The sequence below is a fragment of the Mesorhizobium sp. PL10 genome (genome assembly GCF_053714315.1).
This window is the reverse complement of record NZ_JBSKBR010000008.1, coordinates 1-109,289: the sequence shown is the minus strand read 5'-3', so window position 1 is coordinate 109,289 and position 109,289 is coordinate 1. Positions and strand designations below refer to the sequence as shown.

Annotated in this window: 118 protein-coding genes and 1 pseudogene (1 of these 119 running past the window's edge); 73 read left to right on the top strand and 46 right to left on the bottom strand. The window is 63.3% G+C overall.

The window, feature by feature from the left end; genetic code table 11:
• Positions 1-56: the 3' end of a YMGG-like glycine zipper-containing protein gene (locus ACWGTO_RS15105; protein WP_454575620.1), read on the top strand. Its footprint begins 208 nt before the window's first position; the window shows 56 of its 264 coding nt (coding positions 209-264); its start codon lies off the left edge, out of view; its stop codon occupies positions 54-56.
• Positions 57-140: 84 nt separating this feature from the next.
• Here ACWGTO_RS15105 and ACWGTO_RS15100 read toward each other — a convergent pair whose 3' ends face one another.
• The 8 genes from ACWGTO_RS15100 to ACWGTO_RS15065 form a co-directional block, all read right to left on the bottom strand.
• Positions 141-986 (bottom strand): acyl-CoA thioester hydrolase/BAAT C-terminal domain-containing protein, encoded by an 846-nt coding sequence (locus ACWGTO_RS15100; RefSeq protein WP_454575619.1) that lies wholly within the window; start codon positions 984-986, stop codon positions 141-143.
• Between the two features lie 87 nt (positions 987-1,073).
• Positions 1,074-1,475, bottom strand: coding sequence for a 30S ribosomal protein S16 (gene rpsP / locus ACWGTO_RS15095; protein ID WP_454575618.1), 402 nt, complete (start codon positions 1,473-1,475; stop codon positions 1,074-1,076).
• A gap of 49 nt (positions 1,476-1,524) precedes the next feature.
• Positions 1,525-1,851: a chorismate mutase gene (locus ACWGTO_RS15090; RefSeq protein ID WP_454575617.1), complete on the bottom strand. Its 327-nt coding sequence runs from the start codon at positions 1,849-1,851 to the stop codon at positions 1,525-1,527.
• A gap of 7 nt (positions 1,852-1,858) precedes the next feature.
• Positions 1,859-3,466, bottom strand: coding sequence for a signal recognition particle protein (gene ffh / locus ACWGTO_RS15085; protein WP_454575616.1), 1,608 nt, complete (start codon positions 3,464-3,466; stop codon positions 1,859-1,861).
• Positions 3,467-3,778: 312 nt separating this feature from the next.
• Complete coding sequence (locus tag ACWGTO_RS15080; RefSeq protein ID WP_454575615.1) at positions 3,779-4,732, bottom strand: CPBP family intramembrane glutamic endopeptidase; 954 nt, start codon at positions 4,730-4,732, stop codon at positions 3,779-3,781.
• Positions 4,733-4,873: 141 nt separating this feature from the next.
• Positions 4,874-5,473, bottom strand: coding sequence for a DUF1236 domain-containing protein (locus tag ACWGTO_RS15075; protein WP_454575614.1), 600 nt, complete (start codon positions 5,471-5,473; stop codon positions 4,874-4,876).
• A gap of 63 nt (positions 5,474-5,536) precedes the next feature.
• Positions 5,537-6,634 (bottom strand): zinc-binding metallopeptidase family protein, encoded by a 1,098-nt coding sequence (locus tag ACWGTO_RS15070; protein ID WP_454575613.1) that lies wholly within the window; start codon positions 6,632-6,634, stop codon positions 5,537-5,539.
• A gap of 91 nt (positions 6,635-6,725) precedes the next feature.
• Entirely contained in the window at positions 6,726-7,973 is a 1,248-nt protein-coding gene (locus ACWGTO_RS15065; protein WP_454575612.1) for a flavin monoamine oxidase family protein, read from the bottom strand.
• Between the two features lie 140 nt (positions 7,974-8,113).
• Between ACWGTO_RS15065 and ACWGTO_RS15060 the strand changes: the two genes are divergently transcribed.
• Positions 8,114-8,911: a lytic murein transglycosylase gene (locus tag ACWGTO_RS15060; protein ID WP_454575611.1), complete on the top strand. Its 798-nt coding sequence runs from the start codon at positions 8,114-8,116 to the stop codon at positions 8,909-8,911.
• Positions 8,912-9,185: 274 nt separating this feature from the next.
• Here ACWGTO_RS15060 and ACWGTO_RS15055 read toward each other — a convergent pair whose 3' ends face one another.
• On the bottom strand, positions 9,186-10,406 hold the full coding sequence (locus ACWGTO_RS15055; RefSeq protein WP_454575610.1) for an argininosuccinate synthase: 1,221 nt from the start codon (positions 10,404-10,406) through the stop codon (positions 9,186-9,188).
• Between the two features lie 171 nt (positions 10,407-10,577).
• Between ACWGTO_RS15055 and ACWGTO_RS15050 the strand changes: the two genes are divergently transcribed.
• Positions 10,578-11,219 carry a LysE family translocator gene (locus tag ACWGTO_RS15050; protein WP_454575609.1) on the top strand — a complete coding sequence of 214 codons (642 nt, stop codon included), beginning with the start codon at positions 10,578-10,580 and terminating at the stop codon, positions 11,217-11,219.
• Here the strand turns inward: ACWGTO_RS15050 and ACWGTO_RS15045 are convergent.
• The 5 genes from ACWGTO_RS15045 to ACWGTO_RS15025 all read right to left on the bottom strand — a co-directional run bounded on the left by ACWGTO_RS15045 (position 11,191) and on the right by ACWGTO_RS15025 (position 14,622).
• On the bottom strand, positions 11,191-11,664 hold the full coding sequence (locus ACWGTO_RS15045) for a hypothetical protein (RefSeq protein WP_454575608.1): 474 nt from the start codon (positions 11,662-11,664) through the stop codon (positions 11,191-11,193). The two genes, ACWGTO_RS15050 and ACWGTO_RS15045, sit on opposite strands and share 29 nt — an antisense overlap.
• On the bottom strand, positions 11,661-12,896 hold the full coding sequence (gene rlmN, locus ACWGTO_RS15040) for a 23S rRNA (adenine(2503)-C(2))-methyltransferase RlmN (RefSeq protein ID WP_454575607.1): 1,236 nt from the start codon (positions 12,894-12,896) through the stop codon (positions 11,661-11,663). Before rlmN ends, ACWGTO_RS15045 begins: the two co-directional genes overlap by 4 nt.
• A 119-nt stretch (positions 12,897-13,015) precedes the next feature.
• Entirely contained in the window at positions 13,016-13,519 is a 504-nt protein-coding gene (locus tag ACWGTO_RS15035; RefSeq protein ID WP_454575606.1) for an invasion associated locus B family protein, read from the bottom strand.
• A gap of 312 nt (positions 13,520-13,831) precedes the next feature.
• A complete protein-coding gene (locus ACWGTO_RS15030; protein WP_454575605.1) occupies positions 13,832-14,194 on the bottom strand; it encodes a YkvA family protein in 363 nt (120 codons plus the stop codon).
• A gap of 131 nt (positions 14,195-14,325) precedes the next feature.
• On the bottom strand, positions 14,326-14,622 hold the full coding sequence (locus tag ACWGTO_RS15025) for a 4a-hydroxytetrahydrobiopterin dehydratase (protein ID WP_454575604.1): 297 nt from the start codon (positions 14,620-14,622) through the stop codon (positions 14,326-14,328).
• 103 nt (positions 14,623-14,725) lie between these two features.
• On the opposite strand from ACWGTO_RS15025, the gene ACWGTO_RS15020 reads away from it, so the two are divergent.
• Positions 14,726-15,238, top strand: a complete 513-nt coding sequence (locus ACWGTO_RS15020) for a low molecular weight protein-tyrosine-phosphatase (RefSeq protein WP_454575603.1) — start codon at positions 14,726-14,728, stop codon at positions 15,236-15,238.
• Here ACWGTO_RS15020 and thpR read toward each other — a convergent pair.
• Positions 15,142-15,738, bottom strand: coding sequence for an RNA 2',3'-cyclic phosphodiesterase (thpR, locus tag ACWGTO_RS15015; protein WP_454575602.1), 597 nt, complete (start codon positions 15,736-15,738; stop codon positions 15,142-15,144). The genes ACWGTO_RS15020 and thpR overlap by 97 nt on opposite strands.
• Before the next feature lie 136 nt (positions 15,739-15,874).
• Positions 15,875-16,519 carry an arylesterase gene (locus tag ACWGTO_RS15010; protein WP_454575601.1) on the bottom strand — a complete coding sequence of 215 codons (645 nt, stop codon included), beginning with the start codon at positions 16,517-16,519 and terminating at the stop codon, positions 15,875-15,877.
• 85 nt (positions 16,520-16,604) lie between these two features.
• On the opposite strand from ACWGTO_RS15010, the gene ACWGTO_RS15005 reads away from it, so the two are divergent.
• The 4 genes from ACWGTO_RS15005 to ACWGTO_RS14990 all read left to right on the top strand — a co-directional run bounded on the left by ACWGTO_RS15005 (position 16,605) and on the right by ACWGTO_RS14990 (position 21,530).
• Positions 16,605-17,306: an ABC transporter ATP-binding protein gene (locus ACWGTO_RS15005; protein WP_454575600.1), complete on the top strand. Its 702-nt coding sequence runs from the start codon at positions 16,605-16,607 to the stop codon at positions 17,304-17,306.
• Positions 17,306-19,855: an ABC transporter permease gene (locus tag ACWGTO_RS15000; RefSeq protein ID WP_454575599.1), complete on the top strand. Its 2,550-nt coding sequence runs from the start codon at positions 17,306-17,308 to the stop codon at positions 19,853-19,855. Before ACWGTO_RS15005 ends, ACWGTO_RS15000 begins: the two co-directional genes overlap by 1 nt.
• 239 nt (positions 19,856-20,094) lie before the next feature.
• The gene (locus ACWGTO_RS14995; RefSeq protein ID WP_112560076.1) at positions 20,095-20,835 is read left to right on the top strand and encodes a Bax inhibitor-1/YccA family protein; all 741 of its coding nucleotides are present in this window, start codon (positions 20,095-20,097) and stop codon (positions 20,833-20,835) included.
• A 119-nt stretch (positions 20,836-20,954) separates the two neighbouring features.
• Positions 20,955-21,530, top strand: coding sequence for an N-acetyltransferase family protein (locus tag ACWGTO_RS14990; protein ID WP_454575598.1), 576 nt, complete (start codon positions 20,955-20,957; stop codon positions 21,528-21,530).
• Here ACWGTO_RS14990 and ACWGTO_RS14985 read toward each other — a convergent pair.
• From ACWGTO_RS14985 to acnA, 3 genes are all read right to left on the bottom strand, one after another.
• Positions 21,527-21,913, bottom strand: coding sequence for a DUF2794 domain-containing protein (locus ACWGTO_RS14985; RefSeq protein WP_454575597.1), 387 nt, complete (start codon positions 21,911-21,913; stop codon positions 21,527-21,529). The genes ACWGTO_RS14990 and ACWGTO_RS14985 overlap by 4 nt on opposite strands.
• 618 nt (positions 21,914-22,531) lie before the next feature.
• A complete protein-coding gene (locus ACWGTO_RS14980; protein ID WP_454575596.1) occupies positions 22,532-23,326 on the bottom strand; it encodes a DUF1223 domain-containing protein in 795 nt (264 codons plus the stop codon).
• Positions 23,327-23,673: 347 nt separating this feature from the next.
• Positions 23,674-26,364 (bottom strand): aconitate hydratase AcnA, encoded by a 2,691-nt coding sequence (gene acnA, locus ACWGTO_RS14975; protein ID WP_454575595.1) that lies wholly within the window; start codon positions 26,362-26,364, stop codon positions 23,674-23,676.
• A gap of 285 nt (positions 26,365-26,649) precedes the next feature.
• On the opposite strand from acnA, the gene ccmA reads away from it, so the two are divergent.
• From ccmA to ACWGTO_RS14955, 4 genes are all read left to right on the top strand, one after another.
• Positions 26,650-27,252: a heme ABC exporter ATP-binding protein CcmA gene (ccmA, locus tag ACWGTO_RS14970; RefSeq protein WP_454575594.1), complete on the top strand. Its 603-nt coding sequence runs from the start codon at positions 26,650-26,652 to the stop codon at positions 27,250-27,252.
• Between the two features lie 229 nt (positions 27,253-27,481).
• Positions 27,482-28,147 (top strand): heme exporter protein CcmB, encoded by a 666-nt coding sequence (ccmB, locus tag ACWGTO_RS14965; protein ID WP_454575593.1) that lies wholly within the window; start codon positions 27,482-27,484, stop codon positions 28,145-28,147.
• A 105-nt stretch (positions 28,148-28,252) separates the two neighbouring features.
• Positions 28,253-28,432, top strand: a complete 180-nt coding sequence (ccmD, locus tag ACWGTO_RS14960) for a heme exporter protein CcmD (protein WP_454575592.1) — start codon at positions 28,253-28,255, stop codon at positions 28,430-28,432.
• Positions 28,429-29,010: a DsbE family thiol:disulfide interchange protein gene (locus tag ACWGTO_RS14955; RefSeq protein ID WP_454575591.1), complete on the top strand. Its 582-nt coding sequence runs from the start codon at positions 28,429-28,431 to the stop codon at positions 29,008-29,010. The genes ccmD and ACWGTO_RS14955 overlap by 4 nt, the downstream gene beginning before the upstream one ends.
• Positions 29,011-29,052: 42 nt before the next feature.
• Here the strand turns inward: ACWGTO_RS14955 and ACWGTO_RS14950 are convergent, their stop codons facing one another.
• On the bottom strand, positions 29,053-29,220 hold the full coding sequence (locus tag ACWGTO_RS14950; RefSeq protein ID WP_142867213.1) for a hypothetical protein: 168 nt from the start codon (positions 29,218-29,220) through the stop codon (positions 29,053-29,055).
• Between the two features lie 286 nt (positions 29,221-29,506).
• Between ACWGTO_RS14950 and ACWGTO_RS14945 the strand changes: the two genes are divergently transcribed.
• A complete protein-coding gene (locus ACWGTO_RS14945; RefSeq protein ID WP_454575590.1) occupies positions 29,507-30,427 on the top strand; it encodes an SMP-30/gluconolactonase/LRE family protein in 921 nt (306 codons plus the stop codon).
• A 180-nt stretch (positions 30,428-30,607) separates the two neighbouring features.
• Positions 30,608-30,814: a tautomerase family protein gene (locus ACWGTO_RS14940; RefSeq protein WP_013892236.1), complete on the top strand. Its 207-nt coding sequence runs from the start codon at positions 30,608-30,610 to the stop codon at positions 30,812-30,814.
• A 44-nt stretch (positions 30,815-30,858) separates the two neighbouring features.
• On the opposite strand, the gene ACWGTO_RS14935 is transcribed toward ACWGTO_RS14940, so the two are convergent.
• The 8 genes from ACWGTO_RS14935 to ACWGTO_RS14900 form a co-directional block, all read right to left on the bottom strand.
• Positions 30,859-31,392 carry an NADPH-dependent FMN reductase gene (locus ACWGTO_RS14935; RefSeq protein WP_454575589.1) on the bottom strand — a complete coding sequence of 178 codons (534 nt, stop codon included), beginning with the start codon at positions 31,390-31,392 and terminating at the stop codon, positions 30,859-30,861.
• A 32-nt stretch (positions 31,393-31,424) separates the two neighbouring features.
• Complete coding sequence (locus ACWGTO_RS14930; protein ID WP_454575588.1) at positions 31,425-32,045, bottom strand: pyridoxamine 5'-phosphate oxidase family protein; 621 nt, start codon at positions 32,043-32,045, stop codon at positions 31,425-31,427.
• Positions 32,046-32,113: 68 nt separating this feature from the next.
• A complete protein-coding gene (locus ACWGTO_RS14925) occupies positions 32,114-32,785 on the bottom strand; it encodes a septation protein A (protein ID WP_142867208.1) in 672 nt (223 codons plus the stop codon).
• Between the two features lie 60 nt (positions 32,786-32,845).
• The gene (gene ftsY, locus ACWGTO_RS14920; protein ID WP_454575587.1) at positions 32,846-34,687 is read right to left on the bottom strand and encodes a signal recognition particle-docking protein FtsY; all 1,842 of its coding nucleotides are present in this window, start codon (positions 34,685-34,687) and stop codon (positions 32,846-32,848) included.
• A gap of 12 nt (positions 34,688-34,699) precedes the next feature.
• Positions 34,700-36,019, bottom strand: a complete 1,320-nt coding sequence (gene mtaB / locus ACWGTO_RS14915) for a tRNA (N(6)-L-threonylcarbamoyladenosine(37)-C(2))-methylthiotransferase MtaB (RefSeq protein ID WP_454575586.1) — start codon at positions 36,017-36,019, stop codon at positions 34,700-34,702.
• The gene (gene dapF, locus ACWGTO_RS14910) at positions 36,019-36,903 is read right to left on the bottom strand and encodes a diaminopimelate epimerase (RefSeq protein WP_454575585.1); all 885 of its coding nucleotides are present in this window, start codon (positions 36,901-36,903) and stop codon (positions 36,019-36,021) included. Before dapF ends, mtaB begins: the two co-directional genes overlap by 1 nt.
• Before the next feature lie 72 nt (positions 36,904-36,975).
• Positions 36,976-37,137 carry a DUF1328 family protein gene (locus tag ACWGTO_RS14905; RefSeq protein WP_023683859.1) on the bottom strand — a complete coding sequence of 54 codons (162 nt, stop codon included), beginning with the start codon at positions 37,135-37,137 and terminating at the stop codon, positions 36,976-36,978.
• 63 nt (positions 37,138-37,200) lie between these two features.
• On the bottom strand, positions 37,201-38,211 hold the full coding sequence (locus ACWGTO_RS14900) for an MBL fold metallo-hydrolase (protein ID WP_454575584.1): 1,011 nt from the start codon (positions 38,209-38,211) through the stop codon (positions 37,201-37,203).
• 157 nt (positions 38,212-38,368) lie between these two features.
• On the opposite strand from ACWGTO_RS14900, the gene ACWGTO_RS14895 reads away from it, so the two are divergent.
• From ACWGTO_RS14895 to zapE, 3 genes are all read left to right on the top strand, one after another.
• Positions 38,369-39,796 (top strand): hypothetical protein, encoded by a 1,428-nt coding sequence (locus ACWGTO_RS14895; protein ID WP_454575583.1) that lies wholly within the window; start codon positions 38,369-38,371, stop codon positions 39,794-39,796.
• A 172-nt stretch (positions 39,797-39,968) separates the two neighbouring features.
• Positions 39,969-40,508 (top strand): AprI/Inh family metalloprotease inhibitor, encoded by a 540-nt coding sequence (locus ACWGTO_RS14890; protein WP_454575582.1) that lies wholly within the window; start codon positions 39,969-39,971, stop codon positions 40,506-40,508.
• Positions 40,509-40,538: 30 nt separating this feature from the next.
• Complete coding sequence (zapE, locus tag ACWGTO_RS14885; RefSeq protein ID WP_454575581.1) at positions 40,539-41,741, top strand: cell division protein ZapE; 1,203 nt, start codon at positions 40,539-40,541, stop codon at positions 41,739-41,741.
• A 31-nt stretch (positions 41,742-41,772) separates the two neighbouring features.
• On the opposite strand, the gene ACWGTO_RS14880 is transcribed toward zapE, so the two are convergent.
• Positions 41,773-42,201 carry an N-acetyltransferase family protein gene (locus ACWGTO_RS14880; protein ID WP_454575580.1) on the bottom strand — a complete coding sequence of 143 codons (429 nt, stop codon included), beginning with the start codon at positions 42,199-42,201 and terminating at the stop codon, positions 41,773-41,775.
• A 233-nt stretch (positions 42,202-42,434) separates the two neighbouring features.
• Between ACWGTO_RS14880 and mdh the strand changes: the two genes are divergently transcribed.
• From mdh to ACWGTO_RS14815, 13 genes are all read left to right on the top strand, one after another.
• A complete protein-coding gene (mdh, locus tag ACWGTO_RS14875) occupies positions 42,435-43,403 on the top strand; it encodes a malate dehydrogenase (RefSeq protein ID WP_454575579.1) in 969 nt (322 codons plus the stop codon).
• Positions 43,404-43,441: 38 nt separating this feature from the next.
• A complete protein-coding gene (sucC, locus tag ACWGTO_RS14870) occupies positions 43,442-44,635 on the top strand; it encodes an ADP-forming succinate--CoA ligase subunit beta (RefSeq protein WP_454575578.1) in 1,194 nt (397 codons plus the stop codon).
• A 4-nt stretch (positions 44,636-44,639) separates the two neighbouring features.
• Positions 44,640-45,131, top strand: a complete 492-nt coding sequence (locus ACWGTO_RS14865) for a hypothetical protein (protein WP_454575577.1) — start codon at positions 44,640-44,642, stop codon at positions 45,129-45,131.
• Between the two features lie 32 nt (positions 45,132-45,163).
• Entirely contained in the window at positions 45,164-45,535 is a 372-nt protein-coding gene (locus ACWGTO_RS14860; protein ID WP_454575576.1) for a cupin domain-containing protein, read from the top strand.
• 3 nt (positions 45,536-45,538) lie between these two features.
• Entirely contained in the window at positions 45,539-46,030 is a 492-nt protein-coding gene (locus tag ACWGTO_RS14855; RefSeq protein ID WP_454575575.1) for a DUF1579 family protein, read from the top strand.
• Positions 46,031-46,042: 12 nt separating this feature from the next.
• Positions 46,043-46,945 (top strand): succinate--CoA ligase subunit alpha, encoded by a 903-nt coding sequence (gene sucD, locus ACWGTO_RS14850; protein WP_454575574.1) that lies wholly within the window; start codon positions 46,043-46,045, stop codon positions 46,943-46,945.
• Positions 46,946-46,950: 5 nt separating this feature from the next.
• Positions 46,951-47,751 (top strand): hypothetical protein, encoded by an 801-nt coding sequence (locus ACWGTO_RS14845; RefSeq protein WP_454575573.1) that lies wholly within the window; start codon positions 46,951-46,953, stop codon positions 47,749-47,751.
• A gap of 26 nt (positions 47,752-47,777) precedes the next feature.
• On the top strand, positions 47,778-50,765 hold the full coding sequence (locus ACWGTO_RS14840) for a 2-oxoglutarate dehydrogenase E1 component (protein ID WP_454575572.1): 2,988 nt from the start codon (positions 47,778-47,780) through the stop codon (positions 50,763-50,765).
• A 33-nt stretch (positions 50,766-50,798) separates the two neighbouring features.
• Complete coding sequence (gene odhB / locus ACWGTO_RS14835; RefSeq protein WP_454575571.1) at positions 50,799-52,091, top strand: 2-oxoglutarate dehydrogenase complex dihydrolipoyllysine-residue succinyltransferase; 1,293 nt, start codon at positions 50,799-50,801, stop codon at positions 52,089-52,091.
• 33 nt (positions 52,092-52,124) lie between these two features.
• Complete coding sequence (locus ACWGTO_RS14830; protein WP_454575570.1) at positions 52,125-52,643, top strand: hypothetical protein; 519 nt, start codon at positions 52,125-52,127, stop codon at positions 52,641-52,643.
• Positions 52,640-53,395, top strand: coding sequence for an SDR family oxidoreductase (locus ACWGTO_RS14825; RefSeq protein ID WP_454575569.1), 756 nt, complete (start codon positions 52,640-52,642; stop codon positions 53,393-53,395). The genes ACWGTO_RS14830 and ACWGTO_RS14825 overlap by 4 nt, the downstream gene beginning before the upstream one ends.
• Positions 53,396-53,422: 27 nt before the next feature.
• On the top strand, positions 53,423-54,829 hold the full coding sequence (gene lpdA / locus ACWGTO_RS14820) for a dihydrolipoyl dehydrogenase (RefSeq protein WP_454575568.1): 1,407 nt from the start codon (positions 53,423-53,425) through the stop codon (positions 54,827-54,829).
• 147 nt (positions 54,830-54,976) lie between these two features.
• Positions 54,977-55,270, top strand: a complete 294-nt coding sequence (locus ACWGTO_RS14815; protein ID WP_454575567.1) for a hypothetical protein — start codon at positions 54,977-54,979, stop codon at positions 55,268-55,270.
• Between the two features lie 361 nt (positions 55,271-55,631).
• Here the strand turns inward: ACWGTO_RS14815 and ACWGTO_RS14810 are convergent, their stop codons facing one another.
• Positions 55,632-56,699 carry a TraB/GumN family protein gene (locus tag ACWGTO_RS14810; protein ID WP_454575566.1) on the bottom strand — a complete coding sequence of 356 codons (1,068 nt, stop codon included), beginning with the start codon at positions 56,697-56,699 and terminating at the stop codon, positions 55,632-55,634.
• Positions 56,700-56,761: 62 nt separating this feature from the next.
• On the bottom strand, positions 56,762-57,700 hold the full coding sequence (locus ACWGTO_RS14805) for a tyrosine recombinase XerC (protein ID WP_454575565.1): 939 nt from the start codon (positions 57,698-57,700) through the stop codon (positions 56,762-56,764).
• A gap of 164 nt (positions 57,701-57,864) precedes the next feature.
• On the opposite strand from ACWGTO_RS14805, the gene rimM reads away from it, so the two are divergent.
• Both rimM and trmD read left to right on the top strand, forming a co-directional pair.
• Positions 57,865-58,464, top strand: a complete 600-nt coding sequence (rimM, locus tag ACWGTO_RS14800) for a ribosome maturation factor RimM (protein ID WP_454575564.1) — start codon at positions 57,865-57,867, stop codon at positions 58,462-58,464.
• Positions 58,461-59,165 carry a tRNA (guanosine(37)-N1)-methyltransferase TrmD gene (gene trmD / locus ACWGTO_RS14795; RefSeq protein WP_454575563.1) on the top strand — a complete coding sequence of 235 codons (705 nt, stop codon included), beginning with the start codon at positions 58,461-58,463 and terminating at the stop codon, positions 59,163-59,165. The genes rimM and trmD overlap by 4 nt, the downstream gene beginning before the upstream one ends.
• Here trmD and ACWGTO_RS14790 read toward each other — a convergent pair.
• Entirely contained in the window at positions 59,147-59,899 is a 753-nt protein-coding gene (locus ACWGTO_RS14790) for a sulfite exporter TauE/SafE family protein (RefSeq protein WP_454575784.1), read from the bottom strand. The genes trmD and ACWGTO_RS14790 overlap by 19 nt on opposite strands.
• A gap of 340 nt (positions 59,900-60,239) precedes the next feature.
• Here ACWGTO_RS14790 and rplS point away from each other — a divergent pair, with 340 nt between their 5' ends.
• The 10 genes from rplS (at position 60,240) to ACWGTO_RS14740 (ending at position 69,528) form a co-directional block, all read left to right on the top strand.
• Positions 60,240-60,791 carry a 50S ribosomal protein L19 gene (gene rplS / locus ACWGTO_RS14785; RefSeq protein ID WP_142867183.1) on the top strand — a complete coding sequence of 184 codons (552 nt, stop codon included), beginning with the start codon at positions 60,240-60,242 and terminating at the stop codon, positions 60,789-60,791.
• Between the two features lie 76 nt (positions 60,792-60,867).
• Positions 60,868-61,296 carry an organic hydroperoxide resistance protein gene (locus tag ACWGTO_RS14780; protein WP_454575562.1) on the top strand — a complete coding sequence of 143 codons (429 nt, stop codon included), beginning with the start codon at positions 60,868-60,870 and terminating at the stop codon, positions 61,294-61,296.
• Positions 61,293-61,790 (top strand): MarR family winged helix-turn-helix transcriptional regulator, encoded by a 498-nt coding sequence (locus tag ACWGTO_RS14775; protein ID WP_454575561.1) that lies wholly within the window; start codon positions 61,293-61,295, stop codon positions 61,788-61,790. Before ACWGTO_RS14780 ends, ACWGTO_RS14775 begins: the two co-directional genes overlap by 4 nt.
• A 238-nt stretch (positions 61,791-62,028) precedes the next feature.
• Positions 62,029-62,829, top strand: coding sequence for a transporter substrate-binding domain-containing protein (locus ACWGTO_RS14770; protein WP_454575560.1), 801 nt, complete (start codon positions 62,029-62,031; stop codon positions 62,827-62,829).
• Positions 62,830-63,126: 297 nt separating this feature from the next.
• Entirely contained in the window at positions 63,127-63,936 is an 810-nt protein-coding gene (locus ACWGTO_RS14765) for an amino acid ABC transporter permease (protein ID WP_454575559.1), read from the top strand.
• 55 nt (positions 63,937-63,991) lie between these two features.
• A complete protein-coding gene (locus tag ACWGTO_RS14760) occupies positions 63,992-64,627 on the top strand; it encodes a class I SAM-dependent DNA methyltransferase (protein WP_454575558.1) in 636 nt (211 codons plus the stop codon).
• A gap of 142 nt (positions 64,628-64,769) precedes the next feature.
• A complete protein-coding gene (locus ACWGTO_RS14755; protein ID WP_454575557.1) occupies positions 64,770-65,141 on the top strand; it encodes a VOC family protein in 372 nt (123 codons plus the stop codon).
• A 272-nt stretch (positions 65,142-65,413) separates the two neighbouring features.
• Complete coding sequence (gene leuC / locus ACWGTO_RS14750; protein WP_454575556.1) at positions 65,414-66,823, top strand: 3-isopropylmalate dehydratase large subunit; 1,410 nt, start codon at positions 65,414-65,416, stop codon at positions 66,821-66,823.
• 162 nt (positions 66,824-66,985) lie between these two features.
• Entirely contained in the window at positions 66,986-68,182 is a 1,197-nt protein-coding gene (locus tag ACWGTO_RS14745; RefSeq protein WP_454575555.1) for a GGDEF domain-containing protein, read from the top strand.
• Between the two features lie 122 nt (positions 68,183-68,304).
• Positions 68,305-69,528 carry a diguanylate cyclase gene (locus ACWGTO_RS14740; protein ID WP_454575554.1) on the top strand — a complete coding sequence of 408 codons (1,224 nt, stop codon included), beginning with the start codon at positions 68,305-68,307 and terminating at the stop codon, positions 69,526-69,528.
• Here the strand turns inward: ACWGTO_RS14740 and ACWGTO_RS14735 are convergent.
• Entirely contained in the window at positions 69,512-69,883 is a 372-nt protein-coding gene (locus tag ACWGTO_RS14735) for a hypothetical protein (RefSeq protein WP_454575553.1), read from the bottom strand. The two genes, ACWGTO_RS14740 and ACWGTO_RS14735, sit on opposite strands and share 17 nt — an antisense overlap.
• A 255-nt stretch (positions 69,884-70,138) precedes the next feature.
• On the opposite strand from ACWGTO_RS14735, the gene ACWGTO_RS14730 reads away from it, so the two are divergent.
• From ACWGTO_RS14730 to ACWGTO_RS14695, 8 genes are all read left to right on the top strand, one after another.
• Entirely contained in the window at positions 70,139-70,543 is a 405-nt protein-coding gene (locus ACWGTO_RS14730; protein WP_454575552.1) for a hypothetical protein, read from the top strand.
• A 379-nt stretch (positions 70,544-70,922) separates the two neighbouring features.
• Positions 70,923-71,342, top strand: a complete 420-nt coding sequence (gene sdhC, locus ACWGTO_RS14725; RefSeq protein ID WP_454575551.1) for a succinate dehydrogenase, cytochrome b556 subunit — start codon at positions 70,923-70,925, stop codon at positions 71,340-71,342.
• A complete protein-coding gene (sdhD, locus tag ACWGTO_RS14720; RefSeq protein WP_454575550.1) occupies positions 71,342-71,740 on the top strand; it encodes a succinate dehydrogenase, hydrophobic membrane anchor protein in 399 nt (132 codons plus the stop codon). Before sdhC ends, sdhD begins: the two co-directional genes overlap by 1 nt.
• A 1-nt stretch (position 71,741) precedes the next feature.
• The gene (sdhA, locus tag ACWGTO_RS14715; RefSeq protein WP_454575549.1) at positions 71,742-73,574 is read left to right on the top strand and encodes a succinate dehydrogenase flavoprotein subunit; all 1,833 of its coding nucleotides are present in this window, start codon (positions 71,742-71,744) and stop codon (positions 73,572-73,574) included.
• A gap of 52 nt (positions 73,575-73,626) precedes the next feature.
• Positions 73,627-74,415: a hypothetical protein gene (locus tag ACWGTO_RS14710; RefSeq protein ID WP_454575548.1), complete on the top strand. Its 789-nt coding sequence runs from the start codon at positions 73,627-73,629 to the stop codon at positions 74,413-74,415.
• 63 nt (positions 74,416-74,478) lie between these two features.
• On the top strand, positions 74,479-74,913 hold the full coding sequence (locus ACWGTO_RS14705) for a DUF3052 family protein (RefSeq protein ID WP_454575547.1): 435 nt from the start codon (positions 74,479-74,481) through the stop codon (positions 74,911-74,913).
• Entirely contained in the window at positions 74,913-75,692 is a 780-nt protein-coding gene (locus tag ACWGTO_RS14700) for a succinate dehydrogenase iron-sulfur subunit (protein ID WP_454575546.1), read from the top strand. The genes ACWGTO_RS14705 and ACWGTO_RS14700 overlap by 1 nt, the downstream gene beginning before the upstream one ends.
• Positions 75,693-75,928: 236 nt before the next feature.
• Positions 75,929-76,558 carry a YceH family protein gene (locus ACWGTO_RS14695; RefSeq protein ID WP_454575545.1) on the top strand — a complete coding sequence of 210 codons (630 nt, stop codon included), beginning with the start codon at positions 75,929-75,931 and terminating at the stop codon, positions 76,556-76,558.
• Positions 76,559-76,765: 207 nt separating this feature from the next.
• Here ACWGTO_RS14695 and ACWGTO_RS14690 read toward each other — a convergent pair whose 3' ends face one another.
• Complete coding sequence (locus ACWGTO_RS14690; protein ID WP_454575544.1) at positions 76,766-77,191, bottom strand: OsmC family protein; 426 nt, start codon at positions 77,189-77,191, stop codon at positions 76,766-76,768.
• Between the two features lie 221 nt (positions 77,192-77,412).
• Here ACWGTO_RS14690 and ACWGTO_RS14685 point away from each other — a divergent pair, with 221 nt between their 5' ends.
• On the top strand, positions 77,413-77,628 hold the full coding sequence (locus tag ACWGTO_RS14685; protein WP_454575543.1) for a hypothetical protein: 216 nt from the start codon (positions 77,413-77,415) through the stop codon (positions 77,626-77,628).
• Positions 77,625-77,981 carry a YciI family protein gene (locus ACWGTO_RS14680; protein WP_454575542.1) on the top strand — a complete coding sequence of 119 codons (357 nt, stop codon included), beginning with the start codon at positions 77,625-77,627 and terminating at the stop codon, positions 77,979-77,981. Before ACWGTO_RS14685 ends, ACWGTO_RS14680 begins: the two co-directional genes overlap by 4 nt.
• A 20-nt stretch (positions 77,982-78,001) precedes the next feature.
• Here ACWGTO_RS14680 and ACWGTO_RS14675 read toward each other — a convergent pair.
• Positions 78,002-78,625: pseudogene (locus ACWGTO_RS14675) on the bottom strand (GMC family oxidoreductase); the annotation flags it as partial.
• 143 nt (positions 78,626-78,768) lie between these two features.
• On the opposite strand from ACWGTO_RS14675, the gene ACWGTO_RS14670 reads away from it, so the two are divergent.
• Complete coding sequence (locus ACWGTO_RS14670) at positions 78,769-79,299, top strand: hypothetical protein (protein WP_454575541.1); 531 nt, start codon at positions 78,769-78,771, stop codon at positions 79,297-79,299.
• Between the two features lie 274 nt (positions 79,300-79,573).
• Here the strand turns inward: ACWGTO_RS14670 and ACWGTO_RS14665 are convergent, their stop codons facing one another.
• Positions 79,574-80,830 carry a ubiquinone biosynthesis hydroxylase gene (locus ACWGTO_RS14665; RefSeq protein ID WP_454575540.1) on the bottom strand — a complete coding sequence of 419 codons (1,257 nt, stop codon included), beginning with the start codon at positions 80,828-80,830 and terminating at the stop codon, positions 79,574-79,576.
• Positions 80,831-81,041: 211 nt separating this feature from the next.
• On the opposite strand from ACWGTO_RS14665, the gene tesB reads away from it, so the two are divergent.
• From tesB to ACWGTO_RS14620, 9 genes are all read left to right on the top strand, one after another.
• Entirely contained in the window at positions 81,042-81,917 is an 876-nt protein-coding gene (gene tesB / locus ACWGTO_RS14660) for an acyl-CoA thioesterase II (protein WP_454575539.1), read from the top strand.
• Positions 81,918-82,135: 218 nt separating this feature from the next.
• Positions 82,136-82,474 carry a P-II family nitrogen regulator gene (locus ACWGTO_RS14655; RefSeq protein ID WP_454575538.1) on the top strand — a complete coding sequence of 113 codons (339 nt, stop codon included), beginning with the start codon at positions 82,136-82,138 and terminating at the stop codon, positions 82,472-82,474.
• A gap of 13 nt (positions 82,475-82,487) precedes the next feature.
• A complete protein-coding gene (locus ACWGTO_RS14650; protein ID WP_454575783.1) occupies positions 82,488-83,936 on the top strand; it encodes an ammonium transporter in 1,449 nt (482 codons plus the stop codon).
• Between the two features lie 255 nt (positions 83,937-84,191).
• Complete coding sequence (locus ACWGTO_RS14645) at positions 84,192-84,467, top strand: hypothetical protein (protein WP_454575537.1); 276 nt, start codon at positions 84,192-84,194, stop codon at positions 84,465-84,467.
• Positions 84,468-84,483: 16 nt separating this feature from the next.
• A complete protein-coding gene (locus tag ACWGTO_RS14640) occupies positions 84,484-84,699 on the top strand; it encodes a hypothetical protein (RefSeq protein ID WP_454575536.1) in 216 nt (71 codons plus the stop codon).
• Positions 84,700-84,853: 154 nt separating this feature from the next.
• On the top strand, positions 84,854-87,520 hold the full coding sequence (locus ACWGTO_RS14635; protein WP_454575535.1) for a DNA translocase FtsK: 2,667 nt from the start codon (positions 84,854-84,856) through the stop codon (positions 87,518-87,520).
• Between the two features lie 137 nt (positions 87,521-87,657).
• Complete coding sequence (locus ACWGTO_RS14630) at positions 87,658-88,344, top strand: outer membrane lipoprotein carrier protein LolA (protein WP_454575534.1); 687 nt, start codon at positions 87,658-87,660, stop codon at positions 88,342-88,344.
• Positions 88,345-88,497: 153 nt separating this feature from the next.
• Positions 88,498-89,304 carry an exodeoxyribonuclease III gene (locus ACWGTO_RS14625; protein ID WP_454575533.1) on the top strand — a complete coding sequence of 269 codons (807 nt, stop codon included), beginning with the start codon at positions 88,498-88,500 and terminating at the stop codon, positions 89,302-89,304.
• Positions 89,305-89,328: 24 nt separating this feature from the next.
• A complete protein-coding gene (locus ACWGTO_RS14620) occupies positions 89,329-89,946 on the top strand; it encodes a GNAT family N-acetyltransferase (protein WP_454575532.1) in 618 nt (205 codons plus the stop codon).
• 2 nt (positions 89,947-89,948) lie between these two features.
• Here the strand turns inward: ACWGTO_RS14620 and ACWGTO_RS14615 are convergent, their stop codons facing one another.
• On the bottom strand, positions 89,949-90,404 hold the full coding sequence (locus ACWGTO_RS14615) for a cyclic nucleotide-binding domain-containing protein (protein WP_454575531.1): 456 nt from the start codon (positions 90,402-90,404) through the stop codon (positions 89,949-89,951).
• A 219-nt stretch (positions 90,405-90,623) separates the two neighbouring features.
• Complete coding sequence (locus tag ACWGTO_RS14610) at positions 90,624-91,307, bottom strand: response regulator transcription factor (protein ID WP_112561232.1); 684 nt, start codon at positions 91,305-91,307, stop codon at positions 90,624-90,626.
• Between the two features lie 145 nt (positions 91,308-91,452).
• Here ACWGTO_RS14610 and ACWGTO_RS14605 point away from each other — a divergent pair, with 145 nt between their 5' ends.
• Complete coding sequence (locus ACWGTO_RS14605) at positions 91,453-91,989, top strand: L,D-transpeptidase family protein (protein WP_454575782.1); 537 nt, start codon at positions 91,453-91,455, stop codon at positions 91,987-91,989.
• 59 nt (positions 91,990-92,048) lie between these two features.
• On the opposite strand, the gene ACWGTO_RS14600 is transcribed toward ACWGTO_RS14605, so the two are convergent.
• Positions 92,049-92,294 carry a hypothetical protein gene (locus tag ACWGTO_RS14600; protein ID WP_454575530.1) on the bottom strand — a complete coding sequence of 82 codons (246 nt, stop codon included), beginning with the start codon at positions 92,292-92,294 and terminating at the stop codon, positions 92,049-92,051.
• Between the two features lie 130 nt (positions 92,295-92,424).
• Here ACWGTO_RS14600 and gcvA point away from each other — a divergent pair, with 130 nt between their 5' ends.
• Entirely contained in the window at positions 92,425-93,345 is a 921-nt protein-coding gene (gene gcvA / locus ACWGTO_RS14595) for a transcriptional regulator GcvA (protein WP_454575529.1), read from the top strand.
• A gap of 15 nt (positions 93,346-93,360) precedes the next feature.
• On the opposite strand, the gene ACWGTO_RS14590 is transcribed toward gcvA, so the two are convergent.
• The 6 genes from ACWGTO_RS14590 to tsaD all read right to left on the bottom strand — a co-directional run bounded on the left by ACWGTO_RS14590 (position 93,361) and on the right by tsaD (position 97,418).
• Positions 93,361-93,783 (bottom strand): DUF1761 domain-containing protein, encoded by a 423-nt coding sequence (locus tag ACWGTO_RS14590; RefSeq protein WP_454575528.1) that lies wholly within the window; start codon positions 93,781-93,783, stop codon positions 93,361-93,363.
• 104 nt (positions 93,784-93,887) lie between these two features.
• Entirely contained in the window at positions 93,888-94,586 is a 699-nt protein-coding gene (locus ACWGTO_RS14585; RefSeq protein WP_454575527.1) for a class I SAM-dependent methyltransferase, read from the bottom strand.
• Positions 94,541-94,966, bottom strand: a complete 426-nt coding sequence (locus tag ACWGTO_RS14580) for an EVE domain-containing protein (protein ID WP_112621800.1) — start codon at positions 94,964-94,966, stop codon at positions 94,541-94,543. Before ACWGTO_RS14580 ends, ACWGTO_RS14585 begins: the two co-directional genes overlap by 46 nt.
• A 29-nt stretch (positions 94,967-94,995) precedes the next feature.
• Positions 94,996-95,292, bottom strand: a complete 297-nt coding sequence (locus ACWGTO_RS14575) for a YciI-like protein (RefSeq protein WP_454575526.1) — start codon at positions 95,290-95,292, stop codon at positions 94,996-94,998.
• Positions 95,293-95,319: 27 nt separating this feature from the next.
• Positions 95,320-96,336 (bottom strand): NAD(P)H-dependent glycerol-3-phosphate dehydrogenase, encoded by a 1,017-nt coding sequence (locus ACWGTO_RS14570; protein ID WP_454575525.1) that lies wholly within the window; start codon positions 96,334-96,336, stop codon positions 95,320-95,322.
• Positions 96,333-97,418, bottom strand: a complete 1,086-nt coding sequence (gene tsaD / locus ACWGTO_RS14565; RefSeq protein ID WP_454575781.1) for a tRNA (adenosine(37)-N6)-threonylcarbamoyltransferase complex transferase subunit TsaD — start codon at positions 97,416-97,418, stop codon at positions 96,333-96,335. Before tsaD ends, ACWGTO_RS14570 begins: the two co-directional genes overlap by 4 nt.
• 120 nt (positions 97,419-97,538) lie before the next feature.
• Between tsaD and hemC the strand changes: the two genes are divergently transcribed.
• From hemC to ACWGTO_RS14520, 9 genes are all read left to right on the top strand, one after another.
• On the top strand, positions 97,539-98,462 hold the full coding sequence (hemC, locus tag ACWGTO_RS14560; protein ID WP_454575524.1) for a hydroxymethylbilane synthase: 924 nt from the start codon (positions 97,539-97,541) through the stop codon (positions 98,460-98,462).
• Between the two features lies 1 nt (position 98,463).
• The gene (locus tag ACWGTO_RS14555) at positions 98,464-99,177 is read left to right on the top strand and encodes a uroporphyrinogen-III synthase (RefSeq protein WP_454575523.1); all 714 of its coding nucleotides are present in this window, start codon (positions 98,464-98,466) and stop codon (positions 99,175-99,177) included.
• A gap of 112 nt (positions 99,178-99,289) precedes the next feature.
• Positions 99,290-100,768 (top strand): COG4223 family protein, encoded by a 1,479-nt coding sequence (locus ACWGTO_RS14550; protein WP_454575522.1) that lies wholly within the window; start codon positions 99,290-99,292, stop codon positions 100,766-100,768.
• A 10-nt stretch (positions 100,769-100,778) separates the two neighbouring features.
• Complete coding sequence (locus ACWGTO_RS14545) at positions 100,779-102,386, top strand: heme biosynthesis HemY N-terminal domain-containing protein (protein WP_454575521.1); 1,608 nt, start codon at positions 100,779-100,781, stop codon at positions 102,384-102,386.
• A 22-nt stretch (positions 102,387-102,408) separates the two neighbouring features.
• On the top strand, positions 102,409-102,888 hold the full coding sequence (locus ACWGTO_RS14540; RefSeq protein ID WP_454575520.1) for a tellurite resistance TerB family protein: 480 nt from the start codon (positions 102,409-102,411) through the stop codon (positions 102,886-102,888).
• Between the two features lie 14 nt (positions 102,889-102,902).
• Positions 102,903-103,619, top strand: a complete 717-nt coding sequence (locus ACWGTO_RS14535; RefSeq protein WP_454575519.1) for a glutamine amidotransferase — start codon at positions 102,903-102,905, stop codon at positions 103,617-103,619.
• Positions 103,620-104,346: 727 nt separating this feature from the next.
• Positions 104,347-105,096, top strand: coding sequence for a hypothetical protein (locus ACWGTO_RS14530; RefSeq protein ID WP_454575518.1), 750 nt, complete (start codon positions 104,347-104,349; stop codon positions 105,094-105,096).
• A 150-nt stretch (positions 105,097-105,246) separates the two neighbouring features.
• The gene (locus ACWGTO_RS14525) at positions 105,247-106,971 is read left to right on the top strand and encodes a type I secretion system permease/ATPase (protein WP_454575517.1); all 1,725 of its coding nucleotides are present in this window, start codon (positions 105,247-105,249) and stop codon (positions 106,969-106,971) included.
• Complete coding sequence (locus ACWGTO_RS14520; protein ID WP_454575516.1) at positions 106,968-108,305, top strand: HlyD family type I secretion periplasmic adaptor subunit; 1,338 nt, start codon at positions 106,968-106,970, stop codon at positions 108,303-108,305. Before ACWGTO_RS14525 ends, ACWGTO_RS14520 begins: the two co-directional genes overlap by 4 nt.
• Positions 108,306-108,850: 545 nt before the next feature.
• On the opposite strand, the gene ACWGTO_RS14515 is transcribed toward ACWGTO_RS14520, so the two are convergent.
• Complete coding sequence (locus ACWGTO_RS14515; protein WP_454575515.1) at positions 108,851-109,180, bottom strand: hypothetical protein; 330 nt, start codon at positions 109,178-109,180, stop codon at positions 108,851-108,853.
• Positions 109,181-109,289 lie beyond the last annotated feature (109 nt).

The following is a 109,289-nucleotide window of genomic DNA, read 5'->3' as shown; positions in this document are numbered from 1 at the left end:
GTTATCGCGACCGTTATGGGCGCACCTACATCGACAGCTGCCCGGAAGGTTATTGAACGCACCTGATCCAACATCGAAACCGGCGGCTACGGACCGCCGGTTTCGCATTGCCCGAGACAACTGGACCGTGGCGGCTTGCGCTATAGCGATGCCAGAATATGTTCCCAAGCCAAGCGGCCCAAGCGTCTATCGGCGTCGTCGTTGCCGCCATGGGCATGCAGCCCCGAGCGTGGGGTGGTTTCACCCGGCAAGAGGATGCGGTGGCCCGCGTCCGGCGCCGAGATGAGGTGCGCGGTCTTGCCGGCATCCTTTCGCTTGCGAACGATCGATTGCGCAAAGTCGAGAGACGGCCACAGCGCGTCGTCGCCGCCAGCAACCAGGACGATTTCTGCCGAAATTGCCTCGACGGGAATGGCGGACTTGCCCGCTGCATCCTTGAAGGTTTGCAAGGCGCGTTGGAAAAGCTCCCGGTACGACACCAGACCGCCGACATACTTCGCGCTCCAGTCAGGAGCGCTCGGGACAAACGGCAAAGGAACCCCCTTGAGTGTCCATGACGATCGCTCCGGCCAGCTAATGCCGTCGCGGCCCGGTCCGATATTGCCCCAGACGACCGATGTCGGGCTGATCGCAACCACGGCGTCGATGCGCGGATCATGAGCCGCCGCAAGCAGCGATGCCTCGGCGCCTTTCGACGTCCCGATATAGACGATGCGCCGGCAGCCCAGCCCGACAAGATAATCGGTCGCCGCGAAAAACGTCTCAAGCGGGATCTCGCAAATGCCGGGCACCTGGCCATCGCCGCCGAACCACTGGAGCGCGAGTGCCGATGCACCCTCATTGGCAAACAACCGGGCACGGGCGACGTCGACACGGCCGCTCGATCCGCTCAACACCACGACACCCGTCGTGGCGCCGGCGCACCGCAACAGCGTTCCGGCAACCTCGCCGGACAGGGTTTCTTGCGTGATCGCCCGCTCAGCCATCCTCATCCGCCAGCCTGCCGCTATGCAGCAGAATAGCAAAACGGCGGGCACAGGCCCGCCGTTTTGTCGATGCGATAAAGCGAACGCTTATTCGGCGGTGGCGGCTTCCGCCTCGGCCGGGGCGGCGGCAGCGGCGGCAACGGCTGCAGCTGCATCGTCCTGTGCCTTCTTCAGCAGAGCGGCGCGTTCCTGCGCCTTCTTGCCCGGCTCGGCCTTCTTCGGGTTGGAGCGGGCCTCGCGCTTGAGCAGGCCGGCCTCGTCAAGGAAGCGCAGCACGCGGTCGGTCGGCTGGGCGCCGTGCGACAGCCAGTGCTTGACGCGGTCGGCGTCGACCTTGACGCGCTCGCCGTCCTTCGGCAGCAGCGGGTTCCACGAGCCGATCGACTCGATGAACCGGCCGTCGCGCGGCGAACGGGCGTCGGCGATGACGACGTGGTAGTAAGGACGCTTCTTCGAGCCCGCACGGGCCAGTCTGATCTTCAGTGCCATTTCATTTCTCCTAAAAGCTCTGATTTCGATGGTAGGGTGTGGCTAGTTGTTAGCCGGCTTTGCTTGCGCCGTTGGACGCGGCGATCTGCTCGTGATGGCGGATCACTTCGCGGACGACGAAGTTGAGGAATTTTTCCGCGAAATCGGGGTCGAGATGGGCATCCTTCGCCAACTGGCGAAGGCGAGTGATCTGCTGCTGCTCGCGTGCCGGGTCGGCCGGCGGCAAGCCATGCTCGGCCTTCAAGACGCCGACCGCCTTGGTGCAGCGGAAGCGCTCGGCCAGCATGTGGATGAGGGCGGCGTCGATATTGTCGATCGAGGCGCGGTAGCCGGCCAGGATGGTACGTGCGTCGGCCATGTCCTTTTCTTCGTTCATAGCGTCCTCACTTCTTCTTGCCCAAACCGGGCAGTCCGCCGCCGCCGCCCAGACCGGGAAGCCCCGGAAGTTTCATGCCGCCAGGCAGCCCGGGCAGGCCACCGCCGCCGGGGAGCCCGCCGGGCAGCCCCTTCATGCCGCCGAGACCGGCGGCTTGCGCCTGCTTCTGCAAGGCTTCGAGCTGTTTGGGATCCATCTTTGACAGGTCCGGCATGCCGCCGCCCATGCCACCCATTCCGCCCGGCATCATGCCGCCGAGGCCCATTTTCGAGGCAAGGCCGCCCATCATGCCGCGCATGAGGCCGCCGCCTTTGCCCTTCCCGCCCATCGCCTTCATCATGTCGGCCATGCCGCGATGCATCTTCAAGAGCTTGTTGATTTCGGCCGCGTCGGTGCCGGAGCCGGCGGCAATGCGCTTCTTGCGCGAATGCTTCAAAATATCGGGATTGGCGCGCTCGGCCTTGGTCATCGACGAGATGATGGCGAGCTGGCGGCCGAACATCTTGTCGTCGAGGCCGGCGGCGGCCATCTGGTCCTTCATTTTGCCCATGCCGGGCATCATGCCCATGATCCCGCCCATGCCGCCCATTTTCGACATCTGCTGAAGCTGCCCGGCAAGGTCGTTCAGGTCGAACTTCCCCGACTGCATCTTCCTGGCCATCGCGGCCGCCTGCTCGGCGTCGATGTTCTCGGCGGCCTTTTCGACGAGGCTGACGATGTCGCCCATGCCGAGGATGCGGTCGGCGATGCGCTTGGGGTGGAATTCCTCCAGCCCATCCATTTTTTCGCCGGTGCCGATCAGCTTGATCGGCTTGCCGGTGACGGCGCGCATCGAAAGGGCGGCGCCCCCGCGGCCGTCGCCGTCCATGCGGGTCAGCACAAGGCCGGTGATGCCGACGCGTTCGTCGAAGCTTTTGGCCAGGTTGACGGCGTCCTGGCCGGTCAGCGAATCCGCGACCAGCAGGATCTCGTGCGGGCTCGACACCTTCTTGATGTCGGCCATCTCGACCATCAACGGCTCGTCGATATGGGTGCGGCCGGCCGTGTCGAGGATGACGACATCGTGGCCGCCGAGCTTGGCCGCCTGCACGGCGCGCCTGGCGATGTCGACCGGGTTCTGGCCTGATATGACAGGCAGCGTCGCCACCTTGACCTGCTCGCCGAGCTGGCGGAGCTGCTCTTGTGCTGCGGGCCGCCGCGTGTCGAGCGAGGCCATCAGGACTTTCTTGTTCTGGCGCTCGGTCAGCCGCTTGGCGATCTTGGCCGAGGTCGTGGTCTTGCCGGAGCCCTGCAGGCCGACCATCATGATGACGACCGGGGCGGGCGCGTTGAGGTCGATGGCGACGCCTTCGGCGCCGAGCATGTCGACCAGCTCGTCATGGACGATCTTGACGACCATCTGTCCGGGCTTGATCGCCTTCAGTACGGCGGCGCCGACGGCCTTCTCGCGCACCTTGTCGGTGAAGGACCGCACCACTTCCAGCGCCACGTCGGCCTCGAGCAGCGCACGCCGCACCTCGCGCAACGCCGCCGAGACATCCGCCTCCGACAGCGCGCCGCGGCCGGTCAGGCCGTTCAGGATGGAGCCAAGGCGCTCTTGCAGCGATTCAAACATCTAGCGTCCTTCAATCTCGGTTCGGGTTCGATCCGAGAGGTAATGCGTTCGCGCCAAGTGTCCAAACAAAAGAGCTTGTCCAAACCAAAGCCCGATCAAGCGCAAAGCCAAAAAGCACCCGGGGGCGCTCAGCGCTGCCGGGTGTTGGCCTCCAGGATCTGTTTACAGCACCCACCTCAAAGAGGCTTTGGCGTCCTGGTCGGCTTGCTCGGAGGGATACTCGTCGCGGAATTCGGGGGCTGTAGACAGGAAATCGGCCGAAGAGTCAAGATAGGGCCGGCTTGCCCGTCTGTGCGCCGATCCTGGCTCAGTTCACCCTGGCTGCATCCCGAAGTCCGACGTGACCTTCAGCGGCGAGCGTGGGTGCAGGAGCAGCACGATCGTCAGCAAGGTGCAGACGATGCCGATGGCGGCGATGATGACCGCATCCGTCGTCGTCCAGTCGGGGCCTTCCAGCGGCTTGGCGTTGAACAGGGCGAAGGAATTGTAGTTCTCCTGGTGCGAGATCAGCAGGAAGCCGGTGAGATTGTTGCCGAGATGGGCGCCGAAGGCGGCGCCGAGATTGCCGGTGACATAGACCACAAGCGTCAACAGCAGAGCGAAGGCGGCGATCGAGGCCAGCACGCAGGCGTTGATGGCGGGGCTCGAAGCTGGGCTCCAATGCAGGGAGGTAAACAGCAAGGCGGGCAACAGCGCCCAGACGTACGGGCTGTCGAAGCGCTTGGCCAGGCCGCGCGGCAGATAGCCGCGAAACAGTATCTCCTCCGACGAGGTCTGCAGCAGGGTCAGCGCCACGATCGGGACCAGGAACAGCAGCCAGGTCGACAGGCTGATCGTGCCGCGCACAATCTCGGGCTGCAGGCAATAGAGCAGGACTTCGGAAAGCGCCGATGTGACCAGCACCGCGATCAGCCCCTTGAGGAAGCCCGGCCAGGAGACGCGGCGGCTGGCGCCGAAAAGCGCCGTCAGCGGCTCGCCATGGACGAAACGCATGGCAAGCCACAAGCCGAGCCAGATGCCGGCGAACGAGGTTAGCGCGGTGAGTATGCCGATCGGCGAAGCCAGAAAACCCTGTAGCGGGCCGCGCGGATCGCCCGGCAAGATACGCCAGATGATGGCGAGATAGGTGCCGCCAAGCACCACAACCAGGGTGACCGCCACCCAGAACAGGACAACAATGGCCGTTCCGATCACCAGGCGCGGCAGGTTCGTCTTTTCGGTCGCGGTGTTGCGATAGCGCTCGAAGGCGGTTGGATCTGATATCACGCGAATTCCTCTGCCGAACGCATCGGGTCGCATGATCTAGGGGATCGGCGCGCTGCGCGCAATTGCCGCTGTTCCACAAGCGCTTGTGCCGCCCTCAGCCAGGCAGGAGGGCGGCACGAAGTTCTCATTCCAGGCAAAAAATCAGCGCACGACGTACATGATACGCCGTGTCTGCGGGTCGACCAGCGCCTGCTGGCCGTTCACATAGACATAGCGGTAGCGGTAGTCGGGGATTTCGCGCAGCTCGACGGTGTCGGGCAAGGTCGCGCCGGTCACCACCTCGCCGTCGAGATAGACGGGGTCGAGCCGATGCGTGCTGACATAGGTGCCGACTTCAGCCGGCGGCCTGTCGATGGCGTCGATCGGGCCATCATCGGAAAGGATCGCGCCGGTATACGTGTCGGGATAATCATCCTGCGGCGGTGTAACGACGGTGATGGCGGCGTCGGCGGGGCGGCGCGTCAGCACGACCCGGTTGCCGCCGAAATCGGCCGTCACATAGTCGGAATAGACCCAGCCCTGGCCACCGGCTTCGGCGATGGTGCACCATTTGCTGTTTTCGATGCAGCCATTGAGCGTCGCCGACTGGCCGGCGGCAAGCACGCCGATCACCGGATATTGCGGGCCGGGGCCGGCGCGCACGTTAAGATCGGTGACGGCCGAGACGGCAGTATCGGCAAGTGCCGCACCCGACATGGCGACAAGCGCCCCGGCGACAGCCGGAAACAGTATGCGTCTCATGGTTTCTCTCCGTTTTCATGGTCCCTCGCGACCCCAAACGAAAACAGAGCGCATGCGTTCCGGCTAAAATGCCCCTACCGGCTCACGATTTGTTCCGGTTTCTTTCGGCAAACCGGTCAAAAGCTCATGCACGAAGGCGAGTTTCTGCGCCGTCACGTCCGAAATGACGAAAGGATAGAGGTCGGGCAGGCCCATGCAGCGGTTGATCGAGTTGGAGGCTTCCGACAGCACCAGCCAGCGGGCGAGGATCTTTTCGAACGGCTCGGGCACAGCATCGGGTTCCGCGGGTGCGGCCTGCAGGCGGCCGCCGGTGTCGCTCTGCGGCAGCACATTGGTCTCCATCGTTTCCAGCTGGCCGAGCGGAAAATTCAACGCGTGCACCATCTCCAGCGTGTCGGTGATGTGCAGATGGTGCGCCCAGGTCTCGGCCCAGTCCTCCCACGGGTGCGACGTCGCATAGGCCGAAATGTGGCTCTGTTGCCAGTCGGGCGCCGCGCCATTGGCGTAGTAGGTCTGCAGCGCACGCTCGTAATCGACGCGTTCGTCCCCGAACAGCGCGCGAAAGGCGTCGAGCCTCTGCGGGTCGTCGCGGATCAGCCTGTCCCAGTAATAGTGGCCGAGCTCATGGCGGAAATGGCCGAGCAGCGTGCGGTAGTTCTCGCCCATCTCGACGCGCCTCCGCTCGCGCTCGGCCGAATCCGCCTCGGCGACGTTAAGCGTGATCAGGCCGTTGTCGTGGCCGGTCAGAATGCGCTCGCCGCCGGGGCCACCGCCGATCGGGTCGGCCAGGAAGTCGAAGGCGAGCCCGATCTCGTCGCCGGGATTCTGCTTGGGCGCCACCGGCAGGCCGACGGCAAGCAGGGAATAGATGGCGCGCTTCTTGGCTGCCTCGACGCGGATCCAGCGACGACGGTTGCCGTCGACGGAGAGATCCGGGATCAGCTTGTTCAGCACGCAGGCGCGGCAGAAGGGCTGGCCCGGCTCGGCCATCCAGTTGCAGGCGCATTCATCGGCGTTGGTGCAGTGGAAGATGCCGTCGATATCAGACAGGGCGAAGCGTGCATGCTCGGGATCGTAAAGCACGAGGTTCGAGCAATTCAGGCACTGCGCGTTCTCGAAGTAGAGACGGTGGCCGCAATGCGGGCAGTCGAACAGTTTCATCTCGGCCTCAATTCGTCACGGCAGGATATATGGTATGCGCGGCGCGCTGCCCAAAACGCCAGTGATCGGCGGGCGTTCCGCCGTCCCGGCGCTATTTCACTGCCAGCCGGGCGGCGACCTGGCGCGCCACGTTCTCGCCCGACAGGCGCGCGCCGCCGCAGGTCTGGATCAGCGGCCCGGCCAGGTGCTCGCCGGCGAAGAAGATCTTTTCCGCCACCGGCTGCATCAGCGTAGCGCGGGCCCGGGAGCGTCCGGGGCGGGCCGCCGCATAAGCGCCGCGCACGAAGCGCTCTTCGCCCCACTTGGTCATCATGGCGCGCGCCACATGCTTTCTGGTGTCGCTGCCGAAAATGCCGCACAGCCGGTCGATGACGAAGTCGACGCCGGCCGCCTCGCCGGCCGCCGACATCTCCCAGGCAAAGTCGCCGCCGACGAAACCGACCATCAAATCGAGGTCGAAGGGAAAGCACAGGAAATAGATGTCGTGCCGGGCCATGCGTTCGATCAACAGGTCGTCGAAGGGTTCGAGGCCCAGCCTGGTGCCGCGGATCTCCACCGGCAGTTTGGTCAGCATGCCCATCGGCAGGTCGAAAAAGGCGCCGAAATGCGTGTCGGGAAGCGCCGGCGAAAACTCGATCTCCTCGAAGGCGAGAACCGCCGGCGAGGCGGTGACGATCACCGCCTTGGCGCGCACGGTGCCGCGATCGGTGACGCAGGCGACGCCCGGAACATCCCACAGGATCTTGCGCACCGGCGTCGACAGTTCAACCGGCAGGTCTTCGCCGAAGCGGGCGACCAGCGCGCCGAAGCCTTCCTTGCTGAAATAGTTCGGGTCGAGGTCGGCTGCGGCCTGGAAATCACGGATCGAGATCTCGTCCTCGTCGGCGCCGAAATCCATCGGTCCGGCGAAAGTGGCGGCGGCGCGCGGCGCCTGGCCCTTGGCCAGCAGCGTCGACAGCCGGTCGTCGTCGCCCTCGTCCACCTGATGGGTGGCCAGCAGTTCGAACAGCCGCGCATCGGCGGCTTTCATCTCGGCCTCCTCCTGCTCGCTCGCCTTGCGCTGGCGGTAGTAGAGGTGGTCGACATTCATGTCGTGATGATGCAGCGTCCAGCCGGCGGCTTGCGCCTCGGGAAAATAGGGATTGCGGTCGGCGGCATGCAGCCAGGCGCAGCCAATGTCGAACGGGATGCCGAAATGCTGGTCGCTGGTCCAAGCGCGGCCGCCGATGCGGCCCATGGCTTCGAGCAGCCTGAAGGAAAGGCCCGCGGCACGAATGGTCCTGGCGGCAGCCAAGCCCGCCGAACCGGCGCCGATGATAACGACATCAACGTCTTCCATGGTTTCCCCGCCACAATAAGCACTTGATCGTAGGCAAATTCCGCTGCATTGGCCAGCGTAGCGCCTGGGTACGGTGACAATGGCGCGTTTCACTGGCAAGTTCACAACCGGGACGTGATTCAGGCAATCAGGAGAGAAACATGGCATTGTTTGCCAAGGGAAAGATTTTTGCTGCCACGGTGGGGGCGATGCTTGCGCTGGCGACGGGCGCGCAGGCGGCGGCCAGTTGCGGCAAGACCGGCGCCGGTTTCGAGGCGTGGAAGCCGGAGTTCGCGGCAGAGGCCAAGTCCGAAGGTGTTGGCCCCAAGGGCCTGGCCGCTCTGGCCGGCGCCAGCTACGCGACAAAGACGATCTCCGTCGACCGCGCGATCCACAAGGCGTTCAGCGGCTCGGTGGACGCTTTCATGAAGCGCCGTGGCGGGGCGTCGATCATTTCCAGGGGCCGTTCGCTGAAGAAGCAGAACGCCGCCATGTTCGAGAGGATCGAGAGCAATTACGGCGTGTCGCCGGGCGTGCTGCTCGCCATCTGGGGCATGGAGACCGGCTTCGGGTCCGCCATGGGCAACCAGAACACCGTCTCTGCCATTTTGACGCTTGCCTATGATTGCCGCCGTCCGGGGTTCTTCTACCCGCATGCCATTGCGGCGCTTAAGCTGGTCGATCGCGGCGCGCTGAGCGCATCGTCGGTCGGGGCCGCGCATGGCGAGATCGGCCACACGCAGTTCCTGCCGGGCAATGTCCTGAAGTATGGCGTCGGCAACGCAAATCTGCGCGACAAGGCGACGGCTCTGGCTTCCACCGCCAACTTCCTCAAGGGCCATGGCTGGCGAGCGGGTGCCAGTGCGAGCTCGAATATGGGCGCAATTGCCGGCTGGAATTCGGCCAGCGTCTACCAGCAGGCCATCGCCCAGATCGCCGACGCGATCGACGGCAACTGACAGAAATCTCTATTCGATGGGGAGGTCCGGCCATGCGCCGGGCTTTCTTGTGGATGCTTGCGGAGATTAGCGAGGCCGAGGTGACGGTTGATCTCCCCCCTTGCGGGGGAGATGTCCGGCAGGACAGAGGGGGGTGCTGCCCCTCCAGCCTATCCAGCAAACTGTCCATCCAACCTTGGCCGAACCCGCGCAGCAAATCGCGAGATGCTGGCGATCCTTCACACCCCCTCTGCCCTGCCGGGCATCTCCCCCGCAAGGGGGGAGATTGGCGGCCTCAACGCCGGTTCCTCGCCGCCAGCGTGCGCAGCCTGAGCGCATTGAGGCGGATGAAGCCTGCGGCATCCTTCTGGTCGTAGGCGCCGCGGTCGTCCTCGAAGGTGACCAGCGCGTCGGAATAGAGCGTCTTCTTCGACTTGCGGCCGGTGACCATGACGTTGCCCTTGTAGAGCTTCAGCCGCACCGTACCTTCGACGTCTTCCTGACTCTTGTCGATCATCGCCTGCAGCATCAGCCGCTCGGGCGAGAACCAGAAGCCGTTGTAGATCAACTCGGCATAGCGGGGCATGAACTCGTCCTTGAGGTGGCCGGCACCGCGGTCGAGCGTTATCGATTCGATGGCGCGGTGGGCCACGATCAGGATCGTGCCGCCGGGCGTTTCGTAGACGCCGCGCGACTTCATGCCGACGAAGCGGTTCTCGACCAGATCGAGCCGGCCGATGCCATTGTCGCGGCCGAGATCGTTGAGCGCCGTCAGCATCGCGGCCGGCGACAGTTTCTTGCCGTTGAGCGCGATCGGGTCGCCCTTGAGGAACTCGATCTCGATCTCGGTGACCTTGTCCGGCGCGTCCATCGGCGAGACCGTGCGCTGGTGGACGAATTCCGGTGGCTCGCTCCACGGGTCTTCCAGCACCTTACCCTCGGAGGACGAGTGCAGGAGGTTGGCGTCGACCGAGAACGGAGCCTCGCCGCGCTTGTCCTTCGCCACCGGGATCTGGTGCTGCTCGGCGAAGTTGATCAGGTCGGTGCGCGACTTGAACGACCAGTCGCGCCAGGGCGCGATGACCTTGATGTCGGGGTTCAGCGCATAGGCCGAAAGCTCGAAACGGACCTGGTCGTTGCCCTTGCCGGTGGCACCATGCGCAATCGCGTCGGCCCCGGTCTCCCTGGCGATCTCGACCAGATGCTTGGAGATCAGCGGCCTGGCGATCGAGGTACCGAGCAGGTAGGTGCCTTCATAGACGGCGTTGGCGCGAAACATCGGGAAGACGAAGTCGGAGACGAATTCCTCGCGCACGTCGACGACGCGGATATCCTTGATGCCCATCATCTCGGCCTTCTTGCGCGCCGGCTCCAGTTCGCCGCCCTGGCCGAGATCGGCGGTGAAGGTGACGACTTCTGCGCCGAGTTCGGTCTGCAGCCATTTCAGGATGATGGAGGTGTCGAGGCCGCCGGAATAGGCGAGCACGACCTTCTTGACGTCTTTGGTCTTCGACATTGTTGGCGGTTCCGCGACAAGGGTTCTTCGCGGGCGAGGTATCACGGGCTTTCCGGCCAGCGCAAGGGACGAACGCTGATCGCTGGACCAGATGATGCACCCGTCAGCGGCTGGAAGGGCTCCGACGCCTGCGCTATAGGGCTGCGCATCCTTTCGCGCGCAGGGGCGACCATGTCCTTCATTCCCGACACCACGACGCTGATCCAGTTCGCCATCGCCACCATGATCCTGGCGATCACGCCCGGTCCGGACATGACCCTTTTCGTCTCGCGCACGCTGAGCCAGGGGCGCTCCGCCGGCTTTGCCTCGCTGGCCGGAGCGCTGTGCGGTACGCTGATCCACACAACTTTGGTGGCTGTCGGCATCTCGGCGCTGATCGTCGCCTCGCCAATGGCCTTCCTCGTGCTGAAGATTTTTGGTGCAGCCTATCTCGTCTTCCTGGCCTGGCAGGCGCTCACGAAGGGCTCGGCATTTTCGCCCGAGAGGAAGAGCGGGCCGCAGATTTCGCTGTTCCGCAGCTGGGCCGCCGGGCTCGGCGTCAATCTGCTCAACCCGAAGATCATCCTGTTCTTCATGACGTTTCTGCCGCAGTTCGTCTCGGCGCATGATCCGAACGCGCCGGGACAATTGTTCTTCCTTGGCGTCATGTTCATCGTGCTGTCGATCCCGGTGACGGCGCCGATGGTGTTTGCCGCGGAAAAGTTCTCGGCAGCGATGAAGGCCAGCCCGCGGGTGACGCGGGTGGTCGACTATCTCTTTGCCGGGGTGTTTTCGGCCTTCGCGCTCAAGATTCTGACCGCTCAGGCGAAGTAGGCACCTGCCACCAGCTTCCGGCCCAGCGGCCGGCGCTTAACCAGTAGAAGATGCCGCCGACCATGCCGCAACCGATCACGGCGGCGATGGCGCGCGGCTCGGTGACGTCGAAATTGATATCGGCATTCTGGTGGACGAAGCCGAGAAAGGCAGCGGCCACGATGCCGCCCGCAAGCGCATAGAACAGCCAGTCGCGGCGGCTGAGTATCTCCGAGATCAGGATGACGATGGCTGCCGGCATGAAGGCGAAATAGGCGACGAACAGCGCCACGAAGGGGATCGAGAAATACAGCGAAGCGGTTGCGGTCGGGTGGGCATGTTCCGGCGCGTACCCGAGCGAGGCCAGGAACAGGACGTTGAGAAAGGCGCTCGCCGCCAGCGAGGCGACGATATAGCCGAACAGGATGACGGCGAAGCGGACGAGGTATGCGATGAGGCGACTCACGCCTCGCCGTGCCCCGCGATCATCATGGCTTCCAGCGCCAGCCGGTCGACCTTGCGCATGCGTTCGGAGTCCGACTTGAGCTGGCCGCAGGCGGCCAGGATGTCGCGGCCGCGCGGGGTGCGGATTGGCGAGGCGTAGCCGGCATTGTTGATGTAGTCGGCAAACTTCTCGATCGTCTCCCAGTCCGAGCACTGGTAGTTAGTGCCCGGCCATGGGTTGAACGGGATGAGATTGATCTTGGCCGGAATGCCCTTGAGCAGCTTGATCAGACCCTTGGCGTCTTCGATGGAATCGTTGACGTCCTTCAGCATCACATATTCGAAGGTGATGCGCTTGGCGTTGGACAGGCCCGGATAGGCGCGGCAGGCGGCAATCAGTTCCTTCAACGGATACTTCTTGTTGATCGGCACAAGCAGGTCGCGCAGATCGTCATTGGTGGCGTGCAGCGAGATCGCCAGCATGACGCCGATTTCCTCGCCGGTGCGCAGGATTTCGGGCACGACGCCGGAGGTCGACAGCGTGATGCGGCGCTTGGACAGCGACAGGCCGTCGCCGTCGGAGGCGATCAGCAGCGCCTTCTTCACCGCCTCGAAATTGTACAGCGGCTCGCCCATGCCCATCATGACGATGTTGGAGACCTTGCGGCCCTCGGCCGGCACGATGGCGCCGTCGGGCGTGTCGCGGTCGGGGAAATCGCCGAGCCGGTCGCGGGCGGTGAGCAACTGGGCAAGGATCTCTTCCGCAGTCAGATTGCGGACCAGTTTCTGCGTGCCGGTGTGGCAGAAGGAGCAAGTCAGCGTGCAGCCAACCTGCGAGGAGATGCACAGCGTGCCGCGGCCCTCCTCGGGGATGTAGACGGTCTCGATCTCGACGGGACGGCCGGCGCCGCGCGGTGGAAAGCGGAACAGCCACTTGCGCGTGCCGTCGGAGGAAACCTGTTCCTCGACGATCTCGGGCCGGGCGACGGTGAAATGCTTGTCGAGTTCGGCGCGCAGATCCTTGGAGATGTTGAACATGCCGGCAAAGTCGGAGACGCCGCGCACATACATCCAGTGCCACAGCTGCTGGGCGCGCATTTTCGCCTGGCGCTCGGGCACGATACCGGCACCGACAAGGGCTTCTGCGAGCTCTGCGCGGGTCAGGCCGATCAGCGACGGCTTTTCAGCCGATGCAGCGCGGGCGCGCAACGCATCGCGTGCGCCCTCAGTGGTGAGATCGAAGGAAAGGGTCATATCAGCGCCAATATAAGCGAATTGCGGCCGATTTCATCCATCGTGCCGAAAAGAAGCGCGCCGCATAGCACAGGTTGCGGTGAGAGTCATGCGGAGCGTTGTACGCGCCGCTGCCCCGCCTAATTACACTTGGCGATCGACGACAGCGCGGCCGAAATGCCTTTCAGCGAAAACACATAGGTTGTCGTGTTGCCGCGGCCCGACTTTGCCGACACCTTCATGTCGGTGCCGGTCTTCATGGCGGCGATCAGCACCGGCTCTTCGGCGGCGTTCTCCACCCAGGCCGACTTGCCGCGGGTGAACATCGAGAACGACTTCTTGTCGATGGTGACGGTGGCCTTCGAGCCTTCCTGGAAGGTGTAGCCGGCGATGAATTGCGGTTCGTAGGACACTTGCTGGCCCGGCCGCTGGCTGACGAAGAAGAACATGTCGCCATGGTCGAGCGTCGGCGGCTGCTTGTCGGTCGGCACGGTCAAGACGTAGCACACCTTGCCGCCCTGCGCCTGATAGCTGTAGGTGCCCCAGGCGTTGTGCTGGCCGATCTTGGTCGCCTGCTGCGCCAGCGCCGGCGCTGCAAAGGCCACCAGGACCAGGCTCGAGACTAGTGCAATCAATCCGCGCATCGTTTTTCCCGTATTCCAAATGGTGCGGGGGCAGGCCGGCTTGGCGTCCTGCCCGTCGCTTCATTTTGATTTAATCTGGGTTACCAAACGGTGAATTTCCTTCCGGAAAAGGACGTCCACCCGAGGAAACCGCCGCCATTTCCGCGCCGCTTCTTGAAAAACGGCTTTCGCAATGTCCCTTCGGCGACTTGGAGGCCACGAAAGCGGCAAGAGTTTGACTTTTTCAACGGCCGCAGCGGCCGAAGCCGAGCCGCTATTGTCCTGTTTGAGCGCCGGATTTCTTGTGAACCAGTTGCCAATAGGAGGGCCAATTCAGCCCTTGTCGGCAATCGCCTCCCTGGCAGCCTTGCGGTGGGCAGGGGTGATATAGGCGCTGACGGTGGTGATCGCGGCCGTCAGAACGGCGATGTCGTCAGTGAAGCCGAGGCCGAAGACGAAATCCGGAATGACGTCGACCGGCAGCACGAAATAGCCGAGCGCTGCCAGCAATATGCCCTTGGCGCGCAAAGGCGTCTTCTTGTCGAGGGCGCAGTAATAGGCGGCGACTACCTCTTCCATGAACGGAATCTGCCGGGCTGCCTTCTTGGCCGTGCGCCAGAATTTGGCGCGCACTTCGCTCTCATCGCCCAGCTTGCTGCCGAAGCCGAAGAAATCAAAACCCGGTTGCTGCGCCATCAATGTCTCCTCTGCGGGCCGTCACGCACCATGTTGCGCGCGGCTGCCAGCAGAAAATGTGGTGAAAGTGCCGGTCCGCTACAAGAGGATGACGCCGATTTGCCGGCACAGGCGCGTTGCACGCCGGACGGTCAGCCGCTGAAGTACCCATTCATCTTCTTGGCCAGCGCAATGTCCAGTGCGGTGACGCCGCCGGCATCGTGCGTGTTCAGCGTCACGTCGACCGTCTTGTAGACGTTCGACCAGTCGGGATGATGGTCCATCTTCTCGGCGGCCAGAGCGACGCGGGTCATGAAGGCGAAGGCTTCGGAAAAATTCTTGAAGACGAAGCTGCGTTTGATGGAAGCGCCGTCCGCCGCCAGCGACCAGCCGCCCAGTTCGGCCAGTGCAGCTGTAATGGCGTCCTTGCTGAGTTTTTCTCTATTCATCATGATTTCCCGTGCTATCCCGGATTTGACCCTGACCATAATGCAAGTCGTCCAAGCGTGCTTTGCGCTTTTGAGCTTCCAAATGCAAAAACGGCGCATACCGATGAGCATAAAGCCGATAAACTCCATACTCTTCGTTTGCCTCGGCAATATCTGCCGCTCGCCACTCGCGGAAGGCGTGTTTCGCGCCGTGCTCGCCGAGCGCGGCCGCGACATGCTGCTGGACTCGGCTGCGACCGGCGGCTGGAACCTCGGCGAGGCGCCCGACCCGCGCTCGATCGCAATTGCGGCCCGCCACGGCATAGACATTTCCGGGCAGCGGGCACGCAAAGTCAGGCCAGAGGATTTTGCCCGCTTCGACCTGATCCTCGGCATGGACCGGCAGAATGTCCGCGACCTGAAGGCGCTGGCGCCGGCTCACGCAAGCGAGCGCATCCATCTGCTGGCGGAGTTCGCGCAGGGACAGGCCCGCGACGTGCCGGATCCCTATTACGACGGGGCGGAAGCCTTCGCTTCGGTCTACCGCATGATCCGTGAAGCGTCGGAAGCGCTGGCAAAGCTGCTCGAAGAGCGCGCATCGGCGCCGGAGAGCGGCCAGGCTTCCTCGACGATGTAGGGTCCGCCGCCGACCGAATCGCGCGACGACATCAGCACGAAGCGGCCGACGCGGAACGGCAGCGTCGAGAAATTGCCGCGCGCCGACAAGTACTGCGCGACGTCCAGCGGGCTCGAATTGCGCAGACGCGCCAGCGTCACATGCGGCGTGAACTTGCGTGGGTCTGCCGGCAGGCCGAGCCGCTGGCAGATGCGGTCGATTTCGCCTTGCAGGGCCGAGAGATCGGGTGAGGCGAAAACGCCGGCCCAGACGGCATGCGGCTTTTTCTGGCCGAAAGCGCCGACCCCAGACAATGTCAGCGAGAAGGAGGGGCGGTGAACCCGGTCGAGCGCGTTGGCGATCTCGTCAGCGATATGGCCTTCGACATCGCCGATGAAGCGTAGCGTCATGTGGTAGTTTTCAACGTCGATCCAGCGCGCCCCCGGCAGCCCGCCCCTGAGCAGGGACAGAGAAAGAGCGGCGTCACGCGGTATTTCGAGGGCGGTGAAAAGACGCGGCATGGTGAGCCTCCCTTCCTCGAATCGAACTATGCCCTACCGAATCATCGATATTAAAGCGGGGCAAGTGGTTTGTTGGTCGCAGGCTTTCCCAAATGTTTCCCTAACGGAAGGCTGCGCCAGGAGTGAATATCCCGTTTCAGGCTCCGCCCTCGACGGCTGCAATCGCCTTCTCCACCGTGGGCAGGATGCGCTCGACCATGCGGTCCACGCCCTTGGCATTGGGGTGCAGGCGGTCCTCGAGCTGGAACCCGCTCTCGCCGGCGACGCCGTCGAGAAAGAACGGATAAAGCGGCACATCGTATTTCGCGGCCAGCTTCGGATAGATCGCATCGAAGGCGGTCTGGTAGTCGGCGCCGAGATTGGGCGCGGCGCGCATGCCGGCCAAAAGCACGGCGATCTTGCGCGCTTTGAGCTTCGCCAGCATCTCGTCCAGGTTCTTTTCGGCGATATTGGGCGAGACGCCGCGCAGCATGTCGTTGGCGCCAAGTTCGAGAATGACCAGCTTTGTGCCGTCTGGCACCGACCAGTCGAGCCGCGACAGGCCGCCGCTCGTCGTGTCGCCGGACACGCCGGCGTTGGCGACGCTCACGTCATGGCCCTTGGCGCGAAGGGCAGCCTGCAATTTGTCGGTAAAGCCTTCGCCGGGCCCGAGACCGAAACCCGCCATCAGGCTGTCGCCGAAGCCGACGATGGTGAATGTCTCGGCGCGTGCCGACGAAATGGCGCCGCAAAGGGTAAGGAAAAGGATGAGCCCTGCGGCAATCGAGTGTTTGAAAGACATGCGGCAGGCCCCATATGACCAAGAATTCTTCCGGCGACGGCTTCCGGCAGGCAGAGCCTTCATCCCCATATAGGACGCTTTAATTGTGACAGAAGCCGTCATCGAGCTGAAAGACATATCCCTGACCCTTGGCCATGGTGCGTCATCTGTCCATGTGCTGAAGGGCGTCAGCCTCGACGTGACGCGCGGCGAAGCGACCGGCATTGTCGGTCCCTCAGGGTCCGGCAAGTCGACCTTGCTGATGGTGCTGGCCGGGCTGGAGCGGGTCGATTCGGGCACGGTGCGCATCGCCGGCGAATCGCTGAACGGAAAAAGCGAGGACCAGATCGCATCGTTTCGAGGCCGAAACATTGGCATCGTTTTCCAGTCCTTCCACCTCATTCCCAACATGACGGCGCTTGAAAATGTCGCGGTGCCGCTGGAACTGGCCGGCCATGCCGATCCGTTCGGCGTCGCGGCGCGGGAGCTGGCGGCCGTCGGCTTGAGCGACCGTGTCACCCATTATCCCGGCGAACTCTCCGGCGGTGAACAGCAGCGCGTGGCGATCGCTCGCGCTCTGGCGCCGGCGCCGCGCATTCTCATTGCCGATGAGCCGACCGGCAATCTCGACCAGGCGACTGGGCGGCAGGTCGCCGACCTTCTGTTCGCCAAGGCGGCCGAGCGCGGCATGACGCTGGTGCTGGTCACCCACGATCCGGCTCTTGCGGCGCGCTGCTCGCGCCAGGTGTCGATGCGCTCGGGCCGCATCGAGGATGCGCCGGTCGCGCCGCTCAGGGTGCCGGCCTGATGCCGCTGTCCCAGACGCTGAAGCTGGCGTTCCGCTTTTCCCTGCGCGAGATGCGTGGCGGGCTGTCCGGATTTCTGATTTTTCTTGCTTGCATCGCGCTCGGCGTCGCGGCGATCGGTGGCGTCAATTCAGTGGCGCAGGCGATCACCGCCGGGGTCGCGGATCAGGGTCAGACGCTGCTCGGTGGCGATCTGCGTTTCCAGATCAACCAGCGCGACGCGACGCCGGCCGAAAACGCCTTCCTCGTCCGTCTCGGCACGGTATCGCACAGCGCCAATATGCGCTCGATGGCGCGGCTCGAGGACGGCTCCGACCAGGCGCTGGTCGAGGCCAAGGCGGTCGACGACGCCTATCCGCTCTATGGCAGGCTGGAGACCGAGCCGGCACTTTCGAGACGGGATTTGTTCGACGAAAAATCCGGCGTCTTTGGCGCAGTGGCACCCGACCTGTTGTTCGACCGGCTCAAGGTGAAGCTCGGCGATCGGCTGAAGGTCGGCAGTGCGACATTCGAACTGCGCGCCAGGCTGGCCAGCGAACCGGACGCGGTGTCGGACGGCTTCGGCTTCGCGCCGCGGCTGATGGCCTCGACGCAAGGCCTTGCCGCGTCCGGCCTGATCCAGCCGGGAAGCCTGGTCGAAAATGCCTACAAGGTGCGGCTGCCGGCCGGCGCCAGCGAGGCCGATCTCAAAAGCATCCAGGATCAGGCGGCGAGCGATTTCCCCGAAGCCGGCTGGTCGATCCGTACCCGTTCCAACGCCGCACCGGCGCTGTCCTCCAACATCGAGCGCTTCTCGCAATTCCTGACGCTGGTCGGGCTGACGGCGCTGGTGGTCGGCGGCGTCGGCGTCGCCAACGCCGTGCGCGCCTATCTCGACGGCAAGCGCGGCGTCATCGCCACCTTCAAGAGCCTCGGCGCCTCGGGCGGCTTCGTCTTCACCGTCTATCTCGTGCAGATCCTGATCATCGCAGGCCTCGGCATCGTGCTCGGCCTCATTCTCGGCGCCGCCATGCCGTTCGTGGCAAGTGCCGCACTGCAATCGGTCATTCCGGTGCCGGCGGAAGGTGGTTTCTATCCCGGCGCGCTGGCTATGGCGGCGCTGTTCGGACTGCTGGTGACGCTGGCTTTCGCGCTGCTGCCGCTCGGCCGCGCCCGAGACGTGCCGGCAACCGCCTTGTTTCGCGAAATGGGGTTTGAAGGCCGCGGCTTTCCGCGCCTGCCCTATCTGGCGGCGGCGGTCGGCATTGCGCTTGCCCTGGCCGCACTCGCTATCCTGTTTTCCGGCGACCAGCGCATCGCCTCGATCTTCGTTGGCGCCACGATCTTTGCCTTTCTGGTGCTGCGCCTCGTCGGCGCGCTGGTGCAATGGGTGGCGCGCAAAAGCCCGCGCGTGCGCTCGGTTGCGCTCAGGCTCGCCATCGGCAACATCCACCGGCCCGGCGCGCTGACGCCTTCCGTCGTGCTGTCGCTGGGGCTCGGGCTGACGCTTTTGGTAACGCTGGCGCTCATCGACGGGAATCTGCGGCAACAAATCTCCGGCAGCCTGCCGGAGCGGGCGCCGAACTTCTTCTTCCTCGACATCCAGAACAGCGACGTAGACGCTTTCTCCACTTTGGTCGGCAAGGAGGCGCCGAAGGGAACGCTGGTCAAGGTGCCGATGCTGCGCGGCCGGGTGATGGCGCTGAACGGCGTCGATGTCGACAAGGCCAATGTGCCGCCGGAAGGCGCCTGGGTGCTGCGCGGCGACCGCGGCCTGACCTATGACGCCAAACAGCCGTCCAACGCGACGCTGACCGAGGGCAGTTGGTGGCCGGACAACTATACCGGCGAGCCGCTGGTGTCGTTTTCCAACGATGAAGGCAAGGCGCTCGGGCTGAAACTCGGCGACACCGTCACCGTCAATGTGCTCGGACGCAATGTGACGGCAAGAATCACCAATTTCCGGGAGGTGCAATGGGAGACCATGGGCATCAATTTCGTCATGGTGTTCTCGCCCAACACATTTGCAGGCGCTCCGCATGGCTGGCTGGCGACGCTGACCAACAAGGATGCCACGACAGCAGATGATGCCCGCCTGCTCAACGCCGTCACCCGTGCCTTCCCGGCGGTGACGACGGTCCGGGTCAAGGACGCGCTCGATATCGTCAACCGGCTGGTCGGCCAGCTCGGCACGGCGATCCGGGTCGCGGCCGGTGTGGCTCTGATCGCCTCGGTTCTGGTGCTGGCCGGTGCGCTCGCCGCGGGAAATCGCGCCCGCATCCACGATGCTGTGGTGCTGAAGACGCTGGGCGCAACGCGGCGGACGCTGATCACGGCATTTTCGCTGGAGTACATGCTGATCGGGCTGGCCACCGCAGTGTTCGCGCTTGCCGCCGGCGGCATCGCGGCCTGGTACATCGTCACCCGAATCATGACGCTGCCGTCGCATTTCATGCCGGAGGTGGCGGTGGCGACCTTGGTGTTTGCGCTGGTGATCACCGTCGGCATGGGCCTTGCCGGCACCTGGCGGGTGCTCGGTCACAAGGCGGCGCCCGTGCTGCGCGACCTCTGAGTTTTGAGGTGGGAAATCCCGGCCGAATCCCGCTGGTCCGGTTAAATCTTGGTAATGTGCGAGGTGGAAGCCCAAGAAAACCGGCTTCCGGCGATTCACCAAGCGTTGCAGCCCGTTACGGTCTTGTTCTTGACGTCAAGAACCATCATATTTCGCCACAGGCATGCTGGAGCCCCGCCAGCGGCGCCCAGGTCCTAAGGACCTGACACCGTACGGGGCAGAAGCAACAGAGGATTCCAATGGCTGAGCCCATTCGCAATTACCAAACTTCGGCCGTGCCAGGCGCGCGCGCCGACATTGACCAGGGCCTGCGCAGCTACATGCTGAAGGTCTACAATCTGATGGGGCTTGGCCTCCTCATCACCGGCATCGCCGCCTGGGGCGCTTTCCAGCTCGCCGTCACCGGCGACGGACAGCTGACCGCTTTCGGCACGCTGATCTACGCCAGCGCCTTCCGCTGGGTGGTCATCCTGGCCCCGCTCGCCGCCGTCTTCTTCCTGTCGTTCAGGATCCAGTCGATGAGCGTGGCGGCGGCGCAGACGACCTTCTGGGTCTATTCGGGCCTTGTCGGCCTGTCGCTGTCGACCATTTTCCTGGTCTACACCGGCGCCTCTATCACCCAGACCTTCTTCGCCACGGCGGCTGCCTTCGGCGGGCTGTCGCTTTATGGCTACACGACCAAGCGCGACCTTTCGGCGTTCGGCTCGTTCCTGGTCATGGGCGTGGTCGGCCTGGTGATCGCCATGCTGATCAACATCTTCCTGCAGTCGTCGGCGCTCGGCTTCGCCATCTCGGCGATCGGCGTACTGATCTTCGCCGGCCTCACCGCCTATGATACGCAGACCATCAAGGAAATGTACTACGAAGGCGACCAGGCCGACGTTGCCGGCCGCAAGGCGATCATGGGCGCGTTGAGGCTCTATCTCGACTTCATCAACCTCTTTATGTTCCTGCTGCAGTTCATGGGCGACCGCCGCTAAGCGGGTTCCCATCCAGCACCTGGACTATCGAGTTGGCGAAGGGCGGCCCACCGGGCCGCCCTTTTCTTTTGTGCCGGCCTTTGCTGTTATGGCAGGCGGATGAATCGTTTGCACAAATTATGAGCATTGTTACCATGCGAGGGGCCCTGGAGGTCGACCTCGACCGAATCACCGAGATCTACGCCGATGCGGTGACGCATGGCACGGCGAGCTACGAGCTGGAGCCGCCCAGCCGCGCCGAGATGGGTGCGCGCTTCGACAGCCTGACGGGTGGCGGCTTTCCCTATCTGGTGGCGGAAAAGGATGGCGTGGTGCTGGGCTACGCCTATGCCGGCGCGTTCCGGCCGCGCCCGGCCTACCGATTCATCGTCGAGGATTCGGTCTATGTCGCGCCTGACGCCAAGGGGCAGGGCGTCGGGCTCATGCTGATGCAGGCGTTGATCGAGGCCTGCCGGGTCGCGGGTTTTCGCCAGATCATAGCTGTGATCGGCGACGGCCATGCCGACAGCGCCTCGGTGCGGTTGCATGAAAAGCTCGGCTTTCGTCATTCCGGCCGGCTGGAGGGCTCCGGCTACAAGCACGGACGCTGGCTGGACACGGTGTTCATGCAGCTGTCGCTGAATGGCGGCGCAACAGTCCCGCCCGATCCGGATTCGTTGCCGGAGCAGAAATTTCGCAACAAAATAATTAGTTAGCCTGGGACCAGCTTCAGCTTGCTGTCGAACACGCCGAGCACGCGGCCGAGTTCCTGGCCGCGCTTGAGGATGCGGCCGCCAGCGGCAATGACGGCGAAGGCGCCTTGCCGGCGCGCCAGTTTCGGATCCTTGACGATCTGGAACAGCGGCACTTCGCTGGCCCGACGGAAGACCGAAAAGACTGCGCGATCAGACAGATGATCGATGGCGTAGTCGCGCCATTCATTGGCCGCAACCATACGCCCGTAGAGTCTCAGGATCTCATCGAGTTCACGCCGGTCGAAACGAACCGGCTGGTCGAGGCGTTCACGTCGCGCCTCCTGCAGCGGGATCAGTATTGCGGATGCGTCCCCATCCTCCGTCCCACCGCTGCGATCGGTCATACCGCGATCCCTTAAAAAAATGAATCTCGCTTGCAGAAGTTGGCGTGTTCGCGGTGGAATTGCAAGACCCGGCTAACCATCCCGGGGCTGCGCTGTTTTCGCAACGTCCAGTCACTTTTGTAAGACGTCGTGTTTGAATTGGTGATGCTTCGCCACATTCCTGCCTTATTTTATCCGCGCTCATGCCCCAATGTCCGACGAATTTACCGGCGTTGCCTGAGACGGTTCGGTCCGGCACCGGCTCGTAAACCCCAAGCCCCCCGCCCACGGGTCTGCGTCGGATCGAACCAACCTCGGACTTTCCCCAGGGAAAGGCCGGGTGCGACGATCCCAAAACCTAAATGACCGACGTCAGAAGCAAGCTGACGTCGGTTTTTTGTTGCGCGGCTTCGTCATCCTAGGGCGGAGCGCCGCAAAGCGGCGCGCAGACCCTAGGATCCATGCCGTGAAACTTGCCGTAGAATGATACGATCCAGAAGAGAGATCGGCGACGCTAGCGCTCCGGTACTGGGATTTGCACCCTCGGATAGCACGTGGGTCACGGCATGGATCCTAGGGTCTGCGCAGCGTCGCTTCGCTCCTTGCTCCGCCCTAGGATGACGAAGGCTAGCGGTGCTCTCACGGCTTGTGAATAAACGCGGCGCCCAAAATCGGGCCGGGCAGGCCGTCCTTGCCGACCGATTGCAGCAGCACCGCGCAGCCGCCTTTCTTGGCGATCTCGGTCATCGGCAATTCGTAGCGCTGCGCCTTGCCGTGCCACATGCCGGCGGTCTGGATGCCGGAGACGGCGTTCCAGTAGGTCATCGAGCGGCCGGTGTTCTCGCCCTTGGCGATGGCAACCGTCTGCGGCGGTTCGAAATAGACGATGACGACATGGGCGTCGGTCGGGCCGCTGCCGGCATCGCCGGCATCTATCATGACGCGGTCGCTGGTGCGGCTGACCTTGATCGAGACCCGCATGCCGTCGCCGGACTTCTCCATGCGGGCAAGCGCACCGTCGACTTCCTTGCGGCTGGCGCCGTTGACATGGCTGCGGCCATTGATGACGGCTTGCGGCGTGTAGACGGAGCGGGTGCCGAAGGCGCGCATATAGTCATATTGCCGGTCGGTGTTGTCCTTGCTGCTCAGCGTGTCCTGCCAGCCGAGATAGTCCCAGTAATTGACGTGATAGGCGAGCGCGACGACGTTGTCCTTGGCGGCCAGCTCGGCAAAGAAAGCGTCGGCCGGCGGACAGGAATTGCAGCCCTGGCTGGTGAACAGCTCGACGACGCCCAAAGGCCTGTCAATCTGGGGCTTGTCGGTCTGCGGCTTTTCTGCCTGGGTGGCGCCGGTCTCCTCGGCAAAGCCGCTCCCGGCAAGCGCCGAGAAGGCCAGCGCGAAAGCCGCAAGCCGTAGGGGTTGTCGAGGTGTCATGGTCGTTCCGATTCCCGCCGGTGACGCCGGCCTTGTTCTGGTTGCCCAGATTTGTGGCAGAAGCGACAGTCAACGGGAAGTCACGTTGCGGTGAAATTTTTACTGCCGCAACCGTGGGTATGGCCGCTGCTGGCGGAGCACTTCACCGCCCGGTTCGATCGGGAGCATGGCGGCAGGAGATTGCGGCAGATCTTGCTGAGCCCAGCAGGTTTTTACTGCGGGCAGACAGGGCGGAACTTCCGTCCGACCGGCCGATGCTTCGGAAAGACTAGGCAGTAGGGCAGTAGGGCAGTAGGCCGGCCTCCTTGCCCTACTCCTACTGCCCTGCTGCCCGTATTCCCTTCCTGCTACGCAGCCAGATCGCGCAGCACGTATTGCAGGATGCCGCCGTTCTTGAAGTAGTCGAGTTCGTCCAGCGTATCGATGCGGCAGATGATCGGCACGTTCTTCACCGTGCCGTCGCCATAGGTGACCTTGGCGATCATGGTCTGGCGCGGCTTGATTGCGCTCAGGCCATCGATCTCGACCATTTCGTCACCCTTGAGGTTGAGGGAAGCCCATGAGGTACCTTCCTCGAAGACGAAGGGGATGACGCCCATGCCGACCAGGTTCGAGCGGTGGATGCGCTCGAAGGACTGAGCGATGACCGCGCGGACACCGAGAAGGTTGGTGCCCTTGGCCGCCCAGTCGCGCGAGGAGCCGTTGCCGTATTCGACACCCGCGAAGATGACCAGCGGCACACCTTCCTTCTTGTACTCCATCGCCGCGTCGTAAATCGATTCCTCTTCTTTCGACGGGTAGTGGATGGTGTAGCCGCCCTCGCGGCCGTTCTCGCCCAGCATGTGGTTGCGGATGCGGATGTTGGCGAAGGTGCCGCGCATCATCACCTCATGATTGCCGCGCCGCGTACCGTACTGGTTGAAGTCGGCGACGCCGACGCCATGGTCTGTGAGGTACTTGCCGGCCGGCGACGCCGCCTTGATCGAACCCGCCGGGGAGATGTGGTCGGTGGTGATCTTGTCGCCGAAGAGGCCAAGCACGCGCGCGCCCTTGATGTCGCCGATCTTGCCGAAACCGGCCGTCATGCCGGCGAAATAGGGCGGGTTCTGCACATAGGTCGAATTGTCGTCCCAGGCATAGGTCTGGCCTTCCGGCGCCTTGACGTTCTGCCAGTACTCGTCGCCCTTGAAGACGTCGGCATATTTGCGGGCGAAAAGCTCACGGGTGACGTTCTTCTCGATGAACTCCTGGATCTCGGCCGAGCTCGGCCAGATATCCTTCAAGTAGACCGGCTTTCCGTCGCGGCCTTCGCCGAGCGGTTCTGTGGTGAGGTCCTTGGTAACCGTGCCGGCCAGCGCATGTGCGACGACCAGCGGCGGCGAAGCCAGATAGTTGGCCTGCACGTCAGGCGAGACGCGGCCTTCGAAATTGCGATTGCCGGAAAGCACCGCGGCCGCGATCAGGCCCTTGTCATTGATGGTCTTGGAGATCGGCGCCGGCAGCGGGCCGGAATTGCCGATGCAGGTGGTGCAGCCGAAACCGACCAGGTTGAAGCCGATCTGGTCGAGCTCCTTCTGCAGGCCGGACTTTTCGAGATATTCGGCGACCACCTGGCTGCCCGGCGCCAGCGAGGTCTTCACCCAGGGCTTCTGCTTGAGGCCGACGCGGTTGGCGTTGCGCGCCAAGAGGCCGGCGCCGATCAGCACGCTCGGGTTGGAGGTGTTGGTGCAGGAGGTGATGGCGGCGATGACGACGTCGCCATGGCCGAGATCATGCTCGGTGCCTTCGACGGCATAGCGCTTGGAGATTTCGGCGGCCTTCTTGTATTCGGTTTCCATCGCCTTGGCGAAACCGGCCGGAATGCCTTCCAGCGCAACGCGGCCTTCGGGACGCTTGGGGCCGGCCATCGACGGCACGACTTCGCTGAGTTCAAGCTCGAGCAAATCGGTGAAGACCGGGTCGCCCGAACCTGCATCACGCCACATGCCCTGCGCCTTCGAATAGGCCTCGACCAAGGCGATGCGATTTTCCTCGCGGCCGGACATTGTGAGGTAGCGGATGGTCTCGCCATCGACCGGGAAGAAGCCGCAGGTGGCGCCATATTCGGGCGCCATGTTGCCGATGGTGGCGCGGTCGGCCAGCGTCATGTTGGACAGGCCGGGGCCGAAGAACTCAACGAATTTGCCGACGACGCCCTTCTTGCGCAGCATCTGGGTGACGGTGAGCACGAGGTCGGTGGCGGTGACACCTTCTTTCAACTTGCCGGTGAGGCGGAAGCCGATCACTTCGGGCAACAGCATGGAGACCGGCTGGCCGAGCATCGCCGCCTCGGCCTCGATGCCGCCGACGCCCCAGCCGAGCACGCCAAGCCCATTGATCATGGTGGTGTGCGAATCGGTGCCGACGCAGGTGTCGGGATAGGCGGTGGTTTCGCCGTCCTCGGTGTTGGTCCACACGACCTGGCCGAGATATTCGAGATTGACCTGGTGGCAGATGCCGGTGCCGGGCGGCACGACGCGGAAGTTGCGGAACGCCTGCTGGCCCCATTTCAGGAATTTGTAGCGCTCTTCGTTGCGCTCATACTCGAGCTCGACATTCCTAGCGAAGGCCATCGGCGTGCCGAATTCGTCGACGATGACCGAGTGGTCGATGACGAGGTCGACCGGCACCAGCGGGTTGATCTTCTGCGGATCGCCGCCGAGCGCCTTGAGGCCGTCGCGCATCGCCGCCAGATCGACCACCGCCGGAACACCGGTGAAATCCTGCATCAGGACGCGGGCCGGGCGATAGGCGATCTCGACGCCGGCCGTGCCCTTGTCGGTCAGCCAGCCAGCAACCGCCTGGATCGATTCCTTGGTGACGGAGCGGCCGTCTTCGTTGCGCAAAAGGTTTTCCAGCAGCACCTTCATCGAATAGGGCAGCTGGGCAATGCCGGTGAGGCCGTTCTTCTCGGCCTCGACCAGATTGTAATAGACATAGTCCGCGCCACCCACGGTGAGGGTGCGGCGGCAATTGAAACTGTCGAGGGATTTTGACACGTGCGGTCCGTCCTTGTCTGTTCAGCCTGAAAGGGAACGGACGCCGATGGGCATGCAATCACGCGCAAAGGTGCGGGTACGGCCATTTCCGCTGTCCGCTCCCAAGCAACCCGAGCCGTTCAAGGCGGCGCGTGCGCTGGTTCGGCGCAAATTCTGTTCCCGTGCCGACCGCTGGCACGGATGACCCGCATATAGAGAATTTTCTGGAATAGTTCTAGACAGGCGACAGGCAATTTTGTGCGATGCGGCAGCTGTCGCGCGGTAAAGTTTTCGGGACGGGCAGGCATGCGGCTGATTGCCGATAATCTGGGCGGCGAACGGGGCGGCGAGACGGTCTTTTCCGGCATCGGTTTTGCGCTCGAGAAGGGCCAGGCGCTGGTCGTCACCGGACCCAACGGATCAGGCAAATCGACGCTGCTCAGGGTCATCGCCGGGCTGCTGCCGAAAGCGGAAGGCGATGTGCGCATCGAAGGCGGCGGCGAGACGTTTCCGACGATCGCTTCGGCCTGCCACTATCTCGGCCATCTCAATGCAATGAAGACGGCGCTGAGCGTGGCGGAGAATTTGCGTTTCTGGCGCGATTTCAACGGCGATGGCCATTTGGGTGTCGAAGAGGCGCTGGAAACGGTCGGGCTGGGCGGTATCGGTCATCTGCCGTTCGGCTATCTGTCGACCGGGCAAAGGCGGCGGTCGGCGATTGCGAAGCTTTTGGTCAGCCATAGGCCCTTGTGGCTTCTGGACGAGCCTACGGCCGGGCTGGACAAGGCTTCGGAGGCGCGGTTTGCGGGGTTGATGGCGAAGCACTGCGCGGAGGGTGGCATTGTCGTTGCGGCGACTCATCTGCCACTGGGGATTGAAGGAACCGGTGAACTGAGGATGGGGGGGTGATGTTGGCGCTCCGTCACACCCCCCTCTGGCCTGCCGGCCATCTCCCCCGCAAGGGGGGAGATCGGATGCCGCGTCGGCTTTTGCCAATCACCAACGGTGAAGGAAAGGTGCCTTCAAGGACGCTGCCAATCTCCCCCCTTGCGGGGGAGATGTCCGGCAGGACAGAGGGGGGTGTGAAGGAACACTACGATCGAAGAGATGGCGATCCAGCCGCAGAGGCGTCTCGCCGATGCTAGCCCTCTTCCTCCGCGATATCCGCCTCTCCATCCGCGCCGGCGGCGGCGCGTTGACGGGCGTCATCTTTTTCCTCGCCGTCATTGCCACCATCCCCTTCGGTGTCGGCCCCGACCTCAAGCTGCTCGCCCGCATCGGTCCGGCGATTCTTTGGATCGGCGCGCTGCTCGCCTGTCTGCTCGGTCTCGACCGGCTGTTCCAGGCCGACCGCGAGGACGGTTCGCTCGATCTCTTGGTGCTCGGCAACGACCGCCACATGCTGGCGCTGACGGTGCTGGTGAAATGCCTGGCGCATTGGGCGGGCAGCGTTCTGCCGTTGGTGGTCGCCGCGCCCTTGCTCGGCCTGTTCATGAACATGGAACCGCTCAGCATCGGCGCCACCTCGCTGACGCTGCTCACCGGCACGCCGGCCATCACTTTCATCGGCGCGGTCGGTGCGGCGGTGGCGGTGGCGCTGCCGCGCGGCGGGCTGCTGATCTCGGTGCTGGTGCTGCCGCTGACCATTCCGGTGCTGATCTTCGGGGTGTCGGCCAGTTACGGCGCGGTGGCCGATCCCGATCCCTTCGTGCAGCCCTTCCTCATTCTTGCCGCGCTGACGCTGTTTCTTGCCGTGCTCGGCCCGGTGGCGGCAGCGCTGGCGCTGCGGCATGGAACGGATTGATGTGGCCGCTGCGGCGCCGCAGCCAATTGCGAAGCCGAAGCTGCAAAGCTATGGGAAGGCCAAGATCGAACATGGCGAAGCGACAGCGAAAGGGAAGCGACTAGCATGAGCGCACATGCCCTTTATGTCACAGCTGCCTATGGCATCACGGCGGTCGTGCTGGCCGGACTGATCGGCTGGATCCTGCTCGACCAGCGCGGGCGCAAGCGCGAACTGGCGGAACTCGAGGCGGCCGGCGTGCGGCGGCGTTCGGACAAGGCCAGCACTGGGGCCGGCAAACCATGATCACGGAAAGCGAAACGCCGGCGCCGCCGCGCCGCCGCCTGATCGTGCTGTTGCCGCTGCTGGTTTTCCTCGGCCTTGCCGGATTGTTCCTGTTGCAGCTTTTGTCGGGACGCGAGGAGGCGGAAGTGCCGTCGGCGTTGATCGGCCTGCCTGCGCCGCAGACCAACCTGCCGGCACTGGAGGGGTCAAACCTGCCTGGGCTGGATTCGAAAGCGTTCGCCGGCAAGGTGACGTTGGTCAACGTGTTTGCATCGTGGTGCGCACCGTGCCGGGAAGAACATCCGGTGCTGCTGGCGCTGTCGCAGGACAAGCGCTTCACGCTTGCTGCACTGAACTACAAGGACGAGCCGCAAAACGCGCGCCGGTTCCTCGGCGATCTCGGCAATCCGTTCCAGGCGATCGGTGTCGACGAAGCCGGCCGCACCGCGATCGACTGGGGTGTTTACGGCGTGCCGGAAACCTTCGTCATCGGCAAGGATGGCAAGATCGCCTACAAGCATGTCGGGCCGCTGACGGAAGAGTCAGCGCAGACGGTGCTGATGCCTGAAATTGAGAAGGCGCTCGCGGCACCGGGCTGACGGCCGCCTCGCTTCGTACGCGGGGCCGTCAGGTCGTTAAGCTCAGCCGTAGATCTGCTTGTGGACCTGATAGAGCATTTCCGAGCGATCGGCGCGCAGGTCGGCGAGGTCGCGACCGGAAAGGTTCTCGATTTCGGCGACGAGGCGGTTGTAGTGCTTGCGCTTGGCAATCGAGGTGCGAGCGCGGGTCATGAGACTGTCGAAGATCATAGCAAGGGTCCTTTCGTGCCGCATATCGCGGCGAATTTGTTCCTCCCTTGACTGTACGCAGCATGACATAGGAATGGTGCAATGCAAAAACGAGATGTTGCAATGCACCATTGCACAGGACGCATAGCCGGTTAATGCAGCGCTAACAGCGCCATGCCCTGCCGGACAGGCTGGCGAGCCAATGCTGGCGGCGTGTCTTTTGTCTTACAAATTGCACACGCGCCATCTTGCCTTCTCGCTTACAGGCTGGCTTGATCCACGCGTTGCGTGATGCCCGGAGGAAAGCATGGCTGCTGCAGATTATTACGAAATTCTCGATTCGCGATTCGCGCGCCTGTTCAACGGCAACGCGCAGGTGGAAAAGCTGTTCACCGGATGTCAGTGGGCGGAAGGACCTGCCTGGTTCGCTGCCGGCCGCTATGTCGTCTGGTCCGACATCCCCAACAACCGCATGCTGCGCTACGACGAAACCGACGGCAATGTCAGCGTGTTCCGTCAGCCCTCCGGCAATTCCAACGGCAACACCGTCGACCGGCAGGGCCGGCTGGTGACGTGCGAGCACTCCGGCCGCCGCGTCAGCCGCACCGAGCATGACGGCTCCGTCACCACCATCGCGGCCAAATGGAAAGGCAAGCGGCTGAATTCGCCCAATGACGTCGTGGTGCGCTCGGACGGCTCGATCTGGTTCACCGATCCGAGCTACGGCATCGACAGCGATTATGAGGGCGACAAGGCCGAAAGCGAGATCGGCGCCTGTTATGTCTACCGCGTCGATCCCGACAGCGGCGAGGTCGAGGCCGTTATCACCGACATGGTCCGACCGAACGGGCTTGCCTTCTCACTCGATGAAAGCCAGCTCTATGTCGTCGACACCGGCCGCACGCATGGCGCGCAAAACCCGGCGCATATGCGGGTCTTCAACATCGGCAAGGGCGGCAAGAAGGTGTCGGGCGGCAAGGTGTTCGCCGACTGCACGGCCGGCCTGTTCGACGGCTTCCGGCTCGACGAGGCCGGCCGCATCTGGACCAGTGCCGCCGATGGCATCCATTGCTACGATCCCGACGGCACGCTGATCGGCAAGGTCAAGGTGCCGGAAGTGACCGCCAATTGCGTGTTCGGCGGCAACAAGCTGAATTGCCTCTACATCGCCGGCACGACGTCGCTCTACATGGTGCGGCTGATGGTGAACGGGGCCAAGACCTATTGAGCGAGACTGCTTGGAAATTCTACTCTGGCGGCCATCTGATGGCGTTTTCTGCGCTTCCGGTGCTCACGGACCAAATGTCCGCTGCGCTCCGGTTCTCGAAACCACCATCATATGACTCACCAGAGCGAATTTCGAAGCAGTCTCTCGGCGCGGTCTGTAGAAAATGAAGGGGAGGACGTCATGCCATTCGTCAACATCCGCATCGTCAAGGAAGTGATCGCCGCTGATCCGGCGGGCAAGAAGGCTGACATCGCCAAGAAGGTCACGGCGGCCATCATGGATGCCACCGGGCTCGGCAATGACGATGTCTGGGTGGTGTTCGAAGAGGTCAACGCGCGCGATTGGTATGTCGGCAAGACCGATGTCGAGACGTTGCGGAAGGGGTAAGGCCCGCCTTCCTTCTCCTACAAGGGAAGAAGGGGAGGGCTCCCTCACCGCCTGCGTATAAAACCCGCAAAGGCCTCCACGGCGGCGCGCATCGCCAGCAGATTGTCCGATCCCGCCAGGATGGCTTCCATCTCCGGCGGTTTCCTGCCGAGCAAGGCAATCTCCAATACAGCGCCCTCGCAGAGCGCGAACGACATGGTCCGCATGATCTCAGCCAGCGCGGCGCGGGCATAGAGCGAGCGCGCGGAGGCATGCACCAGCATGGCCGGCTTGCCGACGGCGGCGTCGCGCGAGACCAGCCAGTCGAGTGCGTTCTTCATGCCGCCGGGCACGCCATGCGCATATTCGGGGCAGGAGACGATGACACCGTCGGCGCTGGTGACGGCATCGATCAGCCGTGTCGCTTCACGCGGCGTGCGCTCGCCTTCGTCGTCGGGATTGAAGATCGGCAGCTGGCCGAGCCCGTCATAGAGGCTGACGCGGCAGCCGGATGGCGCATTGTGCGCCAGAGCCGCGAGCAACGCCGAATTGGTCGAGGCGGCACGCAGACTGCCGGAGATGGCGAGGAACTCGATCAAGGGGAAACCGGGTGGACGAATCGTGCTCCACTCTACCACATGGTCTGGCGGTAGGCCTCGTCGAGCGAGCGGTCGAATTCGCCGGCAGTTTCGGAAAGCGTCATCTGGTCGGATAGAATCTGGCCAAGCGTCGGCAACGTCGCGCGGTCATACCAGCTGTCCGGCTTCCACAATTGCGAACGCATGAAGGCCTTGGCGCAGTGCATGTAGGCGGCCTTGACGCTCACCATGACGATGCTTTGCGGTTGCTTGCCATCGACGGCAAGGCGTTCGCGCAACGCCGCATCGGTGGTGATGCGGGCGTCGCCATTGACGCGCAGCGTTTCGTTCATGCCCGGGATGAGGAAGAGCAGCCCGACCGACGGGTTGCGCAGTATGTTTTCCAGCGTGTCGAGCCGGTTGTTGCCAGGCCGGTCGGGTATGGCGATGGTCTTGTCGTCAAGGACGAGGGCGAAGCCGGGCTTGTCGCCTTTCGGCGTCACGTCGGCATTGCCGGCGCCGTCGGAAGATCCGATCAGCACGAAGGGGCTCTTGCCGATGAAGGAGCGGCAATGGCCGTCGAGCGCCCTGAGCTCCTTGCGTATGGGAGGGTCGGTCGGCCGCGGCGTCTTGTAGATCGTCCTCAGCTCGTCGTGCGTGGTGACGAATTCCATCGCCGTCTCCGTTTATTCTGGACGCAATTCCGGATGGAAAACCGTTTCACGCTTTTCCTGGAATTGCTCTATTTGCCAGCTTTCTCCGCATTCTCGGTCTTGTCATCCAGCGAATGGCGCAGGATCAGCGGCATCTGGCTGAAGGTGAACAAAAGCGTGATCGGCATGATGCCCCAGACCTTGAAGGTAACCCAGAAGTCCGTGGAAAAATTCCGCCACACGACTTCATTGGCAAGAGCCAGGAACAGGAAGAACAGGCCCCAGCGAAAGGTCAGCTTGCGCCAGCCTTCGGCATCGAGGCGAAAGGCCGAATCGAAGACATAGCCGAGCAGCGAGCGGCCGAAGTAGAGGCCGCCGAGCAGCACGCCGCCGAACAGTGTGTTGACGATGGTCGGCTTCATCTTGATGAAGACGTCGTCCTGCAGATAGAGCGTCAGCGCGCCGAAGATGAAGACAACAACGCCGGAGACCATCGGCATGATCGGCAAGGTGCGCATCAACAGCCAGGACGCGATCAGCGCGATTGCGGTCGCGGCCATGAAAAGGCCGGTGGCGACGAAGATCGGCCCACCGAATTCGGCAAGCACTGGAAATTTCTCTACCAGCCAGGCGCCGCGCGCATTGGCAAAGAAGAACACCATCAGCGGCCCGAGCTCCAGCACCAGCTTGAGCAGCGGATTGACGCTTTCTTTCTTCTTCTGTGGGTCGGACGGGTCGCGTTCGAGGATGGGAGGGTTCATGACTTCCTTCTGACGCATGATCTTGTCCAAAAAGCCTGCAGCTCTTCGGGATCGTGTCTTTTACGCTACGCCCGCGATCGCCCTGGCGAATTCGCTTGCCGAGAAAGGTTCGAGGTCGTCGACCTGTTCGCCGACGCCGATGAAATAGACCGGCAATTTGTGCTTTGCCGCGATCGCCACCAGAATACCGCCACGCGCCGTGCCGTCCAGCTTGGTCATCACCAGGCCGTTGACGCCGGCGACATTGCGGAAGATCTCGACCTGGTTGAGCGCATTCTGGCCGGTGGTGGCGTCGACCGTCTGCAGCACGGTGTGCGGCGCTTCCGGATCGAGCTTGCCCAGCACGCGCACTATCTTTTCCAGCTCGGCCATAAGTTCGGTCTTGTTCTGCAGTCGGCCGGCAGTGTCGATGATCAGCACATCGGAGCCGGCTTCCTTCGCCTTCTCGAACGCATCGTAGGCGAGGCCCGCGGCATCGGCGCCGATCTTGGATGCGATGACCGGCGATTTCGTCCGCTCGCCCCAGATCTTCAGCTGCTCGATCGCGGCAGCGCGAAACGTGTCGCCGGCGGCCAGCATCACCGACAGGCCGCCATCGGTCAGTTTTGCCGCCAGCTTGCCGATGGTCGTGGTCTTGCCGGTGCCGTTGACGCCGACCACCAGGATGACATGCGGCTTGTGCGAGAGGTCGAGCTCCAGCGGCATGGCGACATGGGTCAGCACCTTTTCCACCTCGGCCGCCATCACGGCGCGCACTTCCGTGTCCGAGACATCCTTGCCGTAGCGGCTGGAGGCCAGCGCATCGGTGACGCGCAGCGCCGTCTCCAGGCCGAGATCGGCGCGGATCAGCACGTCCTCCAGATCCTGCAGCGTCTCCTCATCCAGCTTGCGCTTGGTGAAGACGCCGGCAATGTTGCCGGTGAGCTCGCGCGACGACCGCGCCAGCCCGTCGCGCATGCGCTGGAACCAGGAACGCCGCGGCGCCGGCTCCGGCGCTTTGGCCGGTTCAGCCTTCTGCTCGACCTTTTTGGTGACGGTTACCTTGCCGGCGGCGGGCGGCGGTGGGATGGGCTGCGGCTCGGGCGCAATTTCAGCAAGGATAGGTTGCGGCTCAACCGGAGCCGGTTGGCGAATGGGTGGAACAATTTCAGCTGCGGGGGCTTCAACCGCTGCTGCTGATCCTTTCGCAGGATCGCGCTGCCCCTCACCCTTACCCTCTCCCCGCAAGGGGCGGGGAGAGGGGCGCGTCAGCGTTGCGGCTTCTTCTTCGATATTTGCAGGGGGAGGCGCGGAGTTCGATTCAGCTCCCTTCTCCCCGTCACTATACGGGGAGAAGGTGCCGGCAGGCGGATGAGGGGCAGGGCTGACCTCTGATGTTGCAGGTGCCGCCGGTGGTGGCACCTCGACCGGTGCAGGCGCTTCGGCCGGAACCTCAACAGGCGCCGGTACCTCGACAGGGGCAGGTTCAGGCTGCTCCTGCGGGCGTGACGGCTCGACCTCGGGCTCGGCGGGTGCAGGCACCTCTTGCGGTTTTGGCCTGGGTATCGGTTTTGGCTCGGGCTGAGCCGGTGGCGGCACTTCCTCAGGCGCCGGCGGTTCAGCTGGCGTCTCAGGTGCGGGCTCTTCTTCCGGCGCGGGTGCCGGCAGAGGTTCGGGCTCCGAGGGAACGACCGGTTCCGGTGTTGGCGGAATGATTGGGGCAGGTTCGGGTGTTGGCTCCTCGGGCGTCGGTTGGACCGCCGCTTCAGGCTCGTCGCGCTCCGGAACGACCTGCTCAGCCGCCGGCTTCAGCGCCTCAAGCGCGTCCCATTTGATTGGCGGCAGCGGGGCGGTCTCGTCGACCTTCTCCTCGACGACTTCCTTCTTGCCGAACGAAAATACCTTCTTGAAAAAACCGGCCATGCTTCAATCGTCTCAGGCGGCGCGGGCGGTGAGCGGCGCTGCGGTCAGGCGTGCGCCGTCATGGCCGGTAATGGTGGCCTCGACGATCTCGCCAGGCGCACCGGCGGCGATGGCGGCCAGCGTAAATCCTTCGGTGCGGCCCAGGCCGTCGCGCTCGACCAGGATCGACTGGCGCGTACCGGGAAGCGATGCGAGATGACGGCGATACGCGGCCTCACCCGTGGCGCGCAGCCTTGCGGCGCGCTGCTTGACCAGTTCGCGGCGGACCTGCGGCATGCGGGCGGCGGGCGTGCCTTCGCGCGGTGAGAACGGGAAGACATGCAGATGCGTCAGCCCGCACTCCTCGACGATTTTTAAAGAATTTTCGAACATGTCCTCGGTCTCGGTCGGGAAGCCGGCGATGATGTCGGCGCCGAAGACGATTGCAGGGCGCAGCTTGCGCACGTCCTCGCAGAAGCGGATCGACTGGTCGCGCAGATGGCGGCGCTTCATGCGCTTCAATATCATGTCGTCGCCCGACTGCAGCGACAGATGCAGATGCGGCATCAGCCTTGGTTCGGTAGCGATCGCATCGAGCAGATCGTCATCGGCCTCGATCGAATCGATGGAGGACAGCCGCAGCCGCTTCACGTCGGGCACTTGCCTGAGGATGGTCTTCACCAGCTTGCCGAGCTTGGGTGCGCCCGGCAGGTCGGCGCCGAAAGAGGTCATGTCGACGCCGGTCAGCACGATTTCGGCATAGCCGTTGCCGGCCAGCCGCTTGACCTGCTCCACTACGGCGCCCATCGGCACCGAGCGCGAATTGCCGCGGCCATAGGGGATGATGCAGAAGGTGCATCGATGGTCGCAGCCATTCTGGACCTGGACGAAAGCCCGCGCACGGCCCTCGATGGCGTCGACCATGTGGCCGGCGGTCTCGCGCACCGAGAAAATGTCGTTGACGCGCGCCTTCTCGGTGTCGTTGACGCCGAAATCCGGCAGCGCGCGGTAGGAGTTCGCCCTCAGCTTCTCCTCATTGCCAAGCACGAGATCGACCTCGTCCATGGCGGCGAAATTCTGCGGCTCGGTCTGCGCCGCGCAGCCGGTGACGATGATGTGCGCCGCCGGGTTTTCGCGACGGGCTTTTCTGATCGACTGCTTGGCCTGTCGCACCGCTTCGGAAGTGACGGCGCAAGTGTTGAAGATGATGGCGCCGCCTTTGAGCGCGCCGAGGCCGGCGTTTTCGGCCTCGCGGCGCATCACCTCGGATTCATAGGTGTTGAGGCGGCAGCCGAAGGTGACGACGTCTATCCCTTTGGAGATGGGGCCTTTCGAGTTGGCAAGAACGGACATCAGGCCGCGCTTTCGGTGTCGCGGGCCCAAGTGCCGGTCGACGGATCGAAACTGCCAGAAAATTCCCATTCGGCCGCACCGGTCAGGATGACGTGGTCGTCATCGCGCCATTCGACATGCAGCGAGCCGCCGCCGGGCGTCATCAGCGTGACGCTACGGCCGGTGCGGCGGGTGCGGGCGGCGGCGACCACGGAGGCGCAAGCGGCCGAGCCGCAGGCCTTGGTCAGGCCGGCGCCGCGCTCCCAGGTGCGGATGATCATCGTCTCCGGCGACGTCACGTGGGCGATGGTGATGTTGGCGCGCTCGGGGAAGATCGGATGATTTTCGAGCAGCGGGCCGAAACGTTCGAGCTCGTATGACCAGACATCGCGGTCGACCCAGAAGATGGCGTGCGGATTGCCCATCGAGAGAGCCGAAGGCGAATGCAGCACCGGCGCGTCGATCGGGCCGATCTGCAACTCGATCATGCGGGTGTCGTGGAATTCCTCGGCCAGCGGAATGTCCTGCCAGCCGAAGCGCGGTGTGCCCATATCGACCGAGATGGTGCCGTCGGCATGCTCGACGGCGTTGAGGATGCCGGCGCGGGTCTCGAAGGTGAACGTCTTCTGGCCGGTCTCGGCGGCCAGCGCCTGGACGACGCAGCGCATGCCGTTGCCGCAAGCCTGCGCGCCCGAGCCGTCGGAATTCAGGATGTCGATGTAGTAGGCAGTGCCAGGCGTGCGGGCGTCATGGATCGCCATGATCTGGTCGAACCTGGTCGCCGCGTCGGCGTTCAGCGCAACAGCCGACGCCGCCGTCACCCGGTCAGCACGGCCACGCATGTCGGCAACGATGATCTCGTTGCCGATGCCGTTCATCTTGGCGAAGGGGGCCGTGCCTGCCATGGCTCTGGTGGTTCCTGTCCGTTTTGCCGCTATATGGCGGAAACGGGCGGGAATTACCAGTGTGGGCTGCGTCTAGGTTACCGCAAAGACGCCGAGCACGATCAGCAGGAAGATGACGAGAACGATGCCGATTAGCACACGCGCGCCGGTGGCGGCGGCGCCCGCCAGCGCCGGCATGCCAAGCAGGCTCGCGGCAGCGGCGACAATCAGAAGAATGATGATCCATTTGATCATGGAAAGGCTCCCGGCCAAATTGCGTTGAGCAAACAACGCGTTTCGCCCCTTTGGGTTCCTTGGCTAGGCGTCCGGTACGTCCCAGATTTCGCCCGGCCGCAAGGCACGGAATCGCTCCTGTGGAAGGCCTTCTGCCTCCAGCGCCTGGCCAAGTTTTTGCGCCGGCTCGTCAATCGGCTCGTCGGTGAGCCGAAACGTCCCCCAGTGGCAGCCGGCGGCGTAGGCGGCGTTGCAGAGTTGCATGCCTTGCACGGCCTCCTCCGGGTTCTGGTGCTGCGGCGCCATGAACCAGCGCGGCTCATAGGCGCCGATCGGCAGGATGGCGAGGCGAAAGCCGCCATGCTTTTCAGCCATCAGCCGGTAATTGGCGCCGCCATGGAAGCCGGTGTCGCCGGCGAAATAGGTCTTTCCGGCCGGAGTCTCGACCACGAAGCCGGCCCACAGCGCCATGCGGCGATCGCGCGCGCCGCGCGCCGACCAGTGGTGGACCGGCTCGACATGAACGGCGACATCGTTGCCGATGTCGATGCGCTCGCCCCAATCATGCGCCGTCAGCCGCATGTCCGGCACGGCGGTGTCGATGATGGCGTCGTTGCCCAGCGGCGTCAGCACCCGCGGATCGTGCTTGGCCTTTAGCCGCTTGAGCGTGGCAAGGTCGAGATGGTCGTAATGATTATGGCTGACCAACACCAGATCGATCGGCGGCAGCCGGGAAAAGGCGATGCCCGGCGCATTGACGCGCCTGGGTCCGGCAAATGACAGCGGCGACACGCGCGGCGACCACACCGGGTCGGTGAGGATGTTGAGGCCGGCGGTCTGGATCAGCAGCGTCGAATGGCCGACCATGGTCAGCCGCAGGCCGCCACCATCGATGCGCGCCGCCGGCTCTGCCGATTCAAACGGGCTTGGATTGGCCGCCGGCCATTTCGAACGCTCGCCGCTCAGCTGCCATTTGAGCAGATCGGTGAAACGGCCGGGCATCTGGCCGTCGGGATTGAAGAACAGAGTGCCGTCGAAATGGTCGCTGGGCGGGCCGCTGTAGTAGCGGTTGGCGGCTCTTTTTCTCGCGGCCAAGGTTTCGGCTCCGGCAGGTTTCTGTCCTTGCTAGATAGGGACGCGGCCCTTTGGCGCAAGCATTTGCCGGCGGATGCCTATCTCGGCCAAAATGCCCGGCGCTGGTGCGGGCAATGATTTCCGGTGTACGATCATGCAGCAGAACGGAGGGCCGCCCATGCGCTGGCAAGTTCCTGCAATTATAGCAGCGATCATGGGGATCGCGCCGATATCGCCGACGGCCGCCGCGCCGACAGAGCCCAGCGCCTGCACCCACACGCCAGCCATCATGGATGCGGGCGAGTTCCTGCTTGCCGAACCGGCGACATTCCCGAATTTCTGGCGCGACCGTTTTGGCGACGATGCGGCCTATCTGAAGATACGCTATGGCGGCATTGCCTACACTGAAGGCTCGGTGCTTCTGACGGATCTGGAAAAGCGCAGCCATCCGCCGCTGCGCATCGCCGAACTCAGACTTGCCCATGCAAAAACGCCGGACCGGGCGGCGATGATTGCCGGCATGCAGCCGCTATCCAACGCGAAGTCGGTTTTGCCACAGCTCGGCCAGTCTGCCTGGCGCGCGCTTGTTGCCGAGGATGATGGTGAGTGGTTGCTGGGTGAGCTGGGACGTTTGCAGACGTCGGATCCTTCCCAGGCATCGCAGGTCGCCAGAGGCATTGCGCAGGCGCTATCCATTGCCGATGACGAGGCAAAGTCGCAACTCGCCCAAAGGGCCGAAGACAAAGGCGCTTGGCTGCTGGCTCTCGAGATGCGGGCAGTCAAGGACAATCTGTCCGACTACATCGCCTATCTCGATCGGCTTCCACCCGCGGTCCGCCCCGACAAGGGCAGTCGCACAGCGTTTGTCCGTAATGCCCTTTATTCAGCCTATTTCCGCCCTTCCTTCGATATTTCCGAACAGCCAGCGGAGGTTCGGGCACTCGACGGTCAAAACGGCATGGGTCCAGCGCTCCGGCCGATCGGGCAACTTGTTGCCGATGCCCCGCAGGCAGTGATGCTGCTATCGATCATCAATTACAGCGGCGACGTGCGCGTCGGCACCGTAGTGGCGGCGGGGGTCAATGCACAGATCGCGGCAAAACAGCTCGATCCGGTCAACAAGCCTGATGCCGTCACGGCAGCCATGCTTTACGGGCTCGACTTCGTTCTCGGGGCGCGTGATCGCGAAAGCATCCTCGGTGGGTTTGGAATCTCCGAAATGCAAGGCGAGACTGCAGAGGCGTTCGCCGACAAGGCATTGGCCCGGCTTGCGCTGGGGCCGTTTGTGCGCGGCGATGCAACCGACCAGCCGCCTCGCCCGAAGTTGATTTCGAAGGACTTCCCCTGGGAACAATGGCTTGGGCAAGCCAACCGGCTCAGGGCCGGAGAGGCCGTCGCGCCGGAAGATCGCCTCATCGCGGCAGAGCTCATGGTCGCCGCCGACCGCCCCGCCGATGCTTTGGCCTCGCTGAAGATGGCTACCGACTGGAAGAAGGCGATGCTACAGGCTCACAATCTGGCGCTTGCGCTGGACCGCCGATGCGCCGACCTGCTGCGGGCTCCGCTGCCGCTTTCGCAGCCGCTCTACCGGTTCGAACCGCGCTAGAGCGAAGATGATGCTCCTTCGTCCATCAGCCATTTTGCGATAAATTTGCAACAATTCTTGCTGCAAACCCTATTTTAACCATATCGGGTTGAAATTTCGCCACCTTCTCCATCTTGGTGGGGGTGAGATTGTGCGGACGGCTTCCCCCCAGCCGGATCCGACGGAGGTTGACATGACTTTTTCGAGAAGCGGCCTGGTGGCCGTATCGCTGGCAGCGCTGTTTGCAAGCGGCTGTTCGACCTCGCGTTTTTCATCGATGGATGATCAGCAGCCGGCGCCGCTGCAGCCCGCGCCCGCCGGCACGGTGAGCGGAAGCCAGCTGCCGCCGCCGGCAGCGCCGGGCACAACCGACCCGTCGCAATTCCCGAACGCGCCGGCGGGCACGCAGGTCGCCTCGCTGCCGCCGGATGGATCGGCGCCTGCGGGCGCCACCGACCTCACCGCGGCCAGCGTCGCCGGCGTCTGGAACGCCAGTGTTTCGGGTCAGAGCTGCAAGGTGGCGACGCCGCAGACCAAATTCGGCGCCGGCTATCGCGCCGGACCGCTGCATTGCCCGGCGCCGATCGACGGCATCAAGTCGTGGAACGTCGCCGGCAAGCAGCTGACGCTCTATGACGAGAATGGCGGCACGCTGGCGCGGCTTTACTCGTCGGGCGGTTCGAAATTCGACGGCCAGACTTCCACCGGTCTGCCGATTTCGCTTACAAGATAAGCTGCCTATCCCCAGTCAGCGACGTGACCGATGCATCTGCGTGACGGCCTCCAGACCCATGCGACCGTCAGGCAGCGCTACGACCATCTGGTCGACACCGGTGCCATCGAACGCGATCCGGCGCAGGAGCGAATCGCTGCCGCACTCGACCGGCTGACCGACGAGATCTCGGTCAAGCGGCTGGCGCAAAAGTCGAGCGCGCTTGGCTGGCTGTTTGCCCGCAAGCGCGAGACGCGCGAAGTCGTCAAAGGCCTCTACATCCATGGCGGCGTCGGCCGCGGCAAGACCATGCTGATGGACATGTTCTTCGAGCTGTTGCCGGTCCGCCGCAAGCGCCGTGTCCATTTCAACGACTTCATGGCCGATGTGCAGGACCGCATCCAGAAGCACCGGGCCGCGCGAAAGAACGGCGACGTCAAGGAGGACGACCCGATCCCGCCGGTGGCGCTGGCGCTCTCCGAACAGGCCTGGGTGCTGTGCTTCGACGAGTTTTCGGTCACCGACATTGCCGATGCGATGATCCTGTCGCGGCTGTTTTCGGCGCTGTTTGCCAATGGCGTGGTGCTGGTCGCCACTTCCAATGTCGCGCCCGAAAATCTCTATCGCGACGGACTGAACCGCCAGCTCTTTCTGCCCTTCATCGGCATTCTCGAGCGCCACGCCCATGTGCTGTCGCTTGACGCCGACAAGGACTACCGGCTGGAAAAACTCGCCCGCACGCCGGTCTATGTCACGCCGGCGGATGCCGAAGCCGACCGCGTATTGGACGAGGCTTGGCAGGCGATGACACGGGGCGCGCCGGTCGCCGAAACGACCGTGGCAGTGAAGGGCCGGCAGGTGGTTGTGCCGGCGGCCGCCGGCGACGCGGCGCGATTTTCTTTCGCCGACCTTTGCGAAAAACCGCTCGGCGCGCGCGATTTCCTGGCCATCGCCGGCCGCTTCTCGACTATCTTCATCGATCACGTACCAGTGCTCGGCGAAGGACGACGCAACGAAGCCAAGCGCTTCATCCTGTTGATCGACACGCTCTACGATCATCATGTGCGGCTGGTGGTGAGCGCCGAGGCGCCGCCGCCTGCGCTTTACACAGCCAAGCGCGGCAACGAAGTGTTCGAATTCGAACGCACGGCTTCGCGGCTCATCGAGATGCAGAGCCGCGACTGGCTGGAGGATTGGGCGGAAAGGCGGAAGGGGAAGGCGGCATTGGTTGGAGTGGAGCAGGCACAGGCCTGACACGGGGTCCAAGAAGCTGTCTCGCAGACCTCTACAACTTATAAACATACATCACAAACCCCTCCGCCGGCCCATGCGGCTCCTTGCGCGACTCATAAAGCGCGCGGGCCGGCACGTTGTCGGGTTCGGTGCCGACCCAGGCCTCGCCGCAGCCCTGCTCGCGGCCGAGCGCGAACATGGCGTCGAGCATTTTGCGCGCTATGCCCTGGCGCTGGAAGGCCTGGGAGACGCCGACTTCGTCGATATAAAGCTCGCTCACCTTGTCGGGATGGCGGTGGATGACGGCGGCGCACTGGCCGACGACGACGCCCTCCACCAGCGTGACAATCATCATATGACCTGATGAGGCGAGGTACGCGGCAAGCCTGTCGGCCCGTACCGGCTCGTCGAACACGTCTTCGGCGATCCGCTTCACAAGGGCGTCATCGCCGGCATATAGTCTTCTGATTTCCATATTCATTGTGTAAAACCTCCCAAGTCGGCCATAAACTTTGACGTTTACGTAAATCCCAGTGTTTCTAACCGATTGAAAATATTCAGCTTGAAATAATCGATTGAATATTTTTTCGACCGGGGCTACTGGATGCGGCGAAATCTCGCTGAGACCACAGCATTCCGGCCTCTTCCTCGACGCCGTCAACCAAGTCATCCAGGATTTGGGCGTCGTCACAGACAAAGGGAAAATTTCCTCACATGGCACGCAACAAGATAGCGCTCATCGGCTCGGGCATGATCGGCGGCACGCTCGCCCACATGATCGGCCTCAAGGACCTCGGCGACGTGGTGCTGTTCGATATTGCCGAGGGCATTCCGCAAGGCAAGGGGCTCGATATCGCGCAGTCGTCGCCGGTCGACGGCTTCGATGCCAGGCTGACCGGCGTCAATGACTATGCCGGCATCGAGGGCGCCGACGTCTGCATCGTCACCGCCGGCGTGCCGCGCAAGCCGGGCATGAGCCGCGATGACCTGCTCGGCATCAACCTCAAGGTCATGGAGCAGGTCGGCGCCGGGCTGAAGAAGTACGCGCCGAAAGCTTTCGTCATCTGCATCACCAATCCGCTCGACGCCATGGTATGGGCGCTGCAGAAGTTTTCCGGCCTGCCCAAGACGCATGTCGTCGGCATGGCCGGCGTGCTCGACAGCGCGCGCTTCCGCTATTTCCTGGCCGAGGAATTCAAGGTCTCGGTCGAGGATGTCACCGCCTTCGTGCTCGGCGGCCACGGCGATTCCATGGTGCCGATGATCCGCTATTCGACGGTATCGGGCATCCCGCTGCCCGATCTGATCAAGATGGGCTGGACCTCGAAGGAAAAGCTCGACCAGATCGTGCAGCGCACCCGCGATGGCGGCGCCGAGATCGTCGGCCTGTTGAAGACCGGCTCGGCCTTCTACGCGCCGGCGGCTTCCGCGATCTCGATGGCCGAATCCTATCTCAAGGACAAGAAGCGCGTGCTGCCTTGTGCTGCGCATCTCTCGGGCCAGTATGGCGTCAAGGGCACCTATGTCGGCGTTCCCGTGGTCATCGGCGCCGGCGGCGTCGAGCGCATCATCGAGATCGACCTCAACAAGGCCGAGCAGAAGATGTTCGAAGCCTCTGTCGCGACGGTGCAGGGCCTGACCGAGGCCTGCGTCAAGATCGCCCCGCACCTCGCCTCCAAGTGACCTCAGTAAGCGATCCACCCGATCCGGAGACCATCCAGATGAACATCCATGAATATCAGGGCAAGGCGCTGCTGAAGAGCTTTGGCGCGCCGGTGGCCGAAGGCGTGCCGGTGTTCAAGGCGAGCGAGGCGGAAGCCGCCGCCAAGGCGCTGCCCGGTCCGCTCTATGTGGTGAAGAGCCAGATCCATGCCGGCGGCCGCGGCAAGGGCAAGTTCAGGGAGCTTGGCCCCGACGCCAAGGGGGGCGTGCGGCTGGCCAAGTCGGTCGCCGATGTCGTCGCCAACGCCAACGAAATGCTTGGCCACACGCTGGTGACCAAGCAGACGGGCCCGGCCGGCAAGCAGGTCAACCGCCTCTATATCGAGGACGGGGCCGATATCGAGCGCGAGCTTTACCTGTCGATCCTGGTCGACCGCTCGGTCGGCCGCATTGCCTTCGTCGTCTCGACCGAAGGCGGCATGGACATTGAGGGCGTCGCCCACGACACGCCGGAAAAGATCATCACCCGCGCCATCGATCCGTTGGCCGGCGTGACGACCATCGACGTCGACATTCTGGTGGAAGCGCTGGGGCTCACCGGCGACGCCGCCAAGGATGCCGCCACGCTGTTCCCGATCCTCTACAAGGCGTTTGTCGAGAAGGACATGAGCCTGCTCGAGGTCAACCCGCTGATCGTCATGAAGAACGGCCGGCTGCGCGTGCTCGACGCGAAAGTGTCGTTCGACAACAATGCACTGTTTCGCCACCCCGAGCTTATGGAACTGCGCGACACCACCGAAGAGGACGAGAAGGAGATCGAGGCGTCGAAATACGACCTCGCCTATGTCGCCCTCGATGGCAATATCGGCTGCATGGTCAATGGCGCCGGCCTCGCCATGGCGACGATGGACATCATCAAGCTCTACGGCGCCGAGCCTGCCAATTTCCTCGATGTCGGCGGCGGCGCTTCCAAGGAGAAGGTGACGGCGGCGTTCAAGATCATCACCAAGGATCCGGCAGTCAAAGGCATCCTCATCAACATCTTCGGCGGCATCATGAAGTGCGACATCATTGCCGAGGGCGTGATTGCCGCGGTCAAGGAAGTCGGCCTGCAAGTGCCGCTGGTGGTGCGCCTCGAAGGCACCAACGCCGAACTCGGCAAGAAGATCATCAACGACAGCGGCCTCAACGTCGTGTCGGCCGATGACCTCGACGACGCAGCCAAGAAGATCGTGGCGGCGGTGAAGGGCTGAGCGAATGCGGCTGCTGCTGGCCATAACACTGACCAGCATGGCCCTTTGGGCCGGCGCTGCCGCGGCCGCGGATGATTCGAAGTCGCCCGCCTGGATCGGGAAGAGGGTCAATCTCTTCATGAATTTATGTCCCGCGACGGCACCCAGCTTTGGCAGATTCAAAGCGGTTGCCAGGCAAAGCGGGTTCAAAGCTGGATCCGACGGAATGCAGATCTACAAGGCTACGGAGATCGTTGCCTCGATCAAGAATTGGAGCGGTCGCTGCGACTGCCTCGTCTCCTTCGGCACCAACGATCCGAAGCAGGCTGCCAACATGATCCTGAGAAGGCTTCTGACCAAATACGGCAGCAAGTTCCAGGCCGATGATGACCCCAAGTCGCTTGGTGAATTGAGGACGTCCAACGGCAATTTATCGGTGCAGATCGTGACCACCCGGCGCGCCGGGGGCCAATGGGTCGGTGCGGTCGTTCACGGAAACCAAAAATGTCCAGCTTGAGAACTGAACGCCATGGTCGAGGTTGCTAGACGATGCCTCCGCGCAAGATAAACCTGGTCGAGGCGGCGGACGCGAAGATCAACAAGGTCTTCGATCCGCATATTGCCGGCGATGTCAACGACAGCCAGGCCAAGGTCGCCAAGTTCGGCGAGACCTTCGACTGGCACGCGCATGAGCATGAGGACGAAGCCTTCCTCGTGCTGCGTGGCAGGATCGCCATCGATTTCCGCGACGGCCCGGTCGAGCTCGGCGAGGGCGATTTCATCGTCGTGCCGAAAGGCGTCGAGCACCGGCCGCGGTCGCTGACCGCGGAGCCGGTGGTGCTGATGTTCGAGCCGGCGACGACGCTCAACACCGGCAACGCCAGGAGCGACCTCACCGTCACCGACCTGAAGCGGCTCTGACTCATGAACGCGTTCTCCTCGCTCTCGGCCGATCACCAGCGCCTGCAGGCGCTGGTCGGCGCGTGGCGCGGCGAGGTGGATATTGCCGCGACGCAATGGACCGATGAAGGCGCGGCGACGTCGGAAGTGCTGGCGGAGGCGCAGTTCGGCGGTCTGTTTGTGGTGCAGCGCTATCGCCAGCGCCGCGATGGCACGATCTCGTTCGGCTCGCACAACGTGTTCGGCTTCGACCGACAAAATAGTGTCGTCACCATGCACCAGTTCGATTCGATGGGCTTTGTGCCGGCGTCGCCGGCCACCGGTTCATGGAACGGCAGCGAGCTGGTCCTGGAGCGGTCGTCGCCGCGCGGCGCCGCGCGTGTGACCTATATTTTCGACAATGCCGATGCCTACCGCATGCGACTGCATTTCAAACCTGCCGGCAGCGACAGCTGGCAAGACATGGTGAGCGGCGTCTACCGGCGCGTCTCGCCTTCCTCGATCAACGGTTTTTAGAAAAGGGCTCCGATGTCCATTCTTATCGACAAGAACACCAAGGTGCTGGTGCAGGGCCTGACCGGCAAGACCGGCACGTTCCACACCGAACAGGCGCTGGCCTATCACGGCACCAAGATGGTGGGTGGCATCCATCCCAAGAAAGGTGGCGAGACGTGGACCGGCGCCAAGGGCGAGACGCTGCCGATCTTCGCCAGCGTCGCCGAGGGCAAGGAAAAGACCGGCGCCAACGCTTCGGTTGTCTATGTGCCGCCGGCGGGCGCGGCCGAAGCGATCATCGAGGCGATCGAGGCCGAGATCCCGCTGATCGTCTGCATCACCGAAGGCATTCCGGTCATGGACATGGTCAGGGTCAAGGCGCGGCTCGACCGCTCGACCTCGCGGTTGCTCGGCCCGAACTGTCCGGGCGTGCTTACCCCCGACGAATGCAAGATCGGCATCATGCCCGGCAGCATCTTCAGTAAGGGCTCGGTCGGCGTTGTTTCGCGCTCGGGAACGCTTACCTATGAGGCAGTGTTCCAGACCACCAATGTCGGCCTCGGCCAGACCACCGCCGTCGGTATCGGCGGCGACCCCGTCAAAGGCACCGAGTTCATCGACATGCTCGAAATGTTCCTCGCCGACGACGAGACCAAGTCGATCATCATGATCGGCGAGATCGGCGGTTCGGCCGAGGAAGATGCCGCGCAGTTCCTCAAGGACGAGGCCAAGCGCGGCCGCAAGAAGCCGATGGCCGGCTTCATCGCCGGGCGCACGGCGCCGGCCGGCCGCACCATGGGCCATGCGGGCGCGGTGATCTCCGGCGGCAAGGGCGGCGCGGAAGACAAGATCGCGGCGATGGAATCGGCCGGCATCAAGGTATCGCCGTCGCCGGCGCGCCTGGGCACGACGCTGGTCGAGGCGATCAAGGGATAAGAACTTTGGGTATTGCTCTCCAACTATGCGACGAACGCGGGCGAGGCATGCTTCGCCGCGCTTTGGATGGCGCGTCCAAGTTGTTGAACCGCCAAGAAGAGCGCCTCGACAGCGGAGAGCTATTGCGTTCGTTTAAGATTCCGCCTGGCGAAGAAGACGCGGTTCTCTCGGTATTGGCGATCTTTGAACTCTTGGCTGGCGGTGATAGGCCGTATTCAAGCATCGACACATTTCTGCGCGAGTTCGGATGGAGGGACACAAGGGCAGGCGACGTCGACGAAAAGCTTCTTAATTATACGGCCTATAGCATAATTGTGCACGGTGATAAGCACATGAGCTATTTCACCAGAAATCCCGACTTTGCTTCTCGCCGAAACGATGCACAAAAGTTTTTGAACGCGACTGAATTTACCGGTGAAACGGCAACGACCTATTACGTGCATCCTACTTGCCCGAGCGCGCGGCTCAGATTGTTTGGGTCCACCAAATATCAGCGCAACATAAGGCTTCAATTCGATGCGATTCTCGGAGAGAGGCATGTATCCGCCGTCCGTCGTTGCATGACTTCAGAATCGATCGCAGGTGCATTTGTCGACCATTCCGAGGGGGCATGGACTCAAAGCGGAAAAGACTTTCTCCGCGGGCGCGTTTTCTCCGGCGAGCAGATTTACGGCGGGCGCGACACGTTCGACAGGAGGTTCACCGCCTATACCAATATCGAAACCGTCCGTTCAAAGCCGGAGTGGGGTGGCTGGGACTTTCCGCATGTCTATGCGTCCTTCGCGCAGGATGACTACCTAGGTTAAGCTAATAAAGGCACTGGAAGTAGATCATGTCACGCAACGATCAGGCCAACGACCAATTCTCGCTCACCTCGTTCCTGTACGGCGGCAATGCCGACTATATCGACGCGCTCTATGCGTCCTATGAGGACGATCCGGAGTCCGTCAATCCCGAGTGGCAGGACTTCTTCGCCGCGCTTAAGGACGACGCCGGCGATGTGCGCAAGAACGCCAAGGGCGCCTCCTGGGCAAAGCCCTCCTGGCCGCTGCAGGCCAATGGCGAACTGGTGTCGGCGCTCGACGGCAACTGGGGCCTGGTCGAGAGGACGGTCGAAAAGAAGGTCAAGGACAGAGCGGTCACCAACGGTGTCGTGCTGTCGGATGCCGATGTGCACCAGGCGACGCGCGATTCGGTGCGCGCCATCATGATGATCCGCGCCTTCCGCATGCGCGGCCATCTGCACGCCAATCTCGACCCGCTCGGCATCGCCAAGCCGCTCGAGGATTACAACGAACTGTCGCCGCAGAATTACGGCTTCACCGAAGCCGACTACGACCGGCCGATCTTCCTCGACAATGTGCTTGGGCTCGAGTTCGGCACCATCCGGCAGATGCTCGACATCCTGACCCGCACCTATTGCTCCACGCTCGGCGTCGAGTTCATGCACATCTCCGATCCCGAGGAGAAGGCCTGGCTCCAGGCGCGCATCGAAGGCGTCGACAAGGAGATTTCCTTCACCGCCGCCGGCAAGAAGGCGATCCTGCAGAAGCTGGTCGAGGCCGAAGGTTTCGAGCAGTTCATCGACGTCAAGTACAAGGGTACCAAGCGCTTCGGCCTCGATGGCAGCGAAGGGTTGATCCCGGCGCTGGAACAGATCATCAAGCGCGGCGGCCAGCTCGGCATGAAGGAGATCGTGCTCGGCATGGCGCATCGCGGCCGGCTGAACGTGCTCAGCCAGGTGATGGCCAAGCCCCACCGCGCCATCTTCCACGAGTTCAAGGGCGGCTCTGCCGCTCCCGACGAGGTCGAGGGATCGGGCGACGTCAAGTACCATCTCGGCGCTTCGTCGGACCGTGAGTTCGACGGCAACAAGGTGCATCTGTCCTTGACCGCTAATCCCTCGCATCTGGAAATCGTCGATCCGGTGGTGATGGGCAAGGCGCGGGCCAAGCAGGACTATCTGTTCGGCCGCAGCCGCGAGGAGATCGTGCCGCTGGAGGAACGCGCCAAGGTGCTGCCGCTGCTCTTGCATGGCGACGCCGCTTTTGCCGGCCAGGGCGTGATCGCCGAAATCCTCGGCCTGTCGGGCCTGCGCGGCCACCGCGTCGCCGGCACGCTGCATTTCATCATCAACAACCAGATCGGCTTCACCACCAATCCGCGCTTCTCGCGCTCGTCGCCCTATCCGTCCGATGTCGCCAAGATGATCGAGGCGCCGATCTTCCACGTCAATGGCGACGATCCGGAAGCCACGGTCCATGCCGCCAAGGTGGCGATCGAATTCCGCATGAAGTTCCACAAGCCGGTCGTGGTCGACATGTTCTGCTATCGCCGCTTCGGCCACAATGAGGGCGACGAGCCTTCCTTCACCCAGCCGATCATGTACGCCAACATCCGCAACCACAAGACGACGGTGCAGATCTATGGCGACCGGCTGATCGCCGAAGGCCATATCACCCAGGCCGAGCTCGACAAGATGAAGGCCGACTGGCGCGCCCATCTGGAGCAGGAATGGGATGTCGGCCAGCACTACAAGCCCAACAAGGCCGACTGGCTGGACGGCGCCTGGTCGGGTCTGCGCACCGCCGACAACCAGGACGAACAGCGCCGCGGCAAGACCGCAGTGCCGGTCAAGGTGCTGAAGGACATCGGCAAGAAGCTGACCGAGGTGCCGAAGGGTTTCGAAGCGCACAAGACCATCATCCGCTTCCTCGAAAACCGCCGCCAGGCGATCGAATCCGGCGAAGGCATCGACTGGTCGACGGCCGAGGCACTGGCTTTCGGCGCCATCCTGCTCGACGGCAATCCGATCCGGCTGTCGGGCCAGGATTCGGAACGCGGCACCTTCTCGCAGCGCCATTCGGTGCTCTACGACCAGCGCGACGAGACCCGCTATATCCCGCTCAACAATCTGTCGGCGGCGCAGGCCGGCTACGAAGTCATCAACTCGATGTTGTCGGAAGAGGCGGTGCTCGGCTTCGAATACGGCTACAGCCTGGCCGAGCCGAAGGCGCTGACCCTGTGGGAAGCACAGTTTGGCGATTTCGCCAACGGCGCCCAGGTGGTGTTCGACCAGTTCATCTCTAGCGGTGAACGCAAGTGGCTCAGAATGTCGGGCCTCGTCTGCCTGTTGCCGCATGGCTATGAGGGCCAGGGCCCGGAACATTCCTCGGCCCGGCTCGAGCGCTTCCTGCAGCTTTGCGCCGAAGACAATATGCAAGTCGCCAACTGCACGACGCCGGCTAACTACTTCCACATCTTGCGCCGGCAGCTGAAGCGAGACTTCCGCAAGCCGCTGATCCTGATGACGCCGAAGTCGCTGCTGCGCCACAAGCGGGCGGTGTCGACGCTGCCGGAGATTTCGGGCGAAAGCTCGTTCCACCGGCTGCTTTGGGACGATGCCCAGCTGTTGCAGAACCAGGCGATCAAGCTCACCAAGGATTCCAAGATCCGCCGCGTCGTGCTGTGCTCGGGCAAGGTCTATTACGACCTCTACGAGGAGCGCGAGAAGCGCGGCATCAACGACATCTATCTCTTGCGCGTCGAACAGCTCTACCCGTTCCCGGCCAAGGCGCTGATCACCGAGCTGTCGCGTTTCCGTAACGCCGAGATGGTGTGGTGCCAGGAAGAGCCCAAGAACATGGGCGCCTGGTCGTTCATCGATCCCTATCTGGAATGGGTGCTGGCGCATATCGACGCCAAGCATCAACGGGTGCGCTACACCGGACGGCCGGCGGCGGCATCGCCGGCGACCGGGCTGATGTCCAAGCATCTGGCACAGCTCGCCGCTCTGCTCGAAGATGCGCTCGGCGAATAAAGATCAGAACAGAGAAAGAAACGGACAGGCACAATGGCTACCGAAATCCGCGTTCCCACTCTCGGCGAATCCGTCACCGAGGCGACCATCGGCAAGTGGTTCAAGAAGGTCGGCGATGCCATTGCCGTCGACGAGCCGCTGGTCGAGCTCGAAACCGACAAGGTGACGGTGGAAGTGCCTGCCGCTGCCGCCGGCACGCTGGGCGAGATCGCCGCCAAGGAAGGCGAGACGGTCGGCGTCGGCGCTTTGCTTGGGATGATCTCGGCAGGCGGCGCTGCCGCCGCTGCTCCTCCTGCGAGCAAGCAGGAGACCAAGTCGGTGGCGCAGGCGTCGAGCCCGGACGCCGCGCATACCACCAAGCAGGCCGCGGCAGAGACCGCCAAGATCGCCGGCGATGCCGGCACGGTCGAGCCGCGCTCGATGCCGCCGGCGCCGGCCGCAGCCAAACTGATCGCGGAACACAATCTGTCGGTCGACCAGGTCTCCGGCTCGGGCAAGCGCGGCCAGGTGTTGAAGGGCGATGTGCTCGACGCCATTTCCAAGGGCGCACCGTCGCAGCCGGCCGAAATGCCGAAGGCTGCACCGGCCCCGATCGCGGTGCGTGCGCCGTCTTCCGGCGACGATGCCTCGCGCGAAGAGCGCGTGCGCATGACCAAGCTGCGCCAGACCATTGCGCGCCGGCTGAAGGAAGCGCAGTCGACCGCCGCCATGCTGACCACCTTCAACGAGGTCGACATGTCCGCGGTGATGGCGCTCAGGACCAAATACAAGGACATCTTCGAGAAGAAGCACGGCGTGAAGCTTGGCTTCATGGGCTTCTTCACCAAGGCGGTGACGCATGCGCTGAAGGAGATCCCGGCGGTCAATGCCGAGATCGACGGCACCGACATCATCTACAAGAATTTTGCCCATGTCGGCGTTGCCGTCGGCACCGAAAAGGGCCTCGTCGTGCCGGTTGTGCGCGACGCCGACCAGATGTCCATCGCCGAGATCGAGAAGGAGATCGGCCGGCTGGGCGTTGCCGCGCGCGACGGCAAGCTGTCGGTTGCCGATATGCAGGGCGGCACCTTCACCATTTCCAACGGCGGCGTATACGGCTCGCTAATGTCGACGCCGATCCTCAACGCGCCGCAGTCGGGCATTTTGGGGATGCACAAGATCCAGGACCGGCCGGTTGTGGTCGGCGGCCAGATCGTGATCAGGCCGATGATGTATCTGGCGCTGAGCTACGATCACCGCATCGTCGACGGCAAGGAAGCCGTGACCTTCCTGGTGCGCGTCAAGGACAGCCTGGAAGATCCGGAACGGCTGGTGCTCGACCTCTAGGATGCCGGTATGAGGAAAGGAGCGCGCCGCCGCATGACGACCCGTTCCTTTCGTCTATCGAGAAAATTTTCGACCTTGTCGCTGGCCGCCTTCACGACCCTCGCTGCCGCAAATGCCCACGCCGCCTGTCCGCTGGCGCTTGCCGTCTACGGCGATGCCGAGAGCGATGCCGGCATCGATTTCCAGCCGACGACGGATGCGGCAGCCGTCACCAATTCCTTCAAGATGGTGCTCGACAAGGGCGTCGTGCTCGACGGCATCGTCATGTGGACCGATGGGGTTTCGCGGCCGCACGGATCGCTGATGTACAAATGCCCGACGGGTGACGTCACCGGGGACGAGCTTGCCGCCTGCACGGTGTGGCAGGGCGTCGTCTACAGCGCCGACGACAAGGGCAACATTGAGCTGTTGGCGGCGGAAGGCACGGACGCGCCGCAGAGCCTGATTTTTCCGGATCTAGGACCATCGCTGCAAATGTCGACGGCCTTCGGGGCCAAGGGGTTCTCGAAACTGCCGTGGGACGTGTTTCTGCTGAAAGGTTGCCAGGAATGAGCGCGGCGCAAAAGGTGCTGTTCGTCACCGGCGGCAGCCGCGGCATCGGCGCCGCCATCTGCCGGCTGGGCGCCGCCTCCGGGTACCGCGTCGCGATCAACTATGCCTCGAACGAGGCCGCCGCCAAGGCGCTGGTCGCTGAAATCGAGGCGGCTGGCGGCGAAGCGATAACGGTGAAGGGCGATGTCGGCGTCGAGGCTGACATCGTCGCCATGTTCGAAGCTGTCGATCGCGTCTATGGCCGGCTGGATGCGCTGGTCAACAATGCCGGCATCGTCGACGTCAAGGCGCGTGTCGACGAGATGAGCATGGCGCGGCTGGAGCGCATGATGCGCATCAATGTCATCGGCTCGTTCCTGTGCGCGCGTGAAGCCGTCAGGCGCATGTCGAGCAAGAATGGCGGCAAGGGCGGGGCCATCGTCAACATCTCGTCGGCGGCGTCGATACACGGCTCGCCCGGCGAGTATGTCGACTATGCCGCGTCCAAGGCCGCGATCGACACCTTCACACTCGGACTGGCGCGCGAAGTCGCGACCGAGGGCGTGCGGGTCAATGCAATACGGCCGGGCATCATCGACACCGAGATCCACGCGTCGGGCGGCCAGCCGGACCGGGTCGAGCGGTTCCGCGACATGCTGCCGATGAAGCGCGCCGGCACGGCCGATGAAGTCGCGCATGCGGTTCTCTATCTTTTGTCGGATGAAGCGTCCTATACGACAGGCGCGATCCTGAATGTCAGCGGCGGCCGTTGAAGGCTCTAAATCAAAGGACAACCCATCATGGCTTATGACGTCGTTATCATCGGCTCCGGACCGGGCGGCTATGTCTGCGCCATCAAGGCGGCGCAGCTTGGGCTGAAGGTGGCCGTGGTCGAGAAGAACGCCACCTTCGGCGGCACCTGCCTCAACATCGGCTGCATTCCGTCCAAGGCGCTGCTCCATGCCTCCGAAATGTTCGCCGAGGCCGGCCATTCCTTCGACACGCTCGGCGTCGAGATACCGGCGCCGAAGCTCAACCTGAAGAAGATGATGGCGCACAAGGATGCGACCGTATCGGCCAACGTCAACGGCGTCGCCTTCCTGTTCAAGAAGAACAAGATCGATAGCTTTCGCGGCACCGGCAAGGTGGTCGCCGCCGGCAAGGTGTCGGTGACGGCCGAGGACGGCAAGGTCGAGGAGATCGAGACCAAGAACATCGTCATTGCCACCGGCTCCGATGTCGCCGGCATTCCCGGCGTCAAGGTCGACATCGACGAGAAGGTGATCCTGTCGTCGACCGGCGCGCTGTCGCTGGAGAAAGTGCCTGGCCATCTGGTGGTAGTCGGCGGCGGCGTCATCGGACTGGAGCTCGGCTCGGTATGGGCGCGGCTCGGCGCCAAGGTCACGGTGGTTGAGTTCCTTGACACCATCCTGGGCGGCATGGACGGCGAGGTTTCCAAGCAGTTCCAGCGCCTGCTGTCCAAGCAGGGGTTCGAGTTCAAGCTCGGCGCCAAGGTGACAGGCGTCACCAAGGCCAAGAAGGGCACCACGGTTACCTTCGAGCCGGTCAAGGGCGGAGCGGCCGAGACCATCGAGGCCGACGCGGTGCTGATCTCGACCGGACGCCGCGCCTATTCCGACAGTCTCGGGCTGAAGGAGGCTGGCGTCGAGGTCGATGAGCGCGGCCGGGTCAAGACCGACGGCCATCTCAGGACCAACGTCGCCGGCATCTATGCCATCGGCGATGTCATTGCCGGGCCGATGCTGGCGCACAAGGCCGAGGATGAAGGCGTGGCGGTGGCCGAGACCATTGCCGGCCAGGCCGGCCATGTGAACTACGACGTCATCCCGAGCGTCGTCTACACCAGCCCGGAAATCGCCTCGGTCGGCAAGACCGAGGAGGAGCTGAAGAAGGCCGGCATCGACTACAAGATCGGCAAATTCCCGTTCACCGCCAACGGCCGCGCACGCGCCATGTTGCATACGGACGGTTTTGTGAAAATCCTCGCCGACAAGGCCAGCGACCGCGTCCTCGGCGTCCACATTGTCGGCTTCGGCGCCGGCGAGATGATCCACGAAGCGGCGGTGCTGATGGAGTTCGGCGGCTCGTCGGAAGATCTCGCCCGCACCTGCCACGCGCACCCGACCATGTCGGAAGCGGTCAAGGAAGCGGCGCTGGCAACATTCTTCAAGCCGATCCATATCTGAAAGGCCCATCATAAACTCTACTCCGGAGGCCATCTGGCGCGACTTTCTGCGCTTCCGGTGCTCACGGACTTGAATGTCCGTTCCGCTCCGGTTCTCGAAAGCCACGCCAGCTGACTCACCGGAGCGAGTTTCCAATAGGCCTTTCCCGTGGTGCCCAAAACAAACGGCCCGCTTTGCAGCGGGCCGTTCGTCGTTGAAATCAGTGGCCTGATTACTGGGCCGGTGCCGGAGCAGGCGCGGGAGCCGGGGCTGGTGCCGGAGCGGGCTCAGGCGCAGGCGCAGGTGCTGGCTCAGGCGCAGGTGCTGGCGCCGGTTCGGCGGGCTTCATCGGCTCAGCCGGTGCAGGCGCGGGCGCCGGTGTGCTGGCTGCCGGCGGCTCGGCGGGTGCCGGATGCTCGCCGCTTCGTCCGAAAACATAGTACGCGACAATGGCCAGGATAACTACGACAAGCGCAATGAGCCAGCCGCTGCCACCGCCCGATCTGGGCGTTGGGCCTGGGTCGTTAGGGTTCGCCATAAAAGTGTCCTCCGTGGATGAAAAGCATCAAACAACACCCATCAACGCGCAACCGTTGAACGGGTTTCATACTAGGCCTGGAAATCGCCGAACGCAGGATAATTCTGATTCCCAACCGCTCGGTGGCCTGTATTTCCCCCGCAAAATCAATCACGAATGGGTAGAAACGAGCTTAGCTGGCCTTTTCGGCCAAAAATAGGGCCAACCGCCTCCGCCTTGCGAATCAGTTGCTGTCCCCAACAGAGCCGGGACCTTGCGTGATTCGGCACAGGGTGAGAGTGCGGCTCAGTCGACTTCGGTGACCGTATAGCCCGCTTTGCGAAAATCCTCGACCAGGCCTTCGGGGCCGGGAAGATGCAGGGCGCCGACCGCCATGAAGGCGTTGCCCTTGGCCAGGATCGGCTGGGCATGGTCGACCATCACCTTGTTGCGGTCGGTGATCATGGCCTGATCGAAGGCGGCGTACCCCGCGGCGTCATCCTCTGCGCCTGGGGACATTGAACGCAGAAGCGGCCAGAATGTGCCGGTGTCGCCGCGCTGGTAGAGCACGATCATGGTTTCGTTGATGTCGTTTATCTTGTCGCCAAGCTTCAGGGTCTCGACCAGCCCCTTGATGTGAAAGGCGAGCGGCAGCGAAGCCATGGCACGGAGTTGGCCGGCGGCGGTCTCCAACCCCTCCACCGGCTTGCCATTAGCCTTGGCGTCCTCAGCCAGTTTGACGTCGAGGACCGGAGCGCCGCCGGCCTGGCGTGCGACCTCGCAGACCGGCAGCGCGACCATGGCCGACAGCAGCCACGGCTTCATCTTAGAGACGGTCGCGGGCGGAATGCCGCGTGCATCGAGCCCCTTGTTCACCACCGCCGCATCCTCCGGCGACAGCAGCGATGGCAGCGTCGTGCTGTCGGTGAACATCATCAACTCGGGTTCCTTGAGCATGGCCTCCATCATCTTCTGCTTGTCGAGCACGTCGGTGGTCTCGATGATGATGATGCTGGCGGCGTCATAGGCTCGCTTGGCCGCCGGCGGCAGCGTGGTGACGCGCGGGTCGGTCATGTGCATGGTGCCGAACAGGAAGGATGGCTCTTCGCCTGATTTTTCCAGCTTCCACAACAGGCCCTTGCCGTTCGGCGTCGCCGCCGCTTCCGTCTCGATCCTGGCATAGGTGGCGGGGTCGTCTTTCTGCAGGGCCGCCAACAGATCGGCGCCGGTGCAGACCGGGGCTTCGGCATGGGCTTTGCCCATGGCAAGCAGCAGCACGACGAGGAAAGACAGGAAAAACAGCGCGTTGAGCGCGGCAAGCAGCTTCAGCGACACGAGGGCCGCGCGGTCGGCGATGGCAATGGCGCGTTTCATGATCGCCTTTCTAGGACCGAAAAGCGGCTAAACGGTTAACCAGCATGGCGAAATTGAAGAGTTCACGCCCTTGGATGCGCGGACTCATAGATTTCGAGCAGCCTTGCGGTGTCGACGCCGGTGTAGACCTGCGTCGTCGACAGGCTGGCATGGCCGAGCAGTTCCTGGATGGTGCGCAAATCGCCGCCACGGCCGAGCAGATGCGTGGCGAAGGAGTGGCGCAAGGCATGCGGCGTCGCGGTATCCGGCAGGTTGAGCGCCGAGCGCAGTTTGGCCATGTCGCGCTGGACGATGGCCGGATTGAGCGGGCCGCCGCGGGCGCCGCGAAACAGCAAGCCCTTGGGATCGAGATGATAGGGGCACAGTTTGCGGTATTCGGCGATGGCCCTGAGTGCCACCGGCAGCACCGGCACCAGCCGGGTCTTGCCGCCCTTGCCGGTGACGCGCAGCACAGTGTCGGTTTCCGACGCCAGGTCGGCGGCGCTGAGGCCAAGCGCCTCGGAAATACGCAGGCCCGAACCGTAGAGCAGCGTCAGCACGGCGGCATTGCGGGCGGCGATCCAGGGCTCCTCCGCCAATTGGCCTTCCACCGAGACGACATGTTTGGCGTCGCTGGCGGTCAGCGGCTTGGGCAGCGATTTCGGCTGGCGCGGCGCGCGCAGCGCTGCCGCACCGGCGGCGTTTGCGAGGCCGCGCCGCTCGAGGAAGCGCAACAGCGAGCGAATGCCGGCAAGACCCCGTCCGAGCGTACGAGCGCCGGCGCCGGCGTTGCGCCGCGCGGCGAGAAAGCCGCGCAGGTCGGCGGGACGCAGCGTGGCGATGTCGGAAATGCCCGGCGAACCTCCGCAATGTCCGGTCAGGAAATTCAGGAACTGTCTGGTATCGCGCTCATAGGCTTCGACCGTCGCCGGCGACAGCCTGCGCTCGCGCGTCAGCATCTTCAGCCAGCTCTCGCGCGCCGCCTGGAGGTCGGGTTTTGCCGGAATAAGGAATTCCTGCATCAGGGTTCGGATCCTACGCCTTTGCGCATCAGGCCGCCATCCTGCGACGGCGAGGTTAGGAAGCGGTGAAGAGCCCGTCATTGAGATGGCAACTGGAAATGACAACCGAGCGATCATTGAAATGACGCCGGGGCGGCGCTAGAGCAAGGCAAAGGATGTCAACCATGTCGAAGCCCCAGAACCCCGTCCAGATGGCCGTGATCGGCGCCGCCCATGGTATCAAGGGCGAGCTCAGGGTCAAAACCTTCACCGGGGAGCCGCTGGCCCTGGCTGACTACGGGCCGCTCTACGCCAAGGACGGCCGCGCCTTCCAGATCATCGACATAAGGCCCGCCAACACTGTTGTCGTGGTGCGTTTCAAGGGCATTGCCGACCGCAACGCCGCCGAGGCGCTGGCCGGCACGGAACTGTTCGTCGACCGCTCGATGCTGCCCGACGATGGTGAGGAGGATGAATTCTACCACGCCGATCTCGTCGGCCTCGAGGTGCGGGACGAAACGGGTGCGGTGCTGGGCAAGGTGGTCGCCGTGCACAATTTCGGCGGCGGCGATATTCTCGACGTCACGCTCGGCGGGCGCAAAGGCGTATTGATCCCGTTCACCCAGGCTGCCGTGCCGCAGGTGGCGGTCGCCGAAGGTTATGTCCGCGTCGACCCGGCTGCGGCCGGGCTGCTTGAGGACGAGGATGGTGGCGGCCCGCGCGACGAAGAGTTCAATCCCAAAGGCAGGCCACGCGGACCGCGCGACGCCGGGGGCAACCGGTGACCTTCAAGGCTTCGGTGCTGACGCTCTATCCCGAGATGTTTCCGGGCGGGCTTGGCCTGTCGCTGGCCGGGCGAGCGCTGGAGGCGGGGACCTGGTCGCTGGAAACGATCCAGATCCGCGACTTCGCCGAGGACAAACACCGCACCGTCGACGACACCCCGGCCGGTGGCGGCGCCGGCATGGTCATGCGCGCCGACGTGCTGGCCAAGGCGATCGACCACACGTCGCCGACTGGCGATCCGCGGCCAAAACTCCTGATGAGCCCGCGTGGCAAACCGCTGACGCAGGCGCGTATCCGCGAGCTTGCCGCTGGGCCGGGCGCCGTCATCGTCTGCGGCCGCTTCGAAGGCGTCGACCAGCGATTGATCGAGGCGCGGGGACTGGAAGAGGTTTCCATCGGCGACTTCATCCTCTCCGGCGGCGAGCCGGCAGCACTGGTGCTGCTCGACGCCGTGGTGCGGCTGCTGCCGGGCGTCATGGGCAATGCGGTGTCGGGCGAGGAAGAAAGCTTTGAAAACGGCCTGCTCGAACATCCGCACTACACCCGGCCGCAGGAATTTGAGGGCCGGCCGATCCCCGACGTGCTGGTGTCCGGCAATCACAAGAAGATCGCCGCATGGCGGCGCGCGGAGTCCGAGAAGCTGACCAGGGAGCGGCGGCCGGATTTGTTGGGCGCTTCGCCTCAGCCCTTGGTGAAGTAGTAAAACGCCAGGAACAGGCCGACGGCGATGACGAAGCCGCGCACCGCGTTTTGCGGCACGCGCTTGGCGATCCAGACGCCGGCATAGCCGCCGAGGGCGCCTGCGGGGATCATGACGATCGCCTGCGGCCAGGCGACGACGCCGCCGGAGACGAAGACGATGATCGCCACCGCCGCGATGACCACGGCCAGCATGTTCTTCAGCGCGTTCAGCCGGTGGTAGTCGCCGGCCTGGGTCAGGCCGAGCGTCGCCAGCATCATCACGCCCATGCCGGCGCCGAAGAAGCCGCCGTAGACGGCGGTGAGGAACTGCGCCAGCGATCCGGCGAGCGAGCCAACCGAGGCCTCGTGCCCCGGTTTGGGCGCCGGCTTCAGCCACGGCCCGGCGGCGAATAGTGCGGTGGCGGCGAGCAGCAGCCACGGCACCATGAGCCTGAAAGACGGGTTGGACAGCGCCAGAAGGATGAAGGCGCCCGCCAGCGCGCCGGCCGCCGAGATCAGGCAAAGCAGCAGCGCGCCGCGCCAGAAATGCTTGATGTCGGTCCAGTAGGCGAGCGTCGAGGTGATGTAGCCAGGGAACTGCGTTACCGAGGAGGTGGCGTTGGCGACGATCGGTGGCACGCCGACCAGGCTCATGGCGCCGAAAGTGATGAAGGTGCCGCCGCCGGCGACCGCATTGCATGCGCCAGATAGAAAGCCTGCCGCAAACAGCAGGACTGCGTCGAGAACGGACATGTCGAAAATTGTCATGAGAACGGCGCCGGGAAACAATGCTTCGCGCGGCTTTAGGAAGCTTGAAGGGTCGGCGCAACCCCGTACTGGACGATTGCGTGGTGGCATGCGGCCAAAAAAGACAGGGCCAAGGCGTGACAAGTGAGCGAAATAGCTGTATGTGCCCGCCCGAACCGGAAGAAAAATCTGCCGGGCCCGTCAACAATGACGGTGTAGTCGCCCCTGCCCAATGTTTCGAAGACAGATGTCTCGGAGACAAAGGGCATAGCCGAGCGGTCAATGGAACTGCAAGGCGAGTGTCGGACGCTCTGACTGTCGGAAGAACAAGAAGTGGATTACTGACATGGATATCATCCGTCAGCTCGAGGCCGAACAGGCTGCCAAGATCGAAGCCAAGCGCAAGCTTCCCGAGTTCCAGCCCGGCGACACCGTGCGCGTCCAGGTCCGCGTGACTGAGGGCACCCGCACCCGCGTCCAGGCCTATGAAGGCGTCGTCATCGCCCGCTCGGGCGCCGGCTTCCAGGAAAACTTCACCGTCCGCAAGATCTCCTATGGCGAAGGCGTCGAGCGCGTGTTCCCGGTCTTCTCGCCGATGGTCGAAGGCGTCGAGATCGTCCGCCGCGGCAAGGTGCGCCGCGCCAAGCTCTATTATTTGCGCGACCGTCGCGGCAAGTCGGCCCGTATTTCGGAAAACACCGGCGTGCGCGCCCGCAAGCTGAACGATGAGGAGCGCGACGCGCTGAACGCCGAGAAGGCCCGCATTGAGGCCGAGAAGGTGGCCGCCGCCCAGGCGCTGGCAGCCGAGACGGCCGCCAAGGAAGCCGCCGAGAAGAAGGCCGCCGACGAGGCTGAAGCGGCAGCCAAGGCCGCCGCGGAAGCGACCCCGGCCGAGTAAGATCTCGACCAAGGATTTGAAAGGCGGCTTCGGCCGCCTTTTTTCGTTTCGTGCACAAGCAAATTGGAGATACGACATGGCACTCTACACGACTCAGGCTCACGTCACCGGTGGTCGCGCCGGCCACGGCGAGACCAGCGACGGCCTGCTCAAGGTCGACCTCGCTTTGCCCAGGGAACTGGGTGGATCGGGTGGCGCCACCAATCCCGAGCAGCTGTTCGCGGTCGGCTATGCCGCCTGCTTCGAAAGCGCCATCCGCTTCGTTGCGCGCAAGCAGAAGCTGCCGCTGACCGATGCGTCGGTGACCTCCACCGTCAGCCTGCTTCCCCATGGCGAAGGCTTCAAACTCGGTGTCGCGCTCGCCGCGGAGACGAAAGGCCTTGATCAGGCAGAGGCGGAAGCGCTTGTATCGGCGGCGCATCAGATTTGCCCGTATTCCAATGCGATCAAGGGCAATGTCGAGGTGGCGCTTTCGACTGTGGCGCTTCCGGCAAAGGCAGCATGACGACGAAGACCGAAACCAGAGCTAGCGACGTCCCGGCGGACACCGCCGGGACGATCGCTGTTCCGCGCCTCGACCAGCAGCTCTGCTTTGCGCTCTATTCGGCGAGCGGGCTGATGACCAAGCTCTACCGGCCGCTGCTCGACCCGCCCGGCCTGACCTATCCGCAATATCTGGCGATGCTGGCGCTGTGGCAGCATGCGCCGAGCACGGTCGGCGAGCTCGGCGAGGCGCTGGGGCTCGATTCGGCGACGCTGACGCCGCTGCTCAAGCGGCTCGAGGTGGGTGGCCTGGTCACCCGCCGGCGCGATCCGGCCGACGAGCGTCGCGTGCTGGTCGAACCCACGGCACAAGGCCAAGCGCTGCGCGCCCGCATCAAGGATGTGTCCGCAGGCCTTGCCTGCGCCATGCCGCTCGAGGTCGACGAGCTGAAGTCGCTGCACCGGACCTTGACCGGGTTTGTCACCAAGTTGCGTGACGCGACGTCAACATCCTGACCCGTCATTTGACGGTTTCCCTCGTGTCCGGAAGCGGCCTGGTTTGCCGTCGCGGGATCACGGAATAAATGCCGACCACAAGGCGTTCTAAACCGCGGCGGCTCGGGGCATTGAAATCCCGCTTTCAACCTGCCTTAAGCACCGGACCGGCTTGCAAGCCGTCTGCGGACGGCTAAAGTCGCGCCGGGATCTTCATGTTAGCCCGGCTGCATACGGGCTTCTCACCCTGGAGTGTGTCATGACCAAATCGAAACTGCTGCTGGCTGCGATTGCGGCCTGTCTTCTCGCACCCGTCGCCGCCTGGGCGGCCGACGCGCTGCCCGACCTCGGCGGCAGACAAGTGGTGGTGGTGACGGAAAACGCCTATCCGCCGCTGCAGTTCATCGACGCCAAGACGGGCAAGCAGATCGGCTGGGAATATGACGCGATGGACGAGATCGCCAAGCGGCTGAACTTCAAGGTCGAGTACCAGAACACCTCCTGGGACGCGATGATCCAGGCGGTTTCCGACAACCAGTACAACATCGGCATGACCGGCATCACCATTAAGGACGACCGCAAGGAGAAGGTCGATTTCTCCGATCCCTATATGCGTTCGGAGCAGTTCATGCTGGTGCGCGGCGATGAAAGCCGCTTTACCGACGCCAAGACCTTCGGCGCCTTCAAGGACGGGCTGATCGGCGCGCAGGCCGGCACCACGCCGTTCTACACCGCCGTCTACAGCGTGCTCGACGGCAATGAGCAGAACCCGCGCATCAAGCTGTTCGAAACCTTCGGCGCTACGGTGCAGGCGCTGAAATCCGGCGACGTCGATGTCGTGCTGACCGACGGCACGGCCGGCAAAGGCTATGTCGATGCTTCCGAGGGCAAGCTCAAGCTGATCGGCGGCCCGCTCGGCACCGAGGATTTCGGCTTCATCTTCCCGAAGGGGTCCGATCTGGTGAAGCCGGTCAACGCAGCCATCGCCGCGCTCAAGGCCGACGGCACGCTCGATGCGCTGAACAAGAAGTGGTTTCTTGATTACAAGATGGGGCAGTAGGCCCGTCTTGGCGCAACGGCTTTCGCTAATCGCAAACGTGGATGAACCGGCGTGGTTGGCGAAGCTGACAACCTCCCCCCTTGCGGGGGAGATGCCCGGCAGGGCAGAGGGGGGTGTGAAGGAACGCCTCCCTTTTGTTTTGAGCTTTTCAGAAGAGAATTCGGGCAAGAGTCGTGGATTTGACCCGCTGACAGGCCGGACGGACAGCACCCCCCTCTGTCCTGCCGGACATCTCCCCCGCAAGGGGGGAGATTGGCAGTTCATGCGACGGGGGCTGTTCACCGGCGTTGCCTGTTAATGGCCGCGCCCGCCTCTCCCAAATCCGACTTCCCCTGGTGGCTTGCTGCCGCGATCGTGCTTGCCGTCTTGGCCGCACTGTTCATCACCACCAGCGATCTCTACGCCCAGGTGTTCGGCACCGTCGCCAAGGGCATCGGCGTCACCGTTTTTGTCACCGTGGTCGCCTTCGCTCTCGCCTCAGCCATCGGGCTCGGCATTGCCTTGATGGGATTGTCGGGATCCCGTTTGCTCAGGCAAATCGCCCGCTTCTATGTCGAGATCATTCGCGGCGTGCCGATCCTGGTGCTGTTGTTCTGGATCGCCTTTGCCGGTGCGCCGGCCTTCGTCGCTGCATGGAACGCGCTGACCGCGCCGCTGCAGAGCGCCGGCTATCTCGGCGAACTGCTGGTGCGCGACGTCTCGCTGCTGTGGCGGGCCATCATGGCGCTGACCATCGGTTACTCCGCTTTCATCTCGGAGGTCTTTCGCGCCGGCATCCAGTCGGTCGAGAAAGGCCAGATCGAAGCGGCCAAGGCACTTGGGCTTTCGCGCACGCAGCGTTTCCGGCTGATCGTGTTTCCGCAGGCCATCCGCACCATTTTGCCGCCGCTCGGCAACGACTTCGTCGCCATGGTCAAGGATTCCTCGCTGGTCTCGGTGCTCGGCGTCGCCGACATCACGCAGATGGGCAAGATCTACGCCGCCGGCTCGTTCCGCTTCTTCGAGACCTATTCGATCGTCGCCTATATCTATCTCATCCTGACCGTCGGCCTGTCGCTGGCGCTCAGGGCGCTGGAGCAGCGGCTGCGTCGGCAGCACGGGGAATAGAAGTCCGGCGCGGACACGGCTACGATCGAGAAAAGATCGTTCCGGAGGACAAGCGATGATCGTCGACAAGGCCAATGCGGCGCTGGACTCGGTCTATTCGGCCGACACACCGGAAGGGCTGGCCAGGGCTTATGCCGACTGGGCAGCGACCTATGACAGCGAGACCGCCTCGCTCGGTTATCTGCTGCCGTTCCTGATCACCGCCTGGGTGGCGCGCCATGTGCCGGTGGGCGAAGGACCGCTGCTCGATGCCGGCTGCGGCACCGGCCTGTCGGGGCCGTCGCTGAAGGCGCTGGGTTACGGCGAGATCGCCGGACTCGACCTCTCCGACGACATGCTCAAGATCGCCGGCAGCCGCAATGCCTACAGCGATTTGAAAAAGGCGATGCTCGGCGGCCCGCTGCCCTGGCCGGACGGACACTTTCGCGGTTTCTTCTCGACCGGCGTGTTCACCATCAGCCATGCGCCGGCGTCCGGCCTGCACGAGCTTGTCCGCATCACCCGAAAGGGCGGCCACGCCATCTTCACCGTGCGAGATCAGGTTTTTGAGAGCGGCGGGTTTCAGGCCGTGTTCGACGAACTGGAGCAGGCGGGCAAATGGCGCCCGGTCGAGCAGAGCCCGTGGTTCCGCTGCTACGCCATCGCCGAGCCGGACGCGCTGGTGAAGACCTTCGTGTTCGAAATCCTGTAGCGCAGTGATGGCTAATCTTCTGCATCAAGCGCCAGTGGTCGGAACTATGTGCAAGTCGGTGCGTTCCGGAAGCGTGGGCTGCGCCCGGCGAAAGCGGCTATGGCGCGGCCCCAGTAATTCCTCACGAGAGGAGACGGTTTGAATGGCGTCCGTCCGTTATATCGTTGCCGACGTAGACAAGGCTGTGGAATTTTACCGGGATAATCTCGAATTCAAGGTCGAAATGCACAATCCTGGCAAGTTCGCAGCGCTGCTTCGCGACGACCTTACCCTGTATCTCAGCGCTCCAGGTGCGGGAAGCGGTGGTCAGGCCGGAGGTAATCCGAAGCCAGGCGGGTGGAACAGGTTCATGGTCGTAACCAAGGCGTTGGATGACCTGATGAACCGGCTGCGCGCGGCCGGCGTGACATTCCGAGGGAACATCAGCGATGGCGGTGCGGGCCGGGCTATCCTGCTTGAAGATCCATCGGGCAACGTCATTGAGCTGTTCGAATTCAAGACGGACAGACGGTAATCTCCCCATTTCGTGAGCGAGGAACCAGGTTCCGCGAAGGCACGCAATTGCCGAAAACCCAAAACATTGGTATGAGCCACGCCATGGAAGAGCTTTTTGGCGATCCGGCCTACAAGGGGTTCGTGCTGCAGGACAGGAAACGCCTGCCGTCGCGCTTCTCCGCGCGCGTTTCCGGCGCGCCCACCAGCCGACTTAGCTAGGCCGCTTTCGCCGGGCCGAAGGCCTCCGGCGCGTCTGCCCTTCCCCTATTTCAAATCGACGGATTTACGCACATGAGCGCACCGCGCACCCTCTACGACAAGATATTCGACGACCATGTCGTCGATCGCCAGGACGACGGCACCTGCCTGCTCTACATCGACCGCCACCTCGTCCATGAAGTGACCAGCCCGCAGGCCTTCGAAGGGCTGCGCATGAGCGGCCGAAAAGTCCGGCATCCCGAAAAGACACTGGCCGTTGTCGATCACAATGTCTCGACCTCCCCCGAGCGCAAGTTCGGCATCAAGAACGAGGAAAGCCGCATCCAGGTCGAGGCGCTGGCCAAGAATGCCAAGGATTTCGGTGTCGAGTATTATTCAGAAAACGATATCCGCCAGGGCATCGTCCACATCATCGGGCCGGAGCAGGGCTTTACGTTGCCGGGCATGACCATCGTCTGCGGTGACAGCCACACCTCGACGCATGGCGCTTTCGGCGCGCTGGCGCACGGCATCGGCACGTCGGAAGTCGAGCATGTGCTGGCAACGCAGACGCTGATCCAGCGCAAGGCCAAGAACATGCTGGTGCGCGTCGACGGCCAGTTGCCGGAAGGCGTCACCGCCAAGGACATCATCCTCGCCATCATCGGCGAGATCGGCACCGCCGGCGGCACCGGCTATGTCATCGAATATGCCGGCGAGGCGATCCGCGCACTGTCGATGGAAGGCCGCATGACGATCTGCAACATGTCGATCGAGGGCGGCGCCCGCGCCGGTCTGATCGCGGCCGACGAAACAACCTTCGCCTATGTCAAGGACAAGCCGCGCGCGCCGAAAGGCGCTGCCTGGGATGCGGCGCTCGAATACTGGAAGACGCTGCAGTCCGACGAAGGGGCGCATTTCGACAAGGTGATCGTGCTCGACGCGGCCAAGCTGCCGCCGATCGTCTCCTGGGGCTCGTCGCCCGAGGACGTGGTTTCGGTGCAGGGCGTCGTTCCCAATCCGGAAGAGATCACCGACGAGAACAAGCGCACCTCAAAGATCCGCGCGCTCGACTATATGGGTCTGACGCCGGGAACAAAGATCACCGACATCACGCTCGACCGGGTCTTCATCGGCTCATGCACCAATGGCCGCATCGAGGATCTGCGCGCCGTCGCCAAGGTGGTCGAAGGCAAGACGGTCAGTGCGCATGTCGATGCCATGATCGTGCCGGGTTCGGGCCTGGTCAAGGAACAGGCGGAAGCCGAAGGTCTCGACAAGATCTTCATCGCCGCTGGTTTTGACTGGCGCGAGCCGGGCTGTTCGATGTGCCTGGCCATGAACGACGATCGGCTGAAGCCGCATGAACGCTGCGCCTCGACCTCGAACCGCAATTTCGAGGGCCGGCAGGGCTTCAAGGGCCGCACCCATCTGGTCTCGCCGGCAATGGCGGCCGCGGCGGCGATCGCCGGGCATTTCGTCGACATCCGCGACTGGAGATAGCTTCCGGCGCGCAGGTCATCATCCATATCAGGCCCCGGATCGCATCGCGGTTGCGGGGTCTTTTTTCATCCGCTCTGCCCGCATATTCGCTCTGGCTTAACCGCTTGTTGGGGCTTGCCTTCTAAGGTCTTCCCCGACGTCAAGCGGGGAAGTCACCGTCCTTTGGACACCGGTCTGTTCATTGCGCTGCTCAATCCGACGATCGCGCTGGCGCTCGGCGCGGCGTTCCTCGTGCTGTGGTTCTATCAGCGTCACCGGCCCTATCTGGCGGTGCTCGGCGCGAGCTATTGCGCGTCCGCGCCCGGCTTCCTGCTGCAGTATTTTACCCTGCCCGTCGGCATGGTGCTGACCAAGCTTGTCTCCAACCTCTGCTTCACTTTCGCCGCCTGCTGCCTCGTCGGCGCAATCATCTCGCGCTATGGCAGGCGCGTGCCCTATGTCGCGATCGGCATCTTGGCCGGCGGCGGGCTGGCCGCGTTCTGCTGGTATCTGTTCGTGCAGCCGGACCTCACCTGGCGCATCCTGGCCATCAATTTCGGTTTTGGCGGCCTCAGCCTGCTGGTCGCCGCCGAGCTGCGCGCCGTGCGCAACAACGGCCCGACCGAAAAAATCCTGTTCGTGCTGTCGTTGCTGTCGGGGCTGAACTTCATCGGCCGGACGCTGCTCGTCGTCATCTCGCACGGGCCTTTCACCAGTTATGACGGGTTCTACGGCTCGTCCTACTGGACGACGGCGCTGCTGACGCATGCGCTGCTGTCGCTGCTGATCGCGCTCTGCCTGTTCTCGGCCGCCGCACTTGATGTGATGAAGGCGCTGAAGACCGAGACGCATACGGACCCGCTGTCCGGGTTGTTCAATCGCAGGGGTTTTGAGGAGCGCGCCTTGCTGGTGCTGCAACACTGCGCCGCCGCCAAGGTGCCGGTCGCACTGGTGCTGGCCGATCTCGATCACTTCAAGGCGCTCAACGACCGGTATGGACATGCCGCGGGCGACCAGGTGATCGCTGACTTCGCCGCCAAGCTTCGTGCCGCCGCCGGCGCGCGCGCCGTTGCCGGGCGCATCGGCGGCGAGGAATTCGCCGTGCTTTTGTCATTGAGCGATCTTGCCACGGCGCGGCTGTTTGCCGAGGCCGTGCGCACGCACTATTCGGCCGGCAGCGTCGACGGATTGCCGCCCGGCACCAGGGTTACCGCGAGCTTCGGCGTCGCGGCGCGCACCGGCGACGAAGGGTTGGAGCCGCTGATGCGGCGCGCCGACGAGGCGCTCTACAAGGCCAAGAAGAACGGCCGCGACAGCGTGCGGCTGTCCTACGAGCGAGCCGAAAAGGTGTTCATTCCCGATACTGGCAGTCTCGGCTGATCGCCTGCGCGTCCAGATGGGACGCACGTCGCTTCCATGCAGCCTGGCGTTAACGTCTTTTTCGCCCGTCGATGGTTTGCTGTTGGCCAAAGCGCGAAAGAGGTCGGGCGCGAAAAGGGGCCATGAGCAGCGCAGACTTCATTCTGGTCATCAACATGTGCGTTGCCGGCCTGCTGGCCGCGGCGTTCATGACGATCGCCGTTCACGGCGTCGGACGTGCGGCGGCACGCTGGCTGGCGTTCGGCTATGCCCTGGGCATAGTCTATTGTGTCATTGAGATCAGCATCCCGGCCTTCGCCGATGCGCGGCCACCAGTTGTCGCCGCCTTTGCTGTTTTCCTCGGCGCCACCATTGCTTTCAATGGCGGGCTCGCCCGCAAATACGGTGTAACGCCGCCCTGGGCGGCAATGCTGGTCTTCCTGGTCATCGCCACTGTCGCCGTCTATTTCGTGCAGGACCTGCCGCGGCAATCGCTTGCCCGCATGATGGCCTACCAGCTTCCCTATGCCGCCATGCAATTCGTTGGTTTGGCCATCGTCTGGTCGTCCAGGCAAAGACGCGGCTGGCTAGACATCACTCTGATGGCCGTTCTGGCTGCCAGTGCGGTGCAGTTCGCTTCAAAGCCATTTATTGCCGGCGCTCTGGGCGGCTGGGGCGCCAATCCGCAGTCCTATCTGCAGAGCAGCTACGCCCTGGTCTCGCAGTCGCTCGGAACCGTGTTCGCGCTGGCGCTGGCACTTTTGACATTGGCCGTGCTGGTTCGCGACGTACTGGCCGAGGCGACGTCCAGGTCGGAAACCGACATGCTCTCACAGCTGCTCAACCGCGGCGGCTTCGAGCGCCATGCCAAGCTGGCGCTGCGCGACGCGGTGCGCCAGGGTGTTCCGGTGGCGCTGGTCATTGCCGACCTCGATCATTTCAAGGGCATCAACGACAGTTTTGGCCATGCCTCCGGCGACCGCGTCATCGAAACCTTTGCGGGGTTCCTGCGCGATGCGGCGGCCGACCATCATGTCGCCGGCCGCATCGGCGGCGAGGAGTTTGCCATCATCTTGCCGGGCACCAATCTTGCCGCTGCAAGGCTGTTCGCGGAGGGCACGCGCAGCGCCTTCGGCGCCTTGCCGATCGAGGGCCTGCCGGCGGACCACCGCTGCAGCGCCAGCTTCGGCGTCGCCGAACTTCATGCGGGGGAATATTTCTCCGACCTTTTGCGGCGCGCCGACGATGCTCTCTACCTGGCCAAGGGCTCAGGCCGCAACTGCGTCCGAGTCTCGACCGGGCTAACCGTTGTGCGGCAGCCGGCCACAAAGGCCGGCCAAACCGATTGGTCTAGCGGCAAGGGCTGAGGTTGGGCATCTCGCCGTCGGCGAGACCGTACATATAGGAGCGGCCCTTCACGAACACCGGGGGCTGATAGCAGCCACGTCTGGAGACGTGGTCTGCCTCATTTTCATAAAGGACTTCGGGTTCTGCTTCCGGCTGGCCGGCGCTGGTGTAGTCGGACAATTTCCTGGCCAGTTTGCCTTCGCCGACGATGATGCGCTTGTAGCCGGCGGCGCTGTCGATGACGAGATTGCCGAAGGAATCGGCGTAGACGCGGTCATGATGGCGCGACCAGGCCATTGCCGGAGCGGCGAAGCCGAGACTGGCCGCCGCCAGCACAAGCGCCGCAAGGCGTGCTCTTCCTGAATTCGAAAGCATGGTGTCCTCTCTGCTTTGGACCCGTTCGGAATCGGAAATTAACCTTTTATTAACCTTTGTTAAGAGGGCAGATGCATCCAGCGGCGATCTCTTGTCAAACATGGTTAATATCCGACGGGATGGAAAACCCTGATGTCATCTTTCGGCCATGCTTGGCCGCACCATCGGCCAGCGACGCACGCAATTGCGCTGACGCCGGGTGAGCTTGATCTTGGCGGAACATCGCGGCTAGTTTGCCGCGCAGGAGGACATCATATGGCGTTACGCCGGACGTTTCGGGTGACGCTTTTGTCGATCCCCTTGCTGACTGCCGCAGCCTGTGTGCCGCAGAACAACGCGCCGAAGGCCGCAAGCGCTGGAACTCCCGCCGTCTTGATGGCGCCCGGCGCGCCTGTGACCGCTGCCCCCATCGCTGTCGAAACGGCCGCGCCGCAACCGCGCACCGCGACCTACAATTGCGCCGGCGGCGGCAGGATCACCATCGAGAATCTCGGCACGTCGCTGCACGTGCTCAGCCCCGACGGTACCGCTGAAGACCTGCCGGCCTCGCCTGCCAACCAGAACAGCCGGTATGGCGCGGCTCATGACGCAATCGTGATCGACGGACGCGAGGCGCTGGTGATGAAAGGCGGGAAGACGCCGGTGACCTGCAAGCGCTAGTTGGGTGTATTGATATTCAGGGCCTTCGCCGGCCGAAGCCCTCATAAGTGACTCAGCTCTTTGAAGGCTACGGCCGGCGTAGGCCGGTTCCCGGACGCCATACTTCTCGACTCGGCCTGACCTGAATCTCAACCCACCCAAGGCGCCTCAGCCGGATGATTTTTTCGCACTGCAGCGAACGGTGCGCCGGCTTTCGGCCGTGGCCTAATCGATTGAAGCAATCGACAGCCGTTTTGTCAGACTAAATGACGTTTCCAAAACGATTTTCTGGCTTTGACGCGGTGCAAAAAGAGCATTAGAAACCGGCTGTCTGAAGTCATATATCGAGGCGGTAAATGCCGCTTTCCTCCGCGGCTCCGGACATCGAACTGGGGCAGCCATGAGCAAATCACCAGCCACCCGAACCGCCAGACGTGAACGGCCGCTCTCGCCGCACCTGACGATCTACCGCCCGCCAATCACCATGACGATGTCGATCATTCATCGCATCACCGGCGGCGCGCTGTATTTCGGCACGCTGCTGGTCGCCGCGTGGCTGATGGCGGCGGCGAGTTCGCAAGGCGCCTTCGATTGGGTCAACTGGGCCTTCGGCACCTGGCTCGGCCGGCTTATCCTGTTCGGCTACACCTGGGCATTGATGCACCACATGCTGGGCGGCGTGCGCCACCTCGTCTGGGACACCGGCGCCGGGCTGGACAAACACACCGCATCGAAGATCGCCTGGGTGACGCTCGCCGGCTCGGTTGCGCTCACGCTGCTGATCTGGGTCGCCGGCTATATGGCGCGGGGAGCCTTGTGATGAGCGGCACGAACAGCAACGACATGCGCACGCCGATGGCCAGGGTTCGCGGTCTCGGCTCCTCCCACGAAGGGACACAGCATTTCTGGCGCCAGCGGCTAACGGCGCTCGCCAACATTCCGCTGACGCTGTTCTTCGTCGGCTTCCTGATCGCGCTCAACGGCCACGGCTACGCTGAGGTACGCGCCGCACTCGCCAATCCATTCGTGGCGCTGGTGATGATCCTTTTCCTCATTTCCGGGCTCTACCACATGCGGCTCGGCATGCAGGTGATCATCGAGGACTATGTGATCAGCGAAGGCCTGAAACTGCTGACGATCGCGCTCAGCACATTTTTCACCATAGCGGTCGGCGTCACCTCGATCTTCGCCCTGCTCAAGCTGGCATTTGGAGGCTGAGTTGGCCAAGGACGCGAAATCAGCCAATGCGGCTTACACTTTCGTCGACCACAAATTCGATGTTGTGGTCGTCGGCGCCGGCGGCGCCGGTCTGCGCGCCACGCTCGGCATGGCCGAACAGGGCCTGCGCACCGCCTGCATCACCAAAGTGTTCCCGACCCGCTCGCACACGGTGGCCGCGCAAGGCGGCATTGCCGCGTCGCTGTCCAACATGGGTCCCGATTCCTGGCAGTGGCACATGTACGACACCGTCAAGGGGTCGGACTGGCTGGGCGATGTCGACGCCATGGAATATCTGGTGCGCGAAGCACCGGCCGCGGTCTACGAACTCGAGCACTACGGCGTGCCGTTCTCGCGCACCGAAGAGGGCAAGATTTATCAGCGGCCATTCGGCGGCCACATGATGAATTACGGCGACGGCCCGCCGGTGCAGCGCACCTGTGCCGCCGCCGACCGCACCGGCCATGCCATCCTGCACACGCTTTACGGCCAGTCGCTAAAGAACAATGCGCAGTTCTTCATCGAGTATTTTGCACTCGACCTGATCACGGAGCCGGACGGCACCTGCACCGGCGTCGTCGCCTGGAACCTCGACGACGGCACCATCCACCGTTTCTCGGCCAAGATGGTGGTGCTGGCGACCGGCGGCTACGGCCGCGCCTATTTCTCGGCGACGTCGGCGCATACCTGCACCGGAGACGGCGGCGGCATGGCCGCGCGCGCCGGCTTCCCGCTGCAGGACATGGAGTTCGTGCAGTTCCATCCGACCGGCATCTACGGCGCCGGCTGCCTGATCACCGAGGGCGCGCGCGGCGAGGGCGGCTATCTCGTCAATTCCGAAGGCGAGCGCTTCATGGAGCGCTACGCGCCATCAGCCAAGGACCTTGCCTCGCGCGACGTCGTCTCGCGTTGCATGACGCTGGAAATCCGCGAAGGGCGTGGCGTCGGCAAGAAGAAGGACCACATCTTCCTGCATCTCGATCATCTCGATCCGGCGGTGCTGCATGAACGGCTGCCGGGCATTTCGGAATCGGCCAAGATCTTCGCCGGCGTCGACCTGACCAAGGAGCCGATCCCGGTGCTGCCGACGGTGCACTACAATATGGGTGGCGTGCCGACCAATTACTGGGGCGAGGTGCTGAACCCGACCTTGGGAAACCCCGACCAGGTGTCGCCCGGGCTGATGGCGGTGGGCGAAGCCGGCTGCGCCTCCGTGCACGGCGCCAACCGGCTGGGCTCGAACTCGCTGATCGATCTGGTGGTGTTCGGCCGCGCCGCGGCGATCCGCGCCGGCCAGGTCATCGACCGCAATTCGGCTATCCCTTCGCCCAACGAAGCCTCGGTCGAAAAGATCATGGACCGCTTCGACCGGCTGCGCCACGCCAATGGTTCGACGCCGACGGCGGTGCTGCGCGAGAAGATGCAGAAGGCGATGCAGGAAGACGCCGCCGTGTTTCGCACCCAGGAATCGCTGGAGAATGGCTGCAAGCGCATTTCGGAAATCTGGACCGAACTGAAGGACATAAAGGTCTTCGACCGCTCGATGATCTGGAACTCCGACCTGGTCGAGACGCTGGAGCTGGAAAATTTGATGGCCAACGCCATCACCACGGTCTACGGCGCCGAAGCGCGCAAGGAGAGCCGCGGCGCGCACGCGCGGGAGGACTTCTCGGCCCGCGACGACGAGGTCTGGCGCAAGCATACGCTGGCGCGGCTCAGCGAAGACGGCAAGGTGACGCTGAGCTACCGTCCGGTGCACACCGAGCCGCTGCTGGCCGAGAAGGACGGCGGCATCAGTCTCGCCAAGATCGCGCCGAAGGCGCGGGTGTATTGAGGATACTTTGGTCGACAAAGTCTGCAAACTTACGGGGAAAAGAGGGCGCTTCGTGAAGTCGCACCTTCTGCCGCGCGCATTTGTTGACAAGAATCTCGACAAAGTCGCAAGGATTGAACTGGGGGAAAGAGGTAAGCGTCCTTCTTTGCGGTACACTGGCTGGTATGATGAAGCGCTGGTGACAGCAGATGGTGAAAAAATATTAGCAAAGTATGACAACGATGCTGCTGCCATTCTTTTGAAGTTAGGAATCTGCTGGAGAGCATTCCCCATAAATGACAAAGTTGAACAGTTTGCACTGGGGGATGGCCTAGGTACGAAGTTACTCCGGGTTAAGGGCCAAAACTCAGAATCACTGCGTCTTTTCTTCCTCAGCCTGCTTTGGCGAGCAGTCTTCACTGAGCATAAGGGATTTGGCGAAATCCGGCTTGATGTCTTGTCCCGCAATAAGCTCACGAAGATTGTTCGAGGCGACATAAAGGGCGACATCGCGGATTTTCCAGTGGCTTTGCTCCTTCTTACGACTAAAGGGCAGCCACAGAACCAAACCCCGCTTAGATCAACAATTCAGATGAGATCGATGTTTAACGGCGCATTTCCTGATGTGCCTATTTTTCGGTTTTTCTTGGACGGCCTAGTGGCCCACGTCGGCCGCAAGAAGTTGGACCGACAGCTTTTGGACAATTGGGGACCTAGGGTTTTGGGGGCTTCCGACGATTTGATGCTGATAGGCCGACCGTATGAAGGATCATTCCAGGAAATGAATCTTGGGTTTCTTGAGGAAGAATTGGATCGAGATTGGCCCGTTGAGGCCAAGAAGATATATGGAGCTTTGAACTAAAGTGGTTGAACTCACGCTTTTCACCGGCTCAAAGATCACGCTGAAGACCAAGGTGTATTGACCATGGCGCTGGCGGCCTCAGGATATTCTGGCACGCCGCTTCCGGCCAAGCTCGGCCTGAAGGACGGCATGATCGCCGCCTTCATCGCGCTGCCGCCGGAACTCGATGCGCTGACCGAGGCCGTGTCATTTGCCGGCGTCGATCGGCTCGCGGAATGGGCAGCGATCTCGGGCAAGCAAAAATATGACGCCGTGCATGCCTTCACCCGGCAGCGAGCCGAGATCGAGGATCGCCTCGGCGATGTCGAAGCGGCGATCAAGCGCAACGGCATGGTCTGGGTATCGTGGCCGAAGAAGGCATCGAAAGTGCCGACCGACGTCACCGAAGGTGTCGTCCGCGCCGAGGCACTGAAGCGCGACCTGGTCGACGTCAAGGTCGCTGCCGTCAACGAAATCTGGTCCGGGCTGAAGCTCGTCATCCGAAAGGACCGCAGGTAATGGTTGAACTGACGCTTCCCAAGAACTCCAAGGTCCAGCAAGGCAAGACCTGGCCGAAGCCGGAGGGCGCCGCCAACCTGCGCGAATATCGCATCTACCGCTGGTCGCCGGACGACGACGAGAACCCGCGTATCGACACCTATTTCGTCGACATGGACGATTGCGGGCCGATGGTGCTCGACGCGCTGTTGTGGATCAAGAACAAGATCGACCCGACGCTGACCTTGCGCCGCTCCTGCCGCGAAGGCATTTGCGGCTCCTGCGCCATGAACATTGACGGCTCCAACACGCTGGCCTGCACCAAGGGCTGTGACGACATTTCCGGCGCCGTCAAAGTCTATCCGCTGCCGCATATGCAGGTGGTCAAGGATCTGGTCCCTGACCTCACCAATTTCTACGCCCAGCACGCCTCGATCCAGCCCTGGCTGAAGACCGTGTCGCCGCAGCCGGCCAAGGAATGGCTGCAGAGCCACGAGGACCGCGAGAAGCTCGACGGGCTCTACGAGTGCATCTTGTGCGCCTGCTGCTCGACCTCGTGCCCCAGCTATTGGTGGAACGGCGACCGTTATCTCGGCCCGGCGACGCTGCTGCAGGCCTATCGCTGGCTGATCGACAGCCGTGACGAGGCCAAGGGCGAGCGGCTCGACAATCTCGAAGACCCGTTCCGGCTCTATCGCTGCCACACCATTATGAACTGCGCGCAGACTTGTCCGAAGGGACTGAATCCGGCCAAGGCGATTGCGGAAATCAAGAAGATGATGGTGGAGAGAAGGGTTTAACAAAGGCCGCTGCCGATGAAATCATCATCGATAGTGATCCTTCACACCCCCTCTGTCCTACCGGACATCTCCCCCGCAAGGGGGGAGATTGGCTGTTTTTCCCGCTTTCGCTAATCTTCAACCTTGCAAGAATGGACGAACGGCGCTGAAGCTGCCGATCTCCTCTCTTGCGGGGGAGATTGCCGGCAGGCCAGAGGGGGGTGCTGTCCCTCGAGCTTCAAAGGATAGCCAACCCAATGAGCGAAGACCTTCCAACCCTCTCTCCCGTCGAAGCCCGCGTGCTCGGCTGCCTGATCGAGAAGAAGGAGCTGACGCCGGACGTCTATCCGCTGACGCTCAACGCAGCACTTGCCGCTGCCAATCAGAAGACGGCGCGCGAGCCTGTCATGGCGCTGGAGCAGACGGAGGTGCATCGGGCTCTGAAACTGCTTGAGCAGAAGGGGCTGGTGCGGCAGATGTTCGGCTCGCGCGTCGAGCGCTATGAGCACCAGATGGCGCAGCGCTTCTCGCTGACCACGCCGCAGACGGCCGTGCTCGGTTTACTCCTGTTGCGCGGACCGCAGACGGCGCATGAGCTCCTGGCGCGCGCCGAGCGCATGGCGCGGTTTTCTTCGATCGAGGATCTGCGTGCTGAGCTCGACATGCTGATCGGCCGCCGGCCTCCACTGATCCAGGAAATTGCGCGAGGACCAGGTCAGCGCGAGGACCGCTACGTGCATCTCTTGAGCGGGCCTGTGGATGTTGCTGCGTTGTCGGCGCAGCGGAGTGCGCCGGCGATGCATGCTTCGGATCTGGAAGAGCGCGTGAGGGCGCTGGAAGAAGAGGTTGCCGCGCTGCGCGCAAAGATCGAGGCGCTGGGCGGTTAGCTCACCAGAGACGTTGGCTGGACAGCGCCCCCTCTGTCCTGCCGGACATCTCCCCCACGAGGGGGGAGATTGGCTATTTCAGCGCACCGCTCATTCTTCCTGCGTTGTGATTAGCGAAATCGCCGATCACCGCTGATCTCCCCCCTCGTGGGGGAGATGCCCGGCGGGGCAGAGGGGGCGCGAAGGATCGCTGCCTCTGCCGAGCTCTCACCCCAGCTTTGCGTCGAGCGATACATTGATGGCGCCTAGCGCCTTCGACACCGGGCATCCGGCCTTGGCCTTCTCGGCCAATTCCTGGAATTTCGCTGCGTCGATGCCCGGTACCTTGCCGATCACCGTGAGGGCACTGCCGGTGATCCCGGTGCCCGGAACCAGCGTGACCACCGCCTTGGCGTCGAGTTCGGTGGCGGGTGTGCCGTTCTCGGCCAGGAAGTGGGAGAACTGCATGGCGAAGCAACCGGCATGCGCAGCAGCGATCAACTCTTCGGGATTGGTGCCGGATTTGCCGCTTTCGTCCTCGAAGCGCGCCTTGAACGAATAGGGCGTGCCCTTCAGGGTTCCGCTCTGGGTGTCGAGCGTGCCTTTGCCCTCTTTCAGATTGCCTTTCCAGACGGCGTTTGCGGTGCGGTCCATGAAGTCCTCCTTGATTGCAGCGATAGCGCCGGCCAGGCGGCGTTCCTCCCAACTATAGCGCGGGCGCGGGCGAAGACCACCGCGCTGTTTGCGCGCGCATGGCGATCCAACGAAGCGGCCAAAATTATTTTTCAAAAAAATCTGCGTGCAAAAATGTCGACTTGTTCCAGTGCCGAGCGTCCTGCGGGCGGCCACGGATTTCGTGGCAGATGGAGGTTCACATGAACAATCTGTTTTCTGCCCATTGGAACTGCACCGGCAAAAGGCCTTGGCTGCAAGAGATCGACTGTCCGCGACCTTCCGGCTTCGGCCGGCTGCTCGCGGCTATTGCCGTCATCGGCATTGCGGTCATCCTTCTCGACCATGCGGCTGCCGGCAACGGCGCAAGTGATACCGTGATCGCCTATGGTTCATCGCAGCAAGGGAGCTGGAAATGAAATATGTCTGTCTGGTCTACGGCGAGGAAAAGGACCTCCATGCCATGACGCCGCAGCGTCTCGCCAAGCTCGACGCCGATTCGATGGCCTATGACCGGTCATTGGACCAGCAAGGCAAGCTGATCATCGCGCAGGCGCTGCAATCGGTGAAGACGTCGAAGGCGGTCCGGCGGCGCCAGGGCAAGCGGTTGATCACCGACGGTCCCTTCGCCGAAACCAAGGAGCAATTGCTTGGTTTCGTCATGATCGAGGCTGATGATCTCGAGGAAGCGCTGGAGATCGCCGGGGAGATCCCGCTTGCCGAAATCGGCACCATCGAGGTCAGGGCGATCTACGACGTCCCGGGGTCATAGCAGTCCGCGTATCGGCAGCTTCAGACAGAGCGGCGGATCATGTCCGCCGCCTTCTCGGCGATCATCACCACCGGCGAGGCAGTGTTGCCGGAAACGATGCGCGGCATGATCGAGGCGTCGATGACGCGCAGGCCCTCGACACCGGTCACGCGCAAATCGGGACTGACGACGGCGCGGTCGTCAATGCCCATCCGGCAGGTGCCGACGGGATGAAAGATGGTCGTCGCGATCAAGCCGATCTGGTGCAGCAGGTCGTCGTCGGACTGGTGCGCGAGACCGGGCAGGATCTCCTCTGGATGGAAGGCTTCAAGCGCCCTGGCGGTCATGATCGAGCGAGCCTGGCGCACCGAGCGCAGCGCGATCTCGCGGTCGCGCACCGTCGAGAGATAATTCAGCCGGATCTCCGGCTGCACGGCCAGCTCGCGCGTCGTCGCATGTACGGAGCCGACGCTGTCGGGCCGCAGATTGCAGACCGACATGGTGATCGCCGGGAACGGGTGCAGCGGGTCGCCCAACCGGTCGGTCGACAGCGGCTGGACGTGATATTCCAGCTCCGGCCTCGCCATCGACGGATCGGATTTAGAGAACACGCCGAATAGGCGCGATAACGCCTGTTGTAGTGTTCTTGCATCGCCGGGTCCGGACGATAGGCGGCGCTTGACCCGGGACCTCGGTGTGTCGAGGCTTGAAAGAAACACCTCTGTTTTCTTCACCGGATGCAATTCTTGCGTGTTGAAGCAACGCCGCAGTTCTCTTATCGTCGCCGGAATTTCCGGGGGAATTCGATATGCCTTTCCTGATTGCTATTCTCGGCGTGCTGGGAGCGGCGGCGTTCTGGTGGTACCGCATGAAGGCCATGAACGACGCCGCGCGCGAGGTCGCCGACGTTGTCGGGCGCGTCCAGGGCAACATAAGGCGCAAGAAGCTGCGCAAGCAGGCGGCACTGTCGCCGCTGACGGCGATTGACGACCCGGTGGTGGCGGCGGCGACGCTGATCACCGCCATGGCTGCGGAGCATGGTCCGATCCTGCCGAAGCGCGAAACCGTCATCCGCGAGGTGATCTCGCAGATTGCCGAGAACCAGAAGAAGACCGACGAAGCCGTCGTCTACGCCAAATGGGCCTCGGCCCAGATCGACGACACGACGATCGTTATCGACAAGCTGGCGCCTTTCCTGCGCGAGCGCCTCGATCCGCACGAGCGAGAGGATCTGTTGCAGATGCTGAACCGCGTCGCGCAAGGCGGCGAACAGAGCTTCAAGGTTGCCGACCAGCGGATGCTGAGGCTGAGGCAAAAGCTGGGCTTTGAAGTGAACTAGAATTCACGTGCAACATCGGCCAGCCGCCTGCTTCGGCGATTGGCGGGTACATCCCAGCTTCGTCATCCACGGGCGGAGCAGCCGCGAAGCGGCGTCGCGAAGACCCGAGGATCCATTCCGTGGCCTCGATCGAGAGATGCAGCGGAGCAGAATTCTGTAACCGCCGCAACGCTTTAGCGTATCGGCATGGATCCTAGGGTCTGCGCGCGTCGCTCCGCTCCTTGCTCCGCCCTAGGATGACGAGATTGGTAAGGCTCCTGCCAATTGCGAGGCGCTAAATCGCCTCGCCCTTGAGCAGCCGCGGCGTGTCACCGGACAGGCCGGACGCCTGGCGGATGAAAAACTCTTTCAACCTGGGCATGCGTTCGACCAGGCCGAGGCCGATGTCGCGGACCTGGCGCAGTGGGCCGATGTCGTTGGAAAACAGCCGGTTCAGCACATCGGTGGTGACGCCCATCTGTACCGTGTCGAAGCGGCGCCATTGCTGGTAGCGCTCGAGTACGTCGAGCGCGCCGATGTCCCGTCCCAGGCGATCGGCCTCGACCACAACTTCGGCCAATGCTGCAACATCCTTGAAGCCGAGATTGAGGCCCTGGCCGGCGATCGGATGGATGCCGTGCGCGGCGTCGCCGGCAAGCGCGATGCGCGGGGCGACAAAGGCGCGCGCGATGGTCAGGCCGAGTGGCCAGGCGCGCGGCTTGTCGGTGACGCGGATCTCGCCGAGCTTGAGGCCGAAGCGCAGCTCCAGCTCATGCTCGAAGACGAGGTCGTCGCCCGAAACCAGTTTCTCGGCATCCTCGGAGCGTTCGACCCAGACCAGCGACGAGCGGTTGGTGCCGTCCTCGGTGGGCTTCAGCGGCAAAGTGGCAAATGGGCCGGCGGGCAGGAAATGCTCCTCGGCGCGGCCATTGTGCGGCCGTTCATGCGCCACGGTGCAAACGATGCCGGACTGGCCATACTCCCATTTCACCGTCTTGATGCCGGCCATGTCGCGCAGTTTGGAATTGACGCCATCGGCGGCGACCAGCAGCCGCACCTTCAGCGTGGCGCCGTCGGCCAGATGCACGGTGACGCCGGCGCCATTGCTGTCGAACGATGCGACCGCGACACCTTCGATGATATCGATGCCGAGCTTTTGCGCGCGGCGGCGCAAGGCGCCGTTCAGATCCCGGTTGGCGACCATGTGCGCGAACGGTTCGCCCGGCGCGACCTCGCCGTCAAAGGTGAGGAACACCGGGCGCACCGGGTCGGCGGTGCGCGAATCGGTGACGATCATCTCGGTTATGGCTTGCGATTGACCGACGATTTCCTGCCAGACACCGAGCTGGTCGAGCATGCGGCAGGCGGCAGCGGCAATCGCCGAGGCGCGGCCATCCTTCTGCCAGACGCCGGCGGGGGCTGCATCGACGACGGCGACCGCCAGGTTCGGCCGCGCCTGTTTCAGCGACACGGCGGCGGCGAGGCCGACATAGCCGGCGCCGGCGACCAACACGTCGAGCGAGGTTTTTGCGTCCGTCTTGCGGTCTGCCATGTCAATTCCTTTCGAAGTCTCGGCCGTCTGGCCCCACCGGGGCATTCCGGCCTTGACTGCCCGCCATTCCTGTCGGAAACCGCCATAGCATCTTAGTGCGGTTCTGCGTTTCAAGGAATCGCAAAACCGCTCTAAGTCTTTGTTTTCGCAATTCCGGACGGAAAACCGCTCACACTTTTCCTGTAATTGCTCTAAGGCGAGGTCACGACGCATGACGGCGGCCATGGACGAGCTTCTCAGCATTCTCGACCTCGAGCAGCTGGAACACAATCTGTACCGTGGTCGCAGCCCCAAGGTCGACTGGCAGCGCGTCTTCGGCGGCCAGACCATCGCCCAGGCGCTGGTTGCCGCCCAGCGCACGGTCGAGCCCGAGCGTCATGTGCATTCGCTGCATGGTTATTTCATGCGGCCGGGCGACACCAAGGTGCCGATCGTCTACGAGGTCGACCGCATCCGCGATGGCGGCTCCTTCACCACGCGGCGTGTGGTGGCGATCCAGCATGGCCAGGCGATCTTTTCGCTGGAGGCCTCGTTCCAGCAGGACGAGGTCGGGCTCGAACACCAGCTGCCGATGCCGCGCGACGTGCCGGCGCCCGACAGCCTGTTGTCCCAGCGCGAATTGCTGGGCAAATTCGGCGAGGCGGTGCCGGACGGCATCAAGCGCTACTGGGAACGCGACCGGCCGATCGAGATGAAGCCGGTGATGCTGAAGCATTACACCAGCCGCGAAAAGCTGGAGCCGCAGCAGAACATCTGGATCCGCACCACCGGCCCGGTGCCGGCCGACCGCGGCATCCAGGCGGCGGTGCTTGCCTACCTCTCCGACATGACGCTGCTCGACACCTCGACCTTCGCCCATGGCCGCGCCATTTTCGATCGCGACATCCAGGCGGCGAGCCTCGACCACGCCATGTGGTTCCACCGCAGCCATCCGCTCGACGACTGGATCCTGTACACGCAGGACAGTCCATCGACGCAAGGGTCGCGCGGCTTCACCCGCGGCTCGCTGTTTGCCCGTGATGGCACGCTGATCGCCTCGGTTGCCCAGGAAGGCCTCATCCGCCTGAAGCGTCCGCCTTCCGAATAGGCATTTTCCAAAAATTGCCTATTTTTTAATCAGTGACTGTTCGGTGACAGTGCGCCCCGTACTGCCGTGTCCTGGGCAATCCGTTTGTTTACAACGAGTTAACACCCTGCTTCGGCAACTGGCACGGAGCTTGAATCCTGTCGGGCACTCTCCGGGCTCTTTGGGATCGGTGAAGGTGTGCAAACGCGGGGGACCGCAACAGCAGAGGGTGAAACCTTATGAAAATCGTGATGGCAATCATCAAGCCGTTCAAGCTCGACGAGGTGCGCGAAGCGCTCACCGCCGTCGGCATCCAGGGCCTGACCGTCACCGAAGTCAAAGGCTACGGGCGTCAGAAGGGACACACGGAAATCTATCGCGGGGCGGAATACGCGGTCAGTTTCCTGCCGAAAATCAAGATCGAAGTCGCGGTCAGCCCCGACCTGGTCGACAAGGCCGTCGAAGCCATCACGGCGTCAGCCAAGACCGGCCAGATCGGCGACGGCAAGATCTTCGTCTTCGGCATCGATCAGGCGGTGCGCATCCGCACCGGCGAAACAGACACCGACGCGCTTTGAGCGGCGAACACGTATTCCAATGGAGAGTTCAATGAATATTCCTTCCACCTTGAAGTCAGCGGCGCGGTCCGCGCTGCTGGGCTCGTTCGCGCTCGGAGCTTTGGGCACTGTCGCCGCGCTGGCGCAGGAAGCGACCCCCGCCGTCGCCGCGGCCGCGCCGGCAGCCCCCGCTTTCACCGTCGACAAGGGCGACACCACGTGGATGATGATTTCCACCGTGCTGGTGCTATTGATGACCATTCCCGGCCTTGCCCTTTTCTACGGCGGCCTGGTTCGCACCAAGAACATGCTGTCGGTGCTGATGCAGGTCTTCACCATCACCAGCGTAGTCATGATCGTCTGGGTTCTCTACGGCTACAGCCTCGCATTCACCGCCGGCAATGCCTTCGTCGGCGGCCTGTCTAAAGCGTTCCTCTCCGGTGTCAGCGTCTCGACGCTGTCGGAGACCTTCACCAAGGGCGTCGCTATTCCTGAACTGGTGTTCGTCGTATTCCAGATGACCTTTGCCTGCATCACGCCAGCGCTGATCGTTGGCGCCTTCGCCGAACGCGTGAAGTTCTCCGCCTTGATCCTTTTCGTCATCCTTTGGGTCACGTTCGTCTACTTCCCGATCGCGCATATGGTCTGGTTCTGGGGTGGTCCGAGCGCTTATTCCGACCCGTCCGGCCTGATCTTCAGTTTCGGCGCCATCGACTTCGCCGGCGGCACGGTCGTTCACATCAATGCGGGCATCGCCGGCCTCGTCGGCGCCCTGATGATCGGCAAGCGCATCGGCTACAAGAAGGACATCATGGCACCGCACTCGATGACGCTGACCATGGTCGGCGCCTCATTGCTGTGGGTCGGCTGGTTCGGCTTCAACGCCGGTTCCAACCTCGAAGCAAACGCCTATGCGGTGCTGGCCATGATCAACACCTTCGTCGCGACGGCGGCGGCGGCAGTGACCTGGATCGTGCTTGAATCGCTGCTGCGCGGCAAAGCCTCCATGCTCGGCGCTGTTTCGGGTGCGGTGACCGGCCTCGTTGCCGTCACGCCGGCTGCCGGCTTTGCCGGGCCGATGGGCGCCATTGTGCTCGGCATCGTCGCCACCTTCGTCTGCTACTTCTTCGTCTCTGTGGTGAAGAACACGTTCGACTATGACGACAGCCTCGATGTCTTCGGCGTCCACTGCGTCGGCGGCATCATCGGCGCGCTCGGCACCGGCATCCTGGTCAATCCCGCCCTCGGCGGTGCCGGCATCGTCGACTATTCGACGGCCGACTTCGCGGCCGGCTATGCCGGAACGGCCACCCAGTTGCTGGCGCAGGGCAAAGGTGTCCTGGTGACCATCCTGTGGTCGGGCATCGGCAGCGCGATCCTCTACAAGATCGTCGACATGATCGTCGGTCTGCGTCCATCGGCCGACGCAGAGCGCGAAGGCCTCGATCTCACCGCGCATGGCGAAGCGGCCTATCACTCGTAGCGTCATCAGTGCCGGGCGGCTTGCGCCGCCCCGCATCCTCCCATCCCGTCGTGACGCTCCCGAAAAGGGCTCACGCTTTGAGGCCCGGGTCGTTCCGGGCCTCTTTTTTGGCAAAGCATTCCTTCGAGCCACGATTCCGCGCAATCACGTTCGTGTGATGCGCCATCCCAAGGAAACATCGCCCACTTCTGTTCCGAACTGTGGAAACGGTCGTCGTTCAGGTGGCCGCTGAAATCGACAGGGAAGGAATTCGTTATGAACCTCAGGAACATCTGCCTCGGCGTAATGGCGCTGGCCATGGTCAGTGGCCCGGTTTTCGCCGGCGCGCTCGACGAACCCGACAATATGGCGCCGTTCTTCACCGATTCCGGCATGATGAAGATGAAGCCGATGGAGGAGTTCAAGGCGGCCTTCATGGCGATGCCGATGGAAAAGCAGGAAGCTATGAAGAAGGAATGCAACGACGCGGCAATGAGCAAGCCGCATGCCGAATTCTGCGCCAACGTCCAGGCGCTCGGCGGCGCCAACTGACGTTCGATACAAAGGGATGGTGGGCCAGGTGCCCGCCATTTCCGTCAGCATCTCCCGCGCGGGAGATGCAAGCGCAGGACTGGTGTGGCACCTCGTGGAAGATCGCGGGATTCGCGACTTCACACAAACAGGACGTGTCACCATGAAAAAGGTCTACGAAAAGCCGACGCTGTCAAAGCGAGAAAAACTATCTTGCGTCACCGCTGGCATCCCTTTGTCGCAGCAGGCATGAGTTTCGTCGAAACGGCCGTGCCGCGCTCTGCGCAAGATCGCAGCCACGGCCGTATAGTTAATGCGGCCTTAACCTTCCCCCCGATAGTCTGGCATCCGAATCTGCCGGAGTGCGTCATGCGCCCGGCCAGGCAAAAACAGACGGGGAACGAAGCATGCGTTCAGGGGCTTCAGCACCGCTCGCGCTGACCGATACGGGGCACGGCATCCAGGCATTCGCGCGGCGCCAGGTCGGACGACTGGTCGGCGCCGGCCTGTTTGCGCTGGTTGCCTTCGGTGTCGCGGCGCTTGCCACCTGGAACGTCGCCGATCCGAGCTTTTCGCACGCCACCGACAACATCGTCACCAACGCCATGGGCTATGCCGGGGCGGTGTTCTCCGACCTCGCCATGCAGTTCTTCGGCCTGGCTGCGGTCGCCGCCCTGGTGCCGGCGGTTATCTGGGGCTTTCTGTTGTTTTCGGCACGTGGCGTCGACAGGCTGCCGAAGCGCGGCCTCGCCTGGTTCGGTTTCGCGCTGCTTGCCGCGGCAATGGCCGGCTGCGTGGTGCCGCCCAAGACCTGGCCGCTGCCGACCGGGCTCGGCGGCGTGTTCGGCGACATGGTGCTCAATATCCCCGGCCTGGTCATTGGCGGCTACCCAACCGGGATCGTTGCCAGCATCATTGCCATGGTGCTCATTGCGCCAGCGCTGTGGCTGTTTGCCTATGGCTCGGCGCTGATTGCGCGCAAGAACGGCTTTGCCGTCATGGAGCGCACTGCGGAGCCGGATCCTCGAGAGGACGACCTGCTCTTCGACGAAGACGAGGACGAGGGCGACGAGGGCATATTGGCGCTCGGCGCCATCACCCATTGGTGGCTGTCGTTCCGCGCCTGGATGCACCGCCGCGCCGTACGCCGCCAGCAGGAGCGCGACGAGTACGAGCCGGAGATGGAGCAGCGCTCCACGGCTTGGCGCCGGGCCGCCGAACGGGTCGAATCGGCCGAGTTCGCCGAATCGCGGATGAGCCCGGATGGCCGCGCCCGCGTCGAGCCGGAATTCTTCGCCGCCATGGTCAATGACCGCAGCGTTTCCGTCGATCCTGATGATGACGACGTCCTCGATGCCGGGTTCGACAATGGCGATGAAGACGTCGAACTCGACGAGGAGCCGGTCCAGCGCCGTGCCGCGGCGAACGCCAAGGTGCAGAACTTCCGCTCCGATGCGGCGACCCGTGTCGCGGCACCTGCGCCGCGTCCGGCTCCAGGCGCCCGCGTCCAGCGCGAGGCGCAGACCTCGCTGATCGGCTCGGAAACATTCGAAATGCCGTCGCTGCATTTTCTGTCCGAGCCGAAGAATGTGGTGCGCGATGCAAGCCTCTCCAAGGACGCGCTGGAGCAGAATGCGCGCCTGCTCGAAGGCGTGCTGGAAGATTTCGGCGTCAAGGGCGAGATCATCGCGGTGCGGCCCGGCCCTGTGGTCACGCTCTATGAGCTGGAACCGGCGCCCGGCATCAAATCGTCACGCGTCATCGGTCTGTCGGACGACATCGCCCGTTCGATGAGTGCCATTGCCTGCCGTGTCGCCGTGGTGCCTGGCCGCAACGCCATCGGCATCGAACTGCCGAATGCCAAGCGCGAGACTGTGTATCTGCGCGAGATCATGGCCAGCCGCGATTTCGAGACCACCAAGGCGAAGCTGGCGCTGGCGCTGGGCAAGACCATCAACGGCGAGGCGGTCATCGTCGACATCGCCAAGATGCCACACGTGCTGGTCGCCGGCACCACCGGCTCGGGCAAGTCGGTCGCCATCAACACCATGATCCTGTCGCTGCTCTACAGGCTGACGCCGCAGGACTGCCGGCTGATCATGATCGATCCGAAAATGCTCGAACTCTCCGTTTATGACGGCATTCCGCATCTGCTGACGCCGGTCGTCACCGATCCGAAGAAGGCGGTGGTGGCGCTGAAATGGACCGTGCGCGAGATGGAAGACCGCTACCGCAAGATGTCCAAGGTCGGCGTGCGCAACATCGACGGCTTCAACGCCCGCGTGCAATTGGCCGAGAAGAAGGGCGAGAAGATCTCGCGCACCGTGCAGACCGGCTTTGACCGCCAGACCGGCGAGGCGATCTACGAGACCGAGAATCTCGACCTCGAACCGATGCCCTACATCGTCGTCATCATCGACGAGATGGCCGATTTGATGATGGTCGCCGGCAAGGACATTGAAGGTGCTGTCCAGCGCCTGGCACAGATGGCGCGTGCGGCCGGCATCCACGTGATCATGGCGACGCAGCGTCCGTCGGTCGACGTCATCACCGGTACCATCAAGGCCAATTTCCCGACCCGCATCTCCTTCCAGGTGACGTCGAAGATCGACAGCCGCACAATTCTGGGCGAGCAGGGCGCCGAACAGCTGCTCGGCATGGGCGACATGCTCTACATGGCCGGCGGCGGCCGCATCCAGCGCGTGCACGGCCCGTTCGTCTCCGATGATGAAGTCGAGAGGATCGTCGCGCATCTGAAGCTGCAGGGCGTGCCCGAATATCTCGACGCCATCACCGAGGATGACGGCGAGGAGGATGACGACGAACCGTCAGGCAAGGGCGGTGGAGGCGGTGGCGGCAATTTCGAGGATTCCGACGATCCCTACGACCAGGCGGTGGCTGTGGTGCTGCGTGACGGCAAGGCCTCGACCAGCTACATCCAGCGCCGGCTCGGCATCGGCTACAACCGCGCCGCCTCGATCATCGAGAAGATGGAGAAGGAAGGCATTGTCGGCCCGGCCAACCATGCCGGCAAACGCGAGATCCTGGTTCCGACGGAGGACGACAAGTTCTGATCAGCTGATACGACCGGCGGCAACCTTGAACCTTTTGGCGCGTTACAGCGACGGAGCGCTGTCCGGTCCGCCAAACTTAAGTCTAACTGGGGGTCCACGGACTGCAACGAGACACACACCACACGAGAGTGACCGGCATGAAAAACGATCTTTCCGCGATCAGCGATTTCGCTCCAAACCGCCGTAAGCTGCTCGGCCTCGGCCTGATGCTTGCCGGCGCCGCGGCCGTCAATGTCATGCCGGGGTTCCAGCTCCTGGCCTCGGCGCAAGCCGCGGTGCCGCCAACGGCGCAGAAGATCGCCGACCACTTCTCCTCGGTCAAATCGATGTCCGGCGAGTTCGTCCAGTTCGGCCCCAACAACCAGCAGACCGGCGGCAAGTTCTTCCTCGAGCGGCCGGGCAAGATCCGCTTCAACTATGACGGCAAGTCGAACTTCCGGGTGATCTCCGACGGCAAGTCGGTGGTCATCCTCAATCAGCGGCTGAAAACGTCCGATCTTTATCCGTTGTCGAAGACGCCGCTGAAGCTTCTGCTCGACAACCGGATCGATCTCTCCGGCGGTCGTGTCAAATCGATCAAGGAAGAGAGCGACCTCACCACCATCCAGCTCGCCGACAAATCGGTGTTCGGCAATTCGAAGATCACCATGATGTTCGATCCGAAATCCTACGACCTGCGCCAGTGGACCATCACCGACGCGCAGGGCAAGGACACCACGGTGATGATCTACAACACCAAGGAAGGCGTCAGCTTCCCGGCAGATACGTTCGCCATCGACTACAAGGCGAATCGCGAGCTGAACACCAACGGCTCCAACCGCTAGATCGAGGGCCGCCTCCGGGCAGGTCATCAATTGGCGTCGGCTTGTCTTTACAGCGCGTGGCTGGCAGTAGTCTTCGGAAACTGACTCTTCAAAAAGGCGTCATTTCCGTCGACCTCATCCGGTTCCGGCGGCGTTGCGCCTCCGGATCTCGCCATGCCCTTTTCCATCGCCACCTGGAACATCAACTCCGTGCGCCTGCGCATGCCGATCGTCGAGCGGCTCTTGAAGGAGCAGGCGCCGGATGTGCTCTGCCTGCAGGAGACGAAGGTTCCCGACGAGCTCTTTCCGGAAAAAGCGTTCCGCAAGGCCGGCTACGAGCACATCGCCTTCCATGGCCAGAAGGGCTACCACGGCGTGGCGACGGTGGCGCGGCGGCCGATCGAGGTGATCGAGAGGCGGCGCTTCTGCGAGATCGACGACAGCCGCCATTTGTCCATAAAGTTGCAGGCCGGCGGCAAGGCGATCCTGATCCACAATTTCTATGTGCCGGCCGGCGGCGATGAGCCCGATCCCGAGATCAACCGCAAATTCCGCCACAAGCTCGATTTCGTCGACGAGATGAACGCCATCCGCGCCGCGCATGACGAGGCGTCGGCCTCGATCCTGGTCGGCGACCTCAACATCGCGCCGCTGGAGCATGATGTCTGGTCGCACAAGCAATTGCTCAATGTGGTCAGCCACACGCCGGTCGAGACCGAAAATTTCGAGGCGATGCGGATCGCCGGCGACTGGGTCGACTTGATGCGGCTCAATGTGCCGCTCGAGCAAAAGCTCTACACCTGGTGGAGTTATCGCGCGCAGGACTGGGAGGCGTCGAACCGCGGCCGCCGGCTCGACCATGTCTGGTCGTCACCGAACCTGGTGCCAAGTTTTGCCGGCTACAAAATCCTGCGCGAGGCACGCAGTTGGGACCGGCCGTCGGACCATGTGCCGGTGATTGCACGGTTCGACCTGGATTAGGCCATGGGCCGAAGGAGTCGCTGATTGGAAATACTGGCAGCAGAAGAGCCGGATGTGACATCGGCCGCCGACTGTCTGGCGGCTGCCTTTGCCGTAGATCCGCAGATGGCGTTTTTCTTCTCGGGCGATCCTGCGCAGCGTCAGGGCCTGGTGACAGAGTTCTTTTCGATCCTGATGGCGGCGCGCCTCGCGCTTGGGATGCCTGTGCTGCTGTTAAAGAGCGAAGGCCGCATCCTGGGTGCGGTGATGGGCTATGATGTGCATCGGCCTGAATGGCTCCCGGCTCACCAGGAGAGATGGGCTCTGCTTCAGCAAAGGCAGGCATCGATGGCTTTGCGCTTCGAGAAGGCCGACGCCATCAGCGAGAAATACAAACCGCAGGAACCGCATTTCTATCTTGGAGTCCTGGGCGTTCACCCCTCGATGCAGGGAAAGGGGGCGGGCGGCGCGCTCATCAGGGCTTATTGCGATCTTGCCGAAAGAGATACTGTCTCGACAGGGACTTTTCTCGAAACCGCACAACGCAAGAATTTGGCTTTCTATGAGCGTTGCGGGTTTCAACTCCTCGGCCAAGGTGAACTTGCGCCGGGAAAGCCATTCTGGTGCCTGTTCAGGCCAAAACCCGTCCGAGACGGCAATTAGACTTACCCGCCAAACCGCGGCGCCAGCTTCTCGATGCGGGCGATCATGGCCTGGAAATCTTCGAGAATGCGCTGGTGCAGTTTCACCGCCACGTCGGGGTACTCCTCGAGAATGCGACGGAACATCTTGCGGCTGAGGCGGATCACTTCGGAATCGGTCTCGGCCGAGGCGCTGGTCAGCCGCCTTGAGTCGGCGATCAGCGCCAGTTCGCTGAGGATCGTGCCGGGACCGGCGGTGCCGATCGGTATGCGGTCGCCATCCTGCTCGCGGTAGAGCACGATCTTCCCACTGACCACGATATAGGCCGAATCGGCTTCGTCGTCTTCGCGGTACAGCTTGCGGTCGGCCTGCAGATGGGTGGCCTCGGCGCCGAAGGCGAGCAGGCGCAGCTGTTCCTGCGTGAAACCCTCAAAGAGTTTCACGGCGGACAGGATGCGGATGTCGTCATCCAGCGCCATCTCTAGCTGCGTCCCCGAACGGTCAGTCCAATCCCTCCCTTAGAGCGCCGCGCGTCCTCCTGGTCACGCAAGGTACGCTCCAACATTTTTCAATCTGCGCAGCGTTCTTCCCAAAAACCGAATCGATTTTCGGGCCGATGCGCGGGTCGATCCAGGCCCTCCAGCCGGATCGTACCCTGAAACAGTCCCGCCCCGACCGCCTATTGAATAATGAAATGTTTAAGGAACCAGCTTGTAGCCGCCGCTTTCTGTCACAAGAATTTCAGCATTGGAAGGATCGCGTTCGATCTTCTGGCGCAGCCGGTAGACGTGGGTTTCCAGCGTGTGCGTGGTGACGCCGGAATTGTAGCCCCACACTTCCTCGAGCAGTACGTCGCGCGTCACCACCTTCTGGTCGGCGCGGTAGAGATATTTGATGATCGAGGCCTCCTTTTCGGTCAGCCGCACCTTGGCGCCGCGCTGGTCGATGAGAAGCTTCTGGCTGGGCTTGAAGGTGTAGGGACCGACCGAGAAGGTGGCGTCCTCACTCTGCTCGTGCTGGCGCAGTTGCGCGCGGATGCGGGCGAGCAGCACCGCGAAGCGGAACGGCTTGGTGACATAGTCGTTGGCCCCGGCTTCCAGGCCCAGGATCGTGTCGGAATCGGTGTCGTGGCCGGTCAGCATGATGATCGGCGCCTTGTAGCCGCCCTTGCGCAGGATCTTCACCGCTTCGCGGCCATCCATGTCGGGCAGGCCGACATCCATGATGAGCAGGTCGATGAGCCCGCCACGCGCCGCGGCAACGCCTTTGGCGGCGGTCGCTTCCTGCAGAACGTCGAATTCTTCGTAAAGGGCCAGTTGCTCGACGAGGGTTCCGCGCAGGTCGTCATCATCGTCAACGATAAGAATGGTACGTGATGTCATGGATCAATCCGTTGTTTTGAAAAGAATTTTCAGTTGACCGACCCCCATTTATGCGGAAGCTGACCGGCGCAACAGTCCGATCACAGTGATTTGTTCCGTGACACGATCATACAAGAAAAAACGCGTTCGCAATGCGGCCGGCGCAATTTTGCCAAAAGGGCTGCGTGTGCTGGTGGTGCGGGCGAGGCCCGGCAACCCCAGCCAGGGGATTTTGCAGGCCGGCAGCAAGGTATTTGCCTGCGCGCTCGGACGCGGTGGCATCTCTGCCAACAAGCGCGAAGGTGACGGTGCAACGCCGCTTGGCGAGATGCGGATTCTGTCGGGGTATTTTCGCGGCGATCATTTTCCGGCGGCCCGCAAAACCCGGCTGGCGATGGCGCCGATCGGCCCGGATCTCGGTTGGTGCGAGGTGCCGGACGACCGCAACTACAATCGGCCGGTGAAAATCCCCTACGGCGCCAGCCATGAGCGGATGCGGCGCGACGATCGCCTCTATGACGCCTGCCTGGTGCTCGACTGGAACATGGCGCCGCGCCGGCGCGGCCGCGGCAGCGCCATCTTCTTCCACCTGGCGCGCCCCGGCTTCACGCCGACGCAAGGCTGCGTGGCGGTGACCGCGAGGACGATGGCAAGGCTATTTCCGCTGATTTCGGATAGGACGGTGGTGAGGGTGGTAAGGTAGGCAGTAGGGAGTAGGGAGTAGGGAGATTAGCAGCTGAGTGGTCTCTCTATTCCCCCTCCCTATTGCCCTATTCCCTTATTCCGCTGCCAACCGATATCCAGCAGTCCCAGCCTGCCCAGTTCCCGGTCCACTGCCCGGGTGACGTCCTTGCGTCTGGCGCCGATGTCGCGCAGTTGGCGATCCGACAGATCCTCGACATCCTGGCGGGGCAGGTTGATCGCGACCCTTGCCTGGCGAAGCCAATCGGTGATGGCGAGGAGCCAGGACGAACGGGTGGCTGGCGTGTTCAGAACGATGATGGACATGATGTGCTCCGGTTCCGCTGGATATCAAATCCGGCTTGATGGTGTTTCGATAGATGCATCATGCCGCATTGAAATCGCGGAGAGAAACGAGTAGTTCTTTTCAGATCATCAAGTTTTTTTTGAGGATGGCATGTCCCGCCTTCTGCCTGGAACCCGCGCGCTAAGGACGCTGGAAGCGGCGGCTCGGCACCTCAATTTCACCCGCGCCGCCGACGAGCTCGGCCTGACGCCTGCCGCGGTCAGCCACCAGATCAAGGAAATCGAGGATCAGCTCGGGCTGGTGCTGTTCACGCGCACCAGCCGCACCATCCGGCTGACTGCGGCGGGCACGCTGCTGTTCGAGGCCTCCATCGATGCGCTCGACCTGCTCAACCGGGCTGTGTCGCGGGCGCGCAAGGCGACGCGCGGCACGGCATTGTTGAAGGTGACGCTCGACGCGCAGTTCGCATCAAAATGGCTGATGCGGCGCGTCGACGATTTTCGCAAGCATCAGCCCGATATCGAGCTCCGATTCGACATCGCCTACACATTGCGGGATTTCGAGCTCGACGACGTCGATGTCGGCATCCGCTTCGGCGTCGGCAAATATCCGGGCCTTCGCGCCCATCGTCTGTTCGATAACATCATCATTCCGGTGTGCAGTCCGGGGCTGCTGCGGTCCGGTCCGCCCCTGCGCGAGCCGCGCGATCTGTTCAACCACACGCTTGCCCATATCGAATGGGCGCGACAAGGCGTGACCTGGCCGAACTGGCGCATGTGGATGGCGGCTGCCGGCGTCACCGATTTCGACGACAGCCGGACCATCGTGTTCGGCAATTCCACCGATGCCGTTCAGGCAGCGCTCGAAGGCAATGCGGTCGCGCTCGCCGATTTCGCCATGGTGGCAAACGACCTTTCCGAAGGCAGGCTGGTGCAGCCCTTCGAACTCGGCCTGCGCGTAGGGGCCGAATTCGCCTATTTCCTGGTCTATCCCGAAAGCACTGCCGACGATCCGCGCATCATCGCCTTCCGCGAATGGCTGCTTGAGGAAGTCGCCAGGACGCAGACCTGACGATCGCGACAGGCCTCAACCGGCGACGACCGGTGCGCCGAACCAGCCGATCACCGCGCCAATGATCAAAAGCACGCCGAGCCAGTGGCCGCCGTCGATCAGAGTCAGGTCCCAGCCGAAATTTTCATAGCGGTGGTTGGCCGTCAGCGTCGTGGCGACAAAGCCGAGCCAGAGCACGAAGCCGAAGACCAGGCCGGCGGCAAGGGCCGGCTCGCCGCCGGTCATCGCCCCGACAACCAGAGCAACAACCAGCGCCATAATGAGTTCGGCAATGAAGGAGATGACGAAGGGCAGTTTCGATTTGCTCATCGTTGCCGGATCGAGCTTGGCCGCCTTCAGCCACGGCTTGCTCAAAGCCATGTACCAGACGGCACCGAACAGCCACGCCAGCACGGCCGCGACAATCACCGCCAGCCAGTTCACTGCTGAAAAATCCATAAGGTCCTCCCCTCAAGCATGTCGCCCAAAGCCTGACGGTTTAAGAAAACGACATGCGTATTCTTCAAATCAATGCGCGATGGAACGCCTGTTCGGCAGCGCCGTCAAGCGAAGCGCCACACGGTGGTGCGCTTGACCTCGGCATCCTCCAGCGCCCGCGTGACCGCCACTTCGTAGCCGGCCAGCGGCTCCAGCCCTGTCTTCGGCAGATAGGAGCGGCCGGGATCGCCAACGAGGATGTCGGCGCCGCGCGCCTTCAGCGTCGAAAACCACGGCATCAGCCTGTCGGCAAAGGATCTGTCGTAGAAAACGTCGCCGGCCAGCACCACGTCCCAGCCTGCGTCCATGCCGATGCAGTCGGTGCCGCAAAACTCGATTGCGACGCCATTGGCTTCGGCATTGAGGCGAACCGCGGTTTCGCAGAATGGGTCGATGTCGGTGGCGATCACTTGCGAAGCATCGGCCTTGGCTGCGGCGATGGCGACAAGGCCGGAGCCGGAGGCAAAGTCGAGCACGCGTTTCCCCCGAACATCGGACGGATTGTCCAGCACGTAACGGGCAAGGCCTTGCCCGCCAGCCCAGGCAAAGGCCCAGAAGGGCGGCGGCAAGCCGATTTCGGTCAGTTCGTCCTCGGTCCGCTGCCAGAGGTCGTGGGCCTCGTCGGCAAGCCGCAGAAAAATTTCCGGCACATGCGGCGGCGCCATCAGCGCCGTATTGTCGAGAATGAACTTTCTCGCGCTGTTCGGCGTGAGGACCGTCACGGAGCCGGCGTCAGGCCGCCCATGCGGCAGACTTCCTTCCATTCGGCCGGAGTCACCGGCTGTACGGAAAGCCGCCCGAGCCGCACCAGCGCCATCTCGGCCAGCTTGGGATTGGCTTTGACCTGTTCCAGCGTCGGCGGGTTCGGCACGTCCTTGAAGGCGCGGATGTCGACACATTCCCAGCGCGGATCGTCGGTCGTCGAGTCGGGATGGGCAAGCGCGCAGACCTCGGCAATGCCGACGACATTCAGCCCTTCATTTGAATGGTAGAAGAAGCCGAGATCGCCGATCTGCATCGCCTTCATGTTGTTGCGCGCCGCATAGTTGCGCACGCCGTCCCATTGCGTGCCGGCCTTGCCCTTGGCCTTCAGCGCCTCGAAGGAAAAGACCGAGGGTTCGGATTTGAACAGCCAGTAGTTCATGTCTTTCTTCCTCCTTGGCGTGGGCTGAATTAACTAGCCGCGGGCTTGTTGAAGGTCCAGTTCCACTGGCGGATTTCGACACTCTCGAACAGGCCGGCCTTGGCATAGGGGTCGGCCGCGGACAAAGCCTGAGCGGCTGCGAGGTCCGGCGCTTCGATCACCGCAAGGGTGCCGTTCGGCTTGCCGTCGGCATCGAGGAAGGGGCCGGCAAAGGCCAGTTTCTTGTCGGCGTTCAGGCCCTCGAGAAAGGCGACGTGGGCGGGACGCGTGTCGACACGCACCTGCAGGCTTCCGGGCTTGTCCTTGCATACCAACGCAAACAGCATGTTTTCAAAACTCCGGTTTGTTGGGGATCAGAGATCGGTTTCGGTCTTCAGCGGCCGGGTCATCAATGCCGTTACAGCCTGCCGTATGGTGATCGTGCCGTCCAGTATCGCCGACACCGCCGCGATGATCGGCGCGTCGATGTCGCGCTCGGTGGCGATGCGGGCGGCGATTGCCGCCGTCGGCACGCCTTCGGCGAGCGGCAGGCCGGCCAAGGATTTGCCCTGCCCCAGCGCCAGGCCGTAGGCGAAATTGCGCGATTGGGCGGACGAGCAAGTGAGCAGCAAATCGCCGAGGCCGGACAGCCCCATCAGCGTCTCCGGCCTGGCGCCGAAGGCAGCACCGATGCGGCGCAGTTCGACGAAGCCGCGCGTCACCATGGCGGCCTGCGCGCTGGCGCCGAGCCCGGCACCGGTGACGGCACCTGCGGCAATGGCAAAGACATTCTTCAGCGCGCCGCCGATCTCGACGCCGATCAGGTCGTCGCTGGAATAGCAGCGCAGGTTTTGCGCCGAAAACCGCGCGGCGAGTTCGGCCGCCAAAGTCTCGTCGCGAGCGGCGACCACGACGGCGGTTGGCAGGCCCCGCGCGACATCGGTGGCAAAGCTCGGACCGGACAGGGCCGCAACCGGGGTTTGCGGCAGGACGTCCGCGACGATGGCCGACAGCAGCGCGCCGGTGTCGCGCTCAATGCCCTTGGCGCAGAGAACCAGCGGAATGCCTTGCGGCATATGGGGTTTCGCTGTCGTCAGCATGGCGCGCAACGCTTGCGCCGGCGCCACGGCCAGCACGCAATCGCCGTCGGCAAGGGCAGCGCCGATATCGCTCGTCGCAGCGATGCCGGGCTCGATGGCGATACCGGGGAGATAGCGCGGGTTCGCCCCACCACGAAGTGCGGCGACCGTTTCTTCGTCGCGGGCGTAGAGCCGGACATCATGGCCGGCACGCAGCATGGCCAGCGCCAGTGCGGTGCCCCAGGCGCCGCCGCCGAGCACGGCGACGCGCCAGCCGGTCTTGTCCCTGCCGCTTGTCGTGCTGGCGCTCATGCTTTCGCTCCGCGCCGGCCGGAGCCGACCATCGGCGTCGAGATCGAGTCCAGCGGCCAGCGCGAACGCGGCACGAAATCGAAGCCATTCTCTTGAGACAGCCCCGCCCGCAGTCGCTCGATGCCGGCCCAGGCGATCATCGCCGCATTGTCGGTGCACAGTTTCAGCGGCGGCGCGACAAACGCAAAGCCGGACTCGGCGCACTGCTTCTGCAGCGTCGCCTTGATCGTGCTGTTGGCGGCGACGCCACCGGCAACGACCAGTGACGGCGTGGTCTTGTCGGGAAATTCCTGGCGGAAGCGGGCAAGCGCGCGGGCCACGCGGTCGCCCAGTGCGTCGGCCACCGCCGCCTGGAACGAGGCGCAGATGTCGGCGACATCCTGTTCGCTCAACGGCTGGATGGCGGTCGCCGCCTGCCGCACGGCCGTCTTGAGGCCGGAGAAGGAGAAATCGGGCTGCGCCGAACCCTTCATCGGCCGTGGGAAGGCAAAGCGCGTCGCGTCGCCCGAGGCCGCCGCCTTTTCGACGTTCGGGCCGCCCGGATAGGGCAGGCCGAGCATTTTCGCCGTCTTGTCGAAAGCTTCGCCCAGCGCATCGTCTATGGTGGTCGCCCAGCGCTGGTAGTCGCCGACGCTCCGCACGGCGACGATCTGGGTGTGGCCGCCGGAAACCAGCAGCAGCAGATAGGGAAAGTCGAGCCCGTCAGTCAGCCTGGCGGTCAATGCATGGCCTTCGAGGTGGTTGATGGCGATCAGCGGCTTGCCGGCCGCCGCGGCAATTGCCTTGGCCGTCATCAGGCCGACGATCAGCCCGCCGACAAGGCCGGGGCCGGCGGTGGCGGCAATGGCGTCGATGTCGGCAAGCGTTGTGCCCGAATCGGCAAGGGCTGCCTCGACGATGCCGTCCAGCGCCTCGACATGGGCGCGCGCGGCGATCTCGGGAACGACGCCGCCAAAGGCGGCATGCTCCTCGATCTGGCTGAGCACGATGTTGGACGCAATGACCGGCGCGGCGGCGCCATCCAGCGTCACCACGCTGGCGGCGGTCTCGTCGCAACTCGTCTCAATGCCCAGAACGCGGATCAATTCGTCGCTGTCTCCAGAGATTGTGTCGCCGGACTTTCCTCGTTAGGAGAGGCGGGCCTCGTTAGGAGAGTGCCGGAAACGCAAAGCCAGCCGGGGGGTTATCACGGACCGCGCGCCATGCAAACTTTGAAAATCGGAACACGCGGCAGCCCGCTGGCCTTGGCGCAGGCGCATGAAACGCAGGCGCGGCTGATGGCAGCGCATGGCATGCCGGCGGAAGCGTTCGAGGTCGTCGTCATCTCGACCAGCGGCGACCGCATCCAGGACCGGCCGCTGTCAGAAGCCGGCGGCAAGGGCCTGTTCACCAAGGAGATCGAAGAGGCGCTGCTCGCCGGCACGATCGACATCGCGGTGCATTCCTCCAAGGACATGCCGACAGTGCTGCCGGATGGACTTGAGCTTTCCGCCTTCCTGCCGCGCGAGGATGCGCGCGATGCCTTCATAGGCAAGGCCGTGAAGCGCATTATCGACTTGCCGCAAGGCGCCAAGGTCGGTTCGTCCTCATTGCGGCGCCAGGCGTTGATCCGGCGTATGCGGCCGGACCTCGACGTCGTCATGTTCCGCGGCAATGTGCAGACCAGGCTGCGCAAGCTGGAGGAAGGCGTCGCCGAAGGCACTATCCTCGCCCATGCCGGGCTGAAACGGCTGGGGCTCGGCCATGTCATCACCGATCTGATGCCGCTCGACGCTTTTCCGCCGGCGCCGGGGCAAGGCGCGATCGGCATCGAGACCCGCATCGGCGACAGCGCTGTCGAAAAGATACTGGTGGCCATCCATGATGTGCCGACAGGCCAGGCGCTAGCCTGTGAGCGCGCCTTCCTGGCGGCGCTCGACGGCTCCTGCCGCACACCGATCGCCGGCTATGCGACTGTAGCGGGCGGAAAATTGGTTTTCGCGGGACTGATCATTTCGCCCGATGGCACACAATCGCATGAGGTTAAGGCCGAAGGCCTGGCGCTGGATGCCGCCGATATCGGCACGGACGCCGCCAGGATCGTGCGGGTCAAGGCCGGCGAGGCCTTCTTCGACGGCTGGGTCTGACATGCGTGTCCTGGTGACGCGGCCGCAACCCGGGGCGTCGCGCACCATGCGGCGGCTGCAGGAATTGGCATTTGAGCCGATCCTTCTGCCTCTGACCGAAACGGTGACACTACCAGTCGATGCAAATGCAGCGGGCGACAACGCCGCGGCCGTTGCGATCACCAGCGCCAATGCCGTGCGCCATGCGCCCAAAGAGTTGATCGACGCGCTCGCCGTCTTGCCTTGCCATGCCGTTGGCGCAAGGACGGCTGAAGCGGCGCGTGCAGCGGGATTTCTGTCGGTCAGCGAAGGGCCGGGCGATGCCGAGAAGCTGGCCGAAGCGATTGCCGCCGGCCTTTCCGGCAAGGTGATCGTCTATCTCACAGGGCGCGTGCGGTTTCCGGCCTTCGAGGCGCGGCTCCGACAGGCCGGCGTCGAGGTCCGCGGCATCGAAACTTATGACACGATTGCGCTCGAATATTCCGACGATCAGGTCCGTGCGCGCCTGTCCAGTCAGCCGGTCGATGCGGTGCTGCTCTATTCGGCCAGTGCGGCGGTGGTGATGCAGACCTTGGCCAGCCGGGCAGGACTGCACTATCTTTTTGAAAAGACACAGGCTTTTGCCCTTTCCGAACGGATAGCAGCGACGCTTGGCGATACCGTCGGCAAAAAAATACGAGTTGCGCGGGAACCGCGGGAGGAGGCGCTGCTTGATCTGTTGCACGGTGGCGACTGAGCCCCGTGTCATCACGCCGCCCCTTTTCACCTGATGATGATGTGCTAGACCATTTTTCAAACCATCACGCGCCATCGGGCGCCCAGACGAAGCAGGATTGCGGAGCCCAGGCATGGTCAAGACGCCGAAGATGCGACATTCGAAAGGCCGCCGCGAGCCGGTGACCATCGAACTCGAACCTGGCGCCGTCTCGCGCATTGTCGATGCGGAAGCCGCTAAGGCGGACGAGGCCGAGGCCCCGGCCGAATCAGTTGCGGCTGAGGAAGCGGCTGCCGTGGCCGATGCGCAGCCGGAGACACCTGACGAGCCGGTTCATGCCGATCATGCCGATCTCGAGCCGTGGGAGCACTCCGACGCCGCGGCGCAGGCCGCGCCGGAGAGCGATGCCAAGGTGTCCGGCGAACCGGAAAGGCCTTATCCCACAGCCTCCGACACGCAACCACGCGCCAAGACCTCCGACTACAGTTTCGAGGATGCCTCGCCCAAGCCGGGTGCACCCAAGGAAACGCCTGATACCGCCGAGATGAGGATCCAGCCCATGGCAGCGCAGCCGAAGCGTGGGAACGGCATTGCCGCCGGTATCATTGGCGGGGTGATCGCGCTGGCTGCCGCTGGGGGGCTGCAGTTCGCCGGCGTGCTCGGCGCCCCGGGGTCGGGCGGTGGCACCGTCTCGCTCGAGGGCGTCAATGGCGAGATCGCTTCGCTGAAGCGCAAAATCGCCGACCTCAGGGAAGCCGGCAGCAATGGCGCCGCAACGGCCAAGGTCGACGGGCTGTCGTCGGCGCTGGACCAGGTCAAGGCCGATGTCGCATCGCTGAAATCGGCGGTCGAGCAAGGCGGCGCCGGCGACAATGCCGGACTTGCCGCGCTTGGCGACAAGGTCAAGCAGATCGAGACTGCGGTCGCGGCGCTTGGCCAAACCAGCAACGCGGCGCCGGTCGATCTCGCGCCGCTCAACGAAAAGCTTTCAAATCTGGATGCGCTGGTGAAATCGGCCGGCGAGGCAGCCAAGGCACAGGAAGGCAAGATCTCTGCACTTGAACAGTCGGTGACGCAGCTCTCCGGCAAGGTGGAGGCGCAGGCCTCGCAGCCGAAGATCGCGATGGCCATTGCCGCGTCGGCGCTCAAGGCGGCGCTCGACCGTGGCGCGCCGTTCGCCGCCGAGTTGGAAACCTTTGCGGCGATCTCGCCCGATGCGCCGCAGATCGCGGCGTTGCGTCCCTATGCCGAAAAGGGCGTCCCTACCCGCACCGAAATCGCCGGCGAGGCCGATGCCGCGGCCAATGCCATGGTCGCTGCGGCCACGCCGGTCGACGAAAATGCCGGCTTCTTCCAGAACCTTCTGTCGAGTGCCGAATCGTTGGTCAAGGTGCGGCCGATCGGCGCCGTCGAAGGCGCCGGCGCGCCCGAAACCGTGGCGCGCATGGAAGTGGCGGTCAACCAGGGCGACTACGCCAAGGCACTCAGCGAATATGCAACGCTGCCGGACGCGGTCAAGGCAGCGGGCGCCGACTTTGCCGGCAAACTGAAAGCGCGCATCGAGGTCGAGACGCAGGTCGACGCGCTGATCGCGGGCGCGATGAAAGCATGAGGACGACACGATGATCCGCATTCTCATCTTTCTCGCCGTCGTCTTCGCGCTCGGGCTGGGCTTTGCCTGGCTGGCCGACCGTCCCGGCGAGATGGTCGTCACCTTCAACGGCTACCAGTACCAGGTCAGCCTGATGGTGGCGGCGGTGGCGATCGTTGCGGTCGTCGCCGCGGTGATGATCGTCTGGTGGCTGATCAAGTCGCTGTGGAACAGCCCGTACACGATCTCGCGCTATTTCCGCGTGCGCCGCCGCGACCGCGGCTACCAGGCGCTGTCGACCGGCATGATCGCCGCCGGCGCCGGCGATGGCGCACTGGCGCGCAAGAAGACCAAGGAGGCCGCCAAGCTGATCCGCTCCGACCAGGAGCCGCTGATCCATCTCCTGGAAGCGCAGGCCTCGCTGCTCGAAGGCGACCATGAGGGCGCGCGCGAAAAGTTCGAAGCCATGCTCGACGATCCCGAAATGCGGCTGCTCGGCCTGCGCGGGCTCTATCTCGAAGCCGAACGGCTGGGCGACCGCAACGCGGCGCGCCACTATGCCGGCCGCGCCGCTGCCGTGGCGCCGCAACTGGCCTGGGCTGCCGAATCGACGCTGGAGGAATTGACCCAGCGCGGCGACTGGGACGGCGCGCTGAAGCTGGTCGAGGCGCAGAAGTCGACGCGGCAGATCGAACGCGACGCCGCCAACCGCCGCCGCGCCGTGCTTTTGACCGCAAAGGCGCAGGCGCTGACCGACAGCGATCCCAACGCGGCGAAGACAGCGGCGGTCGAGGCCAACAAGCTCGCGCCCGATTTCGCGCCGGCGGCGGTCGCCGCAGCGACCCTTCTGTTCAAGCAGAACGATGTGCGCAAAGGCTCGAAAATCCTGGAGACAGCCTGGAAGGCGGAGCCGCATCCGGAGATCGCCGAACTCTACACGCATGCAAGGCCGGGCGATGCGGTGGTCGATCGCCTGAACCGGGCGAAGAAGCTGCAGGAGCTGAAGCGCAACAACGCCGAATCGTCGATGACGGTGGCGCGCGCCGCGCTCGACGCGCTGGATTTTTCCACCGCCCGCCGCGAGGCGGAAGCGGCGATCCGCATGGATCGGCGGGAAGGCGCCTACCTGCTGCTGGCCGATATCGAGGAGGCCGAGACCGGCGACCAGGGCAAGATCCGGCAATTGCTGTCCAAGGCCGTCAGGGCGCCGCGCGATCCGGCCTGGGTCGCCGACGGCGTCGTCTCCGAACGATGGGCGCCGGTGTCGCCGGTCAGCGGCAAGCTCGACGCCTTCGCCTGGCGCGCGCCGATGGAGCGGCTCGGCCAGCTCATCGAAAGCCATGAGGACACGGCTGGGGCCGAGGTGCCGGTGCTTGCGGCGCCCGCCAAGCCGGCAAAAGAAGCCGAAGTGATCGACCATCCGGCCGTCGGCAAGACGATTAGCGAGGCGCCGACGGAACCGAAGCCTGCTGTAAGCGACGACCATGTCACGCCGGTCACTGCCGCCGCCTTTGCCGCCGTGCCGTCGGATGCCGAGGCGGTCGAGCCGGCCGAGGAGGTTATCCGGTTGCCGGACGACCCCGGCGTCGATCCTGACGACGAAGCGGAAAAATCACCGCGCCGGTTCCGCCTGTTTTGAACCCTGACCTGATGTGAGCACCATGTTCGAACGCGTCCTGTCCTTTCTGAGAGACCTGCCTTCCGGCGCCGGGGCTCGCGCCAATGCGGACGATCCGCGCGTTGCCGCCTCGGCCTTGCTCTATCATGTGATGAATGCCGACGGCGTGCGCCAGGACGTCGAGTGGGAGCGGTTCAAGCAGGTGCTGGCGCAGAGCTATTCAATCAGCGGCGACGAGCTCGATGCGCTGGCTGCCGCGGGCGAGCGCGCCGACAATGAGGCGATCGACCTCTATGCCTTCACCAGCGTTTTGAAGCGCCATCTCGACGCCGATGCGCGCAAGGCCTTCATCGGCCTGATGTGGGAAATCGTCTATGCCGATGGCGAACTGCATGAGCTGGAAGACAACACGGTCTGGCGCGTTGCCGAGCTGATCGGCGTCGAGCGCCAAGATCGCGTCGAGGCGCGCCGCAAGGCCGCCGCCGCCGCGCCCGGCGCCAGCGGAACGTCGAGCGACGAATAGGATCCCGCCTTTTCATGCCGCCAGCTCCGCGCTCGAAACCAAAGATCCTGATCGTGCTGCACCAGGAGACTTCGAGCCCCGGCCGGGTCGGCCATATGCTGATCGAGGAAGGTTTCGATCTCGACATCCGCCGGCCGCCTCTGGGCGACAGCCTGCCGGAAACGCTGGAAGGGCATGCCGGCGCCGTGGTGTTCGGCGGGCCGATGAGCGCCAATGACGAGGAGGAGTTCGTCCGCCGCGAGACCAACTGGCTGAACGTGCCGCTGCGCGAGAACCGGCCCTTCCTCGGCATCTGCCTAGGGGCGCAGATGCTGGCCAATCATCTCGGCGGCAAGGTCGAGGGGCATGGCGAGGGGCTGGTCGAGATCGGCTGGTATCCGCTGAAGCCGACCGAAGCCGGCAAAGACCTGATGCACTGGCCCGATATGGTCTACCAGTTTCACCGCGAAGGCTTTTCGCTGCCCAGGGATGCGACGCTGCTGGCGACCGCCGAAACCTACCCCAACCAGGCCTTTCGCTATGGCGACAATGCCTGGGGCATCCAGTTCCATGGCGAGCTGACCCGGATGATGATGCAGCGCTGGGTGGTGCGCGGCGCCCACCGTTTCGAATTGCCCGGCGCCCAGCCCGGCCGCGACCATCTCGGCGGCCGGCTGATCTGGGATATGCACCTCAAGCGCTGGCTGAGCGAGTTTCTTGGGCTGATTTTTGGCGGGCCTACCAAGGTCTAGAGTAAAATCTCGTTACTCTGAACAGCTGAGCTTGATCCCAAAAAGGCTTGGTCTGCCGAGGCGTGGACGACCGCTTTGCGCCTCATTCCGGTCGGTAGAGACAGCTTCTCCATCACCTGGAAGTGGACATCGCTGTGGCGGAACCTGAGCTGCCAGTAAGGGGGCATGTCACGCAAACCAGACGCGGCTACGCCAATCGCTAGTTCGAACCCCCGAACTGGCGGCATCCTGTTAAGCCAACCATTTGTCGCTCCAGCGACCGTCCAATTGTTCGATGCGGCGCATCGACGTGATGAACACACGATGTCGAGACACAGGGGGTTAGCAGACAATCCCGGACCATATTGCCGTATCCGACGTGAACTCTGAATCGCACTTACAGCCGCAGGGATGGCCAAGGCCTTATTTGGAGGCTTAACGCATCGCCCTCTGCGGGAGGACGATGCTGGGTCACGCAGGAGTTGACCTAATCGTGGCTCACCGCGCTTGGGCCAGAAGCCAAGAAGCTACGACACAATTTACCAATCCTTCTTTGCTGCATCAATACAGGTAACTAAGCCATTGCCACGCCGTTAACTTTGGGATGTGTTTTATTGCTCAAGAGGGTTTCCAATTAGTTAATCCTAATTTAGGTTCCGCTTCGCCGGGCATGCTTGGCTCCGACAAAGGGAAGGCATCGCCGGTAGCAAAGGGGCGCTTGGGGTCCCCGACATGACAGGAGAATGAAGTGGCAGATTACACGATGCCTGCGGGTGGAGGCACTCTCGACCTTTCGAACGAAGCAAACACCGACGGCAACAGCAGCCAGACAAATGATACGATCACCGGCAGCAACGGAGATGATACGATCATATCCGGAGCGGCCACCGAGCAATTTTGGGTGAACGGCTCTGGAACAAAGGTTGTTCAGGACAACGACACGATCGTTGAGTCCCAGGGTACGAACAACCTCACGGGCGGGTACGGGAACGACAAGTTCGTTTTCAACATTAACCTACAGCAGTCTGAAGCGCAGCTGCATACCGAGTACTATCACGACGGTATCGTTCCGACCCAGACAAGCGGCGCCAACACGAACGGCGTATGGAATTCGTTCGTCTCCAATCTGGAGGACTGGCGCGAAGCCATGGCCGCGCTGTATGGCGACGATCAGAACACCGCCACGCAGCACGCCGCCTATACGTACGGCGCGAAGAACCAGCAGGCTGGCAGCGTCGACTACGATAACTCGTTTTCGTGGTTGGAAGGTGGTGGCACCACGACCAATACCAGCGCGAACTACATCCACGATTTCGGAAACGGAAACGACAATATCGTCCTCGACGTCACCCACGAAGCTTTCACGGCGGCGGGGGGTACGATCAGCATGAACGGATCGGACACCGTCATCCACGTCGGCAGCTTCGACATCGTCGTGCTCGGAGTGGTGGATCAGGCTTCCGTGGAGAGCCACATTACCTGGGCAGCGTCGGTCTGAGCACGTCATTCCTGGAGCGGTCCGGCACCGGACCGCTCCAGTTTCTCACTAGAGTCTTCGCCCAACGTTCCGAGAGCTCCGAACAGCGCATAGTCGTCTTCGGGGACGGGGAAGCGTTGTATGACAGCGTTCACCTTAGTAGGTCGGCCAATGCCCACCCATAACCCGTTGATCGACACGCTTTCCCGCTGCCGCGCCGGATTTTTCGCCGTGGCGGGGTTCAGTCTTATCGTCAACCTCCTTGTGCTCACCACATCGGTCTACATGCTGCAGGTCTACGACCGCGTGCTCACCGGCCGCAGCGTCGAAACACTGGTTTACCTGACCGTGATCGCGACGGTCGCGCTCCTGGCCATGGGTGCACTGGAATTCCTTCGGTCCCGGCTGCTCGTTCGGCTCGGCATCTGGATCGACCGCGTGCTCTCCCCTCAGGTTCTTGGGCGAGCCCTAGAGAACACCCTGCGCGGCCATGGCTACCGATCGGAAGCGTTGCGCGACCTCGCGACCTTGCGCGGATACCTTGGTGGAGGCGGTATCCTGGCGCTGTTCGACGCTCCATGGATGCCGCTCTATCTCATCTTCATCTTCATGCTGCACCCGCTGCTCGGCCTATTGGCGCTTGGCGGCGGCCTCATTCTCTTCGCAACGGCAATCGCCAATCACGTACTGACCGCAGGGCTTCTCAAGCGGGCGAATGTCGCGTCGGCGTCGGCCTTTCGGTCGGTCGAATCCGGTTTGCGAAATGCGGAAGTCGTTGACGCCATGGGCATGGGCGCCGCGCTAGCCCGTCGCTGGGATGCCGCCAATGCGGAAGTGCTCAACATGCAGTCGCTGGCCAGTGACCGCGCCGGCCTGGTGAATGCCTTCACCAAGCCCTTCCGGATGTTTCTGCAGGTTGCGGTGCTGGGGCTCGGCGCGTGGCTCGCATTACGTCATGAACTCTCGCCCGGCAGCATGGTTGCCGCCTCGATCATCATGTCACGGGCGCTCGCTCCGGTCGAACAGGCGATCGGCACCTGGAAGCAGACAACAGCCGCGCGCGAAGCGTGGGGCCGTCTCAAGAAACTGTTCGCACTTGATCCATTGCGTCCGGCCGGTATGGCTCTGCCCAGGCCCCACGGCAGCGTATCCGTCGAAGCGGTGACCTACGCGCCCGCCGGAGCCAGGGCGCCGGTGCTGAGGAACGTCACCTTCTCGATCCCGTCAGGCGAACTGCTTGCAATCATCGGTCCGTCGGCCGCGGGCAAGTCTACGCTTGCGCGCTTGATGGTGGGCATGGCTTCGCCGCAGCACGGCCAGGTGCGCCTCGATGGCGCGGACGTGTTCAGCTGGGCCAGGGATGACTTCGGCAGCCATGTGGGTTACCTGCCGCAGGATGTCGAGCTTTTTCCGGGCACTATTCGCGAGAACATCGCACGCATGGATGAAGGCGATCCGGCCACGATTGTGGCCGCCGCCAGAATGGCTGGCGTGCATGATATGATTCTGAGGTTGCCGAAGGCATATGACACCGAGATCGGCGAGCAGGGCTCTGCGTTGTCCGGCGGACAGCGCCAGCGGATCGGGCTCGCCCGTGCGCTGTACGGCCGCCCGGCCCTTGTCGTGTTGGATGAGCCGAATTCCAGCCTTGATGCTGCTGGCGAAGAGGCACTCAACCAGGCGATCGCCGCAATCAAAGAGGCTGGCACGACGGTGGTCGTCGTCGCCCATCGACCCTCCCTGATGGTCCACGTCGACTCGGTGCTGGTGCTGAATGACGGCCAGGTGCAGATGTTCGGGCCGCGCGATACGGTATTGGCCCAACTCCGTCGTCCAGATCCATCCATGGCTGTGCCTCAGGTCCGGGTGGTGGGCACCGAAAGGGCCGCGTCATGAGCAAGGTCGTCCTGGCTATCGGCTCGCAGCAGCTCACGCTGCCTTCTGCCTACCCTCCGATCCGCGGTCATGTGCTTGGGGGGCTTGTTGTGATCGGCCTGCTGTTTGGTTGCTTCGGGCTTTGGGCGGCGACCGCGCCGCTGACGAGCGCGGCGATTGCTCCTGGCGTGGTTAAAGTGGACAGCAACCGCAAGACTGTCCAGCACCTCGACGGGGGCATCATTCGGGAGATCCTTGCTCGTGATGGCGATGCGGTCAAACAGGGCCAGGTGCTGGTTCGGCTCGATGGTGTCGATGCCTCGTCCGACCGCGATTCCGTGCGCGGCGATCTCGATGCTTTGCTCGCCAACGAAGCCCGTCTCTTGGCTCAGCGTGATGCCTCAGGTGAAATCGTGTTCCCGCCGGACCTCATGGTCCGCCGCGGTGAGCCGGCCGTCGCCGAGGCCATCGCTGGACAGAAACGCATTTTTTCGGACCAGGCCGAGGTGGTGAAGTCGCAGGTTGAAGTGTGGCAGCAACGGATTGCGCAATATCAGGCGCAGATTTCGGCGCTGATATCGCAGATCGATGCAACTGAGCGCCAAATACCCTCCTTCCAAGAGGAACTGAAGGATGCTCGGTCGCTTCTCAAGAAGGGCTTCGGAGTGAAGTCTCGCGCGCTCACTCTCGAGCGGCAACTCGCCGCAAGCGAAGGCGATGCCGCGGCCAACCGGGCGCGGATCGAAAGCCTGAAACAGCAAATCGCGGAAGCCGAGGCCCAAATTGAAAATGTCAGGGCTACCCAAGTCAAGACGGCTTCGGAGGATCTTCGCGACGTTCAGACCAAGCGCTCCGAACTGGAAAAAGCCTTTCTGAAAACCAGCGCGCGCGCGGGACGCCGTGACATTGTGGCCCCCGAAGACGGGGTTGTGATGAACCTTCGCTATCACACGCCGGGTGGGGTTGTTGCCCCGGGCGGTGACATTCTCGATCTTGTTCCCAGCCAGGACAAGATGGTTCTGGACGTGAAAATCCAACCGCTGGATATCGACATCGTTCGCCCTGGCCTGCCGGCCGAGGTACGCCTCGTCGCGTTCAAGCAGAGGGTGACGCCAACGTTGGAAGGTGTGCTCACTCGTGTGTCGGCCGATGCGATGGTCGAAGAACACAGTGGGACGACGTATTTCAATGCTACCGTTGAGGTGAACGCCGACCAGCTTAAGGAGCTTCCACATGTGAAGCTTTATCCGGGCATGCCTGTTGACGTATCCATTGTGACGGGGCAGCGCACTTTGCTCGATTATCTGTTCCAGCCATTTGCCGACAGCTTGGCTCACGCATTCAGGGAAGACTGATCGAGAGGGTGGCAGCTGGGATTGAGACGGAGTCGCATCGTGAGGTCCAATCTGCGTTCCGTTACGTTGAAGGGAGTGGAGATGGACGGATCGTCCGCCGTACGGGGTCACCGAAATTCGACAACGAAAATCCGACCTGCAGGGTGACGTAGACTCGCCCAAACCGGGCTAGCTGCTAGGTCCGCCATTCGCTCTTGGCACTTTTCGAGAGCGCGAAGGCCCGCAGCCAGGAGACCTCTCTGACTGGCGTTTCGAATGGCATCAGGTATGGCCCGGGGACACAAGGCGCTCGGGACGAACGTCTGCTATCTGGTCTCCGGAGCCACCGACCGACCGTCAGTTCCCGGCCCCACGAAGACATGTCTTTCCTACGATCCCGTCCATTCACCAAAAGCGGTCATCGCTATTGCAGAGGCCACAGGCAGCTTTGCGCCACGCCCCGCCATTCCCGGTTTCTATCGCAACGACCGGAGTCGAGTCGTTACAGACTTCGACAGTGTGTGTCGAACGGGTTGTCATTTGCGGCAGACGGTCGCTCAGTGACCTTACGGCGGCAAACCTGCTTCTCTCAGCAAGCGGCCAAGTTCCCGAACCTTCCGCGGGTCGCGGTAATACTCGCGACTTGTGAAGTCGGAGGCTGTGAGATCCGGCTTGCCACCCACAGCTTCCCTAACCATTCGACTGGCATCGTCAGCTCGATTGAGTGCCACGAGCGCCGCCGCCCGATAGAGGCGTGAACGAATGGTCTGAAACGTGAGCTTTCCGAAGGATTCAATGGCTTCGGCATGGCGGCCCAGCGAATAGAGGGCCACGCCCCGTTCCTCGACGCACCACACAGGAAGGAACGGGTCGAGCATTTCGGCTTCGTCGAGCAAAGATAGTGAATGCTCTCCTTCGCCCAGGAAATTATACACCGCCGCGCATTGCGGCGCGACAATGAAGGTGCGAGCGTTGCGTCAATCAAGATGAGAATGCTGGCGGGTT

What these genes read in the sequence shown, in the direction of transcription:
- ACWGTO_RS14625 (WP_454575533.1), top strand. Translation starts at nt 88,498, where the DNA reads ATGCCCTTTTCCATCGCCACCTGGAACATCAACTCCGTGCGCCTGCGC.
- ACWGTO_RS14600 (WP_454575530.1), bottom strand. Translation starts at nt 92,294, where the DNA reads ATGTCCATCATCGTTCTGAACACGCCAGCCACCCGTTCGTCCTGGCTC.
- ACWGTO_RS14520 (WP_454575516.1), top strand. Translation starts at nt 106,968, where the DNA reads ATGAGCAAGGTCGTCCTGGCTATCGGCTCGCAGCAGCTCACGCTGCCT.
- gcvA (WP_454575529.1), top strand. Translation starts at nt 92,425, where the DNA reads ATGTCCCGCCTTCTGCCTGGAACCCGCGCGCTAAGGACGCTGGAAGCG.
- ACWGTO_RS15030 (WP_454575605.1), bottom strand. Translation starts at nt 14,194, where the DNA reads ATGGCGCAGCAACCGGGTTTTGATTTCTTCGGCTTCGGCAGCAAGCTG.
- ACWGTO_RS14955 (WP_454575591.1), top strand. Translation starts at nt 28,429, where the DNA reads ATGATCACGGAAAGCGAAACGCCGGCGCCGCCGCGCCGCCGCCTGATC.
- ACWGTO_RS14770 (WP_454575560.1), top strand. Translation starts at nt 62,029, where the DNA reads ATGACCAAATCGAAACTGCTGCTGGCTGCGATTGCGGCCTGTCTTCTC.
- ACWGTO_RS14585 (WP_454575527.1), bottom strand. Translation starts at nt 94,586, where the DNA reads ATGGAAGGAAGTCTGCCGCATGGGCGGCCTGACGCCGGCTCCGTGACG.
- ACWGTO_RS14540 (WP_454575520.1), top strand. Translation starts at nt 102,409, where the DNA reads ATGTTCGAACGCGTCCTGTCCTTTCTGAGAGACCTGCCTTCCGGCGCC.
- mtaB (WP_454575586.1), bottom strand. Translation starts at nt 36,019, where the DNA reads ATGTCCGTTCTTGCCAACTCGAAAGGCCCCATCTCCAAAGGGATAGAC.
- leuC (WP_454575556.1), top strand. Translation starts at nt 65,414, where the DNA reads ATGAGCGCACCGCGCACCCTCTACGACAAGATATTCGACGACCATGTC.
- rimM (WP_454575564.1), top strand. Translation starts at nt 57,865, where the DNA reads ATGTCGAAGCCCCAGAACCCCGTCCAGATGGCCGTGATCGGCGCCGCC.
- ACWGTO_RS15035 (WP_454575606.1), bottom strand. Translation starts at nt 13,519, where the DNA reads ATGCGCGGATTGATTGCACTAGTCTCGAGCCTGGTCCTGGTGGCCTTT.
- ACWGTO_RS15075 (WP_454575614.1), bottom strand. Translation starts at nt 5,473, where the DNA reads ATGAGACGCATACTGTTTCCGGCTGTCGCCGGGGCGCTTGTCGCCATG.
- ACWGTO_RS14735 (WP_454575553.1), bottom strand. Translation starts at nt 69,883, where the DNA reads ATGCTTTCGAATTCAGGAAGAGCACGCCTTGCGGCGCTTGTGCTGGCG.
- ACWGTO_RS15025 (WP_454575604.1), bottom strand. Translation starts at nt 14,622, where the DNA reads ATGAATAGAGAAAAACTCAGCAAGGACGCCATTACAGCTGCACTGGCC.
- ACWGTO_RS14755 (WP_454575557.1), top strand. Translation starts at nt 64,770, where the DNA reads ATGGCGTCCGTCCGTTATATCGTTGCCGACGTAGACAAGGCTGTGGAA.
- ffh (WP_454575616.1), bottom strand. Translation starts at nt 3,466, where the DNA reads ATGTTTGAATCGCTGCAAGAGCGCCTTGGCTCCATCCTGAACGGCCTG.
- ACWGTO_RS14840 (WP_454575572.1), top strand. Translation starts at nt 47,778, where the DNA reads ATGTCACGCAACGATCAGGCCAACGACCAATTCTCGCTCACCTCGTTC.
- ccmB (WP_454575593.1), top strand. Translation starts at nt 27,482, where the DNA reads ATGCTAGCCCTCTTCCTCCGCGATATCCGCCTCTCCATCCGCGCCGGC.
- ACWGTO_RS14880 (WP_454575580.1), bottom strand. Translation starts at nt 42,201, where the DNA reads ATGAATATGGAAATCAGAAGACTATATGCCGGCGATGACGCCCTTGTG.
- ACWGTO_RS15055 (WP_454575610.1), bottom strand. Translation starts at nt 10,406, where the DNA reads ATGTCGAAGACCAAAGACGTCAAGAAGGTCGTGCTCGCCTATTCCGGC.
- ACWGTO_RS14905 (WP_023683859.1), bottom strand. Translation starts at nt 37,137, where the DNA reads ATGATCAAATGGATCATCATTCTTCTGATTGTCGCCGCTGCCGCGAGC.
- ACWGTO_RS14775 (WP_454575561.1), top strand. Translation starts at nt 61,293, where the DNA reads ATGACGACGAAGACCGAAACCAGAGCTAGCGACGTCCCGGCGGACACC.
- ACWGTO_RS14860 (WP_454575576.1), top strand. Translation starts at nt 45,164, where the DNA reads ATGCCTCCGCGCAAGATAAACCTGGTCGAGGCGGCGGACGCGAAGATC.
- rlmN (WP_454575607.1), bottom strand. Translation starts at nt 12,896, where the DNA reads ATGACCCTTTCCTTCGATCTCACCACTGAGGGCGCACGCGATGCGTTG.
- ACWGTO_RS14665 (WP_454575540.1), bottom strand. Translation starts at nt 80,830, where the DNA reads ATGGCAGACCGCAAGACGGACGCAAAAACCTCGCTCGACGTGTTGGTC.
- ACWGTO_RS14575 (WP_454575526.1), bottom strand. Translation starts at nt 95,292, where the DNA reads ATGCTGTTTGCGTTGGTATGCAAGGACAAGCCCGGAAGCCTGCAGGTG.
- ACWGTO_RS14685 (WP_454575543.1), top strand. Translation starts at nt 77,413, where the DNA reads ATGAACAATCTGTTTTCTGCCCATTGGAACTGCACCGGCAAAAGGCCT.
- ACWGTO_RS14635 (WP_454575535.1), top strand. Translation starts at nt 84,854, where the DNA reads ATGCGTTCAGGGGCTTCAGCACCGCTCGCGCTGACCGATACGGGGCAC.
- ACWGTO_RS14615 (WP_454575531.1), bottom strand. Translation starts at nt 90,404, where the DNA reads ATGGCGCTGGATGACGACATCCGCATCCTGTCCGCCGTGAAACTCTTT.
- sucD (WP_454575574.1), top strand. Translation starts at nt 46,043, where the DNA reads ATGTCCATTCTTATCGACAAGAACACCAAGGTGCTGGTGCAGGGCCTG.
- rpsP (WP_454575618.1), bottom strand. Translation starts at nt 1,475, where the DNA reads ATGGCACTGAAGATCAGACTGGCCCGTGCGGGCTCGAAGAAGCGTCCT.
- ACWGTO_RS14705 (WP_454575547.1), top strand. Translation starts at nt 74,479, where the DNA reads ATGGCGCTGGCGGCCTCAGGATATTCTGGCACGCCGCTTCCGGCCAAG.
- ACWGTO_RS14535 (WP_454575519.1), top strand. Translation starts at nt 102,903, where the DNA reads ATGCCGCCAGCTCCGCGCTCGAAACCAAAGATCCTGATCGTGCTGCAC.
- ACWGTO_RS14765 (WP_454575559.1), top strand. Translation starts at nt 63,127, where the DNA reads ATGGCCGCGCCCGCCTCTCCCAAATCCGACTTCCCCTGGTGGCTTGCT.
- ACWGTO_RS14855 (WP_454575575.1), top strand. Translation starts at nt 45,539, where the DNA reads ATGAACGCGTTCTCCTCGCTCTCGGCCGATCACCAGCGCCTGCAGGCG.
- tesB (WP_454575539.1), top strand. Translation starts at nt 81,042, where the DNA reads ATGACGGCGGCCATGGACGAGCTTCTCAGCATTCTCGACCTCGAGCAG.
- ftsY (WP_454575587.1), bottom strand. Translation starts at nt 34,687, where the DNA reads ATGGCCGGTTTTTTCAAGAAGGTATTTTCGTTCGGCAAGAAGGAAGTC.
- hemC (WP_454575524.1), top strand. Translation starts at nt 97,539, where the DNA reads ATGCAAACTTTGAAAATCGGAACACGCGGCAGCCCGCTGGCCTTGGCG.
- ccmA (WP_454575594.1), top strand. Translation starts at nt 26,650, where the DNA reads ATGCGGCTGATTGCCGATAATCTGGGCGGCGAACGGGGCGGCGAGACG.
- ACWGTO_RS14805 (WP_454575565.1), bottom strand. Translation starts at nt 57,700, where the DNA reads ATGCAGGAATTCCTTATTCCGGCAAAACCCGACCTCCAGGCGGCGCGC.
- ACWGTO_RS15050 (WP_454575609.1), top strand. Translation starts at nt 10,578, where the DNA reads ATGTCCTTCATTCCCGACACCACGACGCTGATCCAGTTCGCCATCGCC.
- ACWGTO_RS14995 (WP_112560076.1), top strand. Translation starts at nt 20,095, where the DNA reads ATGGCTGAGCCCATTCGCAATTACCAAACTTCGGCCGTGCCAGGCGCG.
- thpR (WP_454575602.1), bottom strand. Translation starts at nt 15,738, where the DNA reads ATGCCGCGTCTTTTCACCGCCCTCGAAATACCGCGTGACGCCGCTCTT.
- ACWGTO_RS14610 (WP_112561232.1), bottom strand. Translation starts at nt 91,307, where the DNA reads ATGACATCACGTACCATTCTTATCGTTGACGATGATGACGACCTGCGC.
- ACWGTO_RS14790 (WP_454575784.1), bottom strand. Translation starts at nt 59,899, where the DNA reads ATGTCCGTTCTCGACGCAGTCCTGCTGTTTGCGGCAGGCTTTCTATCT.
- ACWGTO_RS14925 (WP_142867208.1), bottom strand. Translation starts at nt 32,785, where the DNA reads ATGAACCCTCCCATCCTCGAACGCGACCCGTCCGACCCACAGAAGAAG.
- ACWGTO_RS14980 (WP_454575596.1), bottom strand. Translation starts at nt 23,326, where the DNA reads ATGACACCTCGACAACCCCTACGGCTTGCGGCTTTCGCGCTGGCCTTC.
- ACWGTO_RS14590 (WP_454575528.1), bottom strand. Translation starts at nt 93,783, where the DNA reads ATGGATTTTTCAGCAGTGAACTGGCTGGCGGTGATTGTCGCGGCCGTG.
- sdhD (WP_454575550.1), top strand. Translation starts at nt 71,342, where the DNA reads ATGAGCGGCACGAACAGCAACGACATGCGCACGCCGATGGCCAGGGTT.
- ACWGTO_RS15010 (WP_454575601.1), bottom strand. Translation starts at nt 16,519, where the DNA reads ATGTCTTTCAAACACTCGATTGCCGCAGGGCTCATCCTTTTCCTTACC.
- ACWGTO_RS15060 (WP_454575611.1), top strand. Translation starts at nt 8,114, where the DNA reads ATGGCATTGTTTGCCAAGGGAAAGATTTTTGCTGCCACGGTGGGGGCG.
- odhB (WP_454575571.1), top strand. Translation starts at nt 50,799, where the DNA reads ATGGCTACCGAAATCCGCGTTCCCACTCTCGGCGAATCCGTCACCGAG.
- zapE (WP_454575581.1), top strand. Translation starts at nt 40,539, where the DNA reads ATGCATCTGCGTGACGGCCTCCAGACCCATGCGACCGTCAGGCAGCGC.
- ACWGTO_RS14740 (WP_454575554.1), top strand. Translation starts at nt 68,305, where the DNA reads ATGAGCAGCGCAGACTTCATTCTGGTCATCAACATGTGCGTTGCCGGC.
- ACWGTO_RS14940 (WP_013892236.1), top strand. Translation starts at nt 30,608, where the DNA reads ATGCCATTCGTCAACATCCGCATCGTCAAGGAAGTGATCGCCGCTGAT.
- ACWGTO_RS15090 (WP_454575617.1), bottom strand. Translation starts at nt 1,851, where the DNA reads ATGAACGAAGAAAAGGACATGGCCGACGCACGTACCATCCTGGCCGGC.
- ACWGTO_RS14985 (WP_454575597.1), bottom strand. Translation starts at nt 21,913, where the DNA reads ATGACCGATCGCAGCGGTGGGACGGAGGATGGGGACGCATCCGCAATA.
- ACWGTO_RS14640 (WP_454575536.1), top strand. Translation starts at nt 84,484, where the DNA reads ATGGTGGGCCAGGTGCCCGCCATTTCCGTCAGCATCTCCCGCGCGGGA.
- ACWGTO_RS14865 (WP_454575577.1), top strand. Translation starts at nt 44,640, where the DNA reads ATGCGGCTGCTGCTGGCCATAACACTGACCAGCATGGCCCTTTGGGCC.
- ACWGTO_RS14825 (WP_454575569.1), top strand. Translation starts at nt 52,640, where the DNA reads ATGAGCGCGGCGCAAAAGGTGCTGTTCGTCACCGGCGGCAGCCGCGGC.
- ACWGTO_RS14645 (WP_454575537.1), top strand. Translation starts at nt 84,192, where the DNA reads ATGAACCTCAGGAACATCTGCCTCGGCGTAATGGCGCTGGCCATGGTC.
- ACWGTO_RS14630 (WP_454575534.1), top strand. Translation starts at nt 87,658, where the DNA reads ATGAAAAACGATCTTTCCGCGATCAGCGATTTCGCTCCAAACCGCCGT.
- ACWGTO_RS14730 (WP_454575552.1), top strand. Translation starts at nt 70,139, where the DNA reads ATGGCGTTACGCCGGACGTTTCGGGTGACGCTTTTGTCGATCCCCTTG.
- ACWGTO_RS14950 (WP_142867213.1), bottom strand. Translation starts at nt 29,220, where the DNA reads ATGATCTTCGACAGTCTCATGACCCGCGCTCGCACCTCGATTGCCAAG.
- ACWGTO_RS14780 (WP_454575562.1), top strand. Translation starts at nt 60,868, where the DNA reads ATGGCACTCTACACGACTCAGGCTCACGTCACCGGTGGTCGCGCCGGC.
- ACWGTO_RS14890 (WP_454575582.1), top strand. Translation starts at nt 39,969, where the DNA reads ATGACTTTTTCGAGAAGCGGCCTGGTGGCCGTATCGCTGGCAGCGCTG.
- ACWGTO_RS14760 (WP_454575558.1), top strand. Translation starts at nt 63,992, where the DNA reads ATGATCGTCGACAAGGCCAATGCGGCGCTGGACTCGGTCTATTCGGCC.
- ACWGTO_RS14990 (WP_454575598.1), top strand. Translation starts at nt 20,955, where the DNA reads ATGAGCATTGTTACCATGCGAGGGGCCCTGGAGGTCGACCTCGACCGA.
- ccmD (WP_454575592.1), top strand. Translation starts at nt 28,253, where the DNA reads ATGAGCGCACATGCCCTTTATGTCACAGCTGCCTATGGCATCACGGCG.
- ACWGTO_RS14550 (WP_454575522.1), top strand. Translation starts at nt 99,290, where the DNA reads ATGGTCAAGACGCCGAAGATGCGACATTCGAAAGGCCGCCGCGAGCCG.
- ACWGTO_RS14570 (WP_454575525.1), bottom strand. Translation starts at nt 96,336, where the DNA reads ATGAGCGCCAGCACGACAAGCGGCAGGGACAAGACCGGCTGGCGCGTC.
- ACWGTO_RS14680 (WP_454575542.1), top strand. Translation starts at nt 77,625, where the DNA reads ATGAAATATGTCTGTCTGGTCTACGGCGAGGAAAAGGACCTCCATGCC.
- sucC (WP_454575578.1), top strand. Translation starts at nt 43,442, where the DNA reads ATGAACATCCATGAATATCAGGGCAAGGCGCTGCTGAAGAGCTTTGGC.
- ACWGTO_RS14810 (WP_454575566.1), bottom strand. Translation starts at nt 56,699, where the DNA reads ATGAAACGCGCCATTGCCATCGCCGACCGCGCGGCCCTCGTGTCGCTG.
- ACWGTO_RS14945 (WP_454575590.1), top strand. Translation starts at nt 29,507, where the DNA reads ATGGCTGCTGCAGATTATTACGAAATTCTCGATTCGCGATTCGCGCGC.
- sdhC (WP_454575551.1), top strand. Translation starts at nt 70,923, where the DNA reads ATGAGCAAATCACCAGCCACCCGAACCGCCAGACGTGAACGGCCGCTC.
- ACWGTO_RS14670 (WP_454575541.1), top strand. Translation starts at nt 78,769, where the DNA reads ATGCCTTTCCTGATTGCTATTCTCGGCGTGCTGGGAGCGGCGGCGTTC.
- ACWGTO_RS14655 (WP_454575538.1), top strand. Translation starts at nt 82,136, where the DNA reads ATGAAAATCGTGATGGCAATCATCAAGCCGTTCAAGCTCGACGAGGTG.
- ACWGTO_RS15000 (WP_454575599.1), top strand. Translation starts at nt 17,306, where the DNA reads ATGCCGCTGTCCCAGACGCTGAAGCTGGCGTTCCGCTTTTCCCTGCGC.
- ACWGTO_RS14830 (WP_454575570.1), top strand. Translation starts at nt 52,125, where the DNA reads ATGACGACCCGTTCCTTTCGTCTATCGAGAAAATTTTCGACCTTGTCG.
- ACWGTO_RS14700 (WP_454575546.1), top strand. Translation starts at nt 74,913, where the DNA reads ATGGTTGAACTGACGCTTCCCAAGAACTCCAAGGTCCAGCAAGGCAAG.
- lpdA (WP_454575568.1), top strand. Translation starts at nt 53,423, where the DNA reads ATGGCTTATGACGTCGTTATCATCGGCTCCGGACCGGGCGGCTATGTC.
- dapF (WP_454575585.1), bottom strand. Translation starts at nt 36,903, where the DNA reads ATGGCAGGCACGGCCCCCTTCGCCAAGATGAACGGCATCGGCAACGAG.
- ACWGTO_RS15065 (WP_454575612.1), bottom strand. Translation starts at nt 7,973, where the DNA reads ATGGAAGACGTTGATGTCGTTATCATCGGCGCCGGTTCGGCGGGCTTG.
- ACWGTO_RS14580 (WP_112621800.1), bottom strand. Translation starts at nt 94,966, where the DNA reads ATGAACTACTGGCTGTTCAAATCCGAACCCTCGGTCTTTTCCTTCGAG.
- mdh (WP_454575579.1), top strand. Translation starts at nt 42,435, where the DNA reads ATGGCACGCAACAAGATAGCGCTCATCGGCTCGGGCATGATCGGCGGC.
- ACWGTO_RS15070 (WP_454575613.1), bottom strand. Translation starts at nt 6,634, where the DNA reads ATGAAACTGTTCGACTGCCCGCATTGCGGCCACCGTCTCTACTTCGAG.
- ACWGTO_RS15100 (WP_454575619.1), bottom strand. Translation starts at nt 986, where the DNA reads ATGGCTGAGCGGGCGATCACGCAAGAAACCCTGTCCGGCGAGGTTGCC.
- ACWGTO_RS14525 (WP_454575517.1), top strand. Translation starts at nt 105,247, where the DNA reads ATGCCCACCCATAACCCGTTGATCGACACGCTTTCCCGCTGCCGCGCC.
- rplS (WP_142867183.1), top strand. Translation starts at nt 60,240, where the DNA reads ATGGATATCATCCGTCAGCTCGAGGCCGAACAGGCTGCCAAGATCGAA.
- ACWGTO_RS14930 (WP_454575588.1), bottom strand. Translation starts at nt 32,045, where the DNA reads ATGGAATTCGTCACCACGCACGACGAGCTGAGGACGATCTACAAGACG.
- ACWGTO_RS14690 (WP_454575544.1), bottom strand. Translation starts at nt 77,191, where the DNA reads ATGGACCGCACCGCAAACGCCGTCTGGAAAGGCAATCTGAAAGAGGGC.
- ACWGTO_RS14545 (WP_454575521.1), top strand. Translation starts at nt 100,779, where the DNA reads ATGATCCGCATTCTCATCTTTCTCGCCGTCGTCTTCGCGCTCGGGCTG.
- ACWGTO_RS14695 (WP_454575545.1), top strand. Translation starts at nt 75,929, where the DNA reads ATGAGCGAAGACCTTCCAACCCTCTCTCCCGTCGAAGCCCGCGTGCTC.
- ACWGTO_RS14555 (WP_454575523.1), top strand. Translation starts at nt 98,464, where the DNA reads ATGCGTGTCCTGGTGACGCGGCCGCAACCCGGGGCGTCGCGCACCATG.
- ACWGTO_RS14895 (WP_454575583.1), top strand. Translation starts at nt 38,369, where the DNA reads ATGCGCTGGCAAGTTCCTGCAATTATAGCAGCGATCATGGGGATCGCG.
- ACWGTO_RS15020 (WP_454575603.1), top strand. Translation starts at nt 14,726, where the DNA reads ATGAGCATAAAGCCGATAAACTCCATACTCTTCGTTTGCCTCGGCAAT.